Source organism: Cedecea sp. AS113, from assembly GCF_037152415.1.
Classification (GTDB): Bacteria; Pseudomonadota; Gammaproteobacteria; order Enterobacterales; family Enterobacteriaceae; genus Cedecea.
In genome coordinates this window covers 55,277-168,242 of record NZ_JBBCMI010000008.1, presented here as the reverse complement: position 1 = coordinate 168,242, position 112,966 = coordinate 55,277, and the positions used below count along the sequence as shown (strand labels likewise).

Sequence of the window (112,966 nt, the reverse complement as noted above, 5' to 3'; positions counted from 1 at the left end):
TGATGGCCAGTATTGGCCTGGGTATTTTCCTTGCGATTCGGGGGAAATTACCGCCGCTCAGGATGTTCCGTAAGCCGCGGTGGCTAGTGTTGTTAGCGATCGCCACTGGGGGATTATTTGGCAACTTTCTGCTCTTTAGTTCTTCTCTGCAGTATTTAAGTCCTACTGCGTCTCAGGTTATTGGCCAGCTTTCTCCTGTCGGGATGATGGTGGCGAGCGTAGTAGTGCTAAAAGAGAGAATGCGTGGCACGCAGATTATTGGTGCCATGATGCTCTTGTGTGGTCTGGTGATGTTCTTCAACACCAGTCTTGTAGAGATTTTTACCCGCCTGACGGATTACACCCTTGGTGTTATCTTCGGCGTGCTGGCGGCAACGGTTTGGGTCAGTTATGGTGTGGCACAGAAGGTGTTATTACGCCGGTTAGCCTCACAGCAGATCCTCTTTTTGTTGTACACTTTATGTACTATTGCACTTTTGCCGCTGGCAAAACCTGGTGTGATTTTCCAGCTCAGTAGCTGGCAACTGGCATGTCTGGTTTTCTGCGGTCTGAATACGCTGGTAGGCTATGGCGCGCTCGCTGAGGCGATGGCGCGCTGGCAGGCCTCCCAGGTTAGCGCCATCATTACGCTAACCCCGTTATTTACGTTGCTGTTCTCAGACCTGCTGTCTCAGGCCTGGCCCGAGTATTTCGCCATACCGATGCTTAACCTTGTGGGTTATATCGGGGCTCTCGTGGTTGTGGCTGGTGCGATGTATTCCGCGATTGGCCACCGCCTTTGGGGGCGCTGGCATAAAACCGAAACGGTCACGCCGGTGCAGCGTTCGGGCGAATGATTTACGGAGAAGTAAGATGAAGTTTGTTGATGAAGCAACGATCCTGGTCGTAGCAGGTGATGGCGGTAACGGCTGCGTTAGCTTCCGTCGTGAAAAATATATCCCGAGAGGCGGCCCGGACGGTGGTGATGGTGGTGACGGTGGTGACGTATGGCTTGAAGCCGACGAGAACCTGAATACGCTTATCGATTATCGTTTTGAAAAGGCCTTCCGCGCAGAGCGTGGCCAGAACGGCCAAAGCCGCGATTGTACCGGTAAACGTGGGCATGACGTCACTGTAAAGGTACCAGTGGGTACCCGAGTGATCGATCAGGGCACCGGTGAAACCATGGGCGATATGACGCAGCATGGTCAAAAGCTGATGGTTGCCAAAGGCGGCTGGCACGGTCTGGGTAATACCCGTTTTAAATCCTCCGTAAACCGTACCCCACGTCAGAAAACGATGGGGACTCCGGGTGAAAAACGCGATCTGCAGCTAGAGCTGATGCTGCTGGCCGATGTCGGTATGTTGGGTATGCCAAATGCGGGTAAATCTACCTTTATCCGCGCGGTATCTGCAGCGAAGCCAAAAGTGGCTGATTATCCGTTTACTACGCTAGTGCCAAGCCTGGGCGTTGTTCGTATGGACAATGAAAAGAGCTTCGTTGTCGCGGATATCCCGGGGCTTATCGAGGGCGCCGCTGACGGCGCTGGTTTGGGCATTCGCTTCCTTAAGCACCTTGAGCGCTGCCGCGTATTGCTGCATCTCATTGACATTGAACCTATCGATGGCTCTGACCCGGTTGAAAACGCCCGCATCATCGTTGGCGAACTGGAGAAATACAGCGAAAGCCTGGCGTCAAAACCTCGCTGGCTCGTGTTTAACAAAATCGACCTGATGGATAAAGCGCAGGCCGAAGAAAAAGCGAAAGCCATTGCCGAAGCGCTTGGTTGGGAAGATAAATACTACCTGATCTCCGCTGCCAGTCAGATGGGCGTGAAAGATCTCTGCTGGGATGTGATGACCTTTATCATCGAGAACCCGATTACGGCGGCTGAGGTCGCTAAGCAGCCAGAGAAAGTCGAGTTTATGTGGGATGATTACCATCGCCAGCAGCTCGATGAAATGGAAGCTGAAGCAGAAGAAGACTGGGATGACGACTGGGATGATGAAGACGACGAAGGCGTCGAAATTATCTACCAGAAGTAAGTTTCAACGAAGAAGGCCGGTGCTCCCGGCCTTTTTTATTGGATGCTGTTCGGAAGCCAGCAGTCAGCCTGCAAGCCGCCTTCCACACGATTGCCCAACGCCAGGCGGCCATGGTGAAGCTGAATAATCCGCTGCACAATGTTCAGACCCAGTCCGCTACCGCCATAGCGCTGATCCATACGCCTGAAGGGTTCCGTGATTTGTTGAAGATATTCGTCTTTAATGCCCGGGCCGCTGTCGGCCACGCTCAAGAGCGTTCCACCCTCTTTTTCCGTCAATGCTATATGAATTTCGCCTTTTTCCGTGCTATAGCGGGAGGCATTTTCCAGCAGGTTACGCAACATTAAACGCAGCAGCACGGCATCACCTTGCACGGTCAGAGCGGATGCTGCAGGCCAGATTAGCTTTTGCGAGCGCTGTGCCGCCAACTCTTCCATTTCCATTTTAAGCGGCGCAATGATGTCGTCACTCCAGACCAGCGTATTGTAATGCCCGCTGGCCAGAGCTTGCCCGGCGCGCGAAAGCATCAGGAGCTGTTCAATGGTATGCATAAGCTGATCTATACGTGTTAGCAGCATCGGGGCCTGCGCTACCCCATTTTTTACCATCAATTCCAGATGTAACCTGAGACCAGCAAGCGGTGTTCTCAGTTCATGGGCCGCATCGGCAGTGAATAAGCGCTCCTGTTGAATCGTATGATCCAGCCGGCCAAGCAGCTGGTTGAGGGAATTGGTTACGGCCACCATTTCGTCCATGTCGGAAAACATAGGCAGGGGAGTGAGGTTGTCGGCTGAGCGGTTAGCCAGGCTTGAACGCAGCTGATTCAGCGGGCGGGTTATCCAGGTAATTGCCCAGAAAGAGAAAAACAGCGTAAAGGCAACCATGACCAGAGAAGGCACCAACAGGGAAGCAATCGCTTCACGAATCTCTTTTTCGACCTGCTGGTTTCGGGCTTTTGCGGAGAGCGTTTCACTCACCAAAAAACCAATCTGCTCACGGCTTTCATGCCACAGCCAGACAACGCTAATCAACTGGAAGAAAAGAAGAATAAGCGCCAGCAGGATCATCAGGCGCCGGCGCATGCTGTTCATGAGCGGCTTTCCAGCCGGTAGCCAACGCCGCGCACGGTTTTGATTCTGTCTTTGCCTAATTTTCGGCGTAGGTTGTGAATGTGTACTTCAAGGGTGTTGGAGCCGGGATCGTCCTGCCAGCTGTAAATATCCTGCTGTAGCGTTTCACGGTGGACCGTCTGGCCGATTCGCATCATCAGGCGTGTCAGAAGAGCGAACTCTTTGGGCGTAATTTCTACAGCCTGATTGGCGAGTAGCACCTGCTGAGTCTGCAAATTGAGGGTTAAATCGTCTTCCTGAAGCAGATTGTCGCTGTGTCCCTGGTAGCGACGGATCAGCGCTCTCGCACGCGCCTGCAGTTCTGCAAGCGCAAAAGGCTTAACCAGATAATCATCCGCGCCGGAGTCCAGACCATTTACTCTGTCTTCAAGCGCGTCACGAGCCGTCAGGATTAGCACCGGGTTTTTTACCCCACGCCGACGCCATTGACTCAACAGCGTGGCACCGTCTTTGTCCGGGAGCCCCAGGTCGAGAATGATCAGGCTGTATTCACCGCTTTGCAGCAAGGCATCAGCCTCCGCAGCCGTCGCGGCGCAGTCCAGCGCGTAGCCTTCCCCTCCTAACGCCAGCGCAAGACCTTCCTGTAACAGTAAATCGTCTTCAACAATAAGCAGTTTCATAACTAGTTATTCTGGTAAATGTCTTTGTAAAGCCGGCTTTCGAAGCGCACTAACGGGATGCGGCGATTACGCTGGTCCGCTGGTTCAACGGCATAACCAGAGAGATACTGCACAAAGGCCATGCGCTGCCCGCTTGCCGTGGTGATGAAGCCAGCCAGATTATAAACACCCTGCAATGAACCCGTTTTCGCCGACACTTTCCCATCCACGCCAGCCTGATGTAGGCCGGCACGATACTGCAGAGAGCCATCGTAGCCCGCGAGCGGCAGCATGGAGATAAAGTTTAGCTGATTATCGTTCTGCGCGATGTATTGCAGCACCTGCATCATTGTGGCCGGTGAAATCAGGTTATGACGCGAAAGGCCTGAACCATCGACGACAATACTGTTCCCCAAATCTACGCCCGCTTTTTGGCGCAATATCTGGCGTACAGCATCAGCACCTGCCCGCCAGGTGCCAGGAACACCCAGCCGGTTATGTCCGATGGTCCTGAATACGGTATCGGCAATCATGTTGTCGGATTTCTTGAGCATGATTTTAAGCAGGTCATGCAACGGGGCTGACTGTTTGCTGGCTATCACCGTGCCCGGTTCGTTGGTTTGAGTCTGGCGCAGCAGTGTTCCGCTATAGCTGATCCCTGCCTGCTTCAGTTCATCTTTAATGATGGCACCTGCATAGCTTGCACCATCCTGAATGGCAAAGGCTAAGGGCAGCGGATCGGCACGTTGTGTAAGGCAGCCGGTAAGCGTATAGCGGTTGAGATCGCCCGGGATAACATCCAGTTCGCAGTATTGAGCGTCAGGAGAACCTTTGGCCAGCGTTCTGACCTGACTAAACATCACGACCGGATAGTACGAAGCAATGCGGATATAGGCTAAATCGTCAGCTTTTGGCGCACTGTATAAGGAAATAGAGAAGCAGTTACGGTCCACGATGGCGGCGGCGGGTGGTGCGCTGAAGCACTGTGTCATGTCGTTCCACGGCCAGCCCGGTGCTTTATCGTGGCTGGCGAAAATAGACGTGTCGACCAGCACGTTGCCCTTAATCTGTTGGACGCCCGCTTTTTTTAATTCGGCAACCATGTTGCGAATATCCTGACGCTTTAGCGTAGGATCTCCGCCGAAACGAGCGATAAGATCGCCGTTAAGTACGCCATTATCGATTTGAGCACGGCTTTCCAGCGTGGTGGTAAAACGAAAATCCGGGCCCAACTGAAGGAGCGCCGCTAGCGCCGTAATCACTTTCTGCGTACTGGCAGGCAGAGCCATTTGTTGGCTGTGATAATCAATGAACGGGCTTGTTGCACCGACTTTTTGTACCATCAGCGCCAGGTTCGCCCCGTCAGGCAACTGGGAGGTGTACTCTTCAACGTTCGCAGCCTGAACATTGATGGCTACGGCAGCGGTCAACCCAATGACAAATCTCAAAAATCGCATAATCTCGCGGTAACGGCCTGGAAACGTGACCGCCATACTACGGTGCATTATGGTGCAAAGTAAACGATGACCCTCAGGGAACTCCAGGGTAAAATACCGGTCAATTTGAAAACTGTTACTGACCTGGAGTCATTACCCCGGGTCGGTTTTCTTTTATTTGTTGCCGGAGAGACTTGCGTTACCGGCCATGCTCTTAAGCCAGCACGGTGTTTACCCTGCTGCAGAGGACTGATTTTAAGAGGTATAACAAATGCAACCTATTCCGATGACCTTACGTGGCGCTGAACAACTCCGCGAAGAACTGGATTTCCTGAAGTCCGTTCGTCGCCCTGAAATCATTGCTGCGATTGCTGAAGCTCGCGAGCATGGCGATCTGAAAGAAAACGCTGAATATCATGCCGCGCGTGAGCAACAGGGCTTTTGCGAAGGCCGCATCCAGGATATCGAAGCGAAGCTTTCTAATGCTCAGGTGATCGACGTCACAAGAATGCCAAATAACGGCCGTGTGATCTTTGGTACTACCGTAACAGTATTGAACCTGGACAGTGATGAAGAGCTTACTTATCGCATCGTTGGCGACGATGAGGCTGATTTTAAAAAGAATCTTATTTCTGTAAACTCGCCTATTGCTCGCGGTCTTGTGGGCAAGGAATGCGACGATGTTGTCGTAATTCGCACGCCGGGCGGTGATGTCGAATTCGAAATCTTAAAAGTAGAATATTTGTAATTTTTACTACGCTGGCTAAAGGGTTGGCGTATTGTAAAGAAAAGAAAAAGGCCGCATAGCGGCCTTTTATCAACGAACATAGCGTGGCATTTTGCACACCTCTGCTTATTTCGGCAGAGAAATCTTACGCTCTTTAGAAGGGCGGTAGAGCACCAGCGTTTTACCGATGACCTGTACATTACAGGCGCCGGTTTCCCGCACGATGGCATCCACAATTAAGGTTTTGGTTTCGCGATCTTCCGTTGCGATCTTCACCTTGATTAATTCATGGTGCTCAAGCGCTTGTTCAATCTCGGCCAGTACCCCTTCGGTCAAACCATTATTGCCAAGCATAACCACCGGCTTGAGCGGATGGGCCAGACCTTTTAGGTGCTGTTTTTGTTTAGTACTCAGATTCATCGTATTTTTTGCTTACGTTGGGATTGAAAACGGTTCATTCTACCGCCATCTCCAGTGTATCGCCAAATCGGCTGTGCTGATTGTTAGTTAGCCTGCTATTCACGATGAACAAAGTTGGATATTGAGATGACAGGTAAGAAGCGTTCTGCCAGCTCCAGTCGCTGGCTGCAGGAACACTTTAGCGATAAATATGTTCAACAGGCACAGAAAAAGGGGTTGCGGTCCCGTGCCTGGTTTAAACTTGATGAAATACAGCAAAGTGACAAACTTTTTAAGCCAGGAATGACTATTGTTGATCTTGGTGCTGCACCCGGCGGGTGGTCACAATATGTCGTGACGCAAATCGGGAATCAGGGGCGAATCATCGCTTGCGATCTTTTACCAATGGATCCTATCGTTGGTGTGGACTTCCTTCAGGGCGATTTTCGTGATGAATTAGTCGTCAAGGCCCTGCTGGAACGTGTTGGTGACAGTAAAGTGCAGGTTGTCATGTCAGATATGGCGCCAAACATGAGCGGGACACCGGCAGTCGATATTCCCCGCGCTATGTACTTGGTTGAACTGGCACTGGAAATGTGTCGGGACGTGCTGGCGCCGGGCGGTAGTTTTGTAGTGAAAGTGTTTCAGGGCGAAGGTTTCGATGAATACCTGCGAGAAATTCGCTCCCTGTTTACGACGGTTAAAGTTCGTAAACCGGACTCTTCTCGTGCCCGCTCACGTGAAGTGTACATTGTAGCGACCGGGCGCAAACTATAGTACCCTGACGCTGTTTGTTAACACAGTTGTAATATGAGGTTAATCCCTTGAGTGACATGGCGAAAAACCTAATACTCTGGCTGGTCATTGCCGTTGTGCTAATGTCTGTATTCCAGAGCTTTGGGCCCAGCGAGTCAAATGGCCGTAGGGTGGATTACTCCACTTTCCTGTCTGAAGTTAATCAGGACCAGGTTCGCGAAGCGCGCATCAACGGACGTGAAATCAACGTTACCAAGAAAGATAGTAACCGATACACGACTTACATCCCCGTTAATGATCCCAAGCTGCTTGATAATCTGATTACCAAGAACGTGAAAGTTGTGGGCGAACCGCCTGAAGAGCAAAGTCTGCTGGCAACTATCTTCATTTCCTGGTTCCCAATGCTGCTGCTGATTGGGGTCTGGATCTTCTTTATGCGTCAAATGCAGGGCGGCGGTGGCAAAGGTGCCATGTCGTTCGGTAAGAGCAAGGCGCGCATGCTAACGGAAGACCAAATCAAAACCACCTTTGCTGACGTCGCTGGCTGTGATGAAGCGAAAGAAGAGGTGGGTGAGCTGGTTGAATACCTCCGTGAGCCGAGCCGCTTCCAGAAACTGGGCGGTAAAATCCCGAAAGGTGTCCTGATGGTCGGCCCTCCGGGTACGGGTAAAACGCTGTTGGCAAAAGCGATTGCTGGCGAAGCGAAAGTACCGTTCTTCACAATTTCCGGTTCTGACTTTGTTGAAATGTTCGTTGGTGTTGGTGCATCCCGTGTGCGTGACATGTTCGAACAGGCCAAAAAAGCGGCACCTTGTATTATCTTCATCGATGAAATCGATGCCGTAGGTCGTCAGCGTGGTGCTGGTCTGGGCGGTGGTCACGACGAACGTGAGCAAACCCTGAACCAAATGCTGGTTGAGATGGATGGCTTTGAAGGTAACGAAGGGATCATCGTTATTGCGGCAACTAACCGTCCTGACGTGCTTGACCCTGCGCTGCTGCGTCCTGGTCGTTTCGACCGTCAGGTTGTCGTGGGTCTGCCAGATGTTCGTGGCCGTGAGCAAATCTTGAAAGTTCATATGCGTCGCGTACCGCTTGCACCGGACATCGATGCCGCAATTATCGCTCGTGGTACACCTGGCTTCTCTGGTGCCGATTTGGCTAACCTGGTAAACGAAGCTGCGCTGTTTGCTGCTCGCGGTAACAAGCGTGTGGTGTCGATGGTTGAATTCGAGAAAGCGAAAGACAAAATCATGATGGGGGCAGAACGCCGCTCCATGGTGATGACGGAAGCGCAGAAAGAATCGACCGCTTATCACGAAGCAGGCCATGCGATTATCGGTCGCCTGGTACCGGAGCACGATCCGGTCCATAAGGTAACGATTATCCCTCGTGGCCGCGCCCTGGGTGTGACCTTCTTCCTGCCTGAAGGCGACGCAATTAGTGCCAGCCGTCAGAAACTGGAAAGTCAGATTTCCACGCTGTATGGCGGTCGTCTGGCTGAAGAGATTATCTACGGGGCAGAACATGTTTCTACCGGTGCGTCGAACGACATTAAAGTAGCGACTAACCTGGCTCGTAACATGGTGACTCAGTGGGGCTTCTCCGACAAACTTGGCCCGCTGCTGTATGCGGAAGAAGACGGTGAAGTATTCCTGGGCCGTTCAGTGGCAAAAGCGAAGCATATGTCTGATGAGACTGCGCGTATCATCGATCAGGAAGTTAAATCCCTGATTGAACGCAACTATGCCCGTGCTCGCCAGTTGCTGAATGAGAACATGGATATTCTGCACACCATGAAAGACGCATTGATGAAGTATGAAACCATTGATGCCCCGCAGATTGACGATCTGATGGCGCGCCGTGAAGTTCGTCCGCCAGCAGGTTGGGAAGATGCGAGCAAAAACAACAATAACTCTGACAACAACGGTACCCCGAATGCGCCGCGTCCGGTTGATGAACCACGTACGCCAAATCCGGGCAACACGATGTCTGAGCAACTGGGCGACAAATAAGACGCTCACCGAGATGTTTTTGCAGTAATCTATAAACCCCGGGCCTGCCCCGGGGTTTTTGTTTTTGTACAGCCTAAGACGAACGCAAAGGAAGAAGAATGAAACTCACCGCGCAAGGCTCCACGCTGGATCTCTCGCATCCTCACGTCATGGGGATTTTAAACGTCACGCCGGACTCCTTTTCCGACGGTGGTCAGCACAATTCCCTGGTTGAGGCCCTCAAGCATGCAAATGCGATGATCAATGCCGGGGCGACAATCATCGACGTTGGCGGAGAGTCAACCCGGCCTGGCGCGGCAGAGGTGAGCACAGAAGAAGAACTTGAGCGCGTTATTCCGGTGGTCGACGCGATCGCTCAACGGTTTGAAGTCTGGGTCTCAGTGGATACATCGAAAGCCGAAGTTATTCGCGAATCTGCACGAGTAGGGGCGCATCTTATCAACGATATTCGTTCCTTAACGGAGCCCGGTGCGCTAGCTGCCGCTGCGGAAACGGGGCTCCCTGTTTGCCTGATGCATATGCAGGGCGAACCGAAAACGATGCAACAGGCACCACAGTACGATGACGTATTTGCCGATGTGAATCGCTTTTTTGTGGAGCACATTGCCCGCTGTGAAGCCGCAGGGATTTCAAAAGATAAATTGCTGCTCGACCCGGGCTTTGGTTTCGGTAAGAATCTCACCCACAATTATCAGTTATTGGCCCGCCTTTCGGAATTTCATCACTACGGTATGCCGCTACTGGTAGGCATGTCCCGTAAATCGATGGTCGGGCAACTGCTTAATGTTGGCCCGGATCAGCGCCTGAGCGGTAGCCTTGCCTGCGCGGTGATTGCTGCGATGCAGGGGGCTCAAATTCTTCGCGTTCATGACGTAAAAGAGACTGTTGAAGCTATGCGCGTGGTCGAAGCTACGCTTTCAGTGAAGGAAAACAAATACTATGAGTAACCGTAAATATTTTGGCACCGATGGTATCCGTGGTCGCGTGGGCGATGCACCTATTACCCCTGATTTTGTTCTGAAGCTTGGCTGGGCTGCGGGTAAAGTCCTGGCTCGTCATGGTTCGCGTAAGATTATTATCGGTAAGGACACGCGTATTTCCGGCTACATGCTGGAATCTGCACTGGAAGCAGGTCTGGCTGCAGCCGGGTTGTCTGCTTCGTTTACTGGTCCAATGCCTACGCCTGCAGTTGCTTATTTAACTCGTACATTCCGCGCTGAAGCCGGGATTGTTATCTCCGCCTCACACAACCCGTTCTATGATAACGGTATAAAATTCTTCTCGATCGACGGGACTAAACTGCCGGATGAGGTCGAAGAAGCTATTGAAGCGGAGATGGAAAAAGAGATCACCTGCGTGGATTCGGCGGAGTTGGGTAAAGCCAGCCGTATTGTCGATGCAGCAGGGCGCTATATTGAATTCTGCAAAGGCACGTTCCCGAACGAACTGAGCCTTAATGGCCTTAAAATCGTCGTAGACTGCGCCAACGGCGCGACTTACCACATTGCCCCGAATGTATTGCGTGAACTGGGTGCAAAAGTCATTGCCATCGGCTGTGAGCCGGATGGGGTGAATATTAATGAAAAATGCGGTGCGACCGATGTGCGTATGCTGCAAGAGCGCGTGCTGGCGGAAAACGCCGATCTAGGCATCGCGTTTGACGGCGACGGCGACCGGGTAATTATGGTGGATAACCAGGGCCTTAAAGTCGATGGCGATCAGATCCTTTATATCGTTGCCCGGGAAGGATTACGTCAGGGGCAGCTTCGCGGCGGTGCCGTGGGTACGCTAATGAGTAATATGGGACTTGAAGTCGCGCTGAAGCAGTTGGGTATTCCCTTTGCCCGCGCGAAAGTTGGCGACCGCTATGTTCTGGAAAAACTGCAGGAGAAAGGCTGGCGAATTGGGGCTGAAAACTCCGGTCACGTCATTCTGCTGGACCAAACCACCACCGGTGACGGCATAGTCGCAGGTTTGCAAGTGCTTACCGCAATGGTTCGTAACCATATGAGCCTGCACGATCTCTGCAGCGGAATGAAATTGTTCCCGCAGATTCTGGTTAACGTTCGCTTTACCGCAGGCAACGGCGATCCGCTTGAAAACGAAGAGGTTAAGCGCGTTACGGCTGAAGTGGAAGCTGCATTGGGCAGCCGTGGCCGGGTGTTGCTGCGTAAATCCGGAACGGAGCCACTCATTCGCGTGATGGTCGAGGGTGAAGATGAAGCCCAGGTTACCGCGTTTGCTCATCAGATCGCAGACGCAGTGAAGGCCGTTTAATATTTTTTCTTCGCAAACTGATTGAAAAGGCCGCAGTTGCCGCCTGTTTCTTTGGTGGAAATTACTTGTTTGCTGTTTTTTTCCGCAGTCAGTGCATTGTTAATAAATTGCCCTTGCGCACCAGTCTGGCTTTGGTTAGTATTCTCACCCGCTTCAGTGGGTAATGACAAACGTATCCGCTTAACTGGTTTGAAGCAATTGGCGTGCGGTAACCCCGCAAGGAACAGGTTGATTATGTACGAAGCTCTTTTGGTTGTTTTCCTTATTGTAGCGTTGGGCCTTGTCGGTCTTATCATGCTGCAGCAAGGTAAAGGCGCTGATATGGGAGCCTCCTTCGGAGCAGGCGCTTCCGCTACGTTATTCGGTTCAAGTGGTTCTGGTAACTTCATGACCCGCATGACCGGTGTGCTCGCAACGTTGTTCTTTATTCTGAGCCTGGTTCTGGGTAACCTCAGCACCAACAAAACCAGTAAAGGAAGCGAGTGGGAAAATTTAAGTCAGCCAGCACAAACTGAGCAGACTGCGCCAGCGGCACCTACCAAGCCGAGCAGCGATATCCCGCAGTAAGTTTGTCAACTTCAATGCGGTGACATGAAGGTTACCGTGTTCAAAGAGTGCCGAGGTGGTGGAATTGGTAGACACGCTACCTTGAGGTGGTAGTGCCCGATTGGGCTTACGGGTTCAAGTCCCGTCCTCGGTACCAAATCCTAGCAATTCTTGCATTTAATGCAATTCTGGCGTAGTATTTGCCACGTTTTCGGACGCGGGGTGGAGCAGCCTGGTAGCTCGTCGGGCTCATAACCCGAAGGTCGTCGGTTCAAATCCGGCCCCCGCAACCACTTTCCCTGAGAGTTCTTTTTCAAATATACTGTGAACACCAGTTTCGGTGCCTTCGCGAAGAATTTAGAAAAAAATTCTCCTGGACGGTGTCCGGGCCGCAGTTGCGGCATACAGGGTTCAGTTATATAAAGCCCCGATTTATCGGGGTTTTTTGTTATCTGACTTTAGAATAACTGGGCTATATGCCCTTTTTTTATGTCTTGGGGGTGGGCTTGTCCACATTAGAGCAAAAATTAACAGAGATGATTTCAGCACCGGTCGAAGCACTGGGCTATGAACTTGTAGGCATCGAATTCGTTCGGGGCCGCACGTCTACGCTGCGCATCTATATTGATAGTGAAGATGGCATCAATGTTGATGATTGTGCTGATGTCAGTCACCAGGTCAGTGCCGTACTGGATGTCGAAGATCCCATCACCGTGGCCTATAACCTGGAAGTGTCCTCACCTGGCCTCGATCGCCCAATGTTCACCGCAGAACACTACGTTCGTTTTACCGGCGAAGAAGTGAGCATTGTATTGCGTATGGCTGTGCAAAACCGCCGCAAATGGCAGGGTATTATTAAAGCCGTAGACGGTGAGATGATCACGGTAACGGTCGAAGGAAAAGACGAAGTGTTCGCGCTGAGCAACATCCAGAAAGCGAACCTGGTACCCCACTTTTAATAGTTTGGATTGAGGTGAAAACCCAGGATGAACAAAGAAATTTTGGCTGTTGTTGAAGCAGTTTCCAACGAAAAAGCGCTGCCGCGTGAGAAGATTTTCGAAGCGCTGGAAAGTGCGCTGGCAACGGCGACCAAGAAAAAATACGAGCAAGAAATTGACGTTCGCGTTGAGATCGACCGCAAAAGCGGTGATTTCGATACCTTCCGCCGTTGGGTTATCGTTGAAGAAGTCACTCAACCTACGCGTGAAATCACTCTCGAAGCGGCTCAGTTTGAAGATCCGGCTCTCGGCCTCGGCGATTACGTTGAAGACGAAATTGAGTCCGTCACCTTTGACCGTATCACCACTCAAACTGCGAAGCAGGTTATCGTGCAGAAGGTTCGCGAAGCCGAACGTGCGATGGTAGTAGATCAGTTCCGCGATCAGGAAGGTGAGATTGTTACCGGTGTAGTGAAAAAAGTTAACCGCGACAATATCTCCCTTGAACTGAAATCGGAAGGCATGTCCGGCAACGCTGAAGCTGTGATTCTGCGTGAAGATATGCTGCCACGTGAAAACTTCCGCCCGGGCGACCGCATTCGCGGCGTGCTTTACGCAGTACGTCCTGAAGCTCGCGGTGCGCAGTTGTTCGTTAGCCGTTCCAAACCTGAAATGCTGATCGAACTGTTCCGCATTGAAGTGCCGGAAATCGGTGAAGAAGTTATCGAAATTAAAGCCGCCGCACGCGATCCGGGCTCTCGCGCCAAAATCGCCGTGAAAACAAACGACAAACGTATCGACCCGGTCGGTGCTTGCGTTGGTATGCGCGGGGCGCGCGTTCAGGCGGTTTCTACTGAGTTAGGCGGTGAGCGTATTGATATCGTGCTGTGGGACGACAACCCGGCGCAGTTTGTTATCAACGCAATGGCACCGGCCGACGTAGCATCCATTGTTGTCGACGAAGACAAACATACGATGGATATCGCGGTAGAGGCAGGCAACCTGGCACAGGCCATTGGCCGTAACGGTCAGAACGTTCGCCTGGCATCACAGCTGAGCGGCTGGGAACTCAACGTTATGACCGTTGATGACCTGCAGGCTAAACATCAGGCTGAAGCGCATGCGGCTATTGATACCTTTACCAAATACCTCGATATTGACGAGGATTTCGCCACCGTGTTGGTCGAAGAAGGTTTCTCCACGCTTGAAGAACTGGCCTATGTGCCAATGAAAGAGCTGCTGGAAATCGACGGCCTTGATGAAGATACCGTGGAAGCATTACGCGATCGCGCTAAAAACGCGCTCACCACACTGGCTCTGGCACAAGAAGAGAGCCTTGGCGATAAAAAACCTACTGAGGATCTGCTGAACCTCGAAGGGATGGATCGCCCGCTGGCCTTTAAACTGGCTGCTCGTGGTGTTAGCTCGCTGGAAGACCTTGCCGAGCAAGGTGTTGACGACCTGTCTGATATCGAAGGCTTAACGGATGAGAAAGCCGGCGAGTTGATCATGGCAGCGCGTAACATTTGCTGGTTTGGCGGCGAAGCGTAATAAACTGTAGCAGGAAGGAACAGCATGACAGATGTAACCGTAAAAGCGCTGGCCGCAGAGATTCAGACCTCCGTGGACCGCCTGGTACAGCAATTTGCTGATGCAGGGATCCCGAAGTCTGCTGATGACTCCGTTTCGGCGCAAGAGAAACAAACGCTGCTGGCTCACCTGAACCACGAACATGGTTCAGGCCCAGACAAGTTGACTTTACAGCGCAAAACGCGCAGTACTTTAAACATTCCAGGTACCGGTGGGAAAAGTAAATCGGTACAAATCGAAGTCCGCAAGAAGCGCACCTTTGTGAAACGTGATCCGCAAGAGGCAGAACGCCTTGCTGCGGAAGAACAGGCGCAGCGTGAAGCGGAAGAGCAAGCCCAGCGTGAGGCAGAGGAAGCTGCCAAACGTGCGGCACAAGATAAAGCTAAGCGTGAAGCTGAAGAACAAGCTAAGCGCGAAGCCGCTGATAAAGCGAAACGTGAAGCTGCGGAAAAAGACAAAGTGAGCAATCAACAAACTGATGAAATGACGAAAGCCGCCCACGCCGAGAAGGCTCGCCGTGAAGCGGAAGCTGCTGAACTGAAGCGTAAAGCTGAAGAAGAAGCCCGTCGCAAACTCGAAGAAGATGCCCGTCGCGTGGCGGAAGAAGCCCGTAAAATGGCTGAAGCTAACGCTGGCGTTTGGGAAGAGCAGGAGAAGGTGGAAGACGATAAGTCTGACTATCACGTCACCACTTCCCAGCACGCTCGTCAGGCAGAAGACGAAAACGATCGTGAAGTTGAAGGCGGTCGTGGTCGTGGTCGTACTGCAGCTAAAGCGCCGCGTCAGAAAAAAGCTGGCGGTAAGCACGGCGAGTCTAAAGCTGACCGTGAAGAAGCTCGTGCAGCCGTTCGCGGTGGCAAAGGTAAGCGTAAGCCAAGCAGCCTGCAGCAGGGCTTCACCAAGCCAGCACAGGCCGTTAACCGTGACGTTGTGATTGGTGAAACCATCAGCGTTGCTGAACTGGCTAACAAAATGGCCGTTAAAGGCTCTCAGGTCATCAAAGCGATGATGAAGCTGGGCGCAATGGCGACCATCAACCAGGTTATCGATCAAGAAACCGCTCAGCTGGTTGCTGAAGAGATGGGCCACAAAGTTATCCTGCGTCGTGAGAACGAGCTGGAAGAAGCGGTAATGAGCGACCGTGACACCGGCGCTGCGGCAGAAACCCGTGCACCGGTTGTGACCATCATGGGTCACGTTGACCACGGTAAAACTTCTCTGCTGGACTACATTCGTTCTACTAAAGTTGCCTCCGGAGAAGCGGGTGGTATTACCCAGCACATCGGTGCTTACCACGTAGAAACCGACAACGGAATGGTTACCTTCCTGGATACCCCAGGTCACGCAGCATTTACTTCTATGCGTGCTCGTGGTGCTCAGGCAACGGATATCGTTGTTCTGGTTGTTGCTGCCGATGATGGCGTAATGCCACAGACTATTGAAGCTATCCAGCACGCAAAAGCGGCGCAGGTACCGGTAGTTGTCGCGGTGAACAAAATCGATAAGCCAGAAGCGGATCCGGATCGCGTTAAAAACGAACTGTCCCAGTATGGCATCATGCCGGAAGAGTGGGGCGGCGAAAGCCAGTTCATCCACGTTTCTGCAAAAGCCGGTACCGGTATCGACGACCTGCTGGATGCAATCCTGCTGCAGGCCGAAGTTCTGGAGCTGAAAGCCGTCCGTAAAGGTATGGCAAGCGGCGTGGTCATCGAATCCTTCCTGGATAAAGGTCGTGGTCCGGTTGCTACCGTTCTTGTGCGTGAAGGTACTCTGAACAAAGGCGATATCGTTCTGTGTGGCTTCGAATACGGCCGTGTACGTGCGATGCGTGACGAGATGGGGCGTGAAGTGACCGAAGCGGGTCCTTCTATTCCAGTTGAGATCCTCGGCCTGTCCGGCGTGCCTGCCGCGGGTGACGAAGTGACCGTTGTTCGTGACGAGAAGAAAGCTCGTGAAGTTGCTCTGTATCGTCAGGGTAAATTCCGTGAAGTGAAACTGGCTCGTCAGCAGAAATCCAAACTGGAAAACATGTTCGCCAACATGACCGAAGGCGAAGTGTCCGAAGTGAACATCGTGCTGAAGGCAGACGTTCAGGGTTCTGTGGAAGCAATCAGCGACTCCCTGCTGAAACTGTCTACCGATGAAGTTAAAGTTAAAATCATCGGTTCCGGCGTGGGTGGGATCACCGAAACTGACGCAACGCTGGCTGCAGCATCCAACGCCATTCTGGTTGGCTTCAACGTCCGTGCTGATGCGTCTGCGCGCCGCGTGATTGAAGCAGAAAGCCTGGATCTGCGTTACTACTCCGTCATCTATAACCTGATCGACGAAGTGAAAGCGGCGATGAGCGGTATGCTGTCTCCAGAGCTGAAACAGCAGATCATCGGCCTGGCTGAAGTTCGTGATGTCTTCAAATCACCGAAGTTTGGCGCGATTGCTGGCTGTATGGTTACCGAAGGTGTGGTGAAACGTCACAACCCAATCCGCGTACTGCGCGACAACGTGGTTATCTATGAAGGCGAGCTGGAATCCCTGCGCCGCTTCAAAGATGACGCAAGCGAAGTCCGTAACGGTATGGAATGTGGTATCGGCGTTAAGAACTACAACGACGTGCGCGTGGGCGATATGATCGAAGTCTTCGAAATTATCGAGATCAAGCGTACCATCTCCTGATAGCCGTACCGCATCAACTATCTTAGGGGGGCCGTGTGCCCCCCGTTTTGTCTGGAGAAATTATTATGGCGAAAGAATTTGGTCGCCCGCAGCGCGTTTCTCAGGAATTGCAGAAAGAAATTGCCATTATCCTGCAGCGTGAAATTAAAGACCCGCGTCTGGGCATGATGACTACCGTTTCTGGGGTCGAAGTCTCCCGTGACCTGGCGTATGCCAAAGTATTTGTGACCTTCCTGAACGACAAAGACGAAGATGCCATCAAAGAAGGCATCAAAGTTCTGCAGGACGCGTCGGGCTATATCCGAACTTTAGTTGGCAAGGCAATGCGTCTGCGCATCGTGCCTGAGCTGACCTTCTTCTACGATAACTCGCTGGTTGAAGGGATGCGCATGTCTAACCTGGTTTCCAATGTCATCCGTCATGATGACGAGCGTCGCGTGAATACGGACGACAGCAAGGAGGATTGATGAGTCGTCCTCGTCGTCGCGGTCGTGATATTCATGGTGTACTGTTGCTCGATAAGCCTCAGGGCCTTTCGTCCAACGACGCACTGCAAAAAGTAAAACGTCTTTATAACGCGAACCGCGCGGGTCATACCGGGGCGCTGGATCCGCTGGCGACCGGTATGCTGCCGATTTGCCTTGGTGAAGCGACGAAGTTCTCCCAGTACCTGCTGGACTCCGACAAACGTTATCGCGTGATTGCCAAACTTGGGCAGCGCACGGACACGTCAGATGCCGACGGCATTGTGGTTCAGGAGCGCCCGGTTAACTTTAGCACCGAGCAGCTTGCTGCCGCGCTGGAGAGCTTCCGCGGGGATACCGAGCAGGTTCCATCGATGTACTCTGCGCTTAAGCATCAGGGTAAGCCCCTGTACGAATACGCGCGCGCGGGGATTGAGGTTGAACGTGAAGCTCGCCCAATCACGGTGTACGAGCTGTTGTTTATTCGCCATGAAGGGGATGAACTGGAGCTGGAAGTCCATTGCTCTAAGGGAACGTACATTCGTACGATCGTTGACGATCTCGGTGAAAAACTTGGCTGTGGGGCGCATGTTATCTTCCTGCGTCGTCTGGCTGTAAGTAAATATCCGATTGAGCGGATGGTCACTCTGGAGCAGCTTAATGAGCTGGTAGAACAGGCACATCGGCAGGGGCGCGAGCCAGCGGAAATGCTGGATCCGCTGCTGATGCCGATGGACAGCCCAGCCTCCGATTTCCCGCTGGTGAATTTGCTGCCTGAAGTTGCCGTCTACTTTAAAAACGGTAATCCAGTTCGGGTGGCAGGCGTTCAGGCCGAAGGGTTGGTGCGCGTCACCGAAGGCGAAGAGAAGAAATTCATCGGTATGGGTGAAATCGATGGCGAGGGCCGGGTTGCTCCGCGTCGTCTGGTCGTCGAATATCCCGTCTGACTTTTGCCGCTACCTTGCGGTAAAAGGGCGCTACAGGTAAAATAGCGCGGCTTAACGGCTGGCCGATTGTTTAACAAACGGTTCAGGCGTGCACTGGGGTTGCTGAATTAGAGATCGGCACCCTGTTTATTTATCTATAATGTTGGAGTTGAAAATGTCTCTAAGCGTTGAAGCTAAAGCTAAAATCGTTTCCGAGTTTGGTCGTGGTACTAACGACAGCGGTTCTACCGAAGTTCAGGTTGCACTGCTGACTGCACAGATTAACCACCTGCAGGGTCACTTTGCAGAGCACAAAAAAGATCACCACAGCCGTCGTGGTCTGCTGCGTATGGTTTCTCAGCGTCGTAAACTGCTCGACTACCTGAAACGTAAAGATGTAGCACGTTACACTGGCCTGATCGAGCGCCTGGGTCTGCGTCGCTAGTTCTTGCGAGTTTCAGAAAAAGGGGCCTGTAAGGGCCCCTTTTTTCAACCAGACGGCAGCAATTCTATGGAAACTAATGTATTGTTGCTGAGTGTGATCTTTATTGCAGAGGTTCGCGCGGCTAATGAGAGGCTTTACCCGTCAGAGCGGGTTAGGATTGTCATTAGTCGCGAGGATGCGATGAAGGTCGGGTACCAACGGCGGCGCGTGAAGCCACGTGCTGCCCGTCATTTTAAAGGATCTTATTTTGCTGAATCCGATCGTTCGTAAATTCCAGTATGGCCAGCATACGGTCACGCTTGAAACCGGCATGATGGCTCGCCAGGCTACCGCTGCTGTAATGGTAAGCATGGATGACACCGCGGTATTCGTTACCGTTGTTGGCCAGAAAAAAGCCAAGCCAGGCCAGGACTTCTTCCCGCTGACCGTTAACTATCAGGAGCGTACCTACGCTGCTGGTCGTATCCCAGGTAGCTTCTTCCGTCGTGAAGGCCGTCCAAGCGAAGGGGAAACCCTGATTGCGCGTCTGATTGACCGCCCGGTTCGCCCGCTGTTCCCTGAAGGTTTCGTCAACGAAGTGCAGGTTATCGCCACCGTTGTCTCCGTTAACCCACAGGTTCACCCTGATATCGTAGCCATGATCGGTGCTTCTGCAGCACTGAGCCTTTCCGGTATTCCGTTTAACGGCCCAATCGGTGCCGCTCGTGTGGGTTACATCAATGACCAGTACGTGCTGAACCCGACCGCTGAAGAACTGAAAACCAGCAAGCTGGATCTGGTTGTTGCCGGTACCGAAAGCGCAGTGCTGATGGTTGAATCCGAAGCTGAACTGCTGAGCGAAGACCAGATGCTGGGTGCCGTTGTCTTCGGTCACGATCAGCAGCAGGTTGTCATCAAAGAAATCAACGCGCTGGTTGCCGAAGCCGGCAAACCACGTTGGGACTGGCAGCCTGAGGCCGTGAACGAAGCGCTGAATGCGCGCGTTGCCGCGCTGGCTGAATCCCGTCTGAGCGATGCTTACCGCATCACTGAGAAGCAAGAGCGTTATGCACAGGTTGACGTCATCAAAGCTGACGTTATCGCGACGCTGACCGCAGAAGACGAATCTCTGGATGCCGCTGAACTGTCTGACATTCTGCACGCTATCGAGAAAAACGTTGTTCGTAGCCGCATCCTGGCTGGTGAACTGCGCATCGATGGCCGCGAAAAAGACATGATTCGTGGTCTGGACGTGCGTACTGGTGTTCTGCCGCGCACTCACGGTTCTGCACTGTTCACTCGTGGTGAAACTCAGGCGCTGGTTACCGCCACGCTGGGTACTGCACGTGACGCACAGACGCTGGACGAGCTGATGGGCGAGCGCACTGACAGCTTCCTGTTCCACTACAACTTCCCTCCGTACTCCGTAGGCGAGACCGGGATGGTAGGTTCGCCTAAGCGTCGTGAAATTGGTCACGGCCGTCTGGCGAAGCGTGGCGTTCTGGCCGTTATGCCAGAAGCTGACAAATTCCCGTACACCGTTCGTGTGGTTTCTGAAATCACCGAATCTAACGGTTCTTCTTCCATGGCCTCTGTGTGCGGTGCATCTCTGGCACTGATGGACGCTGGTGTGCCAATCAAAGCCGCCGTTGCGGGCATCGCGATGGGCCTGGTGAAAGAAGGCGACAACTTTGTTGTTCTGTCCGACATTCTGGGTGACGAAGATCACCTGGGTGACATGGACTTCAAAGTAGCCGGTAGCCGTGAAGGTATCTCTGCGCTGCAGATGGATATCAAAATCGAAGGTATCACCCGCGAAATCATGCAGGTGGCTCTGAACCAGGCTAAGGGTGCGCGTCTGCACATTCTGGGCGTGATGGAGCAGGCTATCGACGCACCGCGTGGCGATATTTCTGAGTTCGCACCACGTATTCACACCATTAAAATCAACCCAGACAAGATCAAAGACGTGATCGGTAAGGGTGGGGCTGTAATTCGTGCGCTGACTGAAGAAACCGGCACCACCATCGAAATCGAAGATGACGGTACCGTTAAAATCGCAGCGACCGACGGCGACAAAGCGAAACACGCTATCCGTCGTATCGAAGAGATCACCGCGGAAATCGAAGTGGGCCGTATCTATAACGGTAAAGTCACTCGTATCGTTGATTTCGGTGCGTTTGTTGCTATCGGCGGCGGTAAAGAAGGTCTGGTTCACATCTCTCAAATCGCCGACAAGCGCGTAGAGAAAGTGACTGACTATCTGCAGATGGGTCAGGAAGTTCCGGTGAAAGTACTGGAAGTTGACCGTCAGGGCCGCGTCCGTTTAAGCATTAAAGAAGCAACCGAGCAGTCTCCGGCAGAAGGTGCAGCACCAGCCGCGCCAGAAGCTGAGTAAGGTTTGCCAATTAAGCTCTCCATGGTGACATGGAGAGCTGTTTGTTACGGGACAGGATGTCTCGTTTGCAGCCGGGGGACAGGACGTTCATCCATTTGTTGTCTTCGGGAGTAGGAAATGAAGCCTTTTTTGCGCTGGTGTTTCGTTGCGACAGCTATCACGCTGGCCGGATGCAGCAACTCTGCCTGGCGTAAGAACGAAGTATTAGCGGTGCCATTGCAGCCTACGCTGCAGCAGGAAGTGATTCTGGCACGCATGGAACAAATACTTGCCAGTCGGGCTTTAACCGATGACGAACGCGCACAGCTTTTATATGAGCGCGGAGTGTTGTATGATAGCCTCGGTCTGAGGGCTCTGGCGCGGAATGATTTTTCACAAGCGCTGGCCATCCGTCCCGATATGCCTGAAGTATTCAATTACTTAGGCATTTATTTAACGCAGGCAGGCAATTTTGATGCTGCCTATGAAGCGTTTGATTCTGTACTTGAGCTTGATCCAACTTACAACTACGCGCACTTAAATCGCGGTATCGCCCTCTATTACGGTGGTCGTTATCGTTTAGCGCAAGATGATCTGCTGGCGTTTTATCAAGACGATCCCAACGATCCTTTCCGTAGCCTGTGGCTCTATATTGCTGAACGCAATTTGGACGAAAAACAGGCCAAAGTGGCGCTACAACAGCGTCTCGAGAAATCGGATAGAGAGCAATGGGGATGGAATATTGTCGAGTTCTACCTGGGCAACATTAGCGAAAAAGAGCTAATGGAACGCCTCAAGGCGGACGCAACGGATAACACCTCGCTCGCTGAGCATCTCAGTGAAACCAACTTCTATTTAGGTAAGTACTACCTAAGTCTGGGGGATAAGGACAGCGCCAAGGCACTGTTCAAGTTAGCGGTTGCTAACAACGTACACAACTACGTTGAGCATCGTTATGCATTGTTGGAATTAGCGCTCTTGGGCCAGGAGCAAGACGACCTGGCAGAATCGGACCAGCAATAGCTGACGAACAACGATCGTCCCATAAACTTTTTAACTAAAGTCATCACCTTCACGGGTGAGGGCGTTTTTGTTCGTTAATCAATCAAATTTGAGCCGGTTCACACTTTTCAATGAAAATTGCAGATCAATTTCACGATGAGTTACGTAGACTGGCCGCCATCAACGAGGCACATGTACTACATGACTGATATCATCGAAACCACTTTTTCTGATCTGGGGCTGCACGCCTCCATCATTCAGGCCCTGAACGATCTGGGCTACGAAAAGCCATCACCCATTCAGGCTGAGTGTATCCCACACCTGCTGAATGGCCGCGACGTTCTGGGTATGGCCCAGACCGGTAGTGGTAAAACCGCAGCGTTCTCTCTGCCGCTGCTGAACAACCTCGATCCTGAGCTGAAAGCACCGCAAATCCTGGTGCTGGCCCCGACCCGCGAACTGGCGGTTCAGGTTGCTGAAGCCATGACGGATTTCTCTAAACACATGCACGGCGTGAACGTTGTTGCCCTTTACGGCGGTCAGCGTTATGACGTGCAGCTGCGCGCTCTGCGTCAGGGACCACAGATTGTTGTGGGTACCCCAGGGCGTCTGCTTGACCACCTGAAACGCGGCACTCTGAACCTGTCCGGCCTGAAGGGTCTGGTCCTGGACGAAGCGGACGAAATGCTGCGTATGGGCTTCATCGAAGACGTTGAAACCATCATGGCGCAGATCCCGGCTGAACATCAGACCGCGCTGTTCTCTGCCACCATGCCGGAAGCGATTCGTCGTATTACCCGTCGCTTCATGAAAGATCCTCAGGAAGTGCGCATTCAGTCCAGCGTGACTACTCGCCCGGACATCAGCCAGAGCTTCTGGTCTGTTTATGGCATGCGTAAAAACGAAGCGCTGGTTCGTTTCCTGGAAGCAGAAGACTTTGATGCGGCGATTATCTTCGTTCGTACCAAAAACGCGACTCTGGAAGTGGCTGAAGCGCTGGAGCGTAGCGGTTACAACAGCGCCGCGCTGAACGGTGACATGAACCAGGCGCTGCGTGAGCAGACCCTGGAGCGCCTGAAAGATGGTCGTCTGGATATCCTGATCGCCACCGACGTTGCGGCCCGTGGCCTGGACGTGGAGCGTATCAGCCTGGTTGTTAACTACGACATCCCGATGGACTCCGAGTCTTACGTTCACCGTATCGGCCGTACCGGTCGTGCTGGCCGTGCTGGCCGTGCGCTGCTGTTCGTTGAGAACCGCGAGCGTCGCCTGCTGCGCAACATCGAACGCACCATGAAGCTGACGATTCCTGAAGTAGAACTGCCAAACGCAGATCTGCTGGGTGAGCGTCGTCTGGCTAAATTCGCCGCTAAAGTTCAGCAGCAGCTGGAAAGCAGCGATCTGGATCTGTACCGCGGCCTGCTGGCAAAAATTCAGCCTTCCGCTGAAGAAGAGCTGGACATCGAAACGCTGGCTGCAGCACTGCTGAAAATGGCTCAGGGTGAACGTCCTCTGATCCTGCCACCAGATGCACCGATGCGCCCACGTCGCGAATTCAAAGAGCGTGACGATCGCTTCGAACGTCGCGGCGACCGTAATGACCGTGGCCCACGTGGCGACCGTCCAGAGCGTGGTGGTGAAGATCGTCCGCGTCGCGAACGTCGTGATGCTGGCGATATGGAACTGTACCGCATTGAAGTGGGCCGTGATGATGGGGTTGAAGTTCGTCACATCGTTGGCGCTATCGCTAACGAAGGCGACATCAGCAGCCGTTACATCGGTAACATCAAGCTGTTCGGGACCCACTCCACCATCGAGCTGCCGAAAGGCATGCCGGGTGAAGTTCTGCAGCACTTTACCCGCACTCGTATTCTGAACAAGCCGATGAATATGCAACTGCTGGGTGACGCGCAGCCTCGTCCAGAGCGCAGTGGCGAACGCCGCGGCGGTCGTGACGGCGGTGGCCGTGGCTTCGGCGGCGAGCGTCGTGAAGGCGGTCGTGGCCCACGTCGCGAAGGCGCTGGTGCCGGTGCTGGCCGTAGCTTCAGCGGTGAACGCCGTGAAGGTGGTCGTGGCCCGCGTCGCGAAGACGGAGCTGCAACCGCTCGTCGTCGCTTCGGTGATGCATAATTGACCTATAATCTGCCGTATTATTTTTAAACGGCAGTGATAAAAGCCCCGGTTATTGCAATCGGGGTTTTTTTTATCCCTTTTGTACTCATGTACTGGTACAATGAACCGCATAAGACAATTTCGTCGTGCTCAGTTTTTCAGGGATTCGATATGACAACGTTAACCGCCCCCGGCACAAAGCCTTCGTTAATTGGCGGGGTGATGATCATCGGTGGGACAATCATTGGTGCAGGGATGTTTTCGCTCCCGGTGGTGATGTCGGGGGCCTGGTTCTTTTGGTCGCTGGCTGCGCTGGTCTTCACCTGGTTCTGCATGCTGCATTCCGGGCTGATGATCCTGGAGGCGAACCTGAACTACCGCATCGGCTCCAGCTTCGACACTATCACTAAAGATCTGCTGGGGCGCGGCTGGAACGCGATCAACGGCCTGTCGATTGCGTTTGTGCTTTATATCCTGACTTACGCCTATATTTCTGCCAGCGGCTCCATCCTGCATCATACGTTTTCAGAGATGTCGCTGGACGTGCCGGCTCGTCTGGCGGGGCTGGTCTTTGCGCTGGCTGTGGCGTTTATCGTCTGGCTGAGTACCAAAGCGGTTAGCCGCATGACGGCCATTGTGCTTGGTGCCAAAGTCATCACTTTCTTCCTGACCTTCGGCAGCCTGCTTGGGCACGTCACGCCAGTAACGCTATTTAACGTGGCGGAGAGCAATGCCTCCTACACGCCCTATTTATTAATGACGCTGCCGTTCTGCCTGGCCTCTTTTGGCTATCACGGCAATGTACCTAGCCTGATGAAGTATTACGGCAAAGATCCTCGCACCATTATTCGCTGCCTGGTTTACGGCACGCTGATGGCGCTGGGGCTCTATACCATCTGGCTGCTGGGAACGATGGGGAATATTCCACGCCCTGAGTTTATTGGCATCGCGGAGAAGGGCGGCAACATTGACGTGCTGGTGCAGGCGCTGAGCGGCGTGCTCAACAGCCGAAGCCTGGATTTGTTACTGGTGGTGTTCTCGAACTTTGCGGTGGCGAGCTCATTCCTCGGCGTCACGCTGGGGTTGTTCGATTACCTGGCGGATCTGTTTGGGTTTGACGATTCCGCACTGGGGCGTTTGAAAACGGCACTGCTGACTTTCGTCCCGCCGATTGTCGGTGGCCTGCTGTGGCCGAACGGCTTCCTGTATGCGATTGGCTATGCGGGACTGGCGGCGACGATCTGGGCGGCCATTGTCCCTGCGCTGCTGGCGAGAAAATCACGTAAACGCTTTGGCAGCCCGAAATTCCGCGTCTGGGGTGGCAAGCCGATGATCGTCCTGATTCTGATCTTTGGCGTGGGCAATGCGCTGGTACACATCTTGTCTACCTTCGACGTCCTGCCGGTCTATAAGTAAATGCTAACGGGCCCTCCGAGCTGAGAGGGCCCCACACCACGTTAGCCTAAAAGCTCTTCTTTCACCTGCATGGCCAAATCGAACGAATGTAAGCGCGCCTGGTGATCGAAAATCTGGCCGTTAACCATAATTTCATCCGCTTCAGTTTCGCGCAGAACGGACTCCAGGCCGTGGCGCACCTTCGCTTTATCCCCCACCAGAGACATGCTCAGTGCCTGCTGAACCCCATATTGCTCAGAGGCAGACCAAAGCTGGTGCATATTCTCCACCGGTGGTGGAAGCTGCCCGGTTTCACCGCGACGGAGGCGAACAAAAGCCTGCTGCATGGAAGTAAACAGGAACTCGGCATCGCGGGTGCTGTCTGCCGCCACGATATTGATGCAGACCATCGCGTAAGGTTTTGCCAGCCGCTCGGACGGCTTGAAGTTTTCACGGTAGAGCTGCAGCGCCCGGAACAGCATATCTGGCGCAAAGTGCGAGGCAAAAGCAAACGGCAGGCCCAGCTGTGCCGCTAGTTGAGCACCGTACAGGCTGGAGCCTAATAGCCAGACCGGTACCTTTTCGCCATAACCCGGCACGGGGCGTACATGCGGGTTCGGATCGCGGGCATCAAACCAGTCCACCAGCTCAGCAACATCCCGGGGGAAGTTATCCACGTCGCCGCTCATATGGCGTCGCAGCGCCCTCATGGTCGGCTGATCGCTGCCCGGCGCACGACCAAGTCCGAGATCGATACGCCCCGGATAAATCGCATTGAGGGTACCGAACTGCTCGGCAATCACCAGCGGTGAATGGTTCGGCAGCATCACACCGCCGGAACCTAAATGCAGCGTGGTGGTATTCGCGGCCAGGTAACCAATCAGCACCGAGGTTGCCGCGCTGGCAATACCGACCATATTGTGATGTTCCGCCAGCCAGTAGCGATGGTAGCCGCGTTTTTCGGCCAACCGGGCGAGATCCAGAGAGTGGGAAAAAGCCTCCTGCGCCGAGGAGCCTTGAGGGATCGGCGCTAAATCCAGCACCGAGAAAGCAACATTTTTGTCAGTCATAACCGCTCACTTTAGTTACAGCGTAGTCATCAGATTGAAGGTCTTCTTCCAGCCTGGCGCAGGAATACCGCGCCGGCCAGAAAAGCTGCACTTTTAATAGTGCATTAAACGATGACCAAATTTGTTAACAAAGTGAGCTATTATCAGGCCCGAAGCTCCAGCCCGGCGACGCGTCGCCAGTAGCCGTTACAGTCGCTGCGGTTGGCCAGCGGCAGCGGTGCGCTACCGTTCTCATTAGCGCGGAAGGCGTTCAAAATATCCAGCGTCCCTAAGCCCATGGGGGACAGACGAACAATATCCACCAGCCCTTTCATCGACGTCAGCTCATTGCCGAGGTTATAGACATAGCCGCTCATGGTCTGAATGCCGTTCAGCACAAAGACCTGTTGCTGCTCCTGAGAGCGCATATCCCGGCCATTGGGGTACTTAATGCAGCACGTTTCGCATTCGTCCTTGGCGCGGTCTTCGGAGCGGGCGGTAAAGCAGCGGGCGGAATAAGCCAGCGGCAGATGGCCATAGCTCAGCACTTCCACTTCGAATTTGTCACGAATGCCGAGCTCATCGCACTGGTTGAGCATATTGGCTAACCAGTCGCGGGAAAGCTCGACCGGCATACACCAGCGCGTCATGCCCTGTTTTAATAACAGGCGCAGCGTCACGGCGTTATAGCAGTTGAGCGCATGCCCGGCGACAAACGGCAGTTTGCGCTCGGCGGCCATATTCACGCTGCCGATATCATTGGCTTCAATCAGAAAGTCGCCGTTTTCTACATAGCGCTTCAGTTCCCCCAATTCTGACGGAGCCTGCACCAGCGCCAGCGTGGAAAGCACCACCTGCTTGCCCTGGCCTGCGAGCATTTTCGCCATATCCAGCCAGTCGCCAACTTTGGTTGCCCGGCGCTTGCTGCATACCGCTTCACCCAGGTAAATCACATCGGCCCGGCTTTTCGCCGCGGCCTGATAAAACTTTTCCAGCGTCTCTTTTGGCCAATAGTAAAGCACCGGCCCTAATGAATATTTCATGCTTTTCCCTACTGCCATTTGCGGTGATAGGCACCAAGCGTTGTTTGCGTGCCTTCGGCCATAGATCCCAGGGTCTCCATCCAGGTAGGTTGGGCCTGGTAGCCTTTGGGATCGGCCATACAGCGATCGATAGCCTGGCGCCAGACTTTTGCCACCTGAGTCACATAAGCCGGACTGCGCTGGCGGCCCTCGATTTTCACCGACGCAATATTGGCGGCGAGCAGCTCCGGCAGCAGTTCGAGCGTGTTAAGGCTGGTGGGTTCTTCCAGCGCGTGGTAAGGCCTGTCGTCAACCAGATAACGCCCTTTGCAGAGGGTGGGATAGCCCGCATTTTCGCCGTCTTGATAGCGGTCAATCAGCACGTCGTTGAGACGGGACTCCAGCCCCTGGGACGTCTGTTGCCAGCGTACAAAGCGAGCGGGGGAGCAGGCACCCACGGTATTGGGCGACTCGCCGGTAAGGTAAGACGAAAGATAGCAACGCCCTTCCGCCATAATGCACAGGCTGCCAAAAGCGAAGACTTCCAGCGGCACCGGCGTGACGCGAGCGAGCTGTTTGACCTGATGAATAGAAAGCACGCGCGGGAGCACCACGCGGGCAACATCGAAGTGGCGATGATAAAACCGGATCGCTTCTTCATTGGTGGCCGAAGCCTGCACCGATACATGGCGCTCGATGTGTGGATAGCGCTCAGCGGCATATTCCAGCATGGCTAAATCTGCCAGGATCAGCGCATCGGCACCCAGTTGGGCGGCCATATCAACCGCCCGCTGCCAGCGGGAGTAGCCGTCCGGGTGGGCAAAAGTATTGATGGCAATATGCAGCTTACGGCCGCGAAGATGCACGTAGCTGACGGCTTCCTGCAGCTTTTTCTCGGTGAAATTAAGACCAGCAAAATGACGCGCATTGGTATCATCTTTCAGGCCGATGTACACCGCATCTGCACCGTTATCGATGGCCGCTTTCAACGCCGGAAGGTTTCCGGCCGGGCAAAGCAACTCCATATTTTATCCTGAATCATAGGGGGCATGAATACGTGCCCGCGCTGCACAGGGACGGGCAGCATAATTGTTAACGAACCGGGATTTTAGTTAACCTGTCGGCGACAATTTTTGATTTGGGGCAGAGAAAGGCGTATTGCTTAGTGTCGCCGCCGCCAATTCGGCCCCTCAGCAACCTGCGGAATTGTTGATTTGGCGCGCCATCGGGAATTGTCGTTATGGCAAAATAGCGACAAATCTTTTAAAGGAGTTAAACCCGTGTTCGATAAACTGCGTTCTCGCCTGGTTCAGGCTGGTCCTTCTTTGCTGCGGGTTCCGGTCAAGCTAACCCCTTTTGCCGTTAAGCGTCAGGTCCTGGAGCAGGTGCTGGGCTGGCAGTTCCGTCAGGCGCTGCAGGATGGCGAGCTGGACTTTCTGGCAGGCCGCTGGCTAAGTATTGAAGTACGCGATCTGGGCCTGAAGTGGTTTACTTCCGTTGAGGACAATAAGCTGCTGGTGTGCGACGATGCACCTGCAGATGTGAGCTTTAGCGCTGAGGCCAACGATCTGTTGCTGATCGCCGCTCGCAAGCAGGATCCTGATACCCTGTTTTTCCAGCGTCGTCTGGTCATTGAAGGCGACACGGAACTCGGGTTATATGTGAAGAATCTAATGGATGCCATTGAGCTGGATGCCATGCCTAAACCGCTGCGCATCCTGCTATTACAGCTGGCTGATTTTGTTGAGGCGGGTTTGAAACACAACGCCGCCCTGAAGGTAATTCGATAGGTGAGCCATGTTAATTCGTGTAGAAATTCCCATTGATGCACCCGGCATCGACGCGCTGCTGCGCCGTTCCTTTGAAGGTGAGGGTGAAGCTGAGCTGGTGAAAGCACTGCGGGAAGACGGGCTGTTAACGCTGGGTCTCGTCGCCACCGACGATGAAGGGCTGGTGATTGGCTACGTGGCCTTCAGCCCGGTCGCTGTAGAAGGCGAAGAGCTGCAGTGGGTGGGGCTTGCACCGCTGGCGGTGGATGAGTCGGTTCGCGGGCAGGGCATTGCCAAACAGCTGGTATACGAAGGGCTGGATTCTCTGAATGAGTTTGGCTATGCCGCCGTGGTCACGCTGGGTTCGCCGGAGATGTATGGTCATCTTGGCTTCCAGCCTGCGGCCCGTTACGATCTGCGCTGCCGCTGGCCTGGCACCGAAGCGGCATTCCAGGTTCATCCGTTGGCGGATGATGCCCTGAACGGCGTCAGTGGCCTGGTAGAATATTCTGACCACTTCAACACCGTTTAGCGAGTTTCCCCTTGAAGGCTTGTCAGCAGGTCTTCAAGGGCTACCTTGCCCACTACCAGCCGCTCTTTCTCGGCCTTGCTCAACTGTTTAATTCGGTATTCGGCCCGCAGCGCCAGCGACCGGTTGCCCACCACCTGACTAAATACCAGATCCAGCTCCCCCTTGCCGCGCAGCGCCTTGGCTCCTTTCCCTGACTGATGCTGGGCAAAGCGGCGAGCTACGTCGGTGGTGATGCCGGTATAAAGGCGGTTATCGGGGCAGCGAATTAAATAGAGATACCAGGGAGTCATAGGGCGGGCGCATAATTAACATTTGTCGCAGAGTAACACTGTTCAGGATGACGATGGAATCACTCAATGCCATCAGCCGCTGGCTGACAAAACAACATGTTCTCAGCTACTGCGTGGGCAGTGGGCACTCGCTTTGGTGCGCGAACGCGTTTTACATTTTCGACCCTGAACGCGTGGCCTTTTATCTGTTGAGCGAGACTTCATCCCGCCACGGTGAGCTGATTGGGGAGCAGGCCCCGGTCGCCGGGACGATAAACGGCCAGCCCAAAACCGTGGCGCTTATCCGGGGCGTACAGTTCCGGGGGGAAATTCGTCTGCTGGCGGCAGAAGAAGCGGCTGACTTTCGTATTCGCTACCTGAAGCGTTTCCCGATAGCCAAAGTCATGTCGGCCCCGATGTGGGAAATTCGGCTCGATGAGCTAAAAATGACGGACAACACGCTCGGCTTCGGGAAAAAGCTACACTGGCTACGTGACGAGTAAATTCATTCTCAGGAGGCAGTATGAGTCGTGTTCTGATCGTCGGCGCCACGGGGCTTGTGGGCGGCCATTTACTCCGCCTGCTTAGTCAGGACTCGCGCGTTACCTCGATTGTGGCACCCACCCGCCGTCCGCTGCCGGTAGCGCTGAACAAGGTTGTTAATCCACACGATCCACAGCTGTCAGACGCGTTCGCGCAGGTCACGGAACCGGTTGATACGGTCTTTTGCTGCCTGGGTACAACACTTCGTGAGGCCGGCAGCAAAGAGGCGTTTATCCTGGTCGATTACACACTTGTCGTTGACGCCGCTCTTACGGGCCAGCGGCTTGGGGCAAAACAGATGCTGGTGGTCAGCGCGCTGGGCGCGAACAGCCGCTCGCCGTTCTTCTACAACCGCGTGAAGGGGGAAATGGAAGATACGCTGATAGCGCAAACCTGGCCGCGTCTGACTATTGCCCGCCCCTCAATGCTGCTGGGACATCGCCAAACCCGTCGCTTAAACGAAGTCGTCATGCTGCCGATTTTTAAAATGCTGCCCGGCAATCTCAAAGCCATTGAATCGTTGGACGTGGCAAAAGCCCTGCTTTTTGAAGCGTTCAACCCCGTTCGGGAAGGAGTAACGATTGTTAATTCTGCCGAACTACGAGAACGCGCTCAGTACTATGCCGTGGAGTAATTATTCCAGAGAGCTTATGTGGCATTATTTACGTTGGTTTTGTAAATAAAAGCCACATTATTACGTGGCTTTTTAATAGCAAAGGCATGCCGCTCAATAAACTATTGAGAAGATAACTGTCAGGTGTTAAAGGCTAAATATTAAAAGGACTGCAGGTAATCAATATATCCTTTAGCACTGCTTTCCAGTTGCTGGGCGGAAACTTCATATTCGGCGCCATAAAATGCGTAGAAAGGCTGATAATCCGCTTCGACATATTTCGCGGTCATTTCAAACGGCAGAAGTATTTCCTGTAACGAATGCTGATAGCGGCCGTCAGGGGAAAAATCCTCCTCTTTGATGCCGGCACTCACTGCCAGTGCGAACTTACGGCCTCTGAGCTTATGCCCGCTGGTAGAGCCGTAGGCCCAGCCATAGGTAAAGACCTCATCCAGCCACTGCTTTAACAACGGTGGGCTGTTAAACCAGTACAGCGGAAATTGCAGAATAATTTTATCGTGTTGTTCAATCAGTTTCTGCTCCCTTTCCACATCAATAACGCCATCTGGATAAGCCTGATAAAGATTGTGGACGGTATATAACGCTGGATGATTTTCTAATTCACTTATCCAACGCTTATTAATTTTAGACTCATTAATATTCGGATGAATAACAACAATTAACGTCTTCATGGTTAATTCCTCTTGAGGTCGCTGTCCATTATCGTTTGTTTGATGTTTGCATCATAGGGAGCTTTAAATTAAAGTACAATACTGTCATTGTTGATATGTACTATACCAAAGGATAGTGTTATGAGCGAAAAGGCTGTGCCGGATTCTTGCGCATTTATGGGCGACACGGGCTTTGCCTACACGCTGTCGCTGGTGAATGGGAAATATAAAATGATCATTCTCTATGCGCTGGCTGAGCATAAGCCGGTGATTCGCTTCAACGAGCTCAAGCGCAGCATTGAGACTATTTCGTTCAGAACCCTGAGCCTGACGCTGAAAGAGCTGGAGAATGACGGGTTGATTATCCGGAACGAATATCCGCAAATTCCACCCAAGGTAGAGTACAGCCTTTCAGAGCGTGGTAAGTCGCTGATCCCGGTGTTGGATATGATGTGTGAATGGGGAAACGTACACCGCTATGATATGCTGCAGTGAAGCTCCCCGCCTGCTATCGGGAAGCCTGATTTAACGCAGATGATGAACGACCTGGTTACTGCTGCCTCGCCAGATAAGCGCCGGATCTTTTAAATCCTGAACAAACTTACCGTCCACCAGCACGTTGATTAACGCTACCACTTCCTGCTGTGCGGCGTTCAGTTCATCGATCTTATATCCCGTCCACACCCAGATGTCCTTGCCCGGGCATTCGGCACGCACGCGCTGCACCAGCTTTAGAATCTCGGGCACGTTCTGCGGATGCAGCGGATCGCCGCCCGAAAGCGAGATTCCCTGGCGCTTAACGCGGGTGTCGTTCAGGTCGGTAATAATGCGATCGGCCATTTCTGCGGTAAACGGCATGCCCGAATTTACGCGCCAGGTGCTTTTGTTGTAGCAGCCGGGGCATTCATGCACGCAGCCTGAGACAAACAGCGTGCAGCGAGTGCCGGGGCCATTGACGATGTCGACGGGGTAGTACTGGTGATAATTCATTTTCGCATCTCAATTGACGCCATAGCTGTCTCACTCACCCCGGCCCTCTGTCACAGGAGAGGGAGAAAACTAGCGCGCGGCGTAAGTATTTACACAGACTGTTCCCTCTCCCCTTAGGGGAGAGGGTTAGGGTGAGGGGAGTTCGCTTTATGGCTTAACCGATCTGCCCGTTGCCCAGGTGCTTCACGCGGCGCTTAACTTCTTCCTGCTTGCCGGCGTTAAACGGACGTGCGTCCGGGCTGCCGAGATAACCGCATACGCGGCGGGTAACCGACACGCGCGCCGCATCGTGGTTACCGCATTTCGGGCAGGTAAAGCCCTTGCTGGTACATTCGAACTCGCCGGTGTAGCCGCACTCGTAGCATTCATCGATTGGCGTATTGGTGCCGTAGTAAGGCACGTGCTTGTAGCTGTAATCCCACACATCTTCCAGCGCCCGCAGGTTGTGCTGGATGTTCGGGTACTCGCCGTAGCAAATGAAGCCGCCGTTAGCCAGAGGTGGGTAAGGTGCTTCGAAATCGATTTTGTCGTAAGGATTCACCTTTTTCTCCACGTCGAGGTGGAAGCTGTTGGTGTAGTAGCCTTTGTCGGTAACGCCAGGCACGACGCCGAACTCAGCGGTATCCAGACGACAGAAGCGGTCGCACAGGTTCTCACTTGGCGTGCTGTAGAGGCTAAAGCCGTAGCCGGTTTCTGCCTTCCAGCTGTCGGTGGCTTCGCGCAGACGAGCCACGATAGCAACAGCTTTCTTACGCAGGGCTTCGCTGTCATACACGTGCTGATTACCGAACAGGGCGTTCACCGTTTCGTGGATGCCGATGTAGCCCAGGGAAATGGACGCCCGGCCATTTTTAAAGATCTCAGACACGTCGTCGTCGGCCTTCAGGCGCACGCCGCAGGCGCCTTCCATATAGAGGATCGGGGCCACTCGGGCTTTGACGCCTTCCAGGCGGGCAATGCGGGTCATCAGCGCTTTACGCGCCAGCAGTAAGCGTTCGTCCAGCAATTTCCAGAAGGTGGCTTCATCCCCTTTGGCTTCCAGCGCAATGCGCGGCAGGTTCAGGCTGATCACGCCGAGGTTGTTACGCCCGTCGTGGATCTGCTCGCCGTTTTCTTCGTATACGCCGAGGAAGCTGCGGCAGCCCATTGGCGTTTTAAACGAGCCGGTGACTTTCACCACCTGATCGTAATTAAGAATGTCCGGGTACATGCGTTTGGACGCGCATTCCAGTGCCAGTTGCTTAATGTCGTAGTTGGCGTCGCCGAACTTATGGTTCAGACCGTCCTGGATCGCAAAGACCAGTTTTGGGAACACCGCGGTCTTGCGATTTTTACCCAGGCCGGCGATGCGGTTGCGCAGAATCGAAGTCTGGATCAGGCGTGATTCCCAACGGGTACCGAGGCCAAAACCAAAGGTGACAAACGGCGTCTGCCCGTTGGCGGTATGCAGGGTATTCACTTCGTATTCAAGGGACTGGAAGGCGTCGTAGCACTCCTTCTCGGTGCGGGAGTGAGCATATCCCTCCGCGTCGGGGATCTGCCACTCTTCAGCAATTTTACGGTGCTTGTTAAAGCTTTCGGTCACAAACGGGGCCAGCACTTCGTCGATGCGGTTGATGGTGGTTCCGCCGTAAATATGGCTGGCAACCTGGGCGATGATCTGCGCGGTAACCGCCGTTGCGGTAGAAATGGATTTTGGCGGTTCGATCTCGGCGTTACCCATTTTAAAGCCGTGGGTCAGCATACCTTTGAGATCGATAAGCATGCAGTTGAACATCGGGAAAAACGGAGAGTAGTCGAGATCGTGATAGTGAATATCGCCGCGCTCGTGCGCGAGCACCACGTCGCGCGGCAGCAGGTGCTGCTTGGCATAGTGCTTGGCGACGATCCCGGCCAGCAGGTCGCGCTGAGTGGGGATCACTTTACTGTCTTTGTTAGCGTTCTCGTTGAGCAGGGCGGAATTAGTCTGCTCAACCAGGCCACGAATTTCCTGGTTCAGGCGGCCACGCTTCTCGCGCTCAATATCGCGGTCATGGCGATACTCAATATAGGCGCGCGCCAGCTGCTTGTAGTTTCCGGCCATGAGCTGGTTTTCCACGGCGACCTGGATCTCGCCGATGTCGACCTGGCTGCGACCGGCCATCTGCTGACTGACGATATCTGCGACGGTGGCGCAATAGTCCGCGTCATCGACTCCCGCTGCTTTAGCTGCACGCAGAATGGCTTCTCTGATGCGCTCTGAAGTGAAAGGTACCTTGCACCCGTCTCTTTTCATCACATGCGGTGTCATGATTTCTCCGTTTATTTTTAGGTTATCCACAAATGTAGGGGGATCTCCGGGAGCTCGTAGCCAGTTGTCCTGTCAAAATTTCCCGAAAGTTGGCCCTTTTTATCCACAGATAATCCCCAAGCTTATCCTGAGGGCGTTGTCGTTATAATAGTCGATGAATACAACATGTAGGGCCGGGGTGCATTCTAAGTTCTATATATAGTGATTTGCATCAAACATGTTTGCGATTTTATTGATTCAGAACAAAGTAAATCGGGGGCGGTAGAAACGGCGGGCGTTGTCTATGGGAGGGAAATTATCCGATTAATTTTTCGTATAAATATTCTACAAACACCCGAGTCTTTGGCGGGATTTTTCCTCCGGCATACTTCACCCAGAGCTGCTGCGGCTCGGGGGCTGAACCCTGCAAAATCGGCACTAACTTGCCTTCGGTGATGGGACGGGTGAGATACCAGTCGGCGAGATAAACGATCCCCATGCCGGACAGCGCGGCATCCATCAGAGAATCCGGCGAGGTGGAGATAAACCAGGCTGAAGGCTCATCAAACAGCGTTTCGTTATTCATCCATTGCTGAAGGCGCCCGGTGCCGGAGTTGCGGTGGATGAGGCAGCGATGCTTCGCGAGATCTTCTGGCGTTTGTGGCGTTCCGTGTTGAGCTAAATAGGCCGGTGACGCCGCCGTAATCATTTTCGAGGTATACAGCTCGCGCGCCACCACGCGGTTATCTCTTACCGTGCGGTGGCCGATGGCCACGTCAATGCGCTCGCCAATGAGGTTGACGCTGCGGGCTTCCATCGACATCTCAAAGCGAATCAGCGGATAGCGCCGCTGGAATTCGGCCAGGATCGGCATCAGGCAGTGGCGGCCAAAGCCAGGGATCACGCTGACGCGCAGCAGCCCCGAAGGTTCCGCCCCCGGATTAACCAGCGCCTGGTTCAGCGCCTGCCACAGCGGAGCAACCTCTTCACGCAGCGCAGTCCCTTCTTCAGTCAGCACCACAAAGTGCGTATTGCGCACAAAGAGCATGATGCCCAGCCGCAGTTCAAGCTGACGTATGCTTTTGCTCACCGCCGCGGGCGTAATACCCAGCTGACGAGCTGCCTCGGAAAAACTCTGGCAGTCTGCCGCCGCCAGAAAAGCGGGAATGAGCCGATGAACGTCAGCGGAAAGCATCATACTTGTAACCTTTGGTTGAAACAGATGTGCCATGTTATGGACTACAGGTAAGCCCTGTCATCTGAAAAGATAGCCTCATCCCAAAAATGAGGTCTGAAAGATGAATAAAATATTAGTGCTGGCGGCACATCGTGCCCCTGAAGAATCCCGTATTAACCGCGCCGGCGTTACGGCCCTGAAAAGCATCGCAGGCGTCACCGTGCACGAACTTAAGCGTGAGTACCCGGATCATCAGATTGACGTTGAGCGTGAACAGGCGCTGCTGGTGGAACATGACGCGATTGTGCTGATGTTCCCGTTCTGGTGGTACAGCTCCCCGGCGATCCTCAAAGACTGGCAGGATCAGGTGCTAACCTTTGGCTTTGCCTACGGGACTAACGGGACCGCGCTGCACGGCAAAAAGCTGATGGTCATGACGTCGACGGGCGGCCAGGCGGAGGCTTATCGTGCAGAAGGTGCTAACCGCTACACGGTGGAAGAGTTGCTGCTGCCGTTCCACGCGATGGCGAATAAGACCGGTATGATCTGGCAGGCACCTGCGCTTATTCAGGGGGCGAATACGATTACGGAAGCGCTGATCGACGAAGGCGTTAACGGCTGGCTGAGCCGGGTTCAGGCGCTAAAAGGGTGATTTCCCCTCACCCCGGCCCTCTCCCCAAAGGGGCGAGGGGGCAAACAACGGGGTAAAGCAGTACTCAATCTATTCCCTCTCCCTTTCAGGGAGAGGGGTAGGGTGAGGGTCAGAAGCGACATTGGGGGTTGTCAGTAATCAGACTAACGCTTAATCCAGTACACCGCCTCAAACGGCCTCAGGCTCATCTCCGCAGGTTTAGGGGCGGCATCAGCGTAGTTACTCATCAGTACTTCCCATTCACCTTCGTGCCCTTCCAGCTGCAGCCATTGCGCCTCTGCGCTAAGGTTTGCGGCAACTACCACCGTCTGGCCTTCATGTTGGCGGCTGTAGCTCCACACCAGCGGGTGCTCCGGCAGCAGATCCTGATAATTCCCCCAGGTCAGCACCGGCTCGGCCTTACGCAGCTTGATCAACTGCTGGTAGGTATAGAAGACCGACTCTTTGTCCTCCAGCGCCGCTGCGGCGTTGACCGTCTGGTAGTTATCGCACAGGCCAATCCACGGCGTGCCTTCGCTAAAGCCGGCATTACTGCCCGCATCCCACTGCATCGGCGTGCGGCTGTTGTCGCGTGACTTACTGGCAAGAATAGCCATCAGCGTGTTGCTGTCGCGTCCAAGGGTTCGCAGCTCGGCAAACATATTCAGGCTTTCCACGTCGCGGTACTGATCGATGCTGGAGAAATGCGGATTGGTCATCCCAATCTCTTCCCCCTGATAGATGTACGGCGTGCCTTGCATGCCGTGCAGCACCATCGCCAGCATCTTCGCGGAGGTGGTTCGCAGCTCGCCTTCGTGACCAAAACGGGAAACTATGCGCGGCTGGTCGTGGTTACACCAGAACAACGCGTTCCATGCCACGTTGTGCATACCCTGCTGCCAGTGGTTGAAGATTGACTTCAGCTCCACGTAGTCAGGTTTTGCCAGCGTCCATTTCTCACCGCCAGGATAATCCACCTTGAGGTGATGGAAGTTAAAGGTCATCGACAGCTCGCTGCCGTCGAGAGCGCCATATTTCTGGCAGTTATCCAGCGAGGTGGAGGACATCTCGCCGACGGTCATCAGGCCGAGCGGCTTAAAGGCATCGCGGCTGAATTCCCGCAGGTACTCGTGAACCCGTGGGCCATCGGTGTAAAAACGACGCCCATCCCCGCCGTGCACGTCATTCGGGAACGTCTGGTCTTTTGACACCAGGTTAATTACGTCGAGGCGCAGGCCGTCTACGCCGCGGTTGGCCCAGAACTCGCAAACCTGCTTCAGCTCGGCGCGAACCGTCGGGTTTTCCCAGTTAAGGTCTGCCTGCTCAGGCGCGAAAAGATGCAGATAGTATTGCCCGGTTTCCGCCTGCCACTGCCAGGCGTTGCCGCCAAACTTCGAACGCCAGTTATTCGGCAGAATATCCGGCGTGCCGTCGCGCCAGATATAGAACTCGCGGTACGGGCTGTGTTTATCCTGCGCCTGCTTGAACCAGTCGTGCTCCGTGGAGGTGTGGTTAAACACCATATCGAGCACCAGACGAATACCGCGCTGGTGGGCTTCGGCCACCAGCAAATCAAAATCTTCCAGCGTGCCGTAGGTCGGATCTATCGCGCAGTAGTCAGCGACGTCGTAGCCGTTATCTATCTGAGGCGACACATAAAACGGCGTCAGCCAAATGGCATCTACACCCAGCGTTTTGAGGTAATCCAGACGCTGAATCACGCCCTTCAGATCGCCGGTCCCGCTGCCGGTCGTGTCCTGGAAACTCTTCGGGTAAATCTGGTAGATGACGCCGTTCTGCCACCACGGAGGAGTGATATTCATAGCGAGTTCCTGCTAGCTGAAGGGGCGGAATTGCCCCATAAACTGATGACAAACTTCTGGCAGTAGAAAGAACCGTAAGTGCCATCAAAAATAAACAAGGAAAATCAACGGGCTGATTTTCAGCTGATAACCCACAAAGCGAGAAAAAGTCACTTTGCTCTGACGAAAAGGGGGCATTTCTGCCCCCGGTCTATCTCACTACACCACCAGCAGCGTGCCCTGGCGGAATTTACGCTTGTAGACGATGGAGGTCAGGATAATCGGCACAATCACCGCGATAACAATTGCAATGGCGTAGACGCCCCAGAACTTAGGCTGAATGGACAGGATGCCCGGCAGACCGCCGACGCCAATCCCGTTCGCCATCACGCCGTTCAGGCCGCACAGCAGGCCAGCCAGGCCGGAACCGACCATCGCGCACAACATCGGGAAGTGGTACTTCAGGTTGATCCCGTACATAGCCGGTTCGGTGACGCCGAGGTAGGCAGAAATGGCCGCCGGGACGGAGATTTCACGTTCATTCTGCTTGCGGCTACAGATAATGATGCCGACAACCGCAGAAGCCTGCGCGATGTTAGACAACGCAATCAGCGGCCAAACCGGTGTCCCGCCCAGGCTCTGGATCATCTGCATGTCGATGGCCAGCGTGGTCTGGTGAACGCCGGTAATCACCAATGGTGCATACAGGAAACCAAACAGCGCGGCGCCGATAGGGGCGAAGCTGCCGGTCATCAGGTGGCGAACCGCGAACGCCACGCCGTCGCCGATCATACGGCCAAACGGCCCGATGACGGTGTGCGCCAGGAAAACAGCCAGGATCAGCGAGCAAACCGGCACGATAACCAGATAAAGATAATCCGGCACGATACGCTTCATCCGAGTTTCGATGAAGCCGAGCGCCAGACCGGCCAGCAGCGCCGGGATAACCTGCGCCTGGTAACCGACTTTCTCAATAGTAAACCAGCCGAAGTTCCACACTTCCGGGATCTTGGTGCCCAGTTCGTAGGCGTTCATCAGCTGCGGGGAGACCAGCGTAACGCCCAGCACGATGCCGAGGATCGGCGTGCCGCCCATTTTCTTCACCGCAGACCAGCAAATGCCCACCGGCAGATAGAAGAAGATCGCCTCGCCAATCAGCCACAGGAAGTCATAGACGGTTTTCAGCGCCGGGTACATCTGGGCAAGGGTTTCCCCGTTGCTCATCGGCAGGTCGCCAATGACGTTACGGAAACCGAGGATCAGGCCTCCGCTGATCAGCGCAGGCAGCAGCGGGAAGAAGATCTCTGCGAAGTGGGAGATCAGCTGCTCGTGCCATTTCATGTTTTGACGCGCCGCCGTTTTGGCCTGCTCCTTGTCGGCGGAGTCCAGCCCGGTCGTGGCGATCAGCGCTTTGTAGTAATCATCCACATCGGTACCGATAACCACCTGGAACTGGCCGGCATTGGTAAAGCAGCCTTTCACCATGGGCAGATTTTCGATCTCTTTAGGATGGGCATTTTCGGGATGGTTCAGCACAAAACGCAGTCGGGTAATGCAGTGGCTGACGGTGGCGATATTCTCGCGCCCGCCAACCAGTTCGATCAGTTTGTCGATGTCTTGTTGTTTTACTTTGCTCATAAGTAACACCCTGGGTAGGAGGTAATGACCTGTTGTAAGGGTAGCCAGGTTTCTATTTTGCGAAAATGGGAACGTTCCCGAAACCGGGCGAAGATCACAAAATCCCGATCAGGGGCGGTTTTATTGCAGGTGACTAGGGATGACGATTTGCCGCAGCTGTTGGCCCTGAGAAATCTGCCCGATCAGTTGCAAAGCCGCGGCGCGACCGGCTTCGGCGTAGCCTGGGTCAACGGTAATGATTTCAGGATGCAAGAATTTCATCAGCGGCGTGTTCCCCACGCTCGCCAGTTGAATATCGCTGCGGTTTTGCTGCTGGAGATATTTGCTTGCGCCCAGCGCCAGGGTGTCAGTGGCGCAAAGCAGGGCGGTGGTTTTCGGGGTCAGAACTTCAACCACATGCTCGTAGCCCTGCTTCATGGCAAGGCCGGGCAGGGCGGCATTTGGAACGATATCGTGGTCACGGCAAAAAGCGAGATACGCCTGGTGGCGGCGGTAACCGGTGGTGACGTCGCCGTGCGGTACGCCAAGGAAGCTGATGTCCCGGTGACCCTGCTGATAAAGCGTGGACATCAGGATGTGAATAGAGCCTTCATCGTCATAACACACCGAAGCGAAGCCGCTGGCGTCTCGCGCCATCAGCACCAGCGTGGAACGCCATGGCTGCAGCACTTTCTCGTTGATGCCGGTGAAGCCAAACAGAATCACGCCGTCGATGTTGCGGCGGCGCAGCATGCCAAGATGCTCCTCAACCATCTCTGGTGAGAACTGGCTTTCCATCATGATCGGATCGTAGCCCTGCTCGTAAAGGCAAGGCAGCATGGTTTGCACCGCCAGATTTTCCGACAGGGAGTCCAGGCGGGTCACGATAATGGCGACGACTTTATCGCTTTGGCCCCGCATCGCGCGCGCCGAGCGGGAGGGGGAAAACTCATGCTGCTGCATTACCGCTTCAACCCGTTCCCGCGTGCGGGCGCTGACGCCGCTTTCATTGTTCAATACGCGAGAAACGGTAGATTTCCCCACGCCGCTCAGGCGGGCAATATCTTTGATGGTAAGGCGACTTTGCATGGTTGTTCTTTTCCCTGGCGGTCACGGTGCAAATTGGCTGGTTAGGCAATGGCGGCTAGCCCTGTTCCCTTTGGGACACGAATGCGGTGATTGTCACTCGTTTGCCACCAACCTGTAATCCGGATTATTTAGAATATACTTATCAGGAGTAAAGTTTTAACGCGCTATCCCGTTCCCGATATGGGCAAAATCTGGTTTACAGACGGTTTAGTTTTACGGGCGTAGTATACCTGGCATTCTCATTATGCCAGAAGGCGTAATGCTATTTTTCTTTCAACGCTACCGGAGATGACATGGAACCCGATCCCAGTCCTCACCCTGAAGTAACAGGAATTTTCCGGTAAGCCACAGGTTAACGCCCGCTGCCTTACCGGTTTTGTAAGGCAGTGACGACCGCTCTCTTTTACGTCCCTGCTTGTTGATGCTCTCCTGCCTGATGCAGCTTTGTTGCGCCTGCAGGAAACTTAGGTACCGCTCAAGACGGTGCTAAGGACGTTTATGCAATTCAAAAACCTCACACGCCAGCTGATGTCCCAGCTGAGCCGCCATCTGCCGCGCCGCCTGGTGCAGCGCGATCCTATGCCTGACGGGAAAGTGGTGGCGAAGGCCGCCGATATTCCGGCGACGCTGACCCAGGCCTGCCTGAAATATGCCGCCGCCAGCGAAGAGCAGCTCTACGTTGAGTTTGGCAGCCACCCGGAAGGGCTGGACGCTCGCGAAGTCGAAAAGGCGCGTGAAACCCACGGTCTGAACCAGATCCCGGCGCAGCAGCCCGCGCCGTGGTTTGTGCATCTCTGGGTTTGTTACCGCAACCCGTTCAACCTGCTGCTGACGGCGCTGGGGATTTTCTCCTACGCAACGGAAGATGATCTGTTTGGCGCCAGCGTCATCGCGCTGATGGTGGTCATTTCCACGCTGCTGAACTTCATCCAGGAAACCCGCTCCACCCGCGCGGCGGATGCGCTGAAGGCGATGGTTAGCAACACTGCGACCGTGCTGCGTGTGATCAACGAACAGGGTGAATATGCTTATGTCGAAGTTCCGCTGGACCAACTGGTGCCGGGGGATATCGTTAAGCTTGCCGCAGGTGACATGATCCCGGCGGATCTGCGCGTGATTCAGGCGCGTGACCTGTTTGTTGGCCAGGCGTCGCTGACCGGGGAATCTCTGCCGGTCGAGAAAGTTGCCGTCAGCCGCCAACATGACCAGCACAACCCGCTGGAGTGCGACAACCTCTGCTTTATGGGTACCAACGTGGTGAGCGGCACCGCGCTGGCGATGATTATCGCCACCGGCGGCAACACCTGGTTCGGCCAGCTTGCCGGGCGTGTCACCCAGCAGGAAAGCGAACCTAACGCCTTCCAGCGCGGGATCAGCCGCGTAAGCTGGCTGCTGATCCGCTTTATGCTGGTGATGGTGCCGGTGGTCCTGCTGATTAACGGCTTCACCAAGGGCGACTGGTGGGAAGCGGCGCTGTTCTCGCTCTCCGTTGCCGTCGGCCTGACGCCGGAAATGCTGCCTATGATTGTGACCTCCACGCTGGCGCGCGGGGCGGTCAAACTGTCGAAGCAAAAAGTCATTGTGAAACACCTGGATGCTATCCAGAACTTTGGCGCGATGGACATCCTGTGTACCGATAAAACCGGCACCCTGACCCAGGACCGCATCGTGCTGGAAACCCACACCGATATCTTCGGTGAGCAAAGCGATCGCGTGCTGCATACCGCCTGGCTGAACAGCCACTATCAAACCGGCCTGAAAAATCTGCTCGACGTGGCGGTACTGGAAGGCGTCGATGCCGATCACGCCCGCACGGCGGTTGCCCGCTGGCACAAAATAGATGAAATTCCTTTCGACTTTGACCGTCGCCGCATGTCGGTTGTGGTCTCCGAGCAGGCCGACGTGCATCAGCTAATCTGCAAAGGCGCGCTGCAGGAGATCCTCAACGTCTGTACCCACGTGCGCCACGGGGACGAAATTGTGCCGCTCAGTGAAGGGATGCTGGCGCGCATTCGCAGCGTAACCGACTCGCTAAACAGCCAGGGTCTGCGCGTGGTTGCCGTTGCCACCAAATTCCTGCCAGCCCGCAGCGCAGACTACAGCCGCGTGGATGAGTCCGACCTGATCCTCGAAGGCTACATTGCCTTCCTCGATCCGCCGAAAGAAACCACCGCTCCGGCGTTAAAAGCGCTGAAAGCCAGCGGCATCGCGGTGAAAATCCTGACCGGCGACAGCGAACTGGTCGCGGCGAAAGTATGCCGTGAAGTCGGTCTGGAAGTCGGCGACCTGATTATCGGCAGCGACATCGAAGAGATGAGCGATGACGAGCTGGCTCGTGTGGCGCTGCAAACCACGCTGTTTGCCCGCCTGACGCCGATGCACAAAGAGCGTATCGTTCGCCTGCTGCGCGGTGAAGGCCATGTGGTTGGCTTTATGGGCGACGGCATCAACGATGCTCCAGCGTTACGTGCGGCGGATATCGGTATTTCCGTTGATGGCGCGGTGGATATCGCCCGTGAAGCTGCCGACATCATCCTGCTGGAAAAAAGCCTGATGGTGCTGGAAGAGGGCGTGATTGAAGGCCGTCGTACCTTCGCCAACATGCTCAAGTACATCAAAATGACCGCCAGCTCCAACTTCGGCAACGTCTTCAGCGTGCTGGTGGCCAGTGCCTTCCTGCCGTTCCTGCCGATGCTGCCGATCCACTTACTGATTCAGAACCTGATGTACGATGTCTCGCAGGTCGCGATCCCGTTTGATAACGTCGATGATGAGCAAATCAAGCAGCCGCAGCGCTGGAATCCGGCCGACCTGGGCCGCTTTATGGTGTTCTTCGGGCCGCTCAGCTCCATCTTCGATATCGTGACCTTCGGCGTGATGTGGTGGATTTTCAAAGCCAATTCCCCGGAAGCGCAAACGCTGTTCCAGTCCGGCTGGTTCGTGGAAGGCCTGCTGTCGCAGACGCTGATTGTGCACATGATCCGTACCCGTCGCATTCCGTTCCTGCAAAGCCGTCCGGCCTGGCCGCTGATGGTGATGACGCTGCTGGTGATGGCGCTCGGGATTGCGCTGCCGTTCTCCCCGCTGGCGGAGTATCTCCACCTGCAGGCGCTGCCGCTGAGCTACTTCCCGCTGCTGGTGATCATCCTGGCAGGCTACATGATGCTGACTCAGGCGGTAAAAGGTTTCTATAGCCGCCGTTACGGCTGGCAGTAATCCAAATATTGGCGAGATGTGATCCACGTCTCGCCGCCGCCTTGCTGAAAAATCCTTCGCGTGATAACAGATTGTTTTTGCTGTTTTCTGGCCCGTCACGTGAAAGGATTATCCATGTTCAAATCGCTTCGTTTCAGCCTGCTGGCCGCAGGTATCGCCGTTGCCTGCCAGGCGCAGGCCGCTCCCGCAGGGGATCTCCCGCTAATGCCCTGGCCGCAGCAGGTCGAACTCCCGGCCACGCAGGGCAGCCTGCCGCTGACTAACGCCGTGTCTATTGCCATTAGCGGCGACAAGCTCGAAGGGGCTATTGACCGCTGGCGGCAGCGCATCAGCCTGCAAACCGGCTGGCAGCTTCAGCCTGCGGCTGCACAGCCGGCCAAACCCACGATTGCTATTCAAATTAAACAACCCGTTGATCCACTGCCTAAAGCTGACAGTGACGAAAGTTATGCCTTAAGCGTGACGGCGGACGGCGTGAAGCTCACTGCTAACACGCGATTTGGGGCAATGCGCGGCATGGAGACCTTGCTGCAGCTGATTCAAAATGGCCCGCAAAACACGTCGATTCCTTATGTCGAAATCAAAGATGTCCCGCGTTTCCCGTGGCGCGGGCTGCTGCTTGATTCGGCTCGCCACTTTATGCCGGTGAACGACATTCTCCGTCAGTTGGACGGGATGGCCGCCGCCAAGCTGAACGTCTTCCACTGGCACCTGACGGACGATCAGGGCTGGCGCTTTGCGTCGACGCATTATCCAAAGCTGCAGCAGCTGGCGAGCGACGGGCAGTTCTACACTCAGGCGCAAATGAAACAGGTGGTACGCTATGCCACCTCGCTGGGCATTCGCGTGGTGCCGGAAATCGACCTGCCGGGCCACGGTTCCGCGCTGGCTGTCGCTTACCCGGAGCTGATGAGCGCGCCGGGGCCTTACCAAATGGAGCGCAACTGGGGCGTTCTGAAGCCGCTGCTAAACCCGGCAAACGAAGCGGCCTACAAATTTGTTGATACGCTGATTGGCGAAGTTACAGCCATTTTCCCGGACAGTTACTTGCATATCGGCGGTGATGAGGTGGATGACAAGCAGTGGAAAGAAAACGCCGCCATCCAGCAATTTATGAAGCAGCACAACCTGGCGGACTCTCATGCGCTGCAAACGTACTTCAACCAGCGGCTGGAGAAGATCCTCGAGAAACATAAGCGCCAGATGATGGGCTGGGATGAGATTTATCACCCGGATCTGCCGAAGAACATTTTGATCCAGTCCTGGCAGGGGCAGGATTCGCTGGGGGCGATTGCGGCCAACGGCTACAAAGGCATTCTGTCCACGGGCTTTTACCTCGATCAGCCGCAGTCCACCGCCTACCACTACCGCAATGAAGTCCTGCCGGTTGGGCTAAACGGGGTGGATCACATCCGCGAGGCCGACAGCGCACAGAGCTGGTTCTTCAGCATGCCTCGCCTGAAAGGCAGTGCGGTAGAAGGCAGTTTTACGCTGGTGAAAAGTGACGGCGGCTGGCGCGGATTCATCGACTTCAAGGGCAAATCCCGCCGTGCAGTTCATGACGTAAAATGGCTGAACCCAACTCAGGTAACCTTTACGGTAGACACCTGGATGGGGGAAACGCGCCCGGTAGTCACGCTGGAAAACGACAAGCTTAATGGCTACTTCCTGGTGGGCAACGTGCGCTATCCGGCGACCGGGCAGAAGCTCGAGGGCATCCCGGATGGCAAACAGCCTGTGGTCCCAACCGAAGCGCAGATGAGCAATATCCTCGGCGGCGAAGCGGCGCTGTGGGCGGAAAACGTGATCTCCCCGCTGCTGGATATCAAGCTCTGGCCGCGGACTTTTGCCGTAGCCGAGCGGCTGTGGTCGGCTAAAGACGTCACAGACGTGGACAATATGTACCAGCGTATGCAGGTCATTGATGCCTGGTCCACGGTCTCCGTTGGCCTGCGTCAGCATACCGAGTCCGTTACACAGCTCACTCGCCTCGCAGGTACACCGGAGATCATGCCTCTGCAAATCCTCGCCCAGGCCATTGAGCCGGCGCAGTACTACACGCGCCAGCATCTGAAATTCCAGGCCGGGAATTACAACCACTTTGAGCCGCTGAACCGCTTTGCCGATGCGCTTGGGGCCGAAAGTGGGCAGGTCAGGGCGATTAACGGTTGGGTGGACAAACTGATTGCCGACAGGGAAGACGGGAACAGTGCGGAAGCGTTGCGCCATATCTTCACTCGCTGGCAGAACAACACCCCGGATGTATTGGCGCTGATCGACGGCAACTACGTGCTAAAACCGCTCAAGCCGGTTGCTGAAGACGTGGACAAGCTCGCCGGGCTGGGCTTAAGGCTGACGGATTTGGTGGCGAAGCAAGGTTCGCTCAGCGATGACGAGCTGAAGGCCATTCAGGCTCAGCTGGATGCTGCGGCGCAGACTCGTGATGAAGTGGTGATTGCGGCGGTGTATCCGCTGGAGAAACTGCTGCGGGCTGCCGTGAAGTAAGAAAGAAATGGCCCCGTGAAAGCGGGGCCAGAAGCAAAGCGCGGCGGCGAACTAGCGACGAACGGCGATAGCTTCGATTTCGATTTTTACGTCTTTCGGCAGACGAGCCACTTCAACGCAGGAGCGAGCCGGGAAGGTCGCATTATGTTCATTGAAGAAAGCTTCGTAGGTGGCGTTCACGGTCGCGAAATCATTCAGATCTTTCACAAACACCGTGGTTTTCACGATGTCGCCCACTTTCAGGCCCGCGGACTCAACGATAGCCTTCACGTTTTCCAGGGACTGACGAGCCTGAGCGGCTACATCTTCCGGCACTTCGCCGGTTTTTGGGTTAACCGGGATCTGCCCGGAAGTGATGATCATGCTCCCGAGATCGACACCCTGAACATAAGGACCGATAGCGGCCGGTGCATTTTCCGTGCTAAGCGTACGTGACATACTTTCTCCTTAGTATTGGATATAAACTCCGCCCATTATAGGGACGGGAAATTGCTTGTCATTAGTGGTCGTTAATCTACCAGAACCACGTGGCGAGCGAACTCTTTCTCGCAATACTTGCACTTCAGGCTGATATCGTCGGCGCGCTGCTTCACGGCGAACGAAGAAGCCACCGGCTCGTTGTGGCTGATGCAGTTGGTGTTCGGGCACAGCAGCACTTTCTCGATGCGATCCGGCAGGCTTGGGGTGCTTTTGCCCACCACTTCGTATTCGTCGATGCGGTTCACCGTGGCGTGCGGAGCGTACAGCGCCAGCTGATTCACCTGCTCGTCGGTCAGGAAAGTATTTTCAATTTTGATCAGATCTTTGCGGCCCAGCTCACGGGACGGCAAATTCAGGCCGATGGTAATACGCTGGTCGGTTTCGGTCAGCTGGAACAGGGTCAGCAGCTTAAAGCCAACCTGAGCCGGAATGTGGTCGATAACGGTGCCGCGCTTGATGGCCTCAACCTGTAATTTATTATCGTGCGTCATCTTCTTGTCCTCTCACTTAAACCAGTTCGCGATTCAACACCAGCGCCAGCAGCGCCTGGCGAGCAAAAATACCGTTCCCGGCCTGCTGGAAGTACCAGGCATGCGGCGTGCTGTCTACGTCGGTGGTGATCTCATCCACGCGCGGCAGCGGGTGCAGCACCTTCATGTTGCCGCGTGCGCCGGCCAGGTCGGCGGCGCGCAGGATAAACTGCGCCTTAACGTTGGCGTACTCAGACGGATCCAGACGCTCTTTCTGCACGCGGGTCATATACAGAATGTCCAGCTCGCCCACCACTTCGTCGATAGACTCGTGGCGGCTCCAGGCAATGCCTTTTTCATCCAGCATGTCGAGAATGTACTGCGGCATCGCCAGGGCAGTTGGCGCGATGAAATAGAAGCGGTTGCCGTTGAACTTCGCCAGCGCCTGGGCCAGCGAATGCACGGTGCGGCCATATTTCAGGTCGCCGACCATGGCGATATTCAGGTTCTCCAGGCGGCCCTGAGTTTCCTGAATGGTGAATAAATCCAGCAGGGTTTGGGTCGGGTGCTGGTTCGCGCCGTCACCGGCGTTCAGCACCGGGATCTCACCGGAAAACTCGGTGGCCAGGCGAGCCGCGCCTTCCTGCGGGTGGCGCATCACAATGGCGTCCACGTAGGTACTGATGACGGAGATGGTATCCGCCAGCGTCTCACCTTTCTTGCCCAGCGAAGTGTTGCTGCTGTCGGAGAAACCCACCACGGACGCGCCCAGACGGTGAATGGAGGTTTCAAACGAGAGGCGGGTTCGGGTCGACGCTTCAAAGAAGCAACTGGCGATAACTTTGTGCTTCAGCAACTCCGGCTGTGGATTAGCTTTTAGCTTTGCCGCGGTTGCCAGCACCAGTTCAAGTTCTTCACGACTGAGATCATTGATGGAAATGATGTGTTTTTTATAGAGCGGGTTAGTCATGCTTCTCTCCTGTTCTCGGGCCGACGGGCAAAAAAAAGGCCCCTCAACGAGGGGCCTTAGCAATTTGGGAATTTAGACATTCGACGGTGCAACGGGAAGAAAAACGCCCTGCCGCGTCTGCTTTCAGACGTCGAGCTGCGACATTTTTTTGAACACAGTAAACCATGCTTCCTCCCGGCAAATTGTGGCGCATTATACGCGCGTGGGTGTTCTCTGCAAGCGCTAAAATCACACTTTTTCAGGGGCGCTGCAATCGGTTGCGGTGCATTCAGGCCTGTCCCAGCATACGCATGATGCGGCGATGCACCAGCGGCGTTTTTTGCACTTCACGCGGCGCAATCCAGACCACGCTGCTGCCGGCGACCACGCCCAAAATCTCTGCGATGGCGTGATGATCGAGAATTTTTGCTATCGCTTTGCCGTAGCCTGACACCGTATGCACCATGACAAATTCGCTGTTGTGCTCAACGCTTAACACCATTTCGGCCACCGAACGCGCCGCGTTGGGCTGGGGCAAAGTCTGCGGGCTAAGAGCATAGATTTTTTGCCCTTTGGCATTGCGCAATTTGATAACGCCCAGCAGCTTGAGCAGGCGGGAGACGGTGGACTGACTGATGGCTTCGAAGCCGTGCTGTTTCAGGTCATGGCGCAGTTGCTCCTGGGAGTGATAACTCTTGTGGCTGATGAGCTGTTGGCACAGTTCAAGCTGGCGCTGCTCTTTCTCGAACGAGAGGCGGGATGTCCTCATGATCTCTATACACTCCTGTGATGGCCGGTGCGTTTTCATTGCACGGTGGATGAACGTAATTTATTGATAGAAATGATTTTTATTAATTTTATCTTTTTAAAATGTTGCCAATGGATGGAGATGAAGCGTTTAACGCCACAATCGTGGCGTTAATGGCGTCAGGCTATCTGTAAATTTCCACTTATGACCAGTTTTAATGTCCATGCGGCCAGAGCCAGAATGGCCACGGCGATCGCCAGTTCATAGCTTTTCAGCAGCGGCTGACCCTGGGTTTTTTTCTGCCACAGGAACACCAGAATGCCCGGCGTGAATAACAGCGAGCTCAGCAACATCGAATCGCCTGCGGCGTAGCAAAGCCAGAAGCCGTAAGCCGTGGCAATCAGGCCAAGCACGATGCCGCCGGTTCGTGATTCCCCCTGTCCATAGCGCTCCCCGGTCCAGGCCAGCTTCAGTCCGTAGGCTGCGCTGAACAGGTACGGAGGTAAAATGGCCGCCGTGGCAATGGAGAATAGCGCCTGGTAGCCGGCGGCGTAGAACAGGGTAAGGATCAGGAAGAGCTGAATTAAGCCATTGGTGATCCACAGTGAAAACGAAGGTGAATGACGGGCGTTCTCTTTGGCGAAAATTTTAGGGAAAATGCCGTCAATTGCCGCGACACGCGGTAATTCTGCGGCAAACAGCGTCCAGGCCAGCAGCGCGCCGGCTACGGACAGAATCACGCCTCCGGCAACGAACTTCGCTCCCCATGCCCCGACCACGCTTTCCAGCACGCCGGCCATCGACGGATTCTTCAGCCCGGCCAGGCTCGCCTGATCGAGGATCCCCATCGACAGCACGCTGACCAGCACGTAAATCGCCAGCGCGCCCAGCAGACCAATGACCGTTGCCTTACCGATATCCTCACGTTTTGCGGCCCGGGCAGAAACAACGGTTGCCCCTTCAATGCCGATAAACACCCAGGTAGTTACCAGCATGGTGTTTTTAACCTGGTCGAAAATTTCCGGGCGAGATCCTTCGACCAGCATCATGCGGCCCCAGAAATCCGCCGTGAACACGCCAATCCGAAAGGCAATCAGCACCGCGACAATAAAGACCAGCAGAATGATGACCTTGACCACGGTGAGGATGGTGTTGATGTAGGCGGCTTCTCGCACCCCGCGAAGTACCAGGGCATGAACTAACCAAAGCACGATGGAGGCGCCGATAATCGACGGCAGGTTATTCCCGTCGCCAAACACCGGAATGAAAAAGCTCATGGCGCTGAACAGCAGCACCGCGTAAGAGACGTTCCCGAGCCAGGCGGAGAACCAGTAGCCCCAGGCGGACTGGAAGCCAATAAAGTCGCCAAACCCGGCTCGGGCATAGCTGTAAACGCCGCCGTCAAGATCCGGGCAGCGAGCGCTGAGATTCTGATAAATAAACGCCAGGCAAAGCATGCCGACGCCGGTAATGGCCCAGCCGATCAGCAATGCGCCGGGGGACGCTACCGAAGCAAAGTTTTGCGGCAGGCTGAAAACGCCCCCGCCAATCATGGAGCCTATAACCAGCGCCACCAGCGCGCTGAGTCCGAGTTTTCTTTCACTGCTTGTGGAGGTGTCTGCGGCACCTTCATGGGTAACATCGGCCATTTCCTTTTCTCCCGCTGCGCGAAGCAGCACAAGGGCAATACGGGCAGCGAGGGGTTCCCACTGCCCGACAGCGTTACGCGCCGAGCGTGGCGACCATCACGGCTTTAATGGTATGCATGCGGTTTTCGGCTTCGTCGAAGACAATGGAGTGTGCTGACTCAAAGACTTCCTCGGTCACTTCCAGCCCCTTCAGGCCGTAGGTTTCTTCGATCTCTTTGCCGACTTTGGTGTGTTCGTTATGGAAGGCAGGCAGGCAATGCATGAACTTGACGTTCGGGTTGCCGGTCGCGTTGAGGACGTTCTGGTTAATCTGGTAGGGCGTCATGATACTTACGCGTTCAGCCCAGGCTTCTTTAGGCTCGCCCATCGAAACCCAAACGTCCGTGTAGAGGAAATCCACGCCCGCAACGCCTTCTTCCACGCTGTCCGTCAGCATGATGCGGCCGCCGGTTTCTTTGGCGATGGCGCGGCATTGCTCGACCAGCGCCGCTTCAGGCCAGAAGGCTTTCGGCGCGACAAGACGAATATCCATGCCCATTTTGGCTGCGCCCACCATCAGGGAATTGCCCATGTTGTTACGGGCATCGCCGAGATAAGCGAAGGAGAGATCCTGCAGTTTTTTACCCGGAGCGTGCTCCAGCATGGTCATCAGGTCGGCGAGGATCTGGGTCGGGTGAAATTCATTGGTTAGCCCGTTCCACACCGGCACGCCAGCGTATTCCCCCAGCTCTTCGACAATGTCCTGGCCATAGCCGCGGTATTCAATCCCGTCGTACATCCGCCCCAGCACGCGAGCGGTATCTTTCATGGATTCTTTATGGCCGATTTGCGAGCCGCTTGGCCCCAGATAGGTCACCAGCGCGCCCTGATCAAACGCGCCAACCTCAAAGGCGCAGCGGGTACGGGTGGAGGTTTTCTCGAAAATCAGCGCGATGTTTTTACCGCATAGCGTTTTTTTCTCTGTTCCGGCCTGTTTGGCGGCCTTCAGTTCACGCGCCAGGTCGATGAGGTACTGAATTTCTGCCGGTTTGAAGTCGAGGAGTTTCAGGAAATTACGGTTTTTTAGGTTGATAGTCATTTTCGTTATCCTTTGAATGAGAAGTTTTTTTACCCTCACCCCGGCCCTCTCCCTGGAAGGGAGAGGGGGGAAATGCTGGTGATTCTGTTTCGTTTCCTGTCCCCTCTCCCCGAGGGGAGGAGGAAGTGCAGGCGGCTCGGTTTTATCCCCTCTCCCCCTGGGGAGAGGGTTAGGGTGAGGGGGCTTTCACGGCTCCCGAATTAACGTGCCTTTCTCCCCGGCCAGAATTGCCGAGCCATCCTCCAGCGCACCTATCCCGGCGATACCGTGGCAACTGGCGACAAAGTGACTGCAGGCGGACACTTTTGGCCCCATCGAGCCTGCATCGAAGCTCATGCTTTCAAGCTCGGCTGGCGTCACGCTGGTGAGCGGGCGCTGCGCTGGCGTGCCCCAGTTGAGATAAACGGCGTCTGCGTCAGTGAGGATCAGCAGGGCGTCGGCCTCTATCTGGCGAGCCAGCAATGCGGCGGAAAGATCCTTATCAATGACGGCTTCAATCCCGTGGTAGCCATCGGCTTTCTCCACCACCGGCACGCCGCCGCCGCCGTTACAAATAACCAGGTGGTCACGCTGGATTAGCGCCGTAATGGCATCGCTCTCGACGATGCGTTTAGGCAGCGGGGACGGCACCACGCGGCGGAAATACTGGCCATCGGCTTTTACCGACCAGCCTTTGTCACGTACCAGCGCATCCGCCTGCTCCTTGCTGTACACCGGGCCGATGTACTTGGTCGGATTGCTAAAGGCCGGATCCTGCGGATCCACTTCAACCTGAGTCAGCAGCACGCTGACTTCGCGGTCAGGCAGATGATTTTTCAGCGCCTGCTGCAGCATGTAGCCGATCATTCCCTGGCTCTCAGCGCCGAGAACGTCCAGCGGATAAGGACTTACGTTTTGGTAGGCGCTGTTTTGCAGGGCCAGCAGGCCGACCTGCGGACCGTTGCCGTGCACCAGCACCACGCGCCAGGCGTGGGTGAGCTGGGCGATAGTTTTTGCCGCCAGCTCAATATTTTTACGCTGCAGGTCGGCTTCCAGCGGTTCACCACGCTTCAGCAGGGCATTCCCGCCGAGCGCGACTACGAGAGTGGGTTTCTGTTGCATATGCTTTCCTCCCTTAAATCCCGTCGCGTTCCAGCGGGCAACTCATGCAACGCGCGCCGCCACGTCCGCGGCCCAGTTCATCGCCTGGAATAGGCAGGACGGTGATCCCGGCTTTGTCGTATTTCTCGTTGGTCCAGATATTGCGTTCGTAGCCGATGACCACGCCGGGGCGAACGGTTAGCACGTTGTTGGCGTCGTTCCACTGTTCGCGCTCGGCTTCAAAAGCATCGCCGCCGGTGGTGATGAGCTTGACCTGATCGATACCCAGCGCTTTTTCGATGGCGTTCACCAGGCTGGTTTCCTGTTGGCGTTTGATGCCGCCGTGGCCGTCAGGGGTTAACGTCCAGCACTGCACGTCTTTGCGGACGACTTCCGGGTAAACGGAGAAGGTGTCGAGATCGAGATGAGTCATGACGGTATCGAGGTGCATACAGGAGCGGTGCTTCGGTAGCTCGACGGCAATCACGCGTGTTGCCTGTTGATGCCTGAATAATGATTCAGCGAGGAACTCAATGCCCTGAGGGGTGGTTCGTTCGGACATGCCAATTAATACCGCACCCCGGCCAATCACTAATACGTCACCGCCTTCCAGCGTGGCATGATCGTAATTAATATTTTCGTCGCCGTAATACTTAATGAATTTCCCGTCGGTGAATGCCGGATGCCAGCGATAAATGGCCCTTAAGTTATTTGTTTCGCGCTGGCGAGCGGCTTTTGCCATTGGGTTAATAGAGACGCCGTTATAAATCCAGCAGGAAGTATCTCGGGTGAATAAATGGTTGGGGAGCGGCTTCATAATAAAGTCTGTTGTGGCATGAATATCCACGACCATATTTTTAATGTGTGTCGGAATTTCCCCATAGGTCAGCCCGCCAGAAAGGCGACGGGCGAGTTCGCGATGTGGCATATCAGCCAGCCAGCCGCGAACATCCGAGGCGAATGCCGGCCCGAGCCGATAGTCTGAAATCTGGGTGTTCAGCAGCCAGGCCTTGGCATCGCTGACGTCCAGCGTTTGCGTCAGCAGGTCGGTTAGCAGCAGAACTTCCACGCCCTGACCGCGCAGCGTATTGGCAAAAACGTCGTGCTCTTCACCGGCGCGCTCAACGGAAAGCACATCGTCAAATAACAATTCCTGACAGTTTGAAGGGGTAAGTCTTTTCAGGCTGAGGTTTGGGCGATGCAGCATCACGCTGCGTAGTTGACCTATTTCGGAGCCGACATAATGTTTGTCCATGACTATTCCTTTGCATTAATTCGGAGATAGACGTGCCATTGGCGCAATAAATATTGCGTCGCGATTTTATTAACCTGTAAAGTTTTCTTCGAGGCGTATATTAATTTCTTCACAACCATTTAATGTGAGATTTATCACGCGCTCAAGGTGGTTTTTATTTGTTTTGTTATTAATTGATGGCTGTCAGAGAACGGTGATTTAACTGAGGTTGATGAATGCATAATTATACGATAAATCGTTTTTAATTATTTTGGTGTGTTAAAAATATGTAAGTTTATTCCTAAGGGTGAATGTCGCAATGTATTGATTATCATTGATTTTTATTTTCTGTTTGCATGATTATTCATTATGGAATCTGTTTAATGCCGTGAAGAGAAGTTCACGGAAAAATAGTTATTTTTATTTTGCTATTAATGCAGTGCATGCAAACTGTGAGCGCAGCGGATTTATTCTTTTTATCTTAATGAAAACAGACTGTTGTGTGGGGCATAAAAAGAGAGGGAGATGAGGTTATGTCCTTTTAGTGCATAAAAAATGCTGGGCGTGCATCAGACGCGCAACATTTTTAGTAATAACCAGGCGGGAGAAAAGAAAACCCCTCGGGCGGAAAGCCGCCGAGGGGCCAGGAGAAGCCCTGGGAGCGAAGAAACTAGTTTGCCAGCGTGGCGACCATCACGGCCTTGATGGTGTGCATCCGGTTCTCAGCCTGGTCGAACACCACGCTGTGGGAGGATTCAAAAACTTCATCGGTGACTTCCATGCCGCCGTGCAGATCGAACTCCAGCGCCATTTGTTTACCCAGCGTGGTTTGATCGTCGTGAAACGCCGGCAGGCAGTGCAGGAATTTGACCTGCGGGTTGCCGGTTAACGCCAGCATGGCGCTGTTGACCTGATAAGGGCGCAGCAGGGTGATTCGCTCGGCCCACTTCTCTTTGGCTTCGCCCATCGACACCCAGACGTCGGTATAGATGAAATCCGCCCCTTTAACGCCCGCGGCAACGTCTTCGGTTAACGTGATTTTTCCGCCAGTCTTTTCGGCCATGGCTTTGCATTCGGCGACCAGCTTTTCATCCGGCCAGCAGGCTTTAGGCGCCACCAGGCGCAAATCTAGCCCGGTCAGCGCGGCAGCTTCCAGCATGGAGTTCCCCATGTTGTTGCGCGCGTCCCCGGCGTACACCAGCGTCATCTCATTCAGGTTTTTGCCCGGCAGGTGTTCCTGCATGGTGAGCAAATCCGCCAGCAGCTGGGTCGGGTGATATTCGTTGGTCAGGCCGTTCCACACCGGCACGCCCGCATAGCTGGCAAGGGTTTCGACGATATCCTGGCCGTAGCCGCGGTACTGGATGCCGTCATAAATGCGCCCCAGCACGCGAGCGGTATCTTTAATTGATTCTTTATGCCCGATCTGACTGCCGCTTGGGCCGAGATAAGTGACGCGGGCGCCCTGGTCGTAAGCGGCAACTTCGAAAGAGCAACGAGTACGAGTCGAATCTTTTTCGAAGATGAGCGCAATGTTTTTACCAGTAAGGTGCTGAATCTCTGTTCCTTTTTTCTTGTCACTTTTCAGCTTGGCGGACAGGGTCAGCAATTCGTTCAGTTGAGCAGGGGTAAAATCGAGCAGCTTAAGAAAGTTTTTCTGATAGAAGTGACTCATTTTTTCCTCGCAGGGCGCAAGCCTTAATTGAATTAAAATTCAATTTATATGTATGAATATTCAATTGCAACCCCGTGTGTTAAAACTTTGCGGTGAAAGGTGGAGGCAAACCCCGGCGTGTGTGAAAATGAGAGTATCTGCCGACACATTTGAGGAAAGGGCCATGGCAAATCCAGAACAGCTGGAAGAACAGCGCGAAGAAACACGTTTAATCATTGAAGAACTGCTGGACGACGGGAGCGACCCGGACGCGCTGTACACCATCGAACACCACCTTTCTGCGGATGATTTCGAAACGCTGGAGAAAGCGGCCGTTGAAGCGTTCAAGCTCGGTTATGAAGTGACTGACCCGGAAGAGCTGGAAGTGGAAGAGGGTGATACCGTCATCTGCTGCGATATCCTGAGCGAATGCGCGCTGAACGCTGAGCTGATCGGTGCCCAGGTTGAGCAACTGCTGAACCTGGCCGAGAAATTCGGTGTGGAATACGACGGCTGGGGCACCTACTTCGAAGACCCGAACGGCGAAGAGGGTGAAGAAGACGGCGACGAATATCAGGACGAAGACGACGACGGCGTTCGTCACTAAAAGTAAGCGGCGCAGCGGCGTTCAGCCGCTGCGCCTGGCATGTGTCATTCTTACCCGATCGGGCAAAATTCTCTTTTTTCCTTTCTTCTTAAATAAATGATTTTCAGGCCACCTATTCTGCCTTAGCATCGTCATCTTGTATTAAAAATGCGCAAATGAGACTAAAGTCTCGCCATTTCAATTATCAGTCAGCACAGGATGTGTAATATGACAGCTTCCAGTCTTACTCCCTCCTCGCCCCCGGCACAAAAAACGCCCAGAACAGGTTTTGAAAAGTGGCAGGACGGTATTAATAAGGCCCCCGGCGATACGCGGTGGAATGCCTGGGATTGTGACATCCAGCGGGTAGTCGATGGATACAATCGCCATCTCTCCTCTACGCCAGGCTACAGGACTTTGGACTGGCATCTGATTAAAGCGATGGTCTGGGTCGAAACGGGAGCCCTGAGCTCTGACTGGCATTTCCGACCGATGCAAATCGGTGTTAAGGGCGATCCTGGGATGACATCTTTCCTGTCCGGTAAGGAAGGCGGTGAGCTCATCCTGCCTGACGCGTGGAAAAAACAGTTAACCGTCGCCACGATCAGAACCACGCCGTTAAATAACCTGCGTGCGGGCATCGGCTATCTGCTGATGCGTATGGCGCAATTCGAGCACCGAACGATACTCACTGTTGACAGCAAAATTTATGACGTCACCGTGAAACCCGGTGACAGCCTGGCAAAAATAGCGAAAGCGCAGGGAAGCACTCTGGAACTGCTGCAAAAGCTTAATCCACAGGTCAAGATTCTCCGTGCAGGTCAGACGCTCAAGTGCCAGAAGGCAAACGCTCGCAGAGTGATTTCCGGATGGCGGAGCATTTCTACCACGACGATCGCTCTTCGCTATAACGGCGGCGGCGATCCTAACTATTCCAGAAAACTCGATTACGCATTATCACTGATTAAAAAAGGGAAGAGCGCTTTATGCAAATGACACTGAAAGCTTGCCTGGTTATCGCCGCTTGTCTGCCGATGCTGGCGCTGGCTGACGATCCTCAGCCAGTTAAGGATGCCACGGCCCTGCGAGAAGCGTGTAGTGAATATGCTGAGGCGGGGATGCGTGACTGTCTGATTAAGCAGTCGAAAGAGAGTGAGCAAGTTTTGGAAAAAGCCAGCAAATCCGCCGCCACCAGAATCGCCGAATGGGATGAAGACCAGCGCTATATCGAGAAAGCTAGCGCAGCGCTCGAGACATCAAATCAACGGTTCATTCATTACCGCAACGGTCAATGCCAGCTTGCGGCTTCGCTCAGCGGAGGTGCGGCAGGCAATGCGCGTGAAATCAGGCGGCTGTCTTGCATGGCTGAACTCAACTATGGTCGCGCTGAGCAGCTAACCCACGCGGTTTCAGGGCTAGCCGTGAAATAGTGCAGCACGCTCTTTGTTGCCGGGCTTACTGACAAAAGTGTGGGCAGTGATTATGCTGTCCTTTACGAAAAGTAAGCGGTGCAGCGGCGTTCAGCCGCTGCGCATCAGGATATCCTCATGGACTACCAGCAACTCCTCTCCCCGATTACCCAATTCCTGCAGTGCCCGACGCCCGAGGCGTGGATTCAAAGGGCACGTCGCCCGGAAAATCTGCCGCTGCTGCTAACCGACCACATGGTGTGCGAGCTGAAAGCCGCGCAAACCGCGATGCTGCTCATCCGCAAATACGTTGCCGATAAAGAGAGTTCCCAGGCGCTGTTGGCCTGGCTGCAGCCTTATGAAGCCTTTACCTTCCGCGACGGCGAGGAACCCGATTTTCTCTCGCTCCACAAAGGGCTGAGCAAAAGCATCATGCCGAAAACGGCGAACGGCTGGGGGCAGCAGCTTATCGACAGCATGGTGCTGCTGATCAAAGAAGAGCTGCACCATTTTTGGCAGGTGCGGGAAATTATGATTGCCCGTAACATCCCGTACGCCAAAATCACCGCCAGCCGCTACGCTAAAGGTTTACTGAGTGAAACTCGCACTCATGAACCGCTGATGCTGGTCGATAAACTTATCTGCGGCGCCTACATTGAAGCGCGATCCTGTGAACGATTTGCCGCGCTGGCGCCGCACCTGGATGATGAATTACAGCGTTTTTACCTGTCGCTGCTGCGTTCTGAGGCGCGTCATTATCAGGATTATTTAACCCTGGCGGAGCAGATTGCCGGGGGCGATATCAGTGAGCGCGTGCGTTTCTTTGGCAAGGTTGAGGCAGAGCTTATCCAAAGCCATGACGACGAGTTTCGTTTCCATAGCGGCGTGCCCGCCGCAGAGTAGAAGGATGTACCATGAACTGGACCCACGTCATTATTGCAGGCTATGTCGGGGCTGCAATCGCCGCGGTGGTAGCGGTTTTCCGCAAGAAGGGCTGGGTCGGTAAAGCGGGCGCGGTGGCTATTGCACTGGTTGCTATCATGGCGTGGAACATCTTTGACGTAAAATACCTTATCCCTCGCGATCGGGCCGGGCAGGAACTGGCCGGGCTGGATGACGCGATGGCCCGGATGCCGGTTTACCAGGTGCTGAAAGAGCAGGAACCCGCGCTGTGGATGTCCATTCGCCAGCAGGCGGTAGAGATGCACCAGCAGGGGAAAACCGAGCAGGAAGTGATCGACACCATCCAGCCGCAGATCCTCGCCGTGGAGACCAAGCGCCTGCAAAGCGCGACGGACGACAACGTCGTGGCGTTTATGCAGGTGAACATGCAGCAAACGGCGATGGTGCAAAAATCCAGTGACGACGCCTGTTTCCGCTTCCTGTTCCCGGACGTGAAGGGCGGCATCAACTCCACGAAAATACTGCCTAAGGATGTGACGATGCGCCGCATGCAGGTAGATGCGGCGATGATGCGCTCCGCCTACGGCGCGGACAAACATAGCGTAACTGACGCCGAGCGCGATCAGGCCCGAAAAGACATTCAGCCCATCGTGCAGCAGTTGACTAAGCGCTACGGGAACGACCTCCAGCTTATGTCGGACCCGCATAAAGCGGTGGGCAAAGAGGGACTGGTCTGTAACCAGGTTCAGGAGCTGTGGCGCAACGTTCTGCAGCTGCCTCCAGCCCGCGCGGCCGGGATCATTCGCCTGTCGGTTGCGCAGGAATAACCCGTAGCGATAGCGATCGAAATCGCTTAAGGCTTGAACAGCTACGTGCTTATCGCTAAGGTAAGCGCGTTTTTTTACCTTCCTGGAAAGCATCATGACCGCTATCGCCCTTATCGACGACCACCTTATCGTCCGCTCCGGCTTTGCCCAACTTCTTGGGCTGGAGGCGGATTTTCAGGTCGTGGCCGAGTTCGGCTCCGGACGCGAGGCGCTGGCCGGGCTGCCGGGGCAGGGCGTGCAGGTGTGTATCTGCGATATTTCAATGCCGGACATTTCCGGGCTGGAGCTGTTAAGCCAGTTACCAAAAGGAATGGCGATCGTCATGCTGTCGGTGCACGACAGCCCCGCGCTGGTGGAGCAGGCGCTAAACGCTGGCGCGCGCGGCTTTTTATCCAAACGCTGCAGCCCCGACGAACTGATTGCCGCCGTGCGCACGGTGGCGACGGGCGGGTGCTACCTGACGCCGGACATTGCCATGAAGCTGGCCGCCGGGCGGCAGGATCCGTTGACGAAGCGCGAGCGGCAGGTGGCTGAAAAGCTGGCGCAGGGCATGGCGGTGAAAGAGATTGCCACCGAGCTGGGACTTTCGCCAAAAACGGTGCACGTGCACCGCGCCAACCTGATGGAAAAGCTCGACGTCAGCAACGATGTGGCGCTGGCGCGACGCCTGTTTGACGGTTGGTAATGCGACCTTTCTTCTCGCGGCTGATTGCCGTTATCGCCAGTTTCTTTATCTTTTCCGCCGGCTGGTTTTGCCTGTGGAGCATCAGCCTGCATCTGGTGGAGCGGCCTGAGCTGGCGGTGCTGTTATTTCCCTTTGGATTGCGTTTAGGGCTGATGCTGCAGTGCCCGCGCGGCTACTGGCCGGTTCTGCTGGGCGCGGAGTGGCTGATGCTTTTCTGGCTCGCGCAGGAAGTGGCGCTGGCGCATCTGCCGCTGTTAATGCTGGGCGGAGTGCTCACCGTCCTGCCGGTGGCGCTCATTTCTCGTTATCGTCATCAGCGTGACTGGCGGACTCTGCTGCGCCAGGGCGGGGCGCTTATCGCGGCCGCTTTGCTGCAGTCGCTACCGTGGCTGAACCAGGGCAGCGATGCCCTGAATGCGCTGCTGCTGACCCTGACCGGTGGGTTAACGCTGGCGCCGACCTGCCTGGTACTCTGGCACTATCTGACCAGCACCGTCTGGCAACCTCTTGGCCCGGCGCTGGTTTCCCAGCCGGTTAACTGGCGCGGGCGGCATCTGATTTGGTATTTACTGCTGTTTGCCGTCAGCCTCTGGCTGCAGTTGGGGTTACCCGCCGAACTCTCCCGTTTTACGCCGTTCTGCCTGGCGCTGCCGATTATCGCCCTGGCCTGGCACTACGGCTGGCAGGGAGCACTGATCGCCACCCTGATGAACGCCATCGCGCTGATTGCCAGCCAGACCTGGCACGATCATCCGGTGGATCTTCTGCTTTCATTGCTGGCTCAAAGCCTGACCGGGTTATTGCTGGGCGCAGGGATCCAGCGCCTGCGTGAACTGAACCAGTCTTTGCAAACCGAGCTGGCGCGAAATCGCCGCCTGGCCGAACGCCTGCTGGAAACCGAAGAAAGCGTGCGGCGGGAAGTGGCGCGGGAGCTGCATGACGACATTGGGCAAACCATCACGGCGATCCGTACCCAGGCCGGGATCGTGCAGCGGCTGGCGCCAGAAAGTGAGGGCGTTAAGCGCAGCGGCGCGCATATTGAACAGCTTTCGCTGGGGGTTTATGACTCCGTTCGTCGTCTGCTGGGGCGCTTACGCCCGCGCCAGCTGGATGATTTATCGCTCGAGCAGGCGATTCGTTCCCTGATGCGCGAAATGGAGCTGGAAAGTCGCGGCATCGTCGGCCATATCAACTGGCGAATCGATGAGCCTCTGCTTAGCGAGGGGCAGCGCGTGACCCTGTTCCGCGTTTGTCAGGAAGGGCTCAATAACATCGTGAAGCACGCTAGCGCCAGCGCGGTAACGCTCCAGGGCTGGCAGCAGGACGAGCGGCTGATGCTGGTGATCGAAGACGACGGCAGCGGTTTGCCGCCGGGGTCCGGGCAGCAGGGCTTTGGGCTTACCGGCATGCGTGAGCGCGTGACGGCGCTGGGCGGGACGTTCGCTATTTCCTGCACTCACGGCACGCGCGTCAGCGTTAGCCTGCCATTACGTTATGCCTGAGGGGCGAGCATGTTCAGTTTTTTAAAAGTCCCGGCAAGCGCCGCGCCGCTTAGCGACAAAAGTGAGATTGATGCCCGCTACCGCTACTGGCGTCGTCATATCCTGATCACTATCTGGCTCGGCTACGCGCTGTTTTACTTTACCCGCAAAAGCTTTAACGCCGCCGCGCCAGAAATCCTCGCCACCGGCGTGATGGAGCGCACCGATATCGGCCTGCTGGCGACGCTGTTTTACATCACCTACGGCCTGTCGAAGTTCTTCTCCGGGATTGTCAGTGACTTTTCCAATGCCCGTTACTTTATGGGCATTGGGCTGATAGCTACCGGCATTGTGAATATTCTGTTTGGCTTCTCGACCTCGCTTTGGGCGTTTGCGCTGCTGTGGGCGCTGAACGCCTTTTTCCAGGGCTGGGGATCGCCGGTTTGCGCCCGGCTGTTGACGGCGTGGTATTCCCGCAGCGAGCGCGGCGGCTGGTGGGCCGTCTGGAACACGGCGCACAACGTGGGCGGGGCGTTAATCCCGATCATCATGGGTGCTGCGGCGCTGCAGTACGGCTGGCGTGTCGGGATGATGATCGCCGGTGGCCTGGCGATTATCGCCGGGTTATTCCTCTGCTGGCGGCTACGCGACAGGCCGCAAACCGTGGGCTTGCCTGCGGTGGGTGACTGGCAGCATGACGCCCTGGAAATCGCCCAGCAGCAGGAAGGCGCGGGGCTGACGCGCAAAGAAATCCTCTACAAGTATGTGCTGGTTAACCCTTACATCTGGCTGCTCTCGCTGTGCTACGTGCTGGTGTATGTGGTGCGGGCGGCGATCAACGACTGGGGTAATCTTTACATGTCCGAAACGCTGGGGGTCGGGCTGGTTACCGCGAACTCGGCGGTGACCATGTTTGAGCTGGGCGGGTTTATCGGTGCCCTGGTGGCGGGCTGGGGCTCGGACAAGCTGTTCAACGGCAACCGTGGCCCGATGAACCTGATCTTCGCGGCAGGCATTCTGCTTTCCGTGGGCTCGCTATGGCTGATGCCCTTTGCCAGCTACGTGATGCAGGCGGCCTGTTTCTTTACCACCGGCTTCTTCGTGTTTGGGCCGCAGATGCTGATCGGCATGGCGGCGGCAGAATGTTCGCACAAAGAGGCGGCGGGCGCGGCGACGGGGTTTGTCGGGCTGTTTGCCTATCTTGGCGCCTCGCTTTCCGGCTGGCCGCTGGCGCGGGTGATCGACATCTGGCACTGGAGCGGCTTCTTTGCCGTGATCGCGATTGCCGCCGGGATATCGGCTTTGCTACTGCTGCCGTTCTTGAATGCCCAGGCCCCGCGCGAGGCTAACGAAGCGTGATACTCCTCACCCTTTTGCGCCATAAAGGGCAAAACTAAGAAATTTTCCCGGTTCGGCCTGGACGCTGTCTCAGGCCAGTTTGCTCGCTGATTTTTACAATGCCTGCCATTAAGCAGGTATTCAAATCAGGAGTCATCCATGCTGGCCTTTCTAAACCAGGTGCGTAAGCCCACCCTGGATCTGCCGCTCGAAGTGCGGCGAAAAATGTGGTTCAAACCGTTCATGCAGTCGTATCTGGTAGTGTTTATTGGCTACCTGACGATGTACCTGATCCGCAAAAACTTTAACATCGCCCAGAACGACATGATCTCCACCTACGGGCTGAGCATGACACAGCTGGGGATGATCGGCCTCGGTTTCTCCATTACCTACGGCGTGGGCAAGACCCTGGTTTCTTATTACGCAGACGGGAAGAACACCAAGCAGTTCCTGCCGTTTATGCTGATCCTTTCCGCCATCTGTATGCTCGGCTTCAGCGCCAGCATGGGCGCAGGCTCGGTTAGCCTGTTCCTGATGATTGCTTTCTACGCTCTGAGCGGTTTCTTCCAGAGCACCGGCGGGTCGTGCAGCTACTCGACCATCACCAAGTGGACGCCACGCCGCAAGCGCGGCAGCTACCTGGGCATGTGGAACATCTCCCACAACCTCGGCGGCGCTGGCGCGGCCGGTGTGGCCCTGTTTGGCGCTAACTACCTGTTTAACGGCCACGTTATCGGGATGTTTATCTTCCCGTCCGTTATTGCCCTGATTGTCGGTTTTATTGCCCTGCGCTACGGCAGCGATTCCCCTGAGTCCTACGGCCTCGGCACCGCCGAAGAGCTGTTTGGCGAAGAGGTCAGCGAAGAAGACAAAGAAGCCGAAGACAATTCGATGACCAAATGGCAGATCTTTGTTGAATACGTGCTGAAAAACAAAGTGATCTGGCTGCTGTGCTTCTCCAACATCTTCCTGTACGTGGTGCGTATCGGTATCGACCAGTGGTCCACCGTGTATGCTTTCCAGGAGCTGAAACTCTCCAAAGAAGTGGCGATTCAGGGCTTCACCCTGTTTGAAGTGGGCGCGCTGGTTGGCACGCTGCTGTGGGGCTGGCTGTCTGACCTTGCGAATGGCCGTCGTGCGCTGGTGGCCTGCGTAGCGCTGGCATTGATCATCGCCACGCTGGGCGTGTACCAGCATGCCAGTAATCAGTACGTTTACCTGGCTTCGCTGTTTGCCCTTGGTTTCCTGGTCTTTGGCCCGCAGCTGCTGATCGGCGTGGCGGCAGTCGGCTTCGTGCCTAAGAAAGCTATCGGCGCGGCCGACGGCATCAAAGGCACCTTCGCTTACCTGATCGGCGACAGCTTCGCCAAGCTGGGCCTGGGGATGATTGCCGACGGGACGCCAATCTTCGGTCTCACCGGTTGGGCCGGCACGTTCGCTGCCCTGGATGCCGCCGCAATCGGCTGTATCGTGCTGATGGCCATCGTCGCCGTGTTTGAAGAGCGCAAAATTCGCCGCGAGAAAAAAATTCAGCAATTGAACATCGCTTAAGCGCATTCTGAACTGTTCCAGCCCGGCATAACGCCGGGCTTTTTTATGCCCGCGAATAACGCCAGCGCGAGGCATTACTGGGTAAAGTGATTGCGCTATACTGCCCGGCATTCATTGATAGCAAATTGTCGTTAAGCTGCCGGGTATTTAACTTCATGATTTGGATTATGTTAGCCACGCTTTGCGTGGTGTTTATTGTCGGCTTTCGGGTGCTCACGTCGGATTCACGGCGGGCTATTCGCCGACTGAGTGAGCGGCTGGGGATCGACGTGGTGCCGGTTGAATCGATGATCGATCAAATGGGGAAAGCACAGGGCGACGCGTTTTTACAGTATTTGCACCGCCCGGATGAGTCCCATCTGCAAAATGCGGCGCAGGTTTTGCTGATTTGGCAGATGGTGATTGTCGACGGCAGCGATCAAAATCTCCAGCAGTGGTATCGAAGGCTGCAAAAAGCCCGGCTTGCCACACCGATTACTGACGCTCAGGTTCGCCTGGCACAGGGGTTCTTACGAGAGATGGAGCCGGAGAAGCCGGAGATCACGGCTTTTCAGATGCGCTATAACGGCTACTTCCAGCCTGAAGATGGCGTGCACTGGCTGCACTAGTGCACGCCGTTTCACAGAGAATTACAGCGTTTTGAGCATGGTGACTTCGCAATCCACATGGCCGGTGCAGCCTAGTGGGGCAGGAATATGCTCAAAGCCTAAATGTTCGTATAGCCCAACGGCTTCTTTCAGAAACGCGGTAGTTTCCAGGTAACAGCGCTTGAAGCCCTGATCCCGGGCGTGATCCAGCGCCTGCAGCGCCAGTTTCTTGGCTAATCCCTGGCCGCGAACCACCGGCAGGAAATACATCTTCTGCAGCTCACAAATGTCCGGCTCGCTACACGATAGCGGCGCCACGCCGCCGCCCCCCACCACTTCGCCGTTGATTTCTACCACCCAGTACGCATGGCCTGGCTGGCTGTAGAGCTGATAAAGCTCGTCAAGATTAGGGTCGGCAACGGTGTAGCCTTTATCGGCGGTCAGGCCGTATTCGGCGGACACCTGGCGAATAACCCGGGCGATAGCCGAATTGTCTTCGGCAGTAATCCGGCGCAGCTGGAGCTTCACATCGACCGGGGCTGTGGTGTTCATCATGTGACTCATAGGCTTAGGGAAGGATAAAAGCAGTTAATAGCACTTCATTACGGAGGGCGCAAGCTGCATAAAAAACGCCCCACACCGAGGTGCGGGGCGAATTATGCCTGGGGCCGATTACAGCGCGGCGATAACGGCCTGCTGCTCAATCAGCTTCGCTTTGGCGTCGGCAAAGCCTTCGAGACGCTCACGCTCTTTGGCGACAACGTCAGCTGGCGCGCGGGCGACAAAGCCTTCGTTGGACAGTTTGCCTTCGATCTTGCCAATTTCGATTTCGATCTTCGCTACTTCTTTCACCAGACGCTCGATCTCAGCGGCTTTATCTACCAGACCGGCCATCGGGATCAGCAGCTCTGCGCCGTCGATAATCTTGGTCACGGAAACCGGACCTTTGTCATCGACTGGCAGGATGGTGATGCTCTCCAGGCGAGCCAGGTTCTGCAGGAAGGTGCGGTTTTCGCTCACGCGACGAATCGCTTCCTCGCTGCAGCCGCGCAGCAGCACGTCCAGACGTTTGCCTGGAGCGATGTTCATCTCGGCGCGAATGTTACGCACCGCGGTGATCACGTCCTTCAGCCATTCGGTGTCTGCGAACGCCGCTTCATCAACCTGAGACGCATCGTAGGCCGGGAATGACTGCAGCATAATAGTGTCTGCGGTGATGCCCTTCAGCACTTTCACGCGCTGCCAGATGGTTTCGGTGATGAATGGAATGATCGGATGCGCCAGGCGCAGCAGACCTTCGAGCACGTTCACCAGCGTATTGCGGGTGCCGCGCAGTTCGGCTTCAGAACCGCCGTTCATGACCGGCTTGGTCAGCTCCAGATACCAGTCACAGAACTGGTTCCAGGTGAACTCGTACAGGATGTTGGCGGCGATGTCGAAGCGGTAGCTGTCCAGCGCTTCACGGTATGCTTTCACGGTGCGGTTGAACTCGGCCAGGATCCAGCGATCGGCCAGAGACAGCACCATTTCGCCGCCGTTGAAGCCGCAATCCTGCTCTTCGGTGTTCATCAGCACGAAGCGGCTGGCGTTCCAAAGTTTGTTACAGAAGTTGCGGTAGCCTTCCAGGCGCTTCATGTCCCAGTTGATGTCGCGGCCAGTAGAGGCCAGCGCCGCCAGGGTGAAGCGCAGGGCGTCGGTGCCGTGCGGCTCGATGCCGTTCGGGAACTGTTTCTCGGTGCGCTTGCGGATTTTCTCCGCGAGCTGCGGCTGCATCATGTTGCCGGTACGTTTCTCCAGAAGATCTTCCAGAGAGATGCCGTCCACCATGTCCAGCGGGTCGATAACGTTGCCTTTGGATTTGGACATTTTCTGGCCTTCGTCATCGCGAATAAGGCCGGTCATGTAGACGGTCTTAAACGGCACCTGCGGCTTGCCGTCTTCATCTTTGATGAAGTGCATGGTCAACATGATCATGCGGGCAATCCAGAAGAAGATGATGTCGAAGCCGCTGACCATAACGCTGGTCGGGTGGAAGGTGCGCAGCGCTTCGGTGTTTTCCGGCCAGCCCAGGGTGGAGAAGGTCCACAGGCCAGAGGAGAACCAGGTGTCCAGCACGTCTTCGTCCTGGTTCAACGCCACGTCGGCACCCAGGTTGTTTTCGGCGCGAACTTCCGCTTCGTTGCGGCCAACGTACACGTTGCCTTCCGCGTCATACCAGGCCGGGATACGGTGACCCCACCACAGCTGACGGGAGATACACCAGTCCTGAATATCGCGCATCCAGGAGAAGTACATGTTTTCATACTGCTTAGGCACGAACTGGATGTCGCCCTGCTCAACGGCTTCTACCGCCACTTTTGCCAGCGGCGCGGTACGCACATACCACTGGTCGGTCAGCATTGGCTCAATAACCACGCCGCCGCGGTCGCCGTAAGGCACGGTCAGGTCGTGGGGTTTGATTTCATCCAGCAGGCCCATTGCATCGAACTTCGCGACCACGGCTTTACGTGCTGCAAAACGCTCCAGTTTCTGGAATTCAGCCGGGATGTCGGAGGCGTAAACGGTGGACTCTTCGCCGTTGGTATCGAACACTTCTGCGGCTTCACGGATATCCCCGTCGAAGGTCAGAATGTTGATCATTGGCAACTGATGGCGGCGGCCAACTTCGTAGTCGTTAAAGTCGTGCGCCGGGGTGATTTTCACGCAGCCGGTGCCTTTTTCCATGTCCGCGTGCTCGTCGCCCACGATAGGAATGCGGCGGTTAACCAGCGGCAGTACCACGAATTTACCAATCAGGTCTTTATAACGCGGATCTTCCGGGTTAACGGCCACGCCGGTATCACCGAGAACGGTTTCCGGGCGGGTGGTGGCGACAATCAGGTAATCTTTACCGTCTGCGGTTTTGGCACCGTCGGCCAGCGGGTAACGCAGGTGCCACATGGAGCCTTTGGACTCGCGGTTTTCAACTTCGAGATCGGAAATCGCGGTACGCAGTTTCGGGTCCCAGTTGACCAGGCGCTTGCCGCGGTAAATCAGGTCTTCTTTATAGAGACGGACGAACACTTCTTTCACCGCGTTGGACAGGCCTTCGTCCATGGTGAAGCGCTCGCGCTCCCAGTCTACGGAGTTACCGAGACGACGCATCTGACGGGTAATGGTGCCGCCGGATTCTGCCTTCCACTGCCAGATTTTGTCGATGAACGCATCGCGGCCGTAATCGTGGCGGGTTTTGCCTTCTTCGGCGGCGATTTTACGTTCTACAACCATCTGCGTTGCGATACCGGCGTGGTCGGTGCCCGCCTGCCACAGGGTGTTTTTGCTCTGCATGCGCTGGTAACGGATCATGGTATCCATGATGGTTTGCTGGAAGGCGTGACCCATATGCAAACTGCCGGTGACGTTCGGCGGTGGGATCATGATGCAGAAGCTTTCCTGGCTGGTGTCGCCATTCGGTTTGAAGTAGCCCTGCTGTTCCCAGTGCTCGTAAAGCGGCTGTTCGATATCTTGCGGGTTATATGTCTTTTCCATTGTCTGCTATGTCGTTCCCGGCGGGGTATAGGTCGCCGTAGTCAAGTGGAAACCGGCAACGCGGTACGCTTTGTAGCGCTCGCGGGCCAGTTGTTTCTGGGATTCTTCGTAAGGTACGAAGTCTATCACTTCCAGGAAAGCGGTGGCAAAATCTGCGAACTGTGGCAGCAGGCTAATCAGCAAATCCCGGGGGGCGCTGCCGCGGCGCTGAGGCCATGCCAGCTCAACCGGCGCGCCGTAGCGTGGGCCTTCACCAGCCAGATTGTGTGGGACGAATGCCTGAGCATCTCGCTGCCAGAGCGCTTCGTCGAGGCGAATCGCCTGCTGTTCGTTTTCGCAGGCGACCAGTACCCGCTTGCCTGCACGGAATCCATCCGCAGCCAGCTCGCACACCAGCTGTTCCACGGCACTTAGCCCTTCGGCATGAGTGTCGTTATCCAGCAGGTAAAACGTTGCGTTTTTCATGAGACCAGCTTGTTAAGTTGAATGTTGTTGCCCCTCACCCTAACCCTCTCCCCAGAGGGGCAAGGGAACCAAACGGCGTTTTTTATGCCCGTCCGGGGTGAGGGTAAAGCTTTACGCTTACTCTTCGCCGTTAAACCCGGAACGGTTCAACAGGAACTGGGACAGCAGGGCGACAGGGCGGCCAGTTGCGCCTTTTGCCTTGCCGGAGCGCCATGCGGTGCCGGCGATGTCCAGGTGAGCCCAGTTGTACTTGCGGGTAAAGCGAGACAGGAAGCACGCCGCCGTAATCGCGCCACCAGGACGGCCGCCAATGTTTGCCATATCGGCAAAGTTGGACTCCAGCTGTTCCTGATACTCGTCACCCAGCGGCAGACGCCATGCGCGGTCACCGGCTTGCTCAGACGCGCTGATCAGCTCGTGCGCCAGCGGATTGTGATTCGACATCAGGCCGGTGATGTGATGGCCAAGGGCGATGACGCAGGCGCCGGTCAGCGTTGCGACGTCGATAACCACTTCTGGCTCGAAGCGCTCGACGTAGGTCAGCACGTCACACAGCACCAGACGGCCTTCGGCATCGGTATTTAGCACTTCAACGGTCTGGCCGGACATCGTTGTCAGCACATCACCCGGGCGATAAGCGCGCCCGCCTGGCATATTTTCACAACCGGCAAGGACGCCAATGACGTTCACCGGCAGGTTCAGCTCCGCCACCATGCGCATCACGCCGTAAACGGAAGCCGCGCCGCACATGTCGTACTTCATCTCATCCATGCCTTCGGCAGGTTTGATGGAGATACCGCCGGAGTCAAAGGTTAAGCCTTTGCCAACCAGCACAATCGGACGAGCATCCGGGGAGGCATTGCCTTTATATTCAATCACCGACATCAGTGATTCGTTCTGCGAGCCTTCGCCTACCGCGAGATAGGAGTGCATGCCCAGCTCTTTCATCTGCTGTTCGCCAATCACGCGGGTGACCACGTTTTTGCTGAACGAGTCCGCCAGTTGACGAGCCTGAGAAGCCAGGTAAGCGGCGTTACAGATGTTTGGCGGCATGTTGCCGAGATCTTTCGCGGCTTTGATGCCGGACGCGATAGCCAGGCCGTGCTGAATGGCGCGCTCCCCGCTGGTCAACTCACGACGAGTTGGCACGTTGAACACCATTTTACGCAGCGGACGGCGTGGTTCGGTTTTGTTGGTTTTCAGCTGATCGAAGCTGTACAGCGTCTCTTTAGCTGTCTCAACCGCCTGGCGTACTTTCCAGTAGGTGTTACGGCCTTTGACGTGCAGCTCGGTCAGGAAGCAAACGGCTTCCATTGAGCCGGTGTCGTTGAGCGTGTTGATGGTTTTCTGAATCACCTGCTTGTACTGGCGCTCATCAAGCTCGCGCTCTTTGCCGCAGCCAATCAACAGAATGCGTTCAGACAGCACGTTCGGTACGTGGTGAAGCAATAAGGTTTGCCCTGGTTTTCCTTCCAGCTCACCACGGCGCAGAAGCGCGCTGATGTAGCCATCGCTGATTTTATCGAGTTGTTCTGCGATCGGGGACAGGCGACGCGGTTCAAAGACTCCCACAACGATGCAGGCACTACGCTGTTTCTCGGGGCTACCGCTTTTTACACTGAACTCCATGCACTACGCTCCTGAATCTTAAAGACAACGGCGGGGGCTACAGGCTAGAATTGCAAGCTTTCGTAACTCATCTCCGCTGTTGCGATGACTTCGTGTTAATCTTAACGAATGGATTTACGTTTTCTATTGTGTCTGAACATCGTCCCGTAATGCGAGTTCGCCGGGCTATCTAATCTTAGCGATGTTTTCGACGATTAAAGAGAATAAATGACGTATAAGCGATGAAACAAGCGATTTTCCTGCAAAAAGACTCGTTTCTACAGGCGTATTTAATGTGATTATCATAAAGTATCTGGTTCGGGAGACGCTTAAGAGCCAACTGGCGATCCTTTTCATCCTGCTGCTGATTTTCTTTGCTCAGAAGCTGGTTAGGATCCTCGGTGCTGCGGCCGACGGCGAAATCCCGACAAATCTGGTTTTATCTTTGCTGGGTTTAGGTGTGCCTGAAATGGCGCAGCTAATCCTTCCCCTGAGCCTTTTCCTCGGCTTACTGATGACGCTCGGCCGCTTGTACACCGAGAGTGAAATCACGGTAATGCATGCCTGCGGTCTGAGTAAAGCAGTACTGGTCAAAGCCGCGATGGTTCTCGCACTCTTCACCGGAATTGTGGCCACCGTAAACGTGATGTGGCTGAACCCGTGGTCCGCTCGTCACCAGGACGAAGTGCTGGCTGAAGCCAGAGCGAACCCTGGTATGGCTGCCCTGGCGCAAGGGCAGTTCCAGGTGGCGACCAACGGCAGCGCGGTGCTGTTTATCGAAAGCGTGCGGGGCAAAACATTCAACGATGTTTTCCTTGTTCAGGTGCGTCCGAAGGGCAATACACGTCCTTCCGTGGTGGTCGCGGACTCTGGCCAAATCTTCCAGCGCCCGGACGGCACGCAGATTGTTAAGCTGAATACCGGCACGCGCTTTGAAGGAACCTCAACGCTGCGCGATTTCCGTATTACAGATTTTAAAGACTACCAGGCCGTGGTGGGCCATCAGGCGGTGATGCTTGATCCCTCCGATATCAGCCAAATGAGCATGACCGAATTGTGGAAGAATCCGGAGCCTTCTGCGCGAGCCGAGCTGCACTGGCGCCTGACGCTCATCATGTCGGTGGTCATTATGGCCCTGATGGTAGTCCCGCTGAGCGTGGTGAACCCGCGTCAGGGGCGCGTGCTGTCGATGCTTCCAGCCATGCTGCTCTATCTGGTCTTCTTCCTGCTGCAAAGCTCTTTGCGTTCCAGCGGGTCAAAGGAAAAGTTGGATCCGATGATTTGGATGTGGGCGGTCAACCTGGCGTACCTGGCGCTGGCCGTTGCCCTGAACCTGTGGGATACGGTACCGATGCGCAAAGTGCGTGCCCGCTTTAGCTATAAAGGAGCGGCTTAAATGTTTGGTGTACTTGACCGTTACATCGGTAAAACCATCTTAAACACCATCATGATGACGCTGTTTATGCTGGTGTCGCTGTCGGGAATTATTAAGTTCGTTGACCAGTTGAAAAAAACGGGCCAGGGTTCTTATTCCGCAGCGGGTGCGGGGATGTACACCCTGCTCAGCGTGCCAAAAGATGTTCAGATCTTCTTCCCGATGGCCGCGTTATTAGGCGCGCTGCTGGGGCTGGGGATGCTGGCTCAGCGCAGTGAGCTGGTGGTGATGCAGGCGTCCGGCTTTACGCGTATGCAAATCGCTTCCTCGGTAATGAAAACCGCGATTCCGCTGGTTCTGCTGACAATGGCAATCGGCGAGTGGGTTGCCCCGCAGGGCGATCAAATGGCGCGTAATTACCGTGCGCAAATGCTGCTTGGCGGCTCATTGCTGTCCACAACCAACTCCATTTGGGCGAAAGACGGCCATGACTTCGTATATATCGATCACGTCAACAGCGAGACAGAAATTGCCGGCATCATGATTTATCACTTCAACGGTGAGCGCCGCCTGCTTTCGGTTCGCAATGCCGCGGCGGCGAAGTATGACGCTGAGCATAAAGTCTGGCGCCTGTCGCAGGTTGACGAGTCAAATCTTTCCGATCCAAAGCAGATTACCGGGTCGCAAACCGTGAGCGGGGAATGGAAAACCAACCTGACGCCCGACAAGCTTGGCGTGGTTGCGCTTGATCCTGACTCGCTGTCGATCAGTGGACTTTATGATTACATCAAGTACCTGAAAACCAGCGGCCAGGACTCCCGACGCTACCAGTTGAATATGTGGAGCAAGATTTTCGCCCCGGTCTCGGTGGCGGTAATGATGCTAATGGCGCTGTCGTTCATCTTTGGCCCGCTGCGTAGCGTGCCGATGGGCGTACGAGTGGTGACGGGGATAAGCTTCGGTTTTATTTTCTACGTGTTGGATCAGGTGTTTGGCCCGCTAACGCTGGTATACAACATTCCGCCGATTCTGGGAGCGCTGCTGCCTAGCGTGACCTTCCTGCTGATCAGCCTCTGGATGCTGACGAAAAGAGCGGGATAAGTTTACCCTCACCCTAACCCTCTCCCTAAAAGGGAGAGGGAATCTCACTGATACTCTTCTGTGTTTCTTGCCTTTTAGTGTTTCTTTCCCACTCTCCCTTTGGGAGAGGGCCGGGGTGAGTGAAATCAGTGAATAAACATCACCGACACACACAAGATCCCGATAATCAGCGTCAACAGATTCGCCAGCGAACGCCAAGGCTTAAGTGCGGGCACGAGATATGTCGACAGCGTTGGCATAATGAATAAAATCAGTGCGATAAGCGGCCCGCTGATGGCGTAAATCATCGCCAGCGCATTCGGGTTGATATAGCACACCACGAAGGTCAGCAGCGAAATCAGGGTAATAGACAGCGCCCGGCAGAAGGCCCGGCTTCGGTTCATACCTGCCGCGCCCAGCGTGGACTTAACAATCGCCGTCGCCCCTTCAATCACCCCGAAATAGGTGCCCAGAAACGACTTGGACATCGCCACTATCGCAACGATAAAGCCTGAAATACCCAGCCAGGCCGGCGTGCCCGGCACCATCGACAGCGCCGACAGGATGGTCAGGCCTTGCGCCTTCGCCGCTGTAATATCCTGAGCCGGAATAGACAGGAAGCAGCTAAACACGAAGAACAGCACGCTGCAGCAAATCACAAAATAGGCGACGCGCATGATTTTCTTACTGTTATTCATCGCGCCTTCGCCGTGGCTTTCGCGCTGCGCTACGGCAAAAGTAGAAATAATGGGCGTGTGGCTGAAGGCGAATACCATCACCGGAATCGACATCCAGATCTCACCCAATGCGTGGCGGTCGAGGACTAAGCCCTCGGTCAGCAAAGACGTCTGCCAGCTGCTGGTCAAATAGAGGGATAAAAACAGGAAGTAGGCAATCAGCGGGAAAACCAGGAATCCCATCACTTTGATGGTGACTTGCCGCCCCATCAGGAAGATCAGGTTCAGCGCCGCAACGACGCCAAGGCTAACCAGCACTCTGATTGTGGTCGTAATCGGCCCGTGTTTGGCCAGTTGCTCGATCAAAGAATTGGTAATCGCGACGGCATAAATCAGAATCACCACAAAGAACGCGACGAAGTAGAGCCCGGTGATCAGGTTGCCGATTGTTTTGCCGTAGTAGTGGGTCACGGCGCTGGTGATGCCGCCGCTGCCTGGGGTTTTTGCCGACAGGATAAACTGGCAGAGCGCCCGGTGCGGCCAGTAGGTCAGCGGGTAGGCGATCAATGCCGTAAGAAGCAGAACGATGGCGCCGGCTGAGCCGAGCTGAATAGGGAGAAAAAGGGTTCCTGCGCCAACGGCAGTACCATATAAGGCGAAACTCCACAAAGTTTCTTCTTTTGTCCAGAATTTGCGCATTATTTAATCTTTTCTTCTGACTGATTTCCAAAAACCGGCGTAATCTAGCACAAAACTGACCTGGTGAGTCATGTGGCTGTTATTGCAGAGGTTATTACCCTCACCCCGGCCCTCTCCCTGGAAGGGAGAGGGGGAAGAAAGAAGCACTGGCTCAATTGAACGGGCAGAAAGAGAAAAATCCCCTCTCCCTTGAGGGAGAGGGTCAGGGTGAGGGGGAAATCGCAGAACCTACCGCTTACGCCCCCCCATAATGCTGCCCAGTACGCCGCGAATAATCTGGTTCGTTACCTGCCTGGCCGCACTCTTTGCCATCGTCTGCACCACGCCATCGCGCTTGCCGCCTCGTGGCCCGGTGCTGCCGAACAGAATATCCTTCAACCCGCCGAGAATTCCGTCGTCCACCGCCACGCCCTGACCTTTGGCGGGCGGCGCGTCCTGCTGCTCTCCCGCAGCCTGCACGCCTTTTTGAAGGATCTCGTAGGCCGACTCCCGGTCAATCACTTCGTCATATTTGCCGTACAGCGGGGAGTGATTCAGCAGGCCGTTACGCTCGTCGTCCGTCACCGGACCCATGCGCGAACAAGGGGCGATCACCATCGCGCGCTCGACCACAGTCGGGCTGCCTTTGGCGTCGAGGAAGGAGATTAGCGCCTCGCCGGTGCCCAGTTCCTGAATAGCCTTTTCGGTATCGAAAGCCGGATTCGCTCGCATGGTTTGCGCCGCTGCCTTCACCGCCTTTTGGTCTTTGGGCGTAAAGGCACGCAGGGCGTGCTGGACGCGGTTACCCAACTGGCCAAGCACAATGTCGGGCACATCGGCAGGGTTTTGCGTCACGAAGTACACACCAACGCCTTTGGAGCGGATCAGGCGGATCACCTGCTCGATTTTATCCAGCAGAACCTGCGGGGCGTCGTTAAACAGCAAGTGCGCCTCATCGAAGAAGAACACCAGTTTCGGTTTATCGAGATCGCCCGCTTCCGGCAACTGCTCATAAAGCTCGGACAGCATCCACAGCAGGCTGGCGGCGTACAGCTTCGGCATCTGGTAGAGCTTTTCCGCCGACAGAATATTGATGATCCCTTTACCGTTTGAATCGGTGCGCATCCAGTCTTTGATATCCAGCATCGGCTCGCCGAAGAAATACTCCGCGCCCTGCTGCTCAAGAGATAGCAGCCCGCGCTGAATGGCCCCGACGGAAGCGCTGCTGATATTGCCGTACTGCGTCTGGAAGGCTTTGGCGTTATCACCGATGTACTGAGTCAGGGCGCGCAGGTCTTTAAAGTCCAGCAGCGGCAGGCCCTGGTCGTCCGAAATGCGGAAAATGATCTGCAGCACGCCGCTTTGCACATCATTCAGGTTCAGCAGCCGTGCCAGCAGCAAAGGCCCGAGATCGCAGACGGTGGCGCGAACAGGATGCCCTTTCTCGCCGAAGATATCCCACAGCACCACCGGATTGCCGTGTGGCGACCAGTCCACCACGCCGATATTGGCAAGCCTGGCGAGGAGTTTCTCAGACTCGGCACCTTCTTCGGCCACGCCGGTTAAATCTCCCTTCACGTCTGCCATAAACACCGGCACGCCAATCTCTGAGAAGGACTCAGCCAGTTTCTGCAGCGTCACGGTTTTGCCCGTCCCGGTTGCGCCGGTGATCAACCCGTGGCGGTTCGCCATGTTGGGCAGAATATGCAGTTCAGTCTCTTTGGTTCTGGCAATCAGCAGTGGTTCAGTCATGAGCGTTTCCCTGTGGCAACATTTGTCTAAAGCATAGCCTTCCGCACGAATTGAGCATCAGGATCTTCCCATGTTTACCCCCTCGGCCCGGCAAAGGTCTATGCTTGGCAGATCTCTTACACAACCAGGGAAAGCTATGTCCAGATTCTTTTATAACGATCGCAAGCAGTTGGTTAACGATGCCATCGAAGGCGTCATTGTCAGTTCCCGCTACCGCAACCTTGTGCGGCTGGATATCGACCCGGCCATCCGCGTGGTGGCCCGCAGCGACTGGGACAAAAGCAAAGTGGCGATCATTTCCGGCGGCGGCTCCGGCCACGAACCGGCGCACGTCGGCTTCATCGGCAAAGGGATGCTGACTGCGGCGGTGTGCGGCGACCTGTTTGCCTCCCCGAGCGTGGATGCGGTGCTGAACGCCATTGTCGGCGTCACCGGGGATCGCGGCTGCCTGCTGATCGTCAAAAACTACACCGGGGATAGGCTTAACTTCGGCCTGGCCGCCGAGAAAGCCAAAAAACACGGGCTGAAGGTCGAGATGGTGATCGTCGGCGACGATATTTCGCTGCCGGATAACAAACAGCCGCGCGGCATCGCTGGTACAGCGCTGGTGCACAAAATTGCGGGCTATGCCGCAGAGCAGGGCAAATCTCTCGGCGACGTGCGGGACATCGCGCAAAAGGCCTGCGACAGCATTGCCAGCATGGGCGTGGCGATGCAAACCTGTAACCTGCCGGGCAGCGAGGAAGAAGAAGGGCGCATTAAAGGCGGCCACGTCGAGCTTGGGTTGGGCATTCACGGAGAGCCGGGTGCCAGCACCGTGGATACCCAAAACAGCAAAGAAGTGATTGCCACGCTGGTGAAGCACCTGCGCAAAGCGACGGGCAAAGAGAGCGACCTGGCGGTGCTGATCAACAACCTCGGCGGCGTTTCCTCGCTAGAAATGGCGCTCCTGACCAAAGAGCTGATGCATTCGGATCTCGGTTCGCAGATCAAATATCTGATCGGCCCCGCGCCGCTGGTCAGCGCCCTGGACATGAAAGGCTTCTCGCTCTCCGCCATCAAGCTTAGCCCGGACTTTATTCAGGCGCTTGAATCTGACGTGGAAACCGCAGGCTGGCAGCCGATGGTGAAATATCACCCGATGCCGGAGCAGAAGCAGGCGGTTATCCGCGAAGACCACGCGATAAAACCTTCCGCTAACGACGAGGTGAAAGCCCTGGTAGTAAGCGTGACCCAAACGCTGATCGCCCAGGAAAACCACCTCAACGCGCTGGACGCCAAAGTGGGCGACGGTGACACCGGCTCAACCTTTGCCGAAGGTGCGCGCGACATCGCCAACCTGAACGACAAAGGCAAGCTGCCGCTAAACGATACCGCCGCGCTGCTGGGGCTGGTAGGCGAGCGACTGGCAACGGTGATGGGCGGCTCCAGCGGCGTGCTGATGTCGATCTTCTTCACCGCCGCCGGGCAAAAAGTCAGTGAGAAGCAGCCGCTGGCGGAGTCCCTGCTGTTTGGCCTGGCGCAGATGAAGCGCTACGGCGGGGCGGACCTGGGCGACAGAACGTTAATCGACGCCCTGCAGCCGGCGCTGGAAGCGCTGAGGGATAAAGACCTGAAAGCCGCCGCGAAGGCAGCAGAGAAGGGCGCGGCCGACACGGCGAAGATGCAAAAAGCCAACGCCGGGCGCTCGTCCTATGTGAACAGCGACAACCTCGATGGCGTGAAAGATCCGGGGGCGGTCGCCGTGGCTGAGGTATTTGCCGGGCTGGTTAAGTGACTAAAAAGGCTCCCGAGGGAGCCTTTTTTACATCAGAAATCCGCTTTCAACACCACGCGGTAGCGGGCTTTGCCGTCGCGTACGTGCTGGATGGCTTCGTTGATTTTCGACATCGGGTACAGCTCGATCTGCGGCTGCACCTTCGCCCGGCCCGCCAGCTTCATCAGCGAACGTAGCTCGTGCGGGGAGCCGGTTGCTGACCCGGAGATGCTGCGGTCCCCGGCAATCAGGGTGAAGGCCGGCACCTCGAACGGCTTCATGACTGCGCCAACCGTGTGGAAGTTGCCACCGTACGCCAGCGCCTTGAAGTACGGCATCCAGTCCAGGTCGACGTTGACGGTATTGATGATCAGATCAAACTGGCCCGCCAGCGCGGTTAACTCGGCCGGATCGCGGCTGTTCACCACTTTATCCGCGCCCATCGCCAGCACTTCTTCTTTTTTGGACGGGTTAGAGCTGAACGCCGTCACCTCGCAGCCCATGGCGTGCAGCAGCTTGATAGCGATATGCCCGAGGCCGCCGATGCCGATCACGCCCACGCGGCTGGTGGCGGTGATGTGGTGCATCAGCAGCGGTTTAAACACCGTGATGCCGCCGCACAGCAGCGGCCCGGCGGACTCTATATCAATGGAGTCCGGCAGCGGGATTACCCATTGCCAGTCTGCTCGAATTTTGTCGGCGAAGCCGCCGTGGTTTACGATGGTCGGGACGCTGCCTTCCTGGCAGTTTATCTGGCCGCCGCTGATACACGCATCGCAGTGGCCACAGCTTCTCGCCGTCCAGCCGATGCCGACGCGTTGGCCGACTTTGAGCCCCTTGTTTTGTGCCGCCGACCCCAGCGCATGCACGCGGCCAATCACCTCATGCCCGGCAACCAGCGGATACTGTGAGAACCCCCATTCGTTGTCGATCATCGACAGATCCGAGTGGCAGATGCCGCAGTACTCGACTTTCACCTCGACATCCTCCGGCAGCAGATCGCCCGCGTCGAAATCCTTAAGCGTCAGCTCCGCACCGGCCGTTGGCGCGGCATAACTTTTGATAACAGACATCGCTCTTCCTCCATATTGGCTCTGCAACCAGTGTAGAACATTGGACGTAGGAGCGACCTGGTGGAATGTGCCCAGGAGGGTTAAAGCTTTACCCAGCCGCCGCCCTGTTCCGCCGAAGCGTAGAGCGCGGCGACGATCTGCTGCACGACATAACCCTGTTCAGCATCGGCTACCATGGCTACCTCGCCCTGAACGTGGCGGACAAAGCTTTCCATGGCGCGGAAATGGCGGCGATCGTCGGCGGTCTCCCGGCGCTGGAGCGTTTCCAGCTTGCCGTCGCGGTCGTGATAAATATGCGCCGGGAACAGCGTGGCACCGGCGCGTTCGCCGCAGAACTCGACGTTCATTTGCGAGGTTTCTTCCACGTTGAGAATAAAAGAGGTGTCCAGGCGTAGAATTCCGCCGCCCTCGAACTCCACCACGCCGAACAGCGCGTCTTCCACCGTATAAAGCGCCGGATCCCACTCGCCAAACTGCCCGCTGTTTTTCGTGTTGCCCAGCCTGCGGAAGCTGTGGGCCATCACCCGCGTCACTTTCGGGAAGCCGAGCACGTAAAGCGCCGCATCGAGCATATGAATGCCGAGATCGATAAGCGGGCCGCCGCCCTGCGAATCCTTACTGATGAAATTCCCCCACGACGGCACGCCGCTGCGGCGCAGGGCTTTGGCCGTGGTGACATAGATATCCCCCAACGCCCCGGACTCAACCTGCTCGCGCAGCAGGGCGCTGTCCAGCGCAAAGCGATGGTGGAAATTGTAGGCCAGCATTCGATTGGCTTTTTTCGCCGCCCGCCGCATCTCGTCGGCCTGCGCGACAGTCATTGCCGGAGGCTTCTCGCACAGCACATGGCAACCCGCCTCCAGAGCCTGCATCACGTGCTCATAGTGCAGAATATTGGGCGAGCAAACGCTGACGATCTCCGGCTTCACCTCACGCAGCATCTGCCCGACATCGTCATATGCCGCCGGCATACCAAGCTTATCCGTAAATGCCCGAGTACGCGCCAGATCGCGCCCGCAGGCCGCCACCAAAGTCAAAGAAGGATTAGTCGCATAGTAAGCCGCATGCACGTTCTCGGCGATCTGCCCTGGCCCGATGATGGCGACTCGCATGGGGGGAGTGGGATTGGACATGGGGGCTCCATTGTGTAGCCATGCTGAAAGCAAATCACATCGCAAACGAGCGGGAATGTAAACCGTAGAGTTGTTCATGGATGGGGAAATGAGGAAAACGGCAGGTCGCTGAAAAATTCAGCACTTAACGTCACTTACGCACAGCGCCGCTTGCAAGGCCGCCAGCGACAGGTATAATCCACAACGTTTCCGCATACCCCTTCAGTGCCGAAGTGGCGAAATCGGTAGACGCAGTTGATTCAAAATCAACCGTAGAAATACGTGCCGGTTCGAGTCCGGCCTTCGGCACCATCGGAACATCAATAGACGTCAACGGACGTCTTTTTTTGTGCCTGAAATCCAGTATTTACCCATCATTCCCGCTATATTAACTCTCTCAAGGTCAACCGACTTCAACGTACATCTACCAACACATGTTGGTACAGATGATGGTATTCCCGGTTCGATAATACTTATACCAACAGGGAGGGCATAAGCATGGCGTTAACAGATATCAAAGTCAGAACAGCCAAGCCAACGGATAAGCAATATAAGCTGACCGATGGCAGCGGTATGCACCTACTTGTCCATCCTAATGGTTCTAAGTACTGGCGTTTGCAGTACCGTTATGACGGCAAGCAAAAGATGTTGGCACTTGGGGTTTATCCTGAAATCACACTGGCGGATGCCAGAGCACGTCGTGACGAAGCGCGTAAGCTGCTAGCGAATGGCGTCGATCCGGGAGACAAAAAGAAAAATGATAAGGTTGAACAGAGTAAAGCACGAACCTTCAAAGAGGTGGCGATCGAGTGGCATGGCACCAATAAAAAGTGGTCTGAAGATCACGCCCATCGTGTGCTAAAAAGTCTGGAAGATAATCTCTTTGCAGCGCTTGGTGAGCGTAATATCGCTGAGTTAAAAACTCGCGATTTATTAGCACCCATTAAAGCCGTAGAGATGTCTGGACGCCTTGAGGTTGCTGCCCGTCTTCAACAGCGCACTACGGCCATCATGCGGTATGCGGTGCAAAGTGGGTTAATTGATTATAACCCGGCACAAGAGATGGCTGGGGCGGTTGCTTCCGGTAATCGACAACATCGTCCGGCGCTGGAATTAAAGCGCATCCCTGAGTTGCTTGAGAAAATAGATAGCTATACCGGCAGGCCGCTAACCCGCTGGGCGACAGAACTCACTCTGCTTATCTTTATTCGGTCCAGTGAGCTGCGTTTTGCTCGCTGGTCAGAAATCGATTTTGAAACGTCAATGTGGACCATCCCACCTGAGCGAGAGCCCATTCCTGATGTGAAACATTCTCAGCGAGGTTCAAAGATGCGTACACCGCATCTGGTGCCGCTTTCAAAGCAGGCGCTGGCGATCCTGAAACAGATAAAGCAGTTCTGTGGCGAACATGAGCTGATCTTTATTGGCGATCATGATCCGCATAAGCCAATGAGTGAAAACACCGTAAACAGTGCGCTCCGGGTGATGGGCTATGACACTAAAGTTGAGGTTTGCGGTCACGGCTTCCGCACAATGGCCTGTAGCTCGCTAATTGAGTCAGGACTATGGTCGAAGGATGCGGTGGAAAGGCAGATGAGCCATATGGAACGCAATTCGGTGCGGGCTGCATATATCCATAAAGCGGAACATCTGGACGAACGCAAGCTGATGTTGCAGTGGTGGGCGGATTTTCTGGATGCCAATCGAAGGAAAGGGATTACGCCGTTTGATTATGCGAAGATCAACCGGGGTAATGGCGAATGAGTTGAATGCCTTTATTTCTCGGTTGATGTTTAAATTAAAAAGACCAACCAGTCCGCTTAGGACTGGTTGGTCGCTGTATTTTTTACCGTTGCTATCAGCATTCCATCTGCCAGGTACAGAGCCGTCAGACAAAAAGGATGTCTGCAATAATGCCTTGAATGTACATATAGTTGCGAGCATCATCGCAAACATGTGCTCATGGATTCTTCATTGCAATGACCTCTGACAAAACCCTAAAGCAAGCAATATCAAATATTACTATTTGGCGCAAAGGCGAACAGCGTGCGCCACATAAGCCATTATTGCTACTGCACGTCCTCTCACACTATCGGCAGGGTCATGATCGCCTGTTTAACTATGGTTCTGAAATCTACGAACCCCTGCTGGATCTCCTGAAACGTTATGGACCGCAGCGCCGTGACCAGCGCCCGGATATGCCGTTCTGGCGTCTGAAGGGCGATGGGTTCTGGGAACTACAAAACGCGGAACTGTGCTCAACCAATGGTAGCCGCCAGCCGCCCCGACGTGAACTCATCGAATATAATGTCGCGGGTGGATTTGATGCCGATAATTTTGGGTTGGTGGCAAAAAATCACAGGTTAATTGATACGCTGGCGCAGCAGCTCCTGGAGGCGCATTTCCCGGCCAGTATTCAGGAAGACATCGCTGACGAGATGGGTTTTGATATTCGCACCTCTCTTCGACAACGCGATCCGAAGTTCCGCCAGATGGTGCTACGTGCTTACAATTATCAGTGCGCTATCTGCGGCTTTAACATGCGCCACGACAATGCGCCGATTGCTCTGGAAGCTGCCCATATCAGATGGAAGCAGCATCATGGCCCCTGTGAAGTATCTAATGGCCTGGCATTGTGCGCAATCCACCATAAAGCGTTTGATCGTGGTTCGATTGGTTTGGATGAAAATATGCGTGTGATGGTTTCCGGCGCGGTAAATGGTGGCGGGGTGGTGCAGCGGCTGTTCTGGGATTTTGCGGGAAAGGCGATTGCGTTGCCACCGATTAAAGAAAATTATCCCGGCGAGCGGTTTGTGGAATGGCATAGGGAAGAGGTGTTTAGAAGCGGAAGCTAATAAGACGCCCTCGAAAAAACTGAAGTTTATTGTTGTGATTTTAGGAAGTATCCTTGAATTCAATGAATAATAGTGAAATTTTCTGTGTGATAATTATAAATGTAGATAAAGAAGATTTGAATTGCGAAATGATACTTATTGATAAATCCAAAAGAAGATGTTTTAAGGTTTGATCTTGATGGAATTATTAGTTTGTTAAAAGATAAAGAGTCATAAAAGAGTTTGTCTATGGGCAACAAGGTGGGCCTGATATAGCAGAAGTAATCAAATATGTGAAGCGAGCAGTTTAAAAATACCTACTTTTTTATTTTCTGTAATAATTCAAACTGAATGGGAGGATTCCGTGTTTTAGGTAGGTGTATGGGAGTTCATGGATTATAGATGATGCAAACAAGCAGGAAAGCATTAACTATTTTCAAATGCGAAAATTTATTGACTATCAACCCAATGGGTTGAAATGTATAGCTATTCGGCTGAATATGCCAGAAGAGGATGTATAAGATAAGACTTTTTAAATAACGCACTCAAAATGTTTGGATTCTGTAAAATGAATGTTGTGGTTTTTTCTAAAACTTGATAAAAGAGGTGGGGGGCTCTCTTTTATCAAGTTTTATTTTTTAAGCTAAATATTTAAAGCATTATCTTAAAGTTTATTTATTAAACTATCCCAGCTTTCTAATCTGATCGGTGGACTGGATGTAATTTCAACATTATGTCGTTGTTTACTTTCTTCAAGATCATTATTAGAACGACCAGCAATAACAACACTTCTGATATTTATATCTTTATCAGGGTCAACGCTTAAATTTCCTCTTGGTCCAAGTAATGCGTTTGAGAAGCCAGAACCAGTTTCGACCTGTTCTCTTATCTCATGAAAGTAGTTTCTATATTTTTCATAATCTCCTCTATATATCACACTAATTCGCTCTCTAACCTGTTGTATCGCCTCATTTGTTTTTTGTGACAGATTACCGTATCCAGATTGGTTCATAAGATTAAAATTAGCACCTTTGATTTCTATGAGAGTAACATCCATTCGTGATCGACCGGAAAAGATGACATAATCAACGAAACCATTAGCAATTTTTAATTCTGATAAAATAATATACTCTTCTTTGGGATTAGCATAAAAACTAGCGAAAAACGATAAATCTTTTTTTATAAAATCAGCTATTTCACGTTCGGTTGGGTTTGTTTCAATAAAATCAGAAATTTCTTTTTTTGATATGGAATGCTCTTTTATTTGTAATCTCTTAGTGATGGTATTGCTGTCTTCAACATAAGTCTTTTTGGTGTAAGGATAAAGTTGTTGATGAAGATATTCTATCTTTTGAAAGAGCCTTTTGTTTTTTAATGTACTGTCTAATAATTCTTCGAGAGAACAATCAAGCATTAACTGCATTTTTTTGAGTGTCGTTTTTTCCCAGTGAGGATAATTATTATGGTTAAATGTTACAATATCAAAAGTGCCGTAGCCAGAAAATCCTTCTTCATAATGTTCAATAATTACAGTATCATTGTAAATAAAGCCATCATTAATTAGTTGCTCGCGGATATATTCTACAGAATTTGTCACACTAGTTGGTCCGCTTTTATCACCTAGATCTGTTAATAGTGAAAATTGAGTATTCCCATGCAAGAATATCCTTACTCTACATAAGGCCTCTTCATGTGAATAATTATTAGGTTTAAATTGAAAAATAAAATCACTTACTTTCATTATATTCCCTTATGCTATTAATTTATATGTAAATTGCTTCACATAGTCCAATGATTCGAAATAACTTCCGCTTGTTTTAAAATTAACTCCACCGCACCCGCTGTTTTATCCGGCGGATATTTATACCGACGCAGAGTCTGTCGAACCAGGATACGCAACCTTGCACGAACGCTTTCCCGTACCTGCCAGTCTACGGTTGTAGATTGCCGCAGCTTCAGCGTCACTTCTATCGCCAGTTTCTTAAGTACCTCATCCCCTAACTCTCGGACGGCGCTTTCGTTTTCTGCCAGTGCGTCGTAGAAGGCGATCTCGTCAGGATTCAGACCAAGCGCATCATCACGCGCCATTGCGGACTGAAAATCCTTCGCCATCTGGATCAGCTCTTCAATCACCTGCGCCGTCTCAATAGCCCGGTTGTTGTATTTAATCAGCACGGTCTGAAGACGTTCAGAATACTTCTTCTCCTGCACTACGTTATTTTTCGTGCGGGACTGGATACCATCATTAATCAGTTTTTCCAGCAGCTCTACCGCCAGGTTGCGATAAGGCATATCGTGGACTTCCTGCAAAAACTCATCAGAAAGTAAGCCAATATTGGGCTTATCCAGCCCGGCCAGTGTGAAAATATCATCCACGCCATTAGCAATTACGGCATTATCCAGAATCTGTTTCAGCGCGGAGTTTTTCTCGGCCTGACTTATTTTTTTGTCCACACTGGTAAATTTGCTGATAGCGGCCTTCACTGCAGACAAGAAAGCAATCTCCAGTTTATAAGGCTGTGCCGCATCCAGCGTACAGCAAAGCGACCAGGCTTTAGTAATTGCCAATACGTTATCAAGAAAGCGTTTCTTACCGTCTTCAAGGCCGAGCACGTAGTTTGCAACAGGCACCAACAGCTTTTGTGCGTGAGCTTCAAAGCCGGTGTAGTCAAAACCCGCTGACGTTGCTGTTTTGGCAAACATACCGTGAATGATGTCCAGCTTTTCCAGCATGATTGCCAGCGCTTCTTCGGCATTAATGGTCGCATCGCCTTTACCGTTTGCATCGGTATAGGTTTTCAGCGCCAGTTTCAGTTCATTGGCGATTCCGATGTAATCCACCACCAGCCCGCCGGGTTTATCTTTGAATACCCGGTTGACGCGGGCAATAGCTTGCATCAGGTTATGTCCGCGCATTGGCTTGTCAATATACATAGTGTGACAGCAGGGGGCGTCGAAGCCGGTCAGCCACATATCGCGCACAATCACCAGCTTCAGCGGATCGTTCACATTCTTGAAGCGTGACTCTAGTCGTTTTTTAGTTCGCTTGTTGTAGATATGCGGTTGCAGCATTGCCTTATCGGACGCTGTACCGGTCATCACGATTTTGATTTGTCCTTTTTCAGGATCGTCATCGTGCCACTCCGGGCGTAGCGCAATAATTTCATCGTAAAGATGGACGCAGATTTCACGGCTCATGGCGACAATCATCGCCTTGCCGTCCATTACGGTATTGCGCTTCTCAAAGTGAGAAATCAGATCGGCGGCAACCTGTTGGAGACGAGGTTTAGCACCAACCAGTTTCTCCAGACGGCTCCATTCACCTTTGGTTTTTTCACGCAGGTCCAGCTCATCATCTTCAATCAGTTCATCAACCTGATCGGAGAGCGCCGCCAGTTCTTCATGATTAAGATCGAGTTTCGCCAACCGGGATTCGTAGTGAATAGGCACCGTTGCGCCATCGTCCACCGCATCCTGAATATCGTAAATCGAGACGTAATCGCCAAATACAGCGCGGGTATCGCGATCCTCTGCCGAAACCGGCGTTCCAGTGAATCCCAGAAACGAGGCGTTAGGCAGCGCGTCACGCATATGTTTAGCGTAACCGTATTTATAGACGCCAGTTTCCCGGTCCAGGTTGGCTTTCATGCCGTACTGGCTGCGGTGCGCTTCATCGGAAATAACAACGATGTTGCTGCGCCCATTGAGAACCGGATGGGCGTTTTCCCCTTCCTCCGGGGAGAACTTCTGCACAGTGGTAAAGATAATGCCGCCAGCATCGCGGGTTGCAAGCAGTTCACGCAGTGCTTCGCGGTCATCCGCCTGCACTGGCGTCTGTTTGAGCAGTTCCTGCGCCTGACAGAAGGTGCCGTAAAGCTGGCCGTCCAGATCGTTACGATCGGTCACGACCACAATCGTCGGGTTGCCCATCTCCGGCTGTTGCAACAATTTACCGACGTAGCAACACATGGAGATACTTTTACCGGAACCCTGCGTATGCCAGACCACACCGGCTTTCTTACTGCCTGGCTGAATGTTGCTGTGCAGGAGCAGTTGCTTACCGGTAGCAGCGACGATCGTCGCCTGCACGGCCTCACGCACCGCGTGGAACTGGTGATAACCAGCTATTTTTTTAATCAGCTTTTCATCGTTGTTTTCGAACAGAACGAAGTAACGGATATAGTCGAGCAGCTGTTCCCGGTTAAAGAACCCCCGTACCATAGTTTCCAGTTGCCATTCCAGCAGGGGCTTATCATTTTCATTGCTGATGGTCTTCCACGGCATAAAACGTTCTTCCGTGGCCGTCAGAGAACCCACACGCGCCAGATAGCCATCGCTGACAATCAGCGCTTCATTGCTGATAAACAGATCGCGGATTTCGTCTTTATAGGTCTGTAACTGGTGGTACGCATCCCAGATATCTACTTTGTCGTCGATGGGGCTTTTCAGTTCCACAACCGCCAGCGGCAGTCCGTTAATAAAACAGATGATATCCGGGCGTCTCGGTTGTTTCGTTCCGCTGATAGTCATTTGATTGACCACCATAAAACGGTTGTTTTGCGGCTGGTTAAAATCTACCAACAGAGCGTGGTCGTGGATAAGTTCTTCGTCGCGACGGTACTGTACCGGAACACCTTCTAGCAGCCAGTGATGGAAGGCTTTGTTACTGGCAATCAGATCCGGGCTTTCAGCACGAGTAATACGGGATATAACCTGTTCGAAGACGTCTGCAGGTAGATGCGGGTTTATTTTTTGCAGGCAGGAGGTTAACACGGGCGTCAGGAACACTTCATGATAGCTGGCGCGTTGCGGGTTACTGCCATCAGGGGCAATATCCGGCCCGTGATGAATTTCCCAGCCTTGTTCGGCAAACCAGCCCAGACATAATGTTTCAAGCGTAGACTCGTTCATTTATGCCTCCTTGTCATCACTATCTTCAATAGAAAGTATATGTTTAATAACATACTCACGTGCAGACTCTGGATAACCTGCTTTCCTCAATATGATTCTTGTTTTTGCAAGCATACTTTCTTTCAATGAGTCACGTTCTTGCCAGTCTATTAATTTACCTTTTGCAAGAGTGTTAGCTATTTCATTAGCCATGAAATGCAATTTTTCAATATCCATTCCTCTGGCTTCGTCTGGTGTTAATAATAGATCTATTATCGAGTTGGAAGCATTTATTTTTGGAATGGTACTTTCAAATGTGAGGTGCGGAGCTTCCTGCTGGAACTCTGTGGTATCAGGGGTAATCGTTTTAATTACTTTGCTTTTCTCAATTTCAGAAATAAACACGTTGCAATAGTCTGCAGCACCAATTAAATCTGGGAAAAGGCTGGCATGGTGTACGTTCATACGACGAAGATATTTTAAGCACTCACCTTGGTTTTCATTTTTGATATAAATTTTGCAGATGTATTTTGCTAAAATATAAGCTTCTTCATCCTCTGAAGCATTAGAGAAATCTTCGCCATGAACTTCTTCGTTGCTCAATATTTCGGCCAGCTTATTTTCAATTGTTGCGTCATGCGGTGAGTAAGTAAATAACCCGGCTTGACTTACTAATCGACCGTGATCATCTTTTTTGGGCTCAAATAACCTTATGTCTTGACATATTTCATTATCAGCAATGAATGTTTTATTTAATATATAAATAGAACGATAAGGATTATCTTCCTCTTGTATCTGGTCCTCTTTGCAAAAGGAAAAAAATAAAGCAACGTATGGAGAGTAAGTCCAATCTAATAAAGGTGTCATTAAACCATGGTGCTGACCTATGGACCATAGTTCATCATCTTCGGGACCATCATTTAATAAACTATGGTCTTTTATCCTTCCTCTAATTGCTTTTCTAAAAAGAGCTAGCTGACGCTCTGCAAGATCTTTGGTTACTATATCATTAGATGTAACCCTGCCAAGAGTAGGTGTCATACTCCAGTCAAAACGGCGGTGTCCCCGAAAAACTAATTGTATATCTGGCTGATTAAAAAAATTACTTTCTAATACGTTAGTAAATTCATGCCAGTCCTCAATCTTGGTTACTGGTATTCTACCACTGAATTCATCAGCGGTAATAATAAAACTCCTTTCAGGAGCGGAGCTATCCCATTCAGGTATTTTATCCCAATAATTATCTGAAATTCTGCTCATTTTATTCTTCCTCAGTCTTTCTACAAGGTAAGATAGCAGCATTTGTTATATCAATTCCACCAGACATAAATTGAGGAAGAAGAGTATCTCGGAGTTGGGCTAATGTTTTATTTTCTGTGATATTATTTTCAATGTATGGGTAATATTGGCTAACAACATTAGTGAAAGCGTCAGAAATTTCTTTTTCAGGGCAAATACATTGCCACCGCATAATCGCTGTTTTATCACCTCGAGGCATTTTTACGCCTTTAGAAGTGAGCATCATATAATCAAAAAATGAATCCTGATAAAGAAGATTGTAAATATACTCCACACTTACGGCACCTCTTGGCTCAAAGGCTAATACATCCGCCGAACGACCACCATTAAATCTAGATAGCCAGATCTTTTTAAAATAGGGGCGAATATTTGAAATAAGAACATGCCCACATCTAAAACTTGGAACGCTATTTGCTGATGGTAATGAAGAAGCTGAAGAAATGCCCATTCGGTTTTCCAGCATATTTTCAGTAGATATATATGTTTCAGGTGTTAGAGATGAAACATCGATCTTCCCGTTGGCAAATATTGCAATATCACTTAACATCCCAAGACGCCAACCCTTTGGAATCTCGCCAAGCGTACTTTTTTGCATAGCCGATGGAAACAGCTCAGCTGTAGCTTTTAACTCGGTATACTGCTCAAGGTGTTCACGCTCAAAAATCACCAGCGCATCAGCATCTTTCCCAGAAATAACCCTCATGGCAGAAAGAGTTGCGTCCTCCTGCGAGCCACCAGCTTCCAGTACGGAAATTTTAGCTCTTACCGGTTCAAAGTCGACAAACCAGCTCTTAAACAGAGCTTGTGCCATTTGTTCTAAGGTTTGACTGATTTGGTTATTATTTTTTATTTTTCGATCTAATGACTGTAAACATTCAGCGGCCCATTTCTGATAGTCTAATGACGGAATGTCTAAAACTATTTTTCTCAGCTCACTTTGTTTAATTCCTTTGACAGTAGTTCCTGTTGATCTTGCATTAAGCTGATTCTGTATAGTTGAACTTTGTAACAAATAAACAAGGTAGTCATTATGCAAAAGCCCACTTTTTCCTCTTAATGTAACTATTCTTTGAGCTAATGCTATTTTCGTATCCCACAGCTGGGCAACTTCACCTAAAGGAGCTTCTGTTGTTAACACAACATCACCTACTTCAGGTAACCCTCTGACCATCCAGTTATCATAATCATCAGAAGGGATGAACTCTGTGGGAGGAAGAATTGTCCCATTTTTAACGATCTTCGCCGTAATTAAAGGTATACCCGATGAAGATTTCTGAGGTGTCTTTCCTCTATAATCTATGATTGCATCCATTGAATCTTCAATCGTTATTTTCTGAGGTTCAAATTTCATATCCCAGCCCTTCCAGATTTACCTTAATCTTTTTCTCTAGGTCAGCACTCTCTGCTAGTTGTCCTTTAAGTTGCATAGTCAGCCGTGCCATTTTCTCCGAAAATAGTTCGTTATCTTCATCCTGTTCAATCGTACCGACATAGCGGCCAGGGGTTAGGATAAAATCATTTTCCTTTATATCGTCCAGCGTGGCCGCAAAGCAAAAGCCTGCTTTGTCTTCATAATCTTTATCCGTCTGCCAGGCATGGAAAGTATTGGCAATCTTTTTGATATCATCCGGCGAAAAATCACGCAATACGCGGTCTTTCATAAAGCCAATCTGGCGAGCATCAATAAACAAAACTTCACCCTTACGGTGCGCTTTGCCGTTTGCACCTGATTTATCTTTGGTCAGCAGCCATATACAGGCCGGGATTTGGGTGTTAGTAAAAAGTTGTCCTGGCAGTGCTACCATGCATTCAACCAGATCCGCTTGAATAATCGCCCGGCGAATTTCGCCTTCGCTGTTGGCATTGGAGCTCATCGAACCGTTCGCCAGCAGCAGCGCCATTGAACCTTTCGGTGCCAGATGGTGGATCATATGCTGCATCCAGGCAAAGTTGGCGTTGCTCTGTGGCGGAGTGCCGTACTGCCAGCGGACGTCATCTTCCAGCTTCGCATTCCACCACTCTTTCATATTGAACGGTGGATTAGCCATAACAAAATCGGCACGCAGATCCGGGTGCTGGTCGTTCAGGAACGTATCGGCGTTTTGTTTACCGAAGTTAAAATCGATGCCGCGAATCACCATGTTCATCGCAGCTAGACGCCAAGTGGTAGGGTTGGACTCCTGCCCGTAAACGGAGATATTGCGTTTCTGCTCAGCCGCGTTGTAATGCTTTTCATCAGCATGCGCTTCAATAAAGCGATCGCTGGAAACGAAGAACCCACCGGAACCCATCGCCGGGTCATAAACACGTCCATTATAGGGCTGGAGCATTTCAACAATCAGCGTAACGATGCTTTTCGGCGTGTAATACTGACCGCCTTGTTTACCTTCTGCCAGCGCAAACTGACCGAGAAAATACTCGTAGACATGGCCGAGGATGTCTTTGCTCTTCAAATTGAGCTTCAAGCCGTTGTATTCAGGTTCGCTGAAGCTGGTATCTGAAAAAACGTTGATCAGGCTGATCAACAGATCGTTACCTAGTTGAAAGTGCCCTATACGGTTGAGGATATTCTTCAACTTCGGGTTGCTGTTCTCAATTGTATCTAGCGCAATATCAATAAGCTTCGATACCGACGTCATCACGATATTTTTACCACTATCGTCTTTCCCTAGAATCGTTCCTATAGGCAGAGCTGCTGTGGCTTTGAGCGTTTCCCAACGAGCCAGCTTTGGCACCCAAAAGACGTTTTTCTCGGTGTAATAATCCTGAACTTCCAGCTCTTCTGCGATCGCCTGCTGGTACGCCTCTTCCGTGTCGTAATCGTCACGAGAAATCGCATAAATGTTGTCCGGGTTGACGTTATCTTCAAACAGTCCTTTCAGTTCCTTCTGACGGGCGTCAAAAGCATCTGAAACATACTTTAGAAAGATTAGACCCAGTACCACATGTTTGTAGTTTGCCGCATCCATATTGGCGCGTAGCTTGTCTGCGGCTTTCCAGAACTTAGTATCCAGATTGTTCAGAAATTGCTGTTCAGCGTTGTCCATTAAAACCTCAAAAAAATCATCTTTGCCTGGTTCGGTATCCAGGTTGGGTAAAATCGGGGTAATTGCCAAGGATCATACCCTGACGTCAGAGTGATACCAAGATGAAGGGCTGATTTTCGCATCAATACCTTGCAGCAAGGGGGGATTACTCTTTTACACTTATAGGTGCAAAATAACGGTGTTTTTCATTTCCATACCGGAGCATCTTACGCGCTATGACCACTCTCGTTTTTTCCTATTCTCATGCAGATGAAGCACTACTCAATGAACTTCAGAAGCACCTGTCCCCTCTGAAGCGGATGGGTAAAATTACCACATGGCACGATCGCCGTATCGTTCCTGGCCAAGAGTTTGAGCGCCAGATTGATCTGTACTTTTCCCAAGCAGATATCATCTTGCTACTGATCAGTAGTGATTTCATCAATTCTGATTACTGCTATCAGGTTGAGATGGCTAATGCGCTTGAGCGGCACAACCGGGGTGAAGCGGTGGTCATTCCGGTAATCTTAAGAGATTGTGCCTGGCATCAGTTGCCGTTCGGCAGCATTATGGCGGCGACAATCGATGGTAAGCCGATTACCCGATTTCCCAGCCACGATGAAGGCTATGTTCAGGTCGTCGATGCTGTCTCCCGAGCCATTGCCAATTTGGAAGCGAAAAAGCCGCAGCAGAGTGTGCACGCTGCAGCTCCGGTGAATCCGATGCATCAGGCAGCAGATGCCGTTTTTACGCCGCGTTCCAGCAATCTTTCTCTACCCAAAAGCTTTACCGACCTGGATAAAGATCGCGCCCGCCACGAGGGTTTTGAGTATGTCGCTCGTTATTTTGAAAACTCGCTGGATGAACTTAAAAATCGTCATGCTGGGTTAGACGTTGATTTCCAGCGAATTGATGCGAATTCATTCACTTGCTCAGTGTATATCAATGGTAGCAAGGTTGGTCAATGTGGCATCTGGCGTGGCAATCAACATCATGGTATGGGGGATATCTGTTATAACCAGGATAACGTTGTTCGAAACAGCATTAACGAAAGCCTGAGCCTTGCTGATAATGGTCAATCTCTCGGTTTCCGTGCTCTGATGGGAGGATTTAGCAGTAGTACCTCACGAGAAGAGTTGCTGACAAACGAAGGGATGTCAGAACATCTCTGGGGAATGTTCTTCGGGGTAATCAAACAGCGTATGTCTCGATGATTAATTGCCCCAGAATCGTTTACTTAGCCCAATTTGAACGAAGCCGGTACTGACAAATTACGATAAGGATATAGAAATGGTACAACTTAACCTTGCCAAGGTGCTGTTACTTGGAGATGAAAGCAATGGATATATCCGTTACGAAATATTTTCAAAAGAAGGAGAGCGACCAGACTATCCAGAAAAAATTGTGGTTTATCGTGAGAAGGTGTTGGAGACGAACGGCGATAAGTATTGGGCCAAAACGGATGAAATTATCAGTCTGGACCATCTCGGATTCCAGGAAGGTGGATTTCAAATGGCAATTACTTACCAGATGCGTTCTGCGCGGCATATGTTTTCAGCGATAGATGAATGCAAAAAACATTATAGTAAGTCCCGCTGACCAGAGGATTATAGAACAGACTAATCCAGCATAGTTGATCTCCGTTCTACTTCAGTGCTGTAGCTCTGGCGTGGTAGGCTGGGCTGCGGCTGACCTTTAATAATTAGTGCCAGATTGCGTATAGTGTCGATTGTCTCTGTTAACCCGTATGGTTATAGCCTCGGAACATAATCGGACTCCTGTTGGCGGGCGTAAGCCGTCCCTGAAGGGCAGGCAGACGCCATGCTGTTGTATAGATTAAAAGGATTGAGAAGGGTATCGCGGTGCGGTTGTCACACTATGAAGTTGTTGCGTAAAGAAATCGCCATCAGCAAAAACGGTGTATGGAATCTCAGCCCTGACTACAGCCGAATGAGCGTTCAGCACTGCTGTAGCGTTTAGTTCGATGCTTTGCCATGTAGCTCAGACGGAAAGTCAGTGCATTTAGTTTGTCCATAAACTCCGGTTTATTGAGCTCCAGGAAAGCTAGAGGGTTATCAACAAAGTGCACCAGCGTCAGATACTCAGGCCAGTCACGCTTCTTCATTGCACTTAGCCATGCGTTCTGAACAAGAGAGGCCAGACCTTTCCCCTGTTCGTCGTAGCTTCCCAGAGCATTGAACGTGTCTGTGTTGACGAAGAGGGCCATGTGATAATGCTTCTTGCCACCCAGTTCTGGTTGCTCCAGCACCCAGACGTAGCGAACTGAAGAGCGATGGCAGCGTTTACCTTCCCTGGCTTTTCTTTGTCGGTAGGCGACTATCTGAGCTTTTAGTGAGTCGATAAAGCGGGATATTAGCCCCGGGCTTAAGTCAGCATCACTGACAATGCTGTCACCCACATCTCCGGCTTCAGGTAAGTGTAAATCCACCCTGATAACCGTGGTTTGTGGATGGTCCTGCAGTGCGTTACAAAGTACCCCTTCGATACGCTGTAGATATTTATCGTTGAAAGGTTCCTGGCGTTGGTCCAGTACCATTGGGTGGATGATGTCATCGAACAAAAACATAATGGATTCCTCCACCTGTCGGGAAACAGCAGGCATAGAGCTGCCTTCTTGGAACACAGACAGGTATAGTGATTGGGAAATTCAGCAATTAACGCTGATGGGGATACTGGGCAGGTGTTGTTTGTGATTTAGCATGCAACTCACGTTGTTACAGCCTTATGCCCTGCAGAGGTTTGCTTAAGTGTTTGTATTATAAAATTACTGACAGGCTATTAGGTCCTTACCCTACAGGTGAATATTACCTATCCGACATTAGTTCCGCTTAGCGGAACCTTTTGGGGCAAGGCTTAACTTATTGTTTCAACGACAATAATTACTCCGAAGTTAGCAGTTCCATAAAATATGTATTTGCCCCGGAATGGTTATGTATCCGTCGCATCTCGAGCGGCTCAAATCAGTGGATCGAGTACTGTACGATAGGCAAAACAGATGTACTCATCCATCTTGCTGGTAAGTATGTGGTTCTCAGCCTGACGGTCATTAACCCAGTTATCTATCTCCTCGCTTGATTTAAACTTTAGATTCTCAATCCAGTCAGCAAGACAATTCCCCAGCATCAAATCGTACCAGCACAGCCAGACAAGCTTTAGACGGAGCTCGGTCCCTCTAAACTGCTGAAACAGGCTGGTGAGCTTATTTGCCAGTGAACGATGTTTTAAACGGACGCATTCGGAAAGCAGAACACCTTCAAGCATGGGATGGTGGGCCAACAAGTGCTCCTGCGTTAATAAGCTTACGTTCAGGTCATCATCTATCGATAATGATGCTGCCGCTGCCTTTCCGTAAATAAGCCGGTGTAGCCAGTGGGGCACAATAGCAATAACAGCTTCTTTCCCAGGGAATTTAAGACAGCCAACCGTCAGGCTATGATAGTGATATATATTTTGATGGCACATTCCCTGCCTGACTGTCAGCTTCGTAAAGTCTGTCAACCAGGTCTGGTAGCATTTATGAAGCTCTTCGTATCGGGGTTTATATTCTTTCATGGTTTAAATATTCCTTCGGGTATAGATGACAGGCAGCAGAAAACCTCCGGATAGCCGGATAATGATTTCATGCTGCGGATTTAGTTCGGGGTGAGATTATTTACGGGAACGGTTGATACGTTCTTGCAGCCAAACTTCGACTTCGCTTTTACGCCAGCGAGAGCTGCGGCCAAATTTGATGGGTCTTGGGAAGGAACCATCTTTGATTAGCTTATATATAAATTTATCTGTCATGCATACGAGTTTGGTAATAAAGGTCATGTCGATAAACTGATCTTCGAGCAAGGAAGGTTGATTGGACATTGCTTGATTCTCCGGTTAAGTAAACTAAGCCGGACTCGTTATATTTGATAACGACCACGTGCTTCGGCATACCAACCCGGTAATCTGTAAAAAAGTTGAAGGTCATTGACCTCTATGCCACTACTGGCCTATTGGAAAATCGATCCCCTAAGTGCTGCATCATAACGAACCGCCAGCTATCAGCTACTGAGTTCTCTGAACGCTGCTCCATACCAATTTCTTGGCTGCCATTGAGCACTGCACTAAGGGAAATTTTTTCATTGCATGTCAAAGGTCGTTTACTGCGGAAGTGAATAAAGCATCCACTTCTTTCCTTGGCAGTTACTGAGTAGTCAATCGAGTTAATGGTAGAAGGACGTGCCTGCTGAATTTGGCTACGATTTTTGTGCAGAACACCATGGGGTAGGTTTCTTCGTGGATTGTAAGTAGAATACTGTATTCTTGATGCGGAAAGGCTAGGTGTCATACCTAACTTATTGATATTTTTTTTCTTAACCGAAATTGAGCGCTACACTTTTACTACGTTATTGCACGGCTTTTATATCATTCTGCCATTCAGAAAAAGTATGGTTTACATCTGGATTATCTTCTTTTACTCTTGAGTGAAATGATGGAAAACACCATTCTAGGGTAGGAGAGGTATCGTGGAGGGGTATGAATTCGATGAACGGGAAATGCGAAAAAAGAGACTGCGACAGGCAAGTCGCCTAAAGTGGTTGAGGAAAAACCCAAGGGCAATGCATTTTTTTCTCTTTCGTTTACTAGCGAACAAAACCGTAGCACTCGCCAGTACGAACATCCGAACAAAGCTCGATATGCCACAGTTTCATGTCCATGCCCCCGATGTGGTCATGTCCCCTCAAAATACGGGAAAAATAAATAATAAAGGCGAGATAAACTTCCAGGATTTAGACATAAATCTGCAGGACTTGGATCTGAATTTTCCCCCACCAAAATGTGAACAAGCTAATGGATTAGACTTCTCTAGGGTAACGAATACGGATGTTATCCCAGATGTAATGGAAAAAATAATCGATGTCATTTTGAAAATGCACCAATCGACGAGGGCAGCAGACCAGGCTATCACGGAAGTGATGGGGGCTTGGGCTAATGCCAGCAATCAGTTCCCTAGAGCATTTTCATGGCTGGATAAGAATAATGAAGAGCAATGTTTATGGGTTTGGGAGCAAATGAGGAAGAAATATATTTCTATTGATACCAAACCTATTTCCTGTGAGCAACGCTACCATTTTATTATTGCTATCTTTGATAACTGGAAAGGGTGGAGTGACGAGCAACTAGGTTATCTGAAAGAAAATAAAAGAAGAAAGGATGGGAAGTTCATTTCTCATGGTTTGGGTGGTGCAAATACTTTAAGCCACAAAGAAATATTGCTCGAAGAACTGAGTAAAGCTTGGGAGCAAAAATCCCGTAGGAAAAAGATTAAAGATACAACTCCTACCTTGAAATTGAATAAACTATACCAAAAAAGGCTGGGCCAGATTGCTGAAAATAAAAGCATGACGCTAGATGAGACACTCAAATGCCTTATCGATAATGAGTTCTCACGTGTCAGTATATTGAAGACTAGATAGTATTAAACCAGATGAGGAATAGGGTACACATCTGAACATCATTCCAAATAATTTCAGACAGATATTATCGCAGTGAATCACCTCCGACGCCTTATTGGCTCGGGGGTTTTGTTTTTCTGTCTGAGGTCGTTTCATGAAAAAATCAGAAGGTTTGCAAGCCATCGAGAAACCGTTGGCATCACTCCCCCATGCTTTCGGTAAACACATTCTTGACCATATTTACAAGCTCACTCACTACGAACCGATCATCGGCATCATGGGCAAAACAGGTACGGGAAAATCATCGCTCTGTAATGCGCTTTTCCAGGGTGAGGTCACTTCCGTTAGCGATGTCAACGCCTGCACTCGTGAGGTGCTTCGATTGCGTCTTAGCAGCGGCGACCATAGCCTGATACTTGTAGACCTACCCGGTGTAGGCGAGAGTGAGCAACGGGATAAAGAATATGAATCTTTATATCGCAATATTCTCCCTGAGCTGGACCTCATCCTGTGGGTTATTAAAGCTGATGATCGTGCGTTTTCCGTGGATGAACGTTTCTACCGTCGGGTTATGTCTGACCACCACCAGCGGGTGCTTTTTGTCGTTAGCCAGGCTGACAAAATCGAGCCATGCCATGAATGGTTTGTCACCAGCAATGCACCATCCCCGCATCAGTTGGTGAATATCGAGGCCAGACTGGCGTCTATTCGCCAGTTATTCTCACCACACCATCCGGTGTGCGCTGTCTCAGCGAGAACAGAATGGAATCTCCCATCAATGATAGAAACGATGATGTGCTGCCTGCCAGACCGAGCCACCAGCCCATTGGTGACACAACTGCATGGGAGGTTATGCAGTGAGCCGGTAAAAAAGCAGGCTCGTGAGGGCTTTGGTAATGCGGTTGGGGAGGTGTTTGATTCTGCGCAAGCGGCATCATTTATTCCCGCGCCACTGAAAGCAGTTATTCGCACTGTCCGCGATGCCGTAGTATCCGCTGCTCGCGCCGTTTGGGACTGGATTTTTTTCTGACCTGGCTTACCTGCCATTATCTTCGGGACATACCCTGTCCGTTCTGATGTTTTATAATCTGCTGAATTTCGACAGTTTTCCCTTTACGCCCCGTCACGGTTGATTTTGGCAACTGTAAAAAATACGTCTTCTGGTGTCCATTCCCTGTCCCTCCCCCTCGTTAGAATAATCGTTTTATTTTCAGCTAATTATATCACTGGAGAACCTGCCTCATGGTTCAGGTTGAACGTCGTCATGACCGGCTTGCCGTCCGACTATCGTTAATTATCAGCCGCCTGGTAGCTGGAGAAACACTGGATTTACGAGCGCTGGCAACTGAATTTGGTGTGTCGGTTCGAACTCTACGCCGGGACTTTCGGGAACGTCTGATGTACCTGGATCTGGAGTATCGCAAAGGCCGATGCCGCTTGCTATCCGGTAGCCGCCAGAGAGAGTTAGCAGTGTTGAAATTTGCTCGTCAGTCAGGCGTTGAAGCTCTGTTTCCTGATATGGATAACCATCTGGTCAGTTCACTGTTGAGCGGATCAGGAGAGTCTCCTTGCCTTATCTGGCAGGGAAGATCCCTGGTTTCATCCCCAGAATCAGGCGTATTCACTCGGTTAGTGAGCGCGGTATCAGAACATCGAAAGGTGACGCTGCTCGGTAACGGTTGCCGCTGTATAGGCCTCGCTCCCTATCGGCTGGTTCTGCGTGACGGCGAGTGGTATCTGACAGGCGAGCATCAGACCCGGATAGCAGTATTTCCCTTGACGGATATTCGTGCAGTCACGCTCCACAACGGCAGCTTCGCTCCTGATATAGCGATGCGCGATATCCTCTCTCACCCGGATTTTCTTCAGGCTTTACCCCACTTTCGCTTTTTCCATTCATTGCTTGTCGCAACTGCCGGCGGGCTTATACCTCAGAAGGAATAACCACGATGAAATTACTTACCACTACATTGCTGGCTACCAGCGTTTGTCTGAGTGCAGTTTTTCCGGCTGACGCTGGCAATATCGTCGGCTCTGTCAAAGCCTGGGAGTACATGCAGGCTGACGGCTGGAAATCAGCTGATGGCATGGATGACAATACGCTGCACAATATGCTCTACCAGGCCAATGTTATTGATAACTACCCGTGGACGAAGCAGTTTTTGCTACGTACCCGTGGTGGTGGTGCAATTTTCCTTGCCGATAAGAAAACCCACACTATTCGTCAACTAAAACTGAATCCTGTCGGTGAAACCTACAACGATATTGAAACGGTTTATCAGGGAGATGATAAAGGAGAAGGCTGCTACTTTGCCGTTATTGATAACCAAGCTTCGGTACGTGATAAGGCTATCGATGCTCTTATATACCCCGATTGGTCTGCACCCCAAGATACGGATGCTGTTCTTAAGGCTAAGATTGCAAAAGTCAGACAACAGATAGCCCCAAAAGTCATTATGGTGATGCCAGATAATTGTGTTAATAAACAACAGCAAGCCACATTGGCGGCTAAGCGCTCGGACGAGGATCGGAAACTACAGCAATGGGTCGCACAGCAAAGCTTAGCGGAATTGTGTCGTCGCACAGGCAACTGCTGAACACTTCCCAAAAGCCACGTCCCAAATGCCACTAAAGGAAAAGAACGATGGAAAGGGATTGTCAGAAAGATATAGATATACCTTCTTTCACGATAGTAAGGGTATGGGCAAAACCTACTTACAGCAAAATCATGCCACTCGTCAGCCGATTGGCTAAAACCTTACCTGCCATTGTCGTTTTAATGCTGTGCCATCCGTCATCCGCTTACGCAGATGAACAACGCTATATCAGTATCAGCAACACCGATACCGTGTGGACTCCCGGTAATATCTGTGTGTATCAGTTCCGTCTGGATAATGGTGGAAGCGGTGTGGGTTTTGGCCCGCTGTCTGTTTCGCTGGGGCTGAAAGACAAGGCGGGCAACACGCTGGCGACGGGAACAATGGACGTTGCCCCCTTTGGCGACAGTGATGCTACTCGTTCTCAGGAAGCTTTTCTTGAACATGAATGTGTCGAAAACGTCAGCGCTGTTGAAATCATGAAGGCGACCGAAGAGCGCAACGGCCATCAGGCTAGGCTGCCACTATCCGTTTTCGATCCACAGTATTATCAGCCACTGTCAGTATCGGTTGCTATGAATAAGGCATCATAACTGGCTTAGACTTAAATCTGCCAGACCTCAGACTCACAACAACATCAGGCCATGCCTCCTTCGGGAAGCATGGCCTTTTCGTTTTTCATCTCCCAAAAAGGAATTAATCATGATCCGATTAGCCAGCCGCTTTGGTGCGGTTAATGTTGTACGCCGCGACCGCCCATTAACTCACGACGAACTGGCACATTACGTGCCCAGCGTCTTCAGTGAAGAAAAGCATGAGTCCCGCAGCGACCGATACACTTATATCCCGACAATAACCCTGCTTGATAACCTGCAACGTGAAGGCTTTCACCCATTCTTTGCGTGCCAGACTAGAGTCCGAGACCAGAGCAAACGCGAACATACTAAGCACATGCTACGTCTGCGTCGTGAAGGACAGATCACTGGCAAGCAGGTGCCTGAAATTATACTGCTTAATAGCCACGACGGCTCCAGCTCATACCAGATGCTACCGGGGTTATTCAGATCGGTTTGCCAGAATGGACTAATTTGCGGTGAGAGTTTTGGAGAGGTACGTGTGCCACACAAAGGCAACGTGGTGGAGAAAGTCGTTGAAGGAGCTTACGAAGTGCTGGGGATTTTTGATCGCGTAGAAGAGAAACGCGATGCCATGCAGTCGCTGATGTTACCGCCACCTGCACAGCAGGCGATGGCGAAAGCAGCTTTAACCTATCGCTTTGGTGAAGAGCATCAGCCGGTGACGGAATCGCAAATCCTATCCCCACGCCGCTGGCAGGATGAGAGTAACGACCTGTGGACCACTTATCAGCGCATTCAGGAAAACCTGATTAAAGGCGGTCTGTCTGGACGAACCACCAAAGGTAAACGCGCCCATACACGCGCCGTTAAAGGTATCGACGGTGATGTAAAGCTCAACCGTGCTCTGTGGGTGATGGCTGAGAATATGCTGCAGCTCGCCTCATGAGCCTTTTTATTATCCCTTCCCTCAGGCCTTGCCAATAAACCGGCGAGGTTTTTTGTTTTAAGGAGCAATTATGCCTGTATTCAATTTGTCCCCTGTATTTCCTGCGAACGAGCAACGAGTAATTCGTCGGGCGTTACGACTACTGGAGAAATATCAGCGTCAACCGAGTGAGCCATTTACCTCTACCAGCTTCACTAAAACCTGGCTGCAACTTCAGATGGCTCATCAGGAACGTGAGGTTTTTATGGTGATGTATCTCGACAACCAGCACTGTCTACTCGAGCGAGAAACGCTGTTTATCGGCACACTCAGCCATACCGAAGTGCATCCTCGCGAAGTGGTTAAATTGGCCCTGAAGCACAATGCCGCAGCGGTAATTTTGGCACACAACCACCCATCGGGTACGGCGGAAATCAGTCAGCAGGATAAACATGTCACTCAGCGGATCGTAAAAGCGTTGGCACTGGTTGAAGTGCGAGTGCTGGATCATCTTGTGGTTGGGAATGAAGTGGTTTCTTTTGCCGAGCAGGGTTTGCTTTAAACGGAGGTTTTTATGTCATTCACACCACCTCATGAATGGGGGCTACAAAGCGATATCACCCCACGCTTTGGCGCAAGATTAGTTCAGGAAGGCAACCAGCTACATTACCTGGCTGACAGGGCTGGTTTGACGGGAAGCTTTAGCCCAGAGCAGCTACAAAGCCAGGAACAGGCTTTCCCACTGTTTATAGTGCAGTTAGAAAATATGTTGCGTTCCGGTGAGCTAAATCCACAGCAGCAACATCAGGTGACCATTCAGCTTACAGGTTTGACTTGTATAGCTGATACCCGTAGTAGCTGCGGCTACGTTTACCTCACTGTTTATCCCGCCCAATAACGTCTTCTCTCTTCTTTTATCAGAACCCAAATTATGCACATTTTATCTGTACCGGCCATGGTGCCGGTTTCGTCACGTCTGTCGCCCGTGCAGGTGTGGCAGCAACTTTTAACGTATCTGCTGGAGCATCATTACGGTCTGACACTTAACGACACGCCATTCCACGACGACGCGACTATCGAAGAACATATCGAGGCGGGAATAACTCTAGCTGATGCGGTGAATTTCCTAGTGGAACGCTATGAACTGGTGCGTACTGACCGTAAGGGATTCACCTGGCTGGAGCAGACGCCGTTCCTGACCGCCACCGATATTCTCAGAGCCAGGCGAGCTACCGGATTGATCAATACTTAAATTCTTCGAGCCTCATTCCTGATTTTTACCTCTGCACTTCCCACCTTTTTTATTCATCGCATAATGCGCCTGCAACTCCCGGCAGGCGTGTTTGCTTTTATGGACGATTAACGATGCAAACAGAACCCGATGTGTTAACAGATCACAACGAACTTATCCTTTCGACCAATATTGAACGAGTGGTCACTGGCCGCGATACCGCACTGAAACAGATAGAACAACTCATTCAGCAGCTTGATGCCATTTCACGGCTGACCTCAGAAATTGGCGGTGGTACAGCGCAAGACTGGGCGATGAAGTCAGGACACCGCTACGATAGCTGGCTGACTGAAAAAGTTGATAAAGCGCTGCCAGCTATCACCCGCAATATTGACCGCAGTATCTGGCGCGATTTGATGCTGAAGTCCGGCATGATGGCTTTGATGGATGCTCAGGCTCGCGACCAGTGGCATAAGAACCTGGAGGAGAGCGATTTTCCAGCCATCAGCGAGGTGAATATACTCAGTACTTTTGAGCAGTTACATCTGAACAAAATGGATGTCTTTGAGCGTGGGATCATCAATGTGTTCAAAGGTCTGTCATGGGATTATAAGACCAATAGTCCTTGCAGCTTTGGTAAGAAGATCATCATTAACAATCTGGTGACGCATAACCGGTGGGGATTTAGTCTGAACTGGGGTTGGCGGAGGGATCAACTGGCCGATTTGGAGCGAATGCTGTTTCTGCTGGATGGTAAACCCATCCCTGACAGCCGGGGTGATATCTCCACCCGGTTGATGGAGCACATCCGGGATAATCCGGCTAAGGACGTTTACGAAGATGAGTTCTTCAGCATTCGTTACTATCAAAAAGGCACCGCGCATTTGGTCTTCAAGCGTCTGGAGTTGATTGAGCGTATGAACGACATCATCGCTAAACACTATCCGGGAATGCTGGCCTCGAGATGATGGGGTACTGATGTTGCCTTCGTCACAGGTAGTTATGCGAACACAAACATGCTATTTTAATAAGTGTTATTAACTTTTATTAAAAGGTGACGATCATGAGACAACTCGCGAAACAGACGATCAGCGCTCAGATCCCTGCAGAGCTTGCAGCTGCGGTTGAAAACCTGGCTATTGAACTGGACAGATCCAAAAGTTGGGTGATTAAAGAAGCGCTGACCGCCATGATTGAAGAGAGAGAGCGGCGGCATCAGCAGATTTTGAAAGGGCTTGCTGATGTCGATGCGGGAAGGGTGGTTAGCCATGCGGATGTGGTTGACTTCGCTAACAAACTGAAAAAATCATAACCTATGGAAATACAGTGGACCCAAAAGGCCCAGGATGACCTGGAGCGTATTTATAGGTTTGCCTCTCAGTACAGTCGGCAACTTGCTGACAATGTATTAGAACGTTTGATCATAGGAACCTCAGGGCTCGCCGACCATCCAAGAATCGGTGTACCTCAGACAAGATATGAACCACGAGAAGTGAGGAAAATCTTGTTTGATGATTATGACGTCCACTATGAAATTCTGCGCGATACTATTTATATTGTTGACCTGTGGCATACCCGAGAGGATCGCTGAAGTTCGTCATCTTCCAGGTAACCTTTGCCCCGATTCGAGTCCCAAAATCAACGATTTAATGTGTTGGTATCGATGTTGGTATATTATCTAAATGTTATTTTTTATTGATTATAAATCAAAGGATTAATCATTATGTGCGAGTCCGGCCTTCGCCACATATAAGCGGCTTGTCCCAAAACTTTTACGACCAGGCAATCACTGAGACGAAGGCATTAACTCCCGATTCCCGCGAAGAGATCTCTCACGATCTCCCCATCAGCCCCAACATACCGCTCAGGCCATATCTCACTCGGGTGAACCTCAAGCGCCTTAGCAATCAAAAACTCACCTTTCGGCCAAGGTCGCATAAGTGCATTTGCCAGCGCTGAAGAAACCAAGCCTGATTCTCGTGAAAGTGCTGCCAGGGATGTTCCTTTCTTGCGTAAACCGGCGATGATATCCGCCGGATGCCAACCTTTAGTCATGATTCCCTCCAACTATTAATTTAACGGTTATTTCTTAGTTCGGTAGCTAACTTAAAAGAAAAAGAAATCGCTGGATATTACGCAAACGTAGTTTTATCCTCATGAGAAGTAGAACGAGATAACGCTATCTTTCGATATTGATTTAATAATTCATATACATGACTTTTTAATTGGTAAAGATATTTGATGGGTATTGTTTAAATAATAAATTACGTTCTATGAAAAATTATTTCAAAACTTGCTTTCCTTCATTAACGAACGCTGACTTGTGATCATTATCTGAATTTTTACTATTTAAGAATAATCTTCCGACTGGGTGTTATCTTTTGTTATCACGGTGTAGTACGGTGGATAATTAATGATGACACGAAAAAGGGATTTTTAATGATAGTTGGTGAAAGGACAAAACCTACATCGGGAACACCTATAACTCCCGGGGGAGTCAGGCAGTTAACATTAAGTGAGATTGCATTAGCTAAGACACTTTATGGTAACAGTATCAATTACAGCAGGGTTTGGGTTCATAGGAAAAGTTATCTTCCCTTCAATCTACAGCCAGTTGGTGTTGCCATGAGCCCAAATGGAGAGATGTGGTACAGGGAAGGTACATATTCACCGGATTTTTCGTTAGAGAAAGAGATACAAAAAAAGCACTTATTCATGCATGAGATGATGCATGTATGGCAATCCCAAAAAGGGATGTTTGTAAGAACAAGAGGAATGTTCTCCCGGTTCGCCGATTATAGCTATAGCCTGGATAAAGCTGATTTACTTCTCTACGGATTAGAACAGCAAGCGTCAATAGTCAGTGATTATTGGCTATTGTTAAATTATGGCTTACAGGGTCATAGCGACTTGCATGAATATCGTAATTACAATGTTAATGAACCTGTTCATTCATTGATCTCAAGATACAAATCGATTTTAAAGGGGTTCCCCGGGTGAGGAAAATAGCGTCTATATTTACGGTTGTCATTATGCTTACAGGTTGCCCAGGGGGTAAACCTGCGCCACAGGCAAGATATACGTACATCAATGACGAAAAGCTCTGTTTCAGCGTTGATAAAAATGATGTGTTGAATTATTACCGAATAGAATCAATTCAGGAAACAGGATACGCCGTAATAAAAAATGATGAAGGGCTACATCTAACATATCTCGATAATTGTATCAATGTACAATGGAAGTACGGCTATAGCTATGCCATTTCTTATGGTCTGAATGATAAACGCTATATACATCGATTTTTTATTGACAACAATGGGCAGCTCACCAATACGGACTATTAGTAATGTCTTTGCCTGCTTATTTATTTTTAGCGGAAATGGAGTGCAAATTGTTGGCGATTGTATACTGCCTGCCCAAGGGGCTACAGGGTTATAAGCAGGAACTCAGAGTCAGTGAATTTTTCTTGGGGATGATCCACACGATCGGTGCCGGATAAAACAGGGAATAGATTATGCCAAACAACTCGGTTATTTAGATCTGCACTGTGTGTTAACCGTTGTACTGTTATTGCTGGTTGCTGGTTGCTGGTTGCTGGTTGCTGGTTGCTGGATATGCGGTATATCAGTATTACTTCAATGGCTCGCCGAATGAGGTGTTTTTCGCCCGCCAAAAAGTCACCGATACTACGTTCTTATATATCACCCGCTACAATGGCGGAGGCGCTACGGTTTAGGATGTCTATCGCTATTATCTGGACGCAATCTATCTGGCGATCCAGTGGAGCATCTGAAGAATCGTGCCCCGTTTTTGATATCAGCAGTAAGCAATTCGAAGGTTACGGGTTATGGCAGCCACGTTAACGTCACGCTCACCGGTCGTGTGTATTCGTTTACCAACTCTGACTTGTTCTATTCCGATGGCGTCGCGATTATGGCGGTTATCAGCTTTACGGCTAACGGCAGTCGTTATAATTCCCGCACCAATCGCGCCGGGCTCCCAACATAAACCCCAGCCACCAGAATATCTTTCGTCACCACGCTGCCTGCGCCAATCACCGCGCCGCTGCAAATATGCTCCGTCAGGATAGTGCTGCCGCTGCCTATGGTAACGTTATCGCCGAGGGTAATGGCTATCCAGTTCTCCGGGTTGGGGTCTGGTCTGCCGCTGCGAAACAGGTCGTTGGCGAAGGTGACGCCGTGGCCGATAAAGCAGTTTTTGCCGGTGGTGACATTTTCGCACAGGAACGAGTGGGACTGGACGCGGGTACCAGAGCCGATCATGCAGTGGCGCTGGATCTCAACAAAAGGCCCGACGAATACGCCGCTCTGCAGCGTGCATTCGTAGAGGTTGACCGGCTCCACAACGGTGACGTCGTCGCTGGCAATTACGTCGCGGATACCGCTTTTTAGTATTTTCATAGTGGTCTGCCCCGGTGAATAGAATGAATTTTATTGAGCATAACTCATGGGCTTTTATGATCCCAATTTATCGTAGAGCCATTGGTGGCGATATAAATCAACATTTCTGATATGAACAAAATCGCAATTAAGAAATCTGAATTCAGACTCTTAATAATGTACAACATTTACACAGTGGCAAGCGACTGTTTATCATGCCTGGCTACCGGGATGGAAGAGACAACAATATACAAGGACGTGATTTATGTCGGCCTTACAATTTCCCTGCAAGATATTTGAAACCCAGAAAAAGATGGATGATAAAAACGCCAAAGATATGAAGTCCGGCGATCTGTCCGAAATCGATCTGAAGGCAAAATTCCACCTGACAGATATTTCTACAAGTGTAAATCTTTACACGTTGACGGAGATCCCTTCATATGAGCATCCGATGGTGCAGTTCTTTCGCCCTAAGAAGGAGGTAAAAAAACTGACAAAATGGGAGTGTGCTCGCATCCTCTTTGATGAGTTCCGGTATTTATCACGTCCTTTTTCGAGGGACGGTCCTTACACATCTTTGATCGAACTAATGATCACGCACATGCAAAAGTGTGGCGGGAAGTCTTTCTGTCATCCATTACTGAACAGTGCGCTGAAGGAGCAAATATTGAGCGATCGCTCGGAGGAAAACAGTACGCGGCTCCGCCTAAAGAAAGTTTTTGATACTAATATTGACTGGGATAGAAAATGCTATCCAGCAGAACAAAAAAAGGATCTGAGTGATGCTATTATGAACGGCAGGCTGCCAAAATTCGATCGTCTTCGAGAGCGGATGAATGGCATGGGGATTACCGTGCATGATACCTGGGCAACGCATATCACAATTAAGTCCCTAACGGTTGATAACGAACAATATCACGCTGAAGTTCACTATAAAATTCAGGATCATTTTGGATTGGATGATGATGATATTTTAAAAATAAAATTCAAAAACATTCGATTATTTCGTATATGGTTTGTCCTGCAACGCTACAGCGAGTTTGCCTTCAAACCCTTTATTACCAATATGGAAGCCACTATTCATATTATTGGGAAGCGCAATGGAATTAAAAAATAAAATAATAATTAGCCTGTTATTATCTGGTGGTGTTTTTTTAGAGGGTTATTTATGGTTGTTATTTCGTCCGGTAGAAATTATTGCCGTACACCAGAGAAATAGCTATAGCGATGTCTTAGTAAGTAACTTTCCTTTTACTAACAAAGGTAAAATAGACTGGTGGTTGAAAAATAAAGAAATGCTAAAGACGAAGTATGATATTCCTAATCCTTCATCCTATGGTAGTTCTAGTGTTGTTTTTTGGCTGTTTAATGATGGTTATAAAGAAGAGGGGAAATATGATCGGCTTTGTTTCAATGATATGGCAACAAAAGTAAACTGCATTGATAAAAACACAGTGCTTACTGTCGGTAATAGCAAGAGGTATGGAACCAGATTTACTCTCTCCGATGGGATTTATCGAATTGATGAAAATGGCAGGGTTATAAAAATCAATAAATAATGGTTGGTTGTACGGCAGAGATATTGATAAGAAATTTTAATTATAAAGGTTGAATAAGCATGACAGTACCCGAATTGTTGAGACGTAGTATAAAGGGACTAAAATTTCTAGCTGGCGGTCTATTGGCTGGATACTGCTTATGGTTAGCATTTCGACCGGTAGAAATTGTTGCTGTTCATCAGAGAAATAGTTACAGCGATGTATTAGTGGAAGGTTTTCCTTTTACAAAAAAAGGGAAAGTACACTGGTGGTTGAAAAACAAAGCCATGCTCAAAGAAAAATATGGTGCTCCAGGGCCAGAGAAGGATGGTTTTTATGTAATTACATTTTGGTATTTTGGGGACGGTTATGTAGAAACGGATGGTTACGATCGGCTATGTTTTGACGATCTGGATCCACCGTTAAATTGCATCGATAAAGATAAAGCTTTTACGGTGTGGCAGGATAGATATAAAAATACAGTAGTTATTTTTCGTGATGGTCAATATCGATTAAGCGAAAAAGGGGATCTGATAAAATATCAGTGAACGCCCGTTCCCCTGAAGACAACTCCGTCAGCACAAAGCCCCGGCCTTTCAGACAGGACTTTGCATGCCGCTACTTCGTATAAAACTTATAAGTCGCCGTATAAGGCACTTTCAGCGTTGCGCCAAAGGTCGCCGGGTCGCAAACCGTGGGGCTGGTTACGCCGCCACGGGTGTCCACGCGCTGGATGTTGCTCACGTTGGCAAACAGGCCTGGCTGCGTTTCGGAAGCGCCGGTCAGCAGCAGCCATGGAATCGAGCCTTTATCTTTCGACGGGCGAGTGGCGCTTAGCGCTCCGGCCACCACGCTGCCGTCCGTCCCCTGTCAGTGTGGGCCGTCGAAGTGTTTGCCGACGAGGTGCTTCAGGCCTTTGTCGCTGAACATAACCGGCTCAACCACGGTAACGTCTTCGCTGGCAATCACGTCGCGGATGCCGCTTTTCAGGATTTTCATCTTGGTTGGTCCTGGCGAATAAAGTGGTCTCCATTAGGCAGAGGTCACTGTCCAACGGCCACAACTTTTTGGAACCATCGGCTACATAACATTTTTTTTATCCCATAAATTTCTAAGCGCCAAATTCTGACTATCGAAAAATAAGAAATCGGGACATAGATTATATTGAGCGTTGGTTTTATGCTGTGGAAAAGCAAACCTTAAGGAAAAGGAATGAGCGCACAGGCGGAAGAGGGCAGCCTCAGAAGAATGACATTGGGCGAAATTGCAATGGCTCGCCGGGTTTTCGGCGATTCAATTTCTTACAGCCGAGTATGGATTCATTGCGACAGCTATCTCCCGTTCGGCCTGCAGAAACAAAACTACGCGATGACGCCAAACGGAGAATTGTGGTACCGCAAGACGATGTATAAAGATGATTTCTCATCTGGCAGCGTCTTTCTTGAAGATAAATATGTTTTTATCCATGAGCTGGGCCATGTGTGGCAACATCAACACGGGCAATGGGTAAGGCTAAGGGGGGCTTTTAGCTGGGCGGCTGAATATACCTATAAATTAGATAAAGAGGCGCTAACAGATTATTCCCTGGAGCAGCAGGCCTCCATTTTAGCGGATTACTGGCTGTTATTGGTTTATGGTATAGACGTGTGGTCCTACTACCAAAGGCCCGGGCGAATGGGGAAATACAGAGGTACAGACAGTAGCCGTGAAGTTCCGGTGCTGTATCGCAAAATAGTCACAGGGAAGGTGAGAACAACGCTATGAGAAAATGTTTGTTAGCCGCTGCCGTGCTCTTGCTGGCCGGGTGTCCTGGTCCGGGCGACAGAATGGTGCCGCGTCAGCCTGCAGAAGTCGTGGCCAAAGGTAATATTGTTTGCGTGGTGTCTCCGCTTGGCAGCGACGAGCGCATAACGGCCGTGCAAATTAACGAAGGGCATGGGAACGTGCAGTACAAGACTTTCGATGATGCTCCAGTTTATGTCGCGAAGGGAGACTGTCTGCCAGCCTTTGGTTTTACCTTCTCTCCCGGCAAAAAATACTCAGTCGCTTACGATGTAAAATCTGATAATTCTTCCTCTCATCTGGTCACAGCAGAGTTTTCTATCACGGAGAACGCTTCCGGCGGAATAAGTATTCAGCACCCGAATTAGTGCTTACTCTCTGAATTGATCCCAGCAGCATAAAGCCCTGGCAGTAAGGCCAGGGCTTTATGCTGCTACTTCGTATAGAACTTATAAGTCGCCGTATAAGGCACTTTCAGCGTCGCGCCGAAGGTCGCCGGGTCGCAAACCGTGGGGCCGGTTACGCCGCCGTGGATGTCCACGCGCTGGATGCTGCTCACGTTGGCGAACAGGCCCGGCTGTGCGTCTGAAGTGCCGGTCAGCAGCAGCCACGGAATCGAGCCTTTATCTTTCGACGGGCGAGTGGCGCTTAGCGCGCCGGCCACCATTTTGCCGTCCTGCATGCCTGGCCCGCAGTTCGGATTAGTGTACACGTGGAAGCCGTGAATGCCCGGCGGCAGGCCTTTCAGGGGACCGGCTCCGATCTAGCAGTGGCGCTGGGGAGCGACGTAAATCAACATCTCTGATATGAATAAAATCCCAATTAAGAAATCTGAATTCAGACTCTTAATAATGTACAACACTTACACAGCGGCTAAAGACTGCTTATCATGCCTGGCTACCGGGATGGTAGAGACCAAAATATACAAGGACGTGATTTATGTCGGCCTTACAATTTCCCTACAAGATATTTGAAACCCAGAAAAAGATGGATGACAAAAACGCCAAAGATATGAAGTCCGGCGATCT

Annotated in this window: 109 protein-coding genes, 3 tRNA genes and 1 pseudogene (2 of these 113 cut by a window edge); 67 read left to right on the top strand and 46 right to left on the bottom strand. The window is 52.6% G+C overall.

The genetic code is table 11. From position 1 onward, the window contains the following. On the top strand, positions 1–836 hold the 3' portion of the coding sequence (locus WFN87_RS11990; protein WP_166877779.1) for a DMT family transporter. 130 nt of this gene lie to the left of the window's left edge; the window shows 836 of its 966 coding nt (coding positions 131–966); the start codon falls outside the window, past its left edge; its stop codon occupies positions 834–836. Between the two features lie 16 nt (positions 837–852). Further along, complete coding sequence (gene cgtA / locus WFN87_RS11985) at positions 853–2,025, top strand: Obg family GTPase CgtA (protein WP_008454808.1); 1,173 nt, start codon at positions 853–855, stop codon at positions 2,023–2,025. 35 nt (positions 2,026–2,060) lie between these two features. Here the strand turns inward: cgtA and pmrB are convergent, their stop codons facing one another. The 3 genes from pmrB to dacB are packed head-to-tail and all read right to left on the bottom strand — an operon-like array spanning position 2,061 to position 5,211. Further along, on the bottom strand, positions 2,061–3,116 hold the full coding sequence (gene pmrB / locus WFN87_RS11980; protein ID WP_336982902.1) for a two-component system sensor histidine kinase PmrB: 1,056 nt from the start codon (positions 3,114–3,116) through the stop codon (positions 2,061–2,063). Further along, a complete protein-coding gene (gene pmrA / locus WFN87_RS11975; protein ID WP_008454804.1) occupies positions 3,113–3,775 on the bottom strand; it encodes a two-component system response regulator PmrA in 663 nt (220 codons plus the stop codon). Before pmrA ends, pmrB begins: the two co-directional genes overlap by 4 nt. A 2-nt stretch (positions 3,776–3,777) precedes the next feature. Then, the gene (dacB, locus tag WFN87_RS11970; RefSeq protein ID WP_336982903.1) at positions 3,778–5,211 is read right to left on the bottom strand and encodes a serine-type D-Ala-D-Ala carboxypeptidase; all 1,434 of its coding nucleotides are present in this window, start codon (positions 5,209–5,211) and stop codon (positions 3,778–3,780) included. Between the two features lie 250 nt (positions 5,212–5,461). Here dacB and greA point away from each other — a divergent pair, with 250 nt between their 5' ends. Next, positions 5,462–5,938 carry a transcription elongation factor GreA gene (gene greA / locus WFN87_RS11965; RefSeq protein ID WP_008454799.1) on the top strand — a complete coding sequence of 159 codons (477 nt, stop codon included), beginning with the start codon at positions 5,462–5,464 and terminating at the stop codon, positions 5,936–5,938. A 105-nt stretch (positions 5,939–6,043) separates the two neighbouring features. On the opposite strand, the gene yhbY is transcribed toward greA, so the two are convergent. Continuing rightward, entirely contained in the window at positions 6,044–6,337 is a 294-nt protein-coding gene (yhbY, locus tag WFN87_RS11960; protein ID WP_008454796.1) for a ribosome assembly RNA-binding protein YhbY, read from the bottom strand. A gap of 126 nt (positions 6,338–6,463) precedes the next feature. Here yhbY and rlmE point away from each other — a divergent pair, with 126 nt between their 5' ends. From rlmE to glmM, 4 genes are all read left to right on the top strand, one after another. After that, positions 6,464–7,093 carry a 23S rRNA (uridine(2552)-2'-O)-methyltransferase RlmE gene (rlmE, locus tag WFN87_RS11955; protein ID WP_008454794.1) on the top strand — a complete coding sequence of 210 codons (630 nt, stop codon included), beginning with the start codon at positions 6,464–6,466 and terminating at the stop codon, positions 7,091–7,093. A gap of 56 nt (positions 7,094–7,149) precedes the next feature. Then, the gene (gene ftsH / locus WFN87_RS11950) at positions 7,150–9,087 is read left to right on the top strand and encodes an ATP-dependent zinc metalloprotease FtsH (protein WP_166877784.1); all 1,938 of its coding nucleotides are present in this window, start codon (positions 7,150–7,152) and stop codon (positions 9,085–9,087) included. A 98-nt stretch (positions 9,088–9,185) separates the two neighbouring features. Then, on the top strand, positions 9,186–10,034 hold the full coding sequence (gene folP, locus WFN87_RS11945) for a dihydropteroate synthase (protein ID WP_336982904.1): 849 nt from the start codon (positions 9,186–9,188) through the stop codon (positions 10,032–10,034). Continuing rightward, entirely contained in the window at positions 10,027–11,364 is a 1,338-nt protein-coding gene (gene glmM, locus WFN87_RS11940; RefSeq protein ID WP_336982905.1) for a phosphoglucosamine mutase, read from the top strand. Before folP ends, glmM begins: the two co-directional genes overlap by 8 nt. Here glmM and WFN87_RS11935 read toward each other — a convergent pair. After that, positions 11,361–11,534 (bottom strand): hypothetical protein, encoded by a 174-nt coding sequence (locus WFN87_RS11935; RefSeq protein ID WP_336982906.1) that lies wholly within the window; start codon positions 11,532–11,534, stop codon positions 11,361–11,363. The genes glmM and WFN87_RS11935 overlap by 4 nt on opposite strands. Positions 11,535–11,598: 64 nt before the next feature. Between WFN87_RS11935 and secG the strand changes: the two genes are divergently transcribed. The 14 genes from secG to mtr all read left to right on the top strand — a co-directional run bounded on the left by secG (position 11,599) and on the right by mtr (position 25,832). Continuing rightward, the gene (gene secG / locus WFN87_RS11930; protein WP_038478508.1) at positions 11,599–11,931 is read left to right on the top strand and encodes a preprotein translocase subunit SecG; all 333 of its coding nucleotides are present in this window, start codon (positions 11,599–11,601) and stop codon (positions 11,929–11,931) included. Between the two features lie 49 nt (positions 11,932–11,980). Further along, positions 11,981–12,067 (top strand) — tRNA-Leu (locus tag WFN87_RS11925). 59 nt (positions 12,068–12,126) lie between these two features. Next, positions 12,127–12,203 (top strand) — tRNA-Met (locus WFN87_RS11920). A 213-nt stretch (positions 12,204–12,416) separates the two neighbouring features. Next, positions 12,417–12,869 (top strand): ribosome maturation factor RimP, encoded by a 453-nt coding sequence (gene rimP / locus WFN87_RS11915; RefSeq protein WP_008454786.1) that lies wholly within the window; start codon positions 12,417–12,419, stop codon positions 12,867–12,869. Between the two features lie 27 nt (positions 12,870–12,896). Continuing rightward, a complete protein-coding gene (nusA, locus tag WFN87_RS11910; RefSeq protein WP_008454785.1) occupies positions 12,897–14,399 on the top strand; it encodes a transcription termination factor NusA in 1,503 nt (500 codons plus the stop codon). Positions 14,400–14,423: 24 nt separating this feature from the next. After that, positions 14,424–17,111 (top strand): translation initiation factor IF-2, encoded by a 2,688-nt coding sequence (gene infB / locus WFN87_RS11905; protein WP_166877795.1) that lies wholly within the window; start codon positions 14,424–14,426, stop codon positions 17,109–17,111. Between the two features lie 65 nt (positions 17,112–17,176). Continuing rightward, the gene (gene rbfA, locus WFN87_RS11900; RefSeq protein ID WP_008454782.1) at positions 17,177–17,578 is read left to right on the top strand and encodes a 30S ribosome-binding factor RbfA; all 402 of its coding nucleotides are present in this window, start codon (positions 17,177–17,179) and stop codon (positions 17,576–17,578) included. Continuing rightward, positions 17,578–18,522: a tRNA pseudouridine(55) synthase TruB gene (gene truB / locus WFN87_RS11895; RefSeq protein WP_336982907.1), complete on the top strand. Its 945-nt coding sequence runs from the start codon at positions 17,578–17,580 to the stop codon at positions 18,520–18,522. The genes rbfA and truB overlap by 1 nt, the downstream gene beginning before the upstream one ends. Positions 18,523–18,676: 154 nt before the next feature. Then, positions 18,677–18,946 (top strand): 30S ribosomal protein S15, encoded by a 270-nt coding sequence (gene rpsO / locus WFN87_RS11890; RefSeq protein WP_008454776.1) that lies wholly within the window; start codon positions 18,677–18,679, stop codon positions 18,944–18,946. Between the two features lie 247 nt (positions 18,947–19,193). Then, positions 19,194–21,323, top strand: coding sequence for a polyribonucleotide nucleotidyltransferase (pnp, locus tag WFN87_RS11885; protein WP_008454773.1), 2,130 nt, complete (start codon positions 19,194–19,196; stop codon positions 21,321–21,323). Positions 21,324–21,440: 117 nt separating this feature from the next. Then, the gene (gene nlpI / locus WFN87_RS11880; protein ID WP_008454770.1) at positions 21,441–22,325 is read left to right on the top strand and encodes a lipoprotein NlpI; all 885 of its coding nucleotides are present in this window, start codon (positions 21,441–21,443) and stop codon (positions 22,323–22,325) included. Positions 22,326–22,435: 110 nt separating this feature from the next. Then, positions 22,436–22,513 carry a protein YrbN gene (yrbN, locus tag WFN87_RS11875; RefSeq protein WP_099458804.1) on the top strand — a complete coding sequence of 26 codons (78 nt, stop codon included), beginning with the start codon at positions 22,436–22,438 and terminating at the stop codon, positions 22,511–22,513. After that, on the top strand, positions 22,506–24,434 hold the full coding sequence (locus tag WFN87_RS11870) for a DEAD/DEAH family ATP-dependent RNA helicase (RefSeq protein WP_008454769.1): 1,929 nt from the start codon (positions 22,506–22,508) through the stop codon (positions 24,432–24,434). The genes yrbN and WFN87_RS11870 overlap by 8 nt, the downstream gene beginning before the upstream one ends. 153 nt (positions 24,435–24,587) lie before the next feature. Further along, on the top strand, positions 24,588–25,832 hold the full coding sequence (mtr, locus tag WFN87_RS11865) for a tryptophan permease (RefSeq protein WP_336982908.1): 1,245 nt from the start codon (positions 24,588–24,590) through the stop codon (positions 25,830–25,832). Between the two features lie 41 nt (positions 25,833–25,873). On the opposite strand, the gene WFN87_RS11860 is transcribed toward mtr, so the two are convergent. The 3 genes from WFN87_RS11860 to ubiU all read right to left on the bottom strand — a co-directional run bounded on the left by WFN87_RS11860 (position 25,874) and on the right by ubiU (position 28,907). Beyond that, positions 25,874–26,881, bottom strand: coding sequence for a luciferase-like monooxygenase (locus WFN87_RS11860; RefSeq protein ID WP_336982909.1), 1,008 nt, complete (start codon positions 26,879–26,881; stop codon positions 25,874–25,876). A 143-nt stretch (positions 26,882–27,024) separates the two neighbouring features. Further along, a complete protein-coding gene (locus WFN87_RS11855) occupies positions 27,025–27,903 on the bottom strand; it encodes a U32 family peptidase (protein ID WP_442892771.1) in 879 nt (292 codons plus the stop codon). 8 nt (positions 27,904–27,911) lie between these two features. After that, on the bottom strand, positions 27,912–28,907 hold the full coding sequence (ubiU, locus tag WFN87_RS11850) for a ubiquinone anaerobic biosynthesis protein UbiU (RefSeq protein WP_008454763.1): 996 nt from the start codon (positions 28,905–28,907) through the stop codon (positions 27,912–27,914). Positions 28,908–29,162: 255 nt separating this feature from the next. Between ubiU and ubiT the strand changes: the two are divergent. Continuing rightward, a pseudogene (gene ubiT, locus WFN87_RS11845) lies at positions 29,163–29,686 on the top strand (ubiquinone anaerobic biosynthesis accessory factor UbiT). Beyond that, positions 29,680–30,183 (top strand): GNAT family N-acetyltransferase, encoded by a 504-nt coding sequence (locus WFN87_RS11840; protein WP_336982911.1) that lies wholly within the window; start codon positions 29,680–29,682, stop codon positions 30,181–30,183. The pseudogene ubiT and the gene WFN87_RS11840 overlap by 7 nt, the downstream one beginning before the upstream one ends. Here WFN87_RS11840 and WFN87_RS11835 read toward each other — a convergent pair. Continuing rightward, a complete protein-coding gene (locus WFN87_RS11835) occupies positions 30,180–30,473 on the bottom strand; it encodes a GIY-YIG nuclease family protein (protein ID WP_008454758.1) in 294 nt (97 codons plus the stop codon). The two genes, WFN87_RS11840 and WFN87_RS11835, sit on opposite strands and share 4 nt — an antisense overlap. Before the next feature lie 53 nt (positions 30,474–30,526). Here WFN87_RS11835 and WFN87_RS11830 point away from each other — a divergent pair, with 53 nt between their 5' ends. Both WFN87_RS11830 and WFN87_RS11825 read left to right on the top strand, forming a co-directional pair. Further along, a complete protein-coding gene (locus tag WFN87_RS11830; protein WP_039298129.1) occupies positions 30,527–30,955 on the top strand; it encodes a YhbP family protein in 429 nt (142 codons plus the stop codon). A gap of 20 nt (positions 30,956–30,975) precedes the next feature. Beyond that, complete coding sequence (locus WFN87_RS11825) at positions 30,976–31,629, top strand: NAD(P)H-binding protein (protein WP_008454746.1); 654 nt, start codon at positions 30,976–30,978, stop codon at positions 31,627–31,629. Between the two features lie 140 nt (positions 31,630–31,769). On the opposite strand, the gene WFN87_RS11820 is transcribed toward WFN87_RS11825, so the two are convergent. Continuing rightward, positions 31,770–32,300, bottom strand: a complete 531-nt coding sequence (locus tag WFN87_RS11820) for an NAD(P)H-dependent oxidoreductase (protein ID WP_336982912.1) — start codon at positions 32,298–32,300, stop codon at positions 31,770–31,772. Between the two features lie 120 nt (positions 32,301–32,420). Here WFN87_RS11820 and WFN87_RS11815 point away from each other — a divergent pair, with 120 nt between their 5' ends. Then, positions 32,421–32,774: a winged helix-turn-helix transcriptional regulator gene (locus WFN87_RS11815; RefSeq protein ID WP_336982913.1), complete on the top strand. Its 354-nt coding sequence runs from the start codon at positions 32,421–32,423 to the stop codon at positions 32,772–32,774. Between the two features lie 30 nt (positions 32,775–32,804). Here the strand turns inward: WFN87_RS11815 and nrdG are convergent, their stop codons facing one another. From nrdG to WFN87_RS11800, 3 genes are all read right to left on the bottom strand, one after another. Further along, positions 32,805–33,269: an anaerobic ribonucleoside-triphosphate reductase-activating protein gene (nrdG, locus tag WFN87_RS11810; RefSeq protein ID WP_166995040.1), complete on the bottom strand. Its 465-nt coding sequence runs from the start codon at positions 33,267–33,269 to the stop codon at positions 32,805–32,807. Positions 33,270–33,423: 154 nt separating this feature from the next. Next, positions 33,424–35,559 carry an anaerobic ribonucleoside-triphosphate reductase gene (gene nrdD / locus WFN87_RS11805; protein ID WP_008454740.1) on the bottom strand — a complete coding sequence of 712 codons (2,136 nt, stop codon included), beginning with the start codon at positions 35,557–35,559 and terminating at the stop codon, positions 33,424–33,426. 295 nt (positions 35,560–35,854) lie between these two features. Beyond that, positions 35,855–36,736 (bottom strand): LysR family transcriptional regulator, encoded by an 882-nt coding sequence (locus tag WFN87_RS11800; protein WP_336982914.1) that lies wholly within the window; start codon positions 36,734–36,736, stop codon positions 35,855–35,857. A 100-nt stretch (positions 36,737–36,836) separates the two neighbouring features. Between WFN87_RS11800 and WFN87_RS11795 the strand changes: the two genes are divergently transcribed. Next, positions 36,837–37,367, top strand: coding sequence for an NAD(P)H-dependent oxidoreductase (locus WFN87_RS11795; protein WP_008454730.1), 531 nt, complete (start codon positions 36,837–36,839; stop codon positions 37,365–37,367). 143 nt (positions 37,368–37,510) lie between these two features. Here the strand turns inward: WFN87_RS11795 and treC are convergent, their stop codons facing one another. From treC to treR, 3 genes are all read right to left on the bottom strand, one after another. Beyond that, the gene (gene treC, locus WFN87_RS11790; protein WP_336982915.1) at positions 37,511–39,169 is read right to left on the bottom strand and encodes an alpha,alpha-phosphotrehalase; all 1,659 of its coding nucleotides are present in this window, start codon (positions 39,167–39,169) and stop codon (positions 37,511–37,513) included. A 198-nt stretch (positions 39,170–39,367) separates the two neighbouring features. Beyond that, positions 39,368–40,786, bottom strand: a complete 1,419-nt coding sequence (gene treB / locus WFN87_RS11785) for a PTS trehalose transporter subunit IIBC (protein WP_008454726.1) — start codon at positions 40,784–40,786, stop codon at positions 39,368–39,370. A 120-nt stretch (positions 40,787–40,906) separates the two neighbouring features. Next, positions 40,907–41,854, bottom strand: coding sequence for a trehalose operon repressor TreR (gene treR / locus WFN87_RS11780; RefSeq protein ID WP_008454725.1), 948 nt, complete (start codon positions 41,852–41,854; stop codon positions 40,907–40,909). A gap of 498 nt (positions 41,855–42,352) precedes the next feature. Between treR and mgtA the strand changes: the two genes are divergently transcribed. Then, complete coding sequence (gene mgtA, locus WFN87_RS11775) at positions 42,353–45,070, top strand: magnesium-translocating P-type ATPase (RefSeq protein WP_166995046.1); 2,718 nt, start codon at positions 42,353–42,355, stop codon at positions 45,068–45,070. A 114-nt stretch (positions 45,071–45,184) separates the two neighbouring features. Continuing rightward, positions 45,185–47,575: a beta-N-acetylhexosaminidase gene (locus WFN87_RS11770; protein WP_336982916.1), complete on the top strand. Its 2,391-nt coding sequence runs from the start codon at positions 45,185–45,187 to the stop codon at positions 47,573–47,575. A gap of 51 nt (positions 47,576–47,626) precedes the next feature. Here the strand turns inward: WFN87_RS11770 and ridA are convergent, their stop codons facing one another. From ridA to argF (WFN87_RS11725), 9 genes are all read right to left on the bottom strand, one after another. Beyond that, the gene (gene ridA, locus WFN87_RS11765; RefSeq protein WP_008454721.1) at positions 47,627–48,013 is read right to left on the bottom strand and encodes a 2-iminobutanoate/2-iminopropanoate deaminase; all 387 of its coding nucleotides are present in this window, start codon (positions 48,011–48,013) and stop codon (positions 47,627–47,629) included. A 71-nt stretch (positions 48,014–48,084) separates the two neighbouring features. Further along, entirely contained in the window at positions 48,085–48,546 is a 462-nt protein-coding gene (pyrI, locus tag WFN87_RS11760; RefSeq protein WP_008454720.1) for an aspartate carbamoyltransferase regulatory subunit, read from the bottom strand. Between the two features lie 16 nt (positions 48,547–48,562). Further along, positions 48,563–49,495 (bottom strand): aspartate carbamoyltransferase, encoded by a 933-nt coding sequence (pyrB, locus tag WFN87_RS11755; RefSeq protein WP_166995050.1) that lies wholly within the window; start codon positions 49,493–49,495, stop codon positions 48,563–48,565. 268 nt (positions 49,496–49,763) lie between these two features. Next, the gene (locus WFN87_RS11750) at positions 49,764–50,243 is read right to left on the bottom strand and encodes an arginine repressor (RefSeq protein ID WP_008454718.1); all 480 of its coding nucleotides are present in this window, start codon (positions 50,241–50,243) and stop codon (positions 49,764–49,766) included. Between the two features lie 158 nt (positions 50,244–50,401). Next, positions 50,402–51,871, bottom strand: a complete 1,470-nt coding sequence (gene arcD, locus WFN87_RS11745) for an arginine-ornithine antiporter (protein WP_008454716.1) — start codon at positions 51,869–51,871, stop codon at positions 50,402–50,404. Positions 51,872–51,944: 73 nt separating this feature from the next. Next, complete coding sequence (argF, locus tag WFN87_RS11740) at positions 51,945–52,949, bottom strand: ornithine carbamoyltransferase (protein ID WP_336982917.1); 1,005 nt, start codon at positions 52,947–52,949, stop codon at positions 51,945–51,947. 186 nt (positions 52,950–53,135) lie between these two features. Continuing rightward, entirely contained in the window at positions 53,136–54,050 is a 915-nt protein-coding gene (locus WFN87_RS11735; protein ID WP_336982918.1) for a carbamate kinase, read from the bottom strand. 13 nt (positions 54,051–54,063) lie between these two features. Beyond that, entirely contained in the window at positions 54,064–55,284 is a 1,221-nt protein-coding gene (gene arcA / locus WFN87_RS11730) for an arginine deiminase (RefSeq protein WP_008460769.1), read from the bottom strand. A gap of 649 nt (positions 55,285–55,933) precedes the next feature. Then, positions 55,934–56,938 carry an ornithine carbamoyltransferase gene (gene argF / locus WFN87_RS11725; protein WP_166995068.1) on the bottom strand — a complete coding sequence of 335 codons (1,005 nt, stop codon included), beginning with the start codon at positions 56,936–56,938 and terminating at the stop codon, positions 55,934–55,936. Positions 56,939–57,101: 163 nt separating this feature from the next. Here argF (WFN87_RS11725) and rraB point away from each other — a divergent pair, with 163 nt between their 5' ends. From rraB to WFN87_RS11675, 10 genes are all read left to right on the top strand, one after another. Next, positions 57,102–57,524 (top strand): ribonuclease E inhibitor RraB, encoded by a 423-nt coding sequence (gene rraB, locus WFN87_RS11720; protein WP_008460771.1) that lies wholly within the window; start codon positions 57,102–57,104, stop codon positions 57,522–57,524. Positions 57,525–57,731: 207 nt separating this feature from the next. Beyond that, the gene (locus tag WFN87_RS11715; RefSeq protein ID WP_336982919.1) at positions 57,732–58,499 is read left to right on the top strand and encodes a LysM peptidoglycan-binding domain-containing protein; all 768 of its coding nucleotides are present in this window, start codon (positions 57,732–57,734) and stop codon (positions 58,497–58,499) included. After that, positions 58,490–58,933 carry a lysozyme inhibitor LprI family protein gene (locus WFN87_RS11710; protein WP_213715477.1) on the top strand — a complete coding sequence of 148 codons (444 nt, stop codon included), beginning with the start codon at positions 58,490–58,492 and terminating at the stop codon, positions 58,931–58,933. Before WFN87_RS11715 ends, WFN87_RS11710 begins: the two co-directional genes overlap by 10 nt. A 117-nt stretch (positions 58,934–59,050) precedes the next feature. Continuing rightward, positions 59,051–59,815, top strand: a complete 765-nt coding sequence (miaE, locus tag WFN87_RS11705; RefSeq protein ID WP_336982920.1) for a tRNA isopentenyl-2-thiomethyl-A-37 hydroxylase MiaE — start codon at positions 59,051–59,053, stop codon at positions 59,813–59,815. An 11-nt stretch (positions 59,816–59,826) separates the two neighbouring features. Then, entirely contained in the window at positions 59,827–60,642 is an 816-nt protein-coding gene (locus tag WFN87_RS11700; protein ID WP_336982921.1) for a topoisomerase II, read from the top strand. A 94-nt stretch (positions 60,643–60,736) separates the two neighbouring features. After that, the gene (gene uhpA / locus WFN87_RS11695; RefSeq protein WP_008460776.1) at positions 60,737–61,327 is read left to right on the top strand and encodes a transcriptional regulator UhpA; all 591 of its coding nucleotides are present in this window, start codon (positions 60,737–60,739) and stop codon (positions 61,325–61,327) included. Beyond that, positions 61,327–62,829, top strand: a complete 1,503-nt coding sequence (gene uhpB / locus WFN87_RS11690; RefSeq protein ID WP_336982922.1) for a signal transduction histidine-protein kinase/phosphatase UhpB — start codon at positions 61,327–61,329, stop codon at positions 62,827–62,829. Before uhpA ends, uhpB begins: the two co-directional genes overlap by 1 nt. Before the next feature lie 9 nt (positions 62,830–62,838). After that, entirely contained in the window at positions 62,839–64,167 is a 1,329-nt protein-coding gene (locus WFN87_RS11685) for an MFS transporter (protein WP_039298086.1), read from the top strand. 138 nt (positions 64,168–64,305) lie between these two features. After that, positions 64,306–65,697 carry a hexose-6-phosphate:phosphate antiporter gene (uhpT, locus tag WFN87_RS11680; protein ID WP_039298084.1) on the top strand — a complete coding sequence of 464 codons (1,392 nt, stop codon included), beginning with the start codon at positions 64,306–64,308 and terminating at the stop codon, positions 65,695–65,697. Positions 65,698–65,852: 155 nt separating this feature from the next. Then, positions 65,853–66,305 (top strand): DUF1198 domain-containing protein, encoded by a 453-nt coding sequence (locus WFN87_RS11675; protein WP_008460785.1) that lies wholly within the window; start codon positions 65,853–65,855, stop codon positions 66,303–66,305. Positions 66,306–66,326: 21 nt separating this feature from the next. Here the strand turns inward: WFN87_RS11675 and WFN87_RS11670 are convergent, their stop codons facing one another. The 4 genes from WFN87_RS11670 to pepA all read right to left on the bottom strand — a co-directional run bounded on the left by WFN87_RS11670 (position 66,327) and on the right by pepA (position 71,906). Next, positions 66,327–66,848, bottom strand: coding sequence for a GNAT family N-acetyltransferase (locus WFN87_RS11670; RefSeq protein ID WP_442892314.1), 522 nt, complete (start codon positions 66,846–66,848; stop codon positions 66,327–66,329). Between the two features lie 108 nt (positions 66,849–66,956). Beyond that, entirely contained in the window at positions 66,957–69,812 is a 2,856-nt protein-coding gene (locus WFN87_RS11665) for a valine--tRNA ligase (protein ID WP_336982923.1), read from the bottom strand. Between the two features lie 6 nt (positions 69,813–69,818). Further along, positions 69,819–70,277 carry a DNA polymerase III subunit chi gene (locus WFN87_RS11660; RefSeq protein ID WP_039287963.1) on the bottom strand — a complete coding sequence of 153 codons (459 nt, stop codon included), beginning with the start codon at positions 70,275–70,277 and terminating at the stop codon, positions 69,819–69,821. A 117-nt stretch (positions 70,278–70,394) separates the two neighbouring features. Next, positions 70,395–71,906 (bottom strand): leucyl aminopeptidase, encoded by a 1,512-nt coding sequence (gene pepA / locus WFN87_RS11655; RefSeq protein ID WP_008460793.1) that lies wholly within the window; start codon positions 71,904–71,906, stop codon positions 70,395–70,397. A gap of 274 nt (positions 71,907–72,180) precedes the next feature. On the opposite strand from pepA, the gene lptF reads away from it, so the two are divergent. Continuing rightward, entirely contained in the window at positions 72,181–73,281 is a 1,101-nt protein-coding gene (lptF, locus tag WFN87_RS11650) for an LPS export ABC transporter permease LptF (protein ID WP_166995086.1), read from the top strand. Continuing rightward, complete coding sequence (gene lptG, locus WFN87_RS11645; RefSeq protein ID WP_008460797.1) at positions 73,282–74,361, top strand: LPS export ABC transporter permease LptG; 1,080 nt, start codon at positions 73,282–73,284, stop codon at positions 74,359–74,361. It abuts the gene before it with no gap. A 125-nt stretch (positions 74,362–74,486) separates the two neighbouring features. On the opposite strand, the gene WFN87_RS11640 is transcribed toward lptG, so the two are convergent. Together WFN87_RS11640 and WFN87_RS11635 are read right to left on the bottom strand one after the other, a co-directional pair. Continuing rightward, positions 74,487–75,716 (bottom strand): amino acid permease, encoded by a 1,230-nt coding sequence (locus WFN87_RS11640; RefSeq protein ID WP_008460798.1) that lies wholly within the window; start codon positions 75,714–75,716, stop codon positions 74,487–74,489. 228 nt (positions 75,717–75,944) lie between these two features. Beyond that, positions 75,945–77,447: a helicase HerA-like C-terminal domain-containing protein gene (locus WFN87_RS11635; RefSeq protein WP_166995090.1), complete on the bottom strand. Its 1,503-nt coding sequence runs from the start codon at positions 77,445–77,447 to the stop codon at positions 75,945–75,947. 136 nt (positions 77,448–77,583) lie between these two features. Between WFN87_RS11635 and WFN87_RS11630 the strand changes: the two genes are divergently transcribed. After that, a complete protein-coding gene (locus WFN87_RS11630) occupies positions 77,584–79,224 on the top strand; it encodes a dihydroxyacetone kinase subunit DhaK (protein WP_336982924.1) in 1,641 nt (546 codons plus the stop codon). Between the two features lie 32 nt (positions 79,225–79,256). Here the strand turns inward: WFN87_RS11630 and ahr are convergent, their stop codons facing one another. Both ahr and WFN87_RS11620 read right to left on the bottom strand, forming a co-directional pair. Further along, complete coding sequence (gene ahr, locus WFN87_RS11625) at positions 79,257–80,276, bottom strand: NADPH-dependent aldehyde reductase Ahr (protein ID WP_336982925.1); 1,020 nt, start codon at positions 80,274–80,276, stop codon at positions 79,257–79,259. Positions 80,277–80,356: 80 nt separating this feature from the next. After that, positions 80,357–81,409, bottom strand: a complete 1,053-nt coding sequence (locus WFN87_RS11620; protein ID WP_336982926.1) for a Gfo/Idh/MocA family protein — start codon at positions 81,407–81,409, stop codon at positions 80,357–80,359. A gap of 206 nt (positions 81,410–81,615) precedes the next feature. On the opposite strand from WFN87_RS11620, the gene WFN87_RS11615 reads away from it, so the two are divergent. The 3 genes from WFN87_RS11615 to WFN87_RS11605 all read left to right on the top strand — a co-directional run bounded on the left by WFN87_RS11615 (position 81,616) and on the right by WFN87_RS11605 (position 84,243). Then, a tRNA-Leu gene (locus WFN87_RS11615) sits at positions 81,616–81,700 on the top strand. A gap of 186 nt (positions 81,701–81,886) precedes the next feature. Continuing rightward, positions 81,887–83,152 carry a tyrosine-type recombinase/integrase gene (locus tag WFN87_RS11610; protein ID WP_336982927.1) on the top strand — a complete coding sequence of 422 codons (1,266 nt, stop codon included), beginning with the start codon at positions 81,887–81,889 and terminating at the stop codon, positions 83,150–83,152. A 215-nt stretch (positions 83,153–83,367) separates the two neighbouring features. Then, positions 83,368–84,243, top strand: coding sequence for a phosphorothioated DNA-binding restriction endonuclease (locus WFN87_RS11605; protein WP_336982928.1), 876 nt, complete (start codon positions 83,368–83,370; stop codon positions 84,241–84,243). Positions 84,244–84,886: 643 nt separating this feature from the next. Here WFN87_RS11605 and WFN87_RS11600 read toward each other — a convergent pair. The 5 genes from WFN87_RS11600 to WFN87_RS11580 are packed head-to-tail and all read right to left on the bottom strand — an operon-like array spanning position 84,887 to position 93,458. Continuing rightward, on the bottom strand, positions 84,887–85,963 hold the full coding sequence (locus tag WFN87_RS11600) for a Shedu anti-phage system protein SduA domain-containing protein (protein WP_336982929.1): 1,077 nt from the start codon (positions 85,961–85,963) through the stop codon (positions 84,887–84,889). Positions 85,964–86,001: 38 nt separating this feature from the next. Further along, complete coding sequence (locus tag WFN87_RS11595) at positions 86,002–89,133, bottom strand: type I restriction endonuclease subunit R (RefSeq protein ID WP_336982930.1); 3,132 nt, start codon at positions 89,131–89,133, stop codon at positions 86,002–86,004. Next, positions 89,134–90,372 (bottom strand): FRG domain-containing protein, encoded by a 1,239-nt coding sequence (locus tag WFN87_RS11590; protein WP_336982931.1) that lies wholly within the window; start codon positions 90,370–90,372, stop codon positions 89,134–89,136. A 1-nt stretch (position 90,373) separates the two neighbouring features. After that, the gene (locus WFN87_RS11585) at positions 90,374–91,762 is read right to left on the bottom strand and encodes a restriction endonuclease subunit S (protein ID WP_336982932.1); all 1,389 of its coding nucleotides are present in this window, start codon (positions 91,760–91,762) and stop codon (positions 90,374–90,376) included. After that, positions 91,752–93,458, bottom strand: coding sequence for a class I SAM-dependent DNA methyltransferase (locus tag WFN87_RS11580; RefSeq protein WP_336982982.1), 1,707 nt, complete (start codon positions 93,456–93,458; stop codon positions 91,752–91,754). Before WFN87_RS11580 ends, WFN87_RS11585 begins: the two co-directional genes overlap by 11 nt. A gap of 215 nt (positions 93,459–93,673) precedes the next feature. Here WFN87_RS11580 and WFN87_RS11575 point away from each other — a divergent pair, with 215 nt between their 5' ends. Together WFN87_RS11575 and WFN87_RS11570 are read left to right on the top strand one after the other, a co-directional pair. Beyond that, positions 93,674–94,651, top strand: a complete 978-nt coding sequence (locus WFN87_RS11575) for a toll/interleukin-1 receptor domain-containing protein (protein WP_336982933.1) — start codon at positions 93,674–93,676, stop codon at positions 94,649–94,651. Between the two features lie 76 nt (positions 94,652–94,727). Beyond that, positions 94,728–95,036 carry a hypothetical protein gene (locus tag WFN87_RS11570; protein WP_200538761.1) on the top strand — a complete coding sequence of 103 codons (309 nt, stop codon included), beginning with the start codon at positions 94,728–94,730 and terminating at the stop codon, positions 95,034–95,036. Positions 95,037–95,367: 331 nt separating this feature from the next. Here the strand turns inward: WFN87_RS11570 and WFN87_RS11565 are convergent, their stop codons facing one another. The 3 genes from WFN87_RS11565 to WFN87_RS11555 all read right to left on the bottom strand — a co-directional run bounded on the left by WFN87_RS11565 (position 95,368) and on the right by WFN87_RS11555 (position 97,313). Then, on the bottom strand, positions 95,368–96,024 hold the full coding sequence (locus WFN87_RS11565) for an inovirus Gp2 family protein (RefSeq protein WP_336982934.1): 657 nt from the start codon (positions 96,022–96,024) through the stop codon (positions 95,368–95,370). A gap of 389 nt (positions 96,025–96,413) precedes the next feature. Further along, positions 96,414–97,010: a hypothetical protein gene (locus WFN87_RS11560; RefSeq protein ID WP_336982935.1), complete on the bottom strand. Its 597-nt coding sequence runs from the start codon at positions 97,008–97,010 to the stop codon at positions 96,414–96,416. Positions 97,011–97,106: 96 nt separating this feature from the next. Next, on the bottom strand, positions 97,107–97,313 hold the full coding sequence (locus tag WFN87_RS11555) for a helix-turn-helix transcriptional regulator (RefSeq protein WP_336982936.1): 207 nt from the start codon (positions 97,311–97,313) through the stop codon (positions 97,107–97,109). Between the two features lie 815 nt (positions 97,314–98,128). On the opposite strand from WFN87_RS11555, the gene WFN87_RS11550 reads away from it, so the two are divergent. The 12 genes from WFN87_RS11550 to WFN87_RS11495 all read left to right on the top strand — a co-directional run bounded on the left by WFN87_RS11550 (position 98,129) and on the right by WFN87_RS11495 (position 105,809). Continuing rightward, a complete protein-coding gene (locus WFN87_RS11550) occupies positions 98,129–98,908 on the top strand; it encodes a hypothetical protein (RefSeq protein ID WP_336982937.1) in 780 nt (259 codons plus the stop codon). 133 nt (positions 98,909–99,041) lie between these two features. Beyond that, entirely contained in the window at positions 99,042–99,917 is an 876-nt protein-coding gene (locus WFN87_RS11545) for a GTPase family protein (RefSeq protein ID WP_336982938.1), read from the top strand. A gap of 212 nt (positions 99,918–100,129) precedes the next feature. After that, positions 100,130–100,831: a WYL domain-containing protein gene (locus WFN87_RS11540; protein WP_336982939.1), complete on the top strand. Its 702-nt coding sequence runs from the start codon at positions 100,130–100,132 to the stop codon at positions 100,829–100,831. 5 nt (positions 100,832–100,836) lie between these two features. Then, positions 100,837–101,484, top strand: coding sequence for a hypothetical protein (locus WFN87_RS11535; RefSeq protein WP_336982940.1), 648 nt, complete (start codon positions 100,837–100,839; stop codon positions 101,482–101,484). 182 nt (positions 101,485–101,666) lie between these two features. Continuing rightward, entirely contained in the window at positions 101,667–102,077 is a 411-nt protein-coding gene (locus tag WFN87_RS11530) for an IrmA family protein (RefSeq protein ID WP_442892773.1), read from the top strand. Between the two features lie 109 nt (positions 102,078–102,186). Beyond that, positions 102,187–103,008 (top strand): DUF932 domain-containing protein, encoded by an 822-nt coding sequence (locus WFN87_RS11525; protein ID WP_336982941.1) that lies wholly within the window; start codon positions 102,187–102,189, stop codon positions 103,006–103,008. A 70-nt stretch (positions 103,009–103,078) separates the two neighbouring features. After that, on the top strand, positions 103,079–103,549 hold the full coding sequence (gene radC, locus WFN87_RS11520; protein WP_336982942.1) for a RadC family protein: 471 nt from the start codon (positions 103,079–103,081) through the stop codon (positions 103,547–103,549). A gap of 12 nt (positions 103,550–103,561) precedes the next feature. Next, the gene (locus WFN87_RS11515) at positions 103,562–103,885 is read left to right on the top strand and encodes a type IV toxin-antitoxin system YeeU family antitoxin (RefSeq protein WP_336982943.1); all 324 of its coding nucleotides are present in this window, start codon (positions 103,562–103,564) and stop codon (positions 103,883–103,885) included. 33 nt (positions 103,886–103,918) lie between these two features. Continuing rightward, complete coding sequence (locus WFN87_RS11510; RefSeq protein ID WP_336982944.1) at positions 103,919–104,239, top strand: TA system toxin CbtA family protein; 321 nt, start codon at positions 103,919–103,921, stop codon at positions 104,237–104,239. A gap of 113 nt (positions 104,240–104,352) precedes the next feature. Next, complete coding sequence (locus tag WFN87_RS11505) at positions 104,353–105,186, top strand: DUF4942 domain-containing protein (RefSeq protein ID WP_336982945.1); 834 nt, start codon at positions 104,353–104,355, stop codon at positions 105,184–105,186. 95 nt (positions 105,187–105,281) lie between these two features. Then, complete coding sequence (locus WFN87_RS11500; protein ID WP_004155191.1) at positions 105,282–105,530, top strand: CopG family ribbon-helix-helix protein; 249 nt, start codon at positions 105,282–105,284, stop codon at positions 105,528–105,530. Between the two features lie 3 nt (positions 105,531–105,533). Beyond that, positions 105,534–105,809 (top strand): type II toxin-antitoxin system RelE/ParE family toxin, encoded by a 276-nt coding sequence (locus tag WFN87_RS11495; protein WP_336982946.1) that lies wholly within the window; start codon positions 105,534–105,536, stop codon positions 105,807–105,809. 212 nt (positions 105,810–106,021) lie between these two features. On the opposite strand, the gene WFN87_RS11490 is transcribed toward WFN87_RS11495, so the two are convergent. Further along, positions 106,022–106,273, bottom strand: a complete 252-nt coding sequence (locus WFN87_RS11490) for a helix-turn-helix domain-containing protein (protein WP_336708613.1) — start codon at positions 106,271–106,273, stop codon at positions 106,022–106,024. A gap of 384 nt (positions 106,274–106,657) precedes the next feature. On the opposite strand from WFN87_RS11490, the gene WFN87_RS11485 reads away from it, so the two are divergent. Together WFN87_RS11485 and WFN87_RS11480 are read left to right on the top strand one after the other, a co-directional pair. Then, a complete protein-coding gene (locus WFN87_RS11485; protein ID WP_336982947.1) occupies positions 106,658–107,218 on the top strand; it encodes a type IV secretion protein Rhs in 561 nt (186 codons plus the stop codon). After that, the gene (locus tag WFN87_RS11480; protein ID WP_336982948.1) at positions 107,215–107,562 is read left to right on the top strand and encodes a putative T6SS immunity periplasmic lipoprotein; all 348 of its coding nucleotides are present in this window, start codon (positions 107,215–107,217) and stop codon (positions 107,560–107,562) included. Before WFN87_RS11485 ends, WFN87_RS11480 begins: the two co-directional genes overlap by 4 nt. Positions 107,563–108,186: 624 nt before the next feature. Here the strand turns inward: WFN87_RS11480 and WFN87_RS11475 are convergent. Next, positions 108,187–108,639, bottom strand: a complete 453-nt coding sequence (locus WFN87_RS11475) for an acyltransferase (RefSeq protein ID WP_336982949.1) — start codon at positions 108,637–108,639, stop codon at positions 108,187–108,189. A gap of 244 nt (positions 108,640–108,883) precedes the next feature. Here WFN87_RS11475 and WFN87_RS11470 point away from each other — a divergent pair, with 244 nt between their 5' ends. From WFN87_RS11470 to WFN87_RS11460, 3 genes are read left to right on the top strand one after another with little or no spacing between them, the layout of a single operon-like run. Then, entirely contained in the window at positions 108,884–109,735 is an 852-nt protein-coding gene (locus WFN87_RS11470; RefSeq protein WP_336982950.1) for a YPO3983 family protein, read from the top strand. After that, a complete protein-coding gene (locus tag WFN87_RS11465) occupies positions 109,719–110,177 on the top strand; it encodes a DUF943 family protein (RefSeq protein ID WP_336982951.1) in 459 nt (152 codons plus the stop codon). Before WFN87_RS11470 ends, WFN87_RS11465 begins: the two co-directional genes overlap by 17 nt. 59 nt (positions 110,178–110,236) lie before the next feature. Continuing rightward, a complete protein-coding gene (locus tag WFN87_RS11460; protein WP_166995140.1) occupies positions 110,237–110,704 on the top strand; it encodes a DUF943 family protein in 468 nt (155 codons plus the stop codon). 70 nt (positions 110,705–110,774) lie between these two features. On the opposite strand, the gene WFN87_RS11455 is transcribed toward WFN87_RS11460, so the two are convergent. Both WFN87_RS11455 and WFN87_RS11450 read right to left on the bottom strand, forming a co-directional pair. After that, on the bottom strand, positions 110,775–111,008 hold the full coding sequence (locus tag WFN87_RS11455) for a DUF3455 domain-containing protein (RefSeq protein WP_336982952.1): 234 nt from the start codon (positions 111,006–111,008) through the stop codon (positions 110,775–110,777). 18 nt (positions 111,009–111,026) lie between these two features. Then, entirely contained in the window at positions 111,027–111,155 is a 129-nt protein-coding gene (locus WFN87_RS11450) for a hypothetical protein (RefSeq protein WP_336982953.1), read from the bottom strand. A gap of 213 nt (positions 111,156–111,368) precedes the next feature. Between WFN87_RS11450 and WFN87_RS11445 the strand changes: the two genes are divergently transcribed. Then, complete coding sequence (locus tag WFN87_RS11445; RefSeq protein WP_336982954.1) at positions 111,369–111,920, top strand: type IV secretion protein Rhs; 552 nt, start codon at positions 111,369–111,371, stop codon at positions 111,918–111,920. Continuing rightward, the gene (locus tag WFN87_RS11440) at positions 111,917–112,306 is read left to right on the top strand and encodes a putative T6SS immunity periplasmic lipoprotein (protein WP_336982955.1); all 390 of its coding nucleotides are present in this window, start codon (positions 111,917–111,919) and stop codon (positions 112,304–112,306) included. The genes WFN87_RS11445 and WFN87_RS11440 overlap by 4 nt, the downstream gene beginning before the upstream one ends. 65 nt (positions 112,307–112,371) lie before the next feature. On the opposite strand, the gene WFN87_RS11435 is transcribed toward WFN87_RS11440, so the two are convergent. Next, positions 112,372–112,650, bottom strand: a complete 279-nt coding sequence (locus WFN87_RS11435) for a DUF3455 domain-containing protein (protein WP_442892770.1) — start codon at positions 112,648–112,650, stop codon at positions 112,372–112,374. Positions 112,651–112,877: 227 nt separating this feature from the next. Here WFN87_RS11435 and WFN87_RS11430 point away from each other — a divergent pair, with 227 nt between their 5' ends. After that, positions 112,878–112,966: the 5' end (the start) of a YPO3983 family protein gene (locus tag WFN87_RS11430; RefSeq protein ID WP_336982956.1), read on the top strand. It continues 763 nt past the right edge of the window; 89 of the gene's 852 nt are visible here — the first part of the coding sequence; its start codon is at positions 112,878–112,880; its stop codon lies off the right edge, out of view.

Bases quoted from the DNA above. Each gene is read 5' to 3' on its own strand.
- WFN87_RS11560 (WP_336982935.1), bottom strand. From the start codon at position 97,010: ATGAAAGAATATAAACCCCGATACGAAGAGCTTCATAAATGCTACCAG.
- WFN87_RS11585 (WP_336982932.1), bottom strand. From the start codon at position 91,762: ATGAAATTTGAACCTCAGAAAATAACGATTGAAGATTCAATGGATGCA.
- pyrI (WP_008454720.1), bottom strand. From the start codon at position 48,546: ATGACGCACGATAATAAATTACAGGTTGAGGCCATCAAGCGCGGCACC.
- WFN87_RS11495 (WP_336982946.1), top strand. From the start codon at position 105,534: ATGGAAATACAGTGGACCCAAAAGGCCCAGGATGACCTGGAGCGTATT.
- lptG (WP_008460797.1), top strand. From the start codon at position 73,282: ATGTTTGGTGTACTTGACCGTTACATCGGTAAAACCATCTTAAACACC.
- WFN87_RS11580 (WP_336982982.1), bottom strand. From the start codon at position 93,458: ATGGACAACGCTGAACAGCAATTTCTGAACAATCTGGATACTAAGTTC.
- WFN87_RS11820 (WP_336982912.1), bottom strand. From the start codon at position 32,300: ATGAAGACGTTAATTGTTGTTATTCATCCGAATATTAATGAGTCTAAA.
- WFN87_RS11565 (WP_336982934.1), bottom strand. From the start codon at position 96,024: ATGTTTTTGTTCGATGACATCATCCACCCAATGGTACTGGACCAACGC.
- ahr (WP_336982925.1), bottom strand. From the start codon at position 80,276: ATGTCTGTTATCAAAAGTTATGCCGCGCCAACGGCCGGTGCGGAGCTG.
- WFN87_RS11675 (WP_008460785.1), top strand. From the start codon at position 65,853: ATGATTTGGATTATGTTAGCCACGCTTTGCGTGGTGTTTATTGTCGGC.
- treR (WP_008454725.1), bottom strand. From the start codon at position 41,854: ATGCAAAGTCGCCTTACCATCAAAGATATTGCCCGCCTGAGCGGCGTG.
- argF (WP_336982917.1), bottom strand. From the start codon at position 52,949: ATGACTATCAACCTAAAAAACCGTAATTTCCTGAAACTCCTCGACTTC.
- WFN87_RS11710 (WP_213715477.1), top strand. From the start codon at position 58,490: ATGCAAATGACACTGAAAGCTTGCCTGGTTATCGCCGCTTGTCTGCCG.
- WFN87_RS11825 (WP_008454746.1), top strand. From the start codon at position 30,976: ATGAGTCGTGTTCTGATCGTCGGCGCCACGGGGCTTGTGGGCGGCCAT.
- WFN87_RS11440 (WP_336982955.1), top strand. From the start codon at position 111,917: ATGAGAAAATGTTTGTTAGCCGCTGCCGTGCTCTTGCTGGCCGGGTGT.
- WFN87_RS11620 (WP_336982926.1), bottom strand. From the start codon at position 81,409: ATGTCCAATCCCACTCCCCCCATGCGAGTCGCCATCATCGGGCCAGGG.
- treC (WP_336982915.1), bottom strand. From the start codon at position 39,169: ATGAATATCACTCCTCCGTGGTGGCAGAACGGCGTCATCTACCAGATT.
- pmrB (WP_336982902.1), bottom strand. From the start codon at position 3,116: ATGAACAGCATGCGCCGGCGCCTGATGATCCTGCTGGCGCTTATTCTT.
- WFN87_RS11505 (WP_336982945.1), top strand. From the start codon at position 104,353: ATGCAAACAGAACCCGATGTGTTAACAGATCACAACGAACTTATCCTT.
- WFN87_RS11855 (WP_442892771.1), bottom strand. From the start codon at position 27,903: ATGAAATATTCATTAGGGCCGGTGCTTTACTATTGGCCAAAAGAGACG.
- WFN87_RS11460 (WP_166995140.1), top strand. From the start codon at position 110,237: ATGACAGTACCCGAATTGTTGAGACGTAGTATAAAGGGACTAAAATTT.
- WFN87_RS11600 (WP_336982929.1), bottom strand. From the start codon at position 85,963: ATGAAAGTAAGTGATTTTATTTTTCAATTTAAACCTAATAATTATTCA.
- pmrA (WP_008454804.1), bottom strand. From the start codon at position 3,775: ATGAAACTGCTTATTGTTGAAGACGATTTACTGTTACAGGAAGGTCTT.
- WFN87_RS11815 (WP_336982913.1), top strand. From the start codon at position 32,421: ATGAGCGAAAAGGCTGTGCCGGATTCTTGCGCATTTATGGGCGACACG.
- WFN87_RS11465 (WP_336982951.1), top strand. From the start codon at position 109,719: ATGGAATTAAAAAATAAAATAATAATTAGCCTGTTATTATCTGGTGGT.
- WFN87_RS11870 (WP_008454769.1), top strand. From the start codon at position 22,506: ATGACTGATATCATCGAAACCACTTTTTCTGATCTGGGGCTGCACGCC.
- rpsO (WP_008454776.1), top strand. From the start codon at position 18,677: ATGTCTCTAAGCGTTGAAGCTAAAGCTAAAATCGTTTCCGAGTTTGGT.
- WFN87_RS11700 (WP_336982921.1), top strand. From the start codon at position 59,827: ATGAACTGGACCCACGTCATTATTGCAGGCTATGTCGGGGCTGCAATC.
- WFN87_RS11470 (WP_336982950.1), top strand. From the start codon at position 108,884: ATGTCGGCCTTACAATTTCCCTGCAAGATATTTGAAACCCAGAAAAAG.
- nrdG (WP_166995040.1), bottom strand. From the start codon at position 33,269: ATGAATTATCACCAGTACTACCCCGTCGACATCGTCAATGGCCCCGGC.
- treB (WP_008454726.1), bottom strand. From the start codon at position 40,786: ATGAGCAAAGTAAAACAACAAGACATCGACAAACTGATCGAACTGGTT.
- WFN87_RS11510 (WP_336982944.1), top strand. From the start codon at position 103,919: ATGCACATTTTATCTGTACCGGCCATGGTGCCGGTTTCGTCACGTCTG.
- ftsH (WP_166877784.1), top strand. From the start codon at position 7,150: ATGGCGAAAAACCTAATACTCTGGCTGGTCATTGCCGTTGTGCTAATG.
- WFN87_RS11630 (WP_336982924.1), top strand. From the start codon at position 77,584: ATGTCCAGATTCTTTTATAACGATCGCAAGCAGTTGGTTAACGATGCC.
- uhpB (WP_336982922.1), top strand. From the start codon at position 61,327: ATGCGACCTTTCTTCTCGCGGCTGATTGCCGTTATCGCCAGTTTCTTT.
- WFN87_RS11535 (WP_336982940.1), top strand. From the start codon at position 100,837: ATGAAATTACTTACCACTACATTGCTGGCTACCAGCGTTTGTCTGAGT.
- WFN87_RS11445 (WP_336982954.1), top strand. From the start codon at position 111,369: ATGAGCGCACAGGCGGAAGAGGGCAGCCTCAGAAGAATGACATTGGGC.
- WFN87_RS11550 (WP_336982937.1), top strand. From the start codon at position 98,129: ATGCCACAGTTTCATGTCCATGCCCCCGATGTGGTCATGTCCCCTCAA.
- WFN87_RS11770 (WP_336982916.1), top strand. From the start codon at position 45,185: ATGTTCAAATCGCTTCGTTTCAGCCTGCTGGCCGCAGGTATCGCCGTT.
- uhpA (WP_008460776.1), top strand. From the start codon at position 60,737: ATGACCGCTATCGCCCTTATCGACGACCACCTTATCGTCCGCTCCGGC.
- WFN87_RS11835 (WP_008454758.1), bottom strand. From the start codon at position 30,473: ATGACTCCCTGGTATCTCTATTTAATTCGCTGCCCCGATAACCGCCTT.
- nusA (WP_008454785.1), top strand. From the start codon at position 12,897: ATGAACAAAGAAATTTTGGCTGTTGTTGAAGCAGTTTCCAACGAAAAA.
- arcA (WP_008460769.1), bottom strand. From the start codon at position 55,284: ATGGACAAACATTATGTCGGCTCCGAAATAGGTCAACTACGCAGCGTG.
- WFN87_RS11660 (WP_039287963.1), bottom strand. From the start codon at position 70,277: ATGAAAAACGCAACGTTTTACCTGCTGGATAACGACACTCATGCCGAA.
- WFN87_RS11590 (WP_336982931.1), bottom strand. From the start codon at position 90,372: ATGAGCAGAATTTCAGATAATTATTGGGATAAAATACCTGAATGGGAT.
- radC (WP_336982942.1), top strand. From the start codon at position 103,079: ATGCCTGTATTCAATTTGTCCCCTGTATTTCCTGCGAACGAGCAACGA.
- WFN87_RS11475 (WP_336982949.1), bottom strand. From the start codon at position 108,639: ATGAAAATACTAAAAAGCGGTATCCGCGACGTAATTGCCAGCGACGAC.
- WFN87_RS11830 (WP_039298129.1), top strand. From the start codon at position 30,527: ATGGAATCACTCAATGCCATCAGCCGCTGGCTGACAAAACAACATGTT.
- WFN87_RS11530 (WP_442892773.1), top strand. From the start codon at position 101,667: ATGCTGTGCCATCCGTCATCCGCTTACGCAGATGAACAACGCTATATC.
- pyrB (WP_166995050.1), bottom strand. From the start codon at position 49,495: ATGACTAACCCGCTCTATAAAAAACACATCATTTCCATCAATGATCTC.
- WFN87_RS11555 (WP_336982936.1), bottom strand. From the start codon at position 97,313: ATGTCCAATCAACCTTCCTTGCTCGAAGATCAGTTTATCGACATGACC.
- truB (WP_336982907.1), top strand. From the start codon at position 17,578: ATGAGTCGTCCTCGTCGTCGCGGTCGTGATATTCATGGTGTACTGTTG.
- WFN87_RS11840 (WP_336982911.1), top strand. From the start codon at position 29,680: ATGTTAATTCGTGTAGAAATTCCCATTGATGCACCCGGCATCGACGCG.
- rraB (WP_008460771.1), top strand. From the start codon at position 57,102: ATGGCAAATCCAGAACAGCTGGAAGAACAGCGCGAAGAAACACGTTTA.
- WFN87_RS11450 (WP_336982953.1), bottom strand. From the start codon at position 111,155: ATGAAAATCCTGAAAAGCGGCATCCGCGACGTGATTGCCAGCGAAGAC.
- WFN87_RS11570 (WP_200538761.1), top strand. From the start codon at position 94,728: ATGGTACAACTTAACCTTGCCAAGGTGCTGTTACTTGGAGATGAAAGC.
- WFN87_RS11545 (WP_336982938.1), top strand. From the start codon at position 99,042: ATGAAAAAATCAGAAGGTTTGCAAGCCATCGAGAAACCGTTGGCATCA.
- WFN87_RS11595 (WP_336982930.1), bottom strand. From the start codon at position 89,133: ATGAACGAGTCTACGCTTGAAACATTATGTCTGGGCTGGTTTGCCGAA.
- ubiU (WP_008454763.1), bottom strand. From the start codon at position 28,907: ATGGAGTTGCTTTGCCCGGCCGGAAACCTTCCGGCGTTGAAAGCGGCC.
- cgtA (WP_008454808.1), top strand. From the start codon at position 853: ATGAAGTTTGTTGATGAAGCAACGATCCTGGTCGTAGCAGGTGATGGC.
- pepA (WP_008460793.1), bottom strand. From the start codon at position 71,906: ATGGAGTTCAGTGTAAAAAGCGGTAGCCCCGAGAAACAGCGTAGTGCC.
- WFN87_RS11670 (WP_442892314.1), bottom strand. From the start codon at position 66,848: ATGAGTCACATGATGAACACCACAGCCCCGGTCGATGTGAAGCTCCAG.
- WFN87_RS11860 (WP_336982909.1), bottom strand. From the start codon at position 26,881: ATGACTGACAAAAATGTTGCTTTCTCGGTGCTGGATTTAGCGCCGATC.
- WFN87_RS11490 (WP_336708613.1), bottom strand. From the start codon at position 106,273: ATGACTAAAGGTTGGCATCCGGCGGATATCATCGCCGGTTTACGCAAG.
- nlpI (WP_008454770.1), top strand. From the start codon at position 21,441: ATGAAGCCTTTTTTGCGCTGGTGTTTCGTTGCGACAGCTATCACGCTG.
- WFN87_RS11610 (WP_336982927.1), top strand. From the start codon at position 81,887: ATGGCGTTAACAGATATCAAAGTCAGAACAGCCAAGCCAACGGATAAG.
- WFN87_RS11685 (WP_039298086.1), top strand. From the start codon at position 62,839: ATGTTCAGTTTTTTAAAAGTCCCGGCAAGCGCCGCGCCGCTTAGCGAC.
- mgtA (WP_166995046.1), top strand. From the start codon at position 42,353: ATGCAATTCAAAAACCTCACACGCCAGCTGATGTCCCAGCTGAGCCGC.
- WFN87_RS11665 (WP_336982923.1), bottom strand. From the start codon at position 69,812: ATGGAAAAGACATATAACCCGCAAGATATCGAACAGCCGCTTTACGAG.
- WFN87_RS11575 (WP_336982933.1), top strand. From the start codon at position 93,674: ATGACCACTCTCGTTTTTTCCTATTCTCATGCAGATGAAGCACTACTC.
- secG (WP_038478508.1), top strand. From the start codon at position 11,599: ATGTACGAAGCTCTTTTGGTTGTTTTCCTTATTGTAGCGTTGGGCCTT.
- WFN87_RS11750 (WP_008454718.1), bottom strand. From the start codon at position 50,243: ATGAGGACATCCCGCCTCTCGTTCGAGAAAGAGCAGCGCCAGCTTGAA.
- infB (WP_166877795.1), top strand. From the start codon at position 14,424: ATGACAGATGTAACCGTAAAAGCGCTGGCCGCAGAGATTCAGACCTCC.
- WFN87_RS11500 (WP_004155191.1), top strand. From the start codon at position 105,282: ATGAGACAACTCGCGAAACAGACGATCAGCGCTCAGATCCCTGCAGAG.
- glmM (WP_336982905.1), top strand. From the start codon at position 10,027: ATGAGTAACCGTAAATATTTTGGCACCGATGGTATCCGTGGTCGCGTG.
- yhbY (WP_008454796.1), bottom strand. From the start codon at position 6,337: ATGAATCTGAGTACTAAACAAAAACAGCACCTAAAAGGTCTGGCCCAT.
- yrbN (WP_099458804.1), top strand. From the start codon at position 22,436: ATGAAAATTGCAGATCAATTTCACGATGAGTTACGTAGACTGGCCGCC.
- miaE (WP_336982920.1), top strand. From the start codon at position 59,051: ATGGACTACCAGCAACTCCTCTCCCCGATTACCCAATTCCTGCAGTGC.
- WFN87_RS11485 (WP_336982947.1), top strand. From the start codon at position 106,658: ATGATAGTTGGTGAAAGGACAAAACCTACATCGGGAACACCTATAACT.
- WFN87_RS11525 (WP_336982941.1), top strand. From the start codon at position 102,187: ATGATCCGATTAGCCAGCCGCTTTGGTGCGGTTAATGTTGTACGCCGC.
- arcD (WP_008454716.1), bottom strand. From the start codon at position 51,871: ATGGCCGATGTTACCCATGAAGGTGCCGCAGACACCTCCACAAGCAGT.
- WFN87_RS11515 (WP_336982943.1), top strand. From the start codon at position 103,562: ATGTCATTCACACCACCTCATGAATGGGGGCTACAAAGCGATATCACC.
- rbfA (WP_008454782.1), top strand. From the start codon at position 17,177: ATGGCGAAAGAATTTGGTCGCCCGCAGCGCGTTTCTCAGGAATTGCAG.
- WFN87_RS11800 (WP_336982914.1), bottom strand. From the start codon at position 36,736: ATGATGCTTTCCGCTGACGTTCATCGGCTCATTCCCGCTTTTCTGGCG.
- WFN87_RS11635 (WP_166995090.1), bottom strand. From the start codon at position 77,447: ATGACTGAACCACTGCTGATTGCCAGAACCAAAGAGACTGAACTGCAT.
- WFN87_RS11640 (WP_008460798.1), bottom strand. From the start codon at position 75,716: ATGCGCAAATTCTGGACAAAAGAAGAAACTTTGTGGAGTTTCGCCTTA.
- dacB (WP_336982903.1), bottom strand. From the start codon at position 5,211: ATGCGATTTTTGAGATTTGTCATTGGGTTGACCGCTGCCGTAGCCATC.
- argF (WP_166995068.1), bottom strand. From the start codon at position 56,938: ATGAGTCACTTCTATCAGAAAAACTTTCTTAAGCTGCTCGATTTTACC.
- mtr (WP_336982908.1), top strand. From the start codon at position 24,588: ATGACAACGTTAACCGCCCCCGGCACAAAGCCTTCGTTAATTGGCGGG.
- folP (WP_336982904.1), top strand. From the start codon at position 9,186: ATGAAACTCACCGCGCAAGGCTCCACGCTGGATCTCTCGCATCCTCAC.
- greA (WP_008454799.1), top strand. From the start codon at position 5,462: ATGCAACCTATTCCGATGACCTTACGTGGCGCTGAACAACTCCGCGAA.
- nrdD (WP_008454740.1), bottom strand. From the start codon at position 35,559: ATGACACCGCATGTGATGAAAAGAGACGGGTGCAAGGTACCTTTCACT.
- WFN87_RS11735 (WP_336982918.1), bottom strand. From the start codon at position 54,050: ATGCAACAGAAACCCACTCTCGTAGTCGCGCTCGGCGGGAATGCCCTG.
- ridA (WP_008454721.1), bottom strand. From the start codon at position 48,013: ATGTCACGTACGCTTAGCACGGAAAATGCACCGGCCGCTATCGGTCCT.
- uhpT (WP_039298084.1), top strand. From the start codon at position 64,306: ATGCTGGCCTTTCTAAACCAGGTGCGTAAGCCCACCCTGGATCTGCCG.
- WFN87_RS11605 (WP_336982928.1), top strand. From the start codon at position 83,368: ATGACCTCTGACAAAACCCTAAAGCAAGCAATATCAAATATTACTATT.
- WFN87_RS11795 (WP_008454730.1), top strand. From the start codon at position 36,837: ATGAATAAAATATTAGTGCTGGCGGCACATCGTGCCCCTGAAGAATCC.
- WFN87_RS11715 (WP_336982919.1), top strand. From the start codon at position 57,732: ATGACAGCTTCCAGTCTTACTCCCTCCTCGCCCCCGGCACAAAAAACG.
- WFN87_RS11540 (WP_336982939.1), top strand. From the start codon at position 100,130: ATGGTTCAGGTTGAACGTCGTCATGACCGGCTTGCCGTCCGACTATCG.
- rlmE (WP_008454794.1), top strand. From the start codon at position 6,464: ATGACAGGTAAGAAGCGTTCTGCCAGCTCCAGTCGCTGGCTGCAGGAA.